The organism is Paenibacillus sp. V4I3 (genome assembly GCF_030817215.1).
Classification (GTDB): domain Bacteria; phylum Bacillota; class Bacilli; order Paenibacillales; family NBRC-103111; genus Paenibacillus_E.
The window spans coordinates 6,471,944-6,587,286 of sequence record NZ_JAUSZA010000001.1; the positions used below are offsets into that span (position 1 = coordinate 6,471,944).

General features: G+C 42.6%; 103 protein-coding genes and 1 pseudogene (2 of these 104 running past the window's edge). 23 read left to right on the forward strand and 81 right to left on the reverse strand.

Annotation, left to right across the window (positions count from 1 at the left end; translation table 11 throughout):
- A protein-coding gene (locus tag QFZ77_RS29885; RefSeq protein ID WP_307445248.1) for an AraC family transcriptional regulator crosses the window boundary here: on the forward strand, nucleotides 1-1,996 show its 3' portion. 323 nt of this gene lie to the left of the window's left edge; only the last 1,996 of its 2,319 coding nucleotides appear in the window; its start codon lies beyond the left edge, outside the window; its stop codon occupies nucleotides 1,994-1,996.
- 186 nt (nucleotides 1,997-2,182) lie between these two features.
- On the opposite strand, the gene QFZ77_RS29890 is transcribed toward QFZ77_RS29885, so the two are convergent.
- The 8 genes from QFZ77_RS29890 to QFZ77_RS29925 form a co-directional block, all read right to left on the reverse strand.
- Nucleotides 2,183-2,572 (reverse strand): YmaF family protein, encoded by a 390-nt coding sequence (locus QFZ77_RS29890; RefSeq protein ID WP_307445251.1) that lies wholly within the window; start codon nucleotides 2,570-2,572, stop codon nucleotides 2,183-2,185.
- Nucleotides 2,573-3,039: 467 nt separating this feature from the next.
- On the reverse strand, nucleotides 3,040-3,228 hold the full coding sequence (locus QFZ77_RS29895; RefSeq protein WP_307445252.1) for a hypothetical protein: 189 nt from the start codon (nucleotides 3,226-3,228) through the stop codon (nucleotides 3,040-3,042).
- A gap of 315 nt (nucleotides 3,229-3,543) precedes the next feature.
- The gene (locus tag QFZ77_RS29900; RefSeq protein WP_307445255.1) at nucleotides 3,544-4,800 is read right to left on the reverse strand and encodes an FAD-binding protein; all 1,257 of its coding nucleotides are present in this window, start codon (nucleotides 4,798-4,800) and stop codon (nucleotides 3,544-3,546) included.
- 24 nt (nucleotides 4,801-4,824) lie between these two features.
- Nucleotides 4,825-5,403: a GNAT family N-acetyltransferase gene (locus QFZ77_RS29905; protein WP_307445256.1), complete on the reverse strand. Its 579-nt coding sequence runs from the start codon at nucleotides 5,401-5,403 to the stop codon at nucleotides 4,825-4,827.
- 102 nt (nucleotides 5,404-5,505) lie between these two features.
- The gene (locus tag QFZ77_RS29910; RefSeq protein WP_307445260.1) at nucleotides 5,506-5,724 is read right to left on the reverse strand and encodes an alpha/beta fold hydrolase; all 219 of its coding nucleotides are present in this window, start codon (nucleotides 5,722-5,724) and stop codon (nucleotides 5,506-5,508) included.
- Nucleotides 5,725-5,775: 51 nt separating this feature from the next.
- Nucleotides 5,776-5,997, reverse strand: coding sequence for a helix-turn-helix domain-containing protein (locus tag QFZ77_RS29915; protein ID WP_307445264.1), 222 nt, complete (start codon nucleotides 5,995-5,997; stop codon nucleotides 5,776-5,778).
- 10 nt (nucleotides 5,998-6,007) lie between these two features.
- Nucleotides 6,008-6,487: a DUF2975 domain-containing protein gene (locus tag QFZ77_RS29920; protein ID WP_307445267.1), complete on the reverse strand. Its 480-nt coding sequence runs from the start codon at nucleotides 6,485-6,487 to the stop codon at nucleotides 6,008-6,010.
- Nucleotides 6,488-6,604: 117 nt separating this feature from the next.
- Nucleotides 6,605-7,087 carry a DUF2975 domain-containing protein gene (locus tag QFZ77_RS29925; protein ID WP_307445269.1) on the reverse strand — a complete coding sequence of 161 codons (483 nt, stop codon included), beginning with the start codon at nucleotides 7,085-7,087 and terminating at the stop codon, nucleotides 6,605-6,607.
- A 350-nt stretch (nucleotides 7,088-7,437) separates the two neighbouring features.
- Here QFZ77_RS29925 and QFZ77_RS29930 point away from each other — a divergent pair, with 350 nt between their 5' ends.
- A complete protein-coding gene (locus tag QFZ77_RS29930; RefSeq protein WP_307445272.1) occupies nucleotides 7,438-9,171 on the forward strand; it encodes an ABC transporter ATP-binding protein in 1,734 nt (577 codons plus the stop codon).
- Nucleotides 9,172-9,277: 106 nt separating this feature from the next.
- Here the strand turns inward: QFZ77_RS29930 and QFZ77_RS29935 are convergent, their stop codons facing one another.
- Both QFZ77_RS29935 and QFZ77_RS29940 read right to left on the reverse strand, forming a co-directional pair.
- A complete protein-coding gene (locus QFZ77_RS29935) occupies nucleotides 9,278-10,246 on the reverse strand; it encodes a hypothetical protein (RefSeq protein ID WP_307445274.1) in 969 nt (322 codons plus the stop codon).
- A 13-nt stretch (nucleotides 10,247-10,259) separates the two neighbouring features.
- Nucleotides 10,260-11,549 carry a hypothetical protein gene (locus QFZ77_RS29940; RefSeq protein WP_307445276.1) on the reverse strand — a complete coding sequence of 430 codons (1,290 nt, stop codon included), beginning with the start codon at nucleotides 11,547-11,549 and terminating at the stop codon, nucleotides 10,260-10,262.
- A 118-nt stretch (nucleotides 11,550-11,667) separates the two neighbouring features.
- Between QFZ77_RS29940 and QFZ77_RS29945 the strand changes: the two genes are divergently transcribed.
- Nucleotides 11,668-12,579, forward strand: coding sequence for a helix-turn-helix domain-containing protein (locus tag QFZ77_RS29945; RefSeq protein WP_307445279.1), 912 nt, complete (start codon nucleotides 11,668-11,670; stop codon nucleotides 12,577-12,579).
- On the opposite strand, the gene QFZ77_RS29950 is transcribed toward QFZ77_RS29945, so the two are convergent.
- From QFZ77_RS29950 to QFZ77_RS29960, 3 genes are all read right to left on the reverse strand, one after another.
- Entirely contained in the window at nucleotides 12,569-13,459 is an 891-nt protein-coding gene (locus tag QFZ77_RS29950; protein WP_307445282.1) for a carbohydrate ABC transporter permease, read from the reverse strand. The genes QFZ77_RS29945 and QFZ77_RS29950 overlap by 11 nt on opposite strands.
- 12 nt (nucleotides 13,460-13,471) lie before the next feature.
- Nucleotides 13,472-14,350 carry a carbohydrate ABC transporter permease gene (locus QFZ77_RS29955; protein ID WP_047687703.1) on the reverse strand — a complete coding sequence of 293 codons (879 nt, stop codon included), beginning with the start codon at nucleotides 14,348-14,350 and terminating at the stop codon, nucleotides 13,472-13,474.
- A gap of 108 nt (nucleotides 14,351-14,458) precedes the next feature.
- A complete protein-coding gene (locus QFZ77_RS29960; protein ID WP_307445291.1) occupies nucleotides 14,459-15,817 on the reverse strand; it encodes an ABC transporter substrate-binding protein in 1,359 nt (452 codons plus the stop codon).
- Nucleotides 15,818-16,253: 436 nt separating this feature from the next.
- Between QFZ77_RS29960 and QFZ77_RS29965 the strand changes: the two genes are divergently transcribed.
- Nucleotides 16,254-17,390, forward strand: a complete 1,137-nt coding sequence (locus QFZ77_RS29965) for a hypothetical protein (protein ID WP_307445294.1) — start codon at nucleotides 16,254-16,256, stop codon at nucleotides 17,388-17,390.
- Between the two features lie 238 nt (nucleotides 17,391-17,628).
- Here the strand turns inward: QFZ77_RS29965 and QFZ77_RS29970 are convergent, their stop codons facing one another.
- The 4 genes from QFZ77_RS29970 to QFZ77_RS29985 all read right to left on the reverse strand — a co-directional run bounded on the left by QFZ77_RS29970 (nucleotide 17,629) and on the right by QFZ77_RS29985 (nucleotide 19,934).
- Entirely contained in the window at nucleotides 17,629-18,240 is a 612-nt protein-coding gene (locus QFZ77_RS29970) for an FMN-binding negative transcriptional regulator (RefSeq protein WP_307445297.1), read from the reverse strand.
- A gap of 142 nt (nucleotides 18,241-18,382) precedes the next feature.
- Entirely contained in the window at nucleotides 18,383-18,901 is a 519-nt protein-coding gene (gene paiA, locus QFZ77_RS29975; RefSeq protein ID WP_307445299.1) for a spermidine/spermine N(1)-acetyltransferase, read from the reverse strand.
- A gap of 24 nt (nucleotides 18,902-18,925) precedes the next feature.
- Nucleotides 18,926-19,378 carry a MarR family winged helix-turn-helix transcriptional regulator gene (locus tag QFZ77_RS29980; protein WP_307445302.1) on the reverse strand — a complete coding sequence of 151 codons (453 nt, stop codon included), beginning with the start codon at nucleotides 19,376-19,378 and terminating at the stop codon, nucleotides 18,926-18,928.
- A 223-nt stretch (nucleotides 19,379-19,601) separates the two neighbouring features.
- The gene (locus tag QFZ77_RS29985; RefSeq protein WP_307445305.1) at nucleotides 19,602-19,934 is read right to left on the reverse strand and encodes a hypothetical protein; all 333 of its coding nucleotides are present in this window, start codon (nucleotides 19,932-19,934) and stop codon (nucleotides 19,602-19,604) included.
- Nucleotides 19,935-20,429: 495 nt separating this feature from the next.
- Between QFZ77_RS29985 and QFZ77_RS29990 the strand changes: the two genes are divergently transcribed.
- Both QFZ77_RS29990 and QFZ77_RS29995 read left to right on the forward strand, forming a co-directional pair.
- Nucleotides 20,430-20,837 carry a GyrI-like domain-containing protein gene (locus QFZ77_RS29990; RefSeq protein ID WP_307445310.1) on the forward strand — a complete coding sequence of 136 codons (408 nt, stop codon included), beginning with the start codon at nucleotides 20,430-20,432 and terminating at the stop codon, nucleotides 20,835-20,837.
- A gap of 1,110 nt (nucleotides 20,838-21,947) precedes the next feature.
- Nucleotides 21,948-22,160, forward strand: coding sequence for an alpha/beta-type small acid-soluble spore protein (locus QFZ77_RS29995; RefSeq protein ID WP_307445314.1), 213 nt, complete (start codon nucleotides 21,948-21,950; stop codon nucleotides 22,158-22,160).
- 224 nt (nucleotides 22,161-22,384) lie between these two features.
- Here the strand turns inward: QFZ77_RS29995 and QFZ77_RS30000 are convergent, their stop codons facing one another.
- Both QFZ77_RS30000 and QFZ77_RS30005 read right to left on the reverse strand, forming a co-directional pair.
- Nucleotides 22,385-23,152: a 3'-5' exonuclease gene (locus QFZ77_RS30000; RefSeq protein WP_307445316.1), complete on the reverse strand. Its 768-nt coding sequence runs from the start codon at nucleotides 23,150-23,152 to the stop codon at nucleotides 22,385-22,387.
- Nucleotides 23,153-23,672: 520 nt separating this feature from the next.
- Nucleotides 23,673-25,163 carry a DHA2 family efflux MFS transporter permease subunit gene (locus tag QFZ77_RS30005; protein ID WP_307445318.1) on the reverse strand — a complete coding sequence of 497 codons (1,491 nt, stop codon included), beginning with the start codon at nucleotides 25,161-25,163 and terminating at the stop codon, nucleotides 23,673-23,675.
- 229 nt (nucleotides 25,164-25,392) lie between these two features.
- On the opposite strand from QFZ77_RS30005, the gene QFZ77_RS30010 reads away from it, so the two are divergent.
- The 5 genes from QFZ77_RS30010 (at nucleotide 25,393) to nagA (ending at nucleotide 29,799) form a co-directional block, all read left to right on the forward strand.
- Nucleotides 25,393-25,971, forward strand: coding sequence for a TetR/AcrR family transcriptional regulator (locus tag QFZ77_RS30010; RefSeq protein WP_373462778.1), 579 nt, complete (start codon nucleotides 25,393-25,395; stop codon nucleotides 25,969-25,971).
- A gap of 303 nt (nucleotides 25,972-26,274) precedes the next feature.
- On the forward strand, nucleotides 26,275-26,772 hold the full coding sequence (locus QFZ77_RS30015) for a CBO0543 family protein (protein WP_307445325.1): 498 nt from the start codon (nucleotides 26,275-26,277) through the stop codon (nucleotides 26,770-26,772).
- A 108-nt stretch (nucleotides 26,773-26,880) separates the two neighbouring features.
- Nucleotides 26,881-27,438, forward strand: a complete 558-nt coding sequence (locus QFZ77_RS30020; protein WP_307445328.1) for a CBO0543 family protein — start codon at nucleotides 26,881-26,883, stop codon at nucleotides 27,436-27,438.
- 953 nt (nucleotides 27,439-28,391) lie between these two features.
- A complete protein-coding gene (locus QFZ77_RS30025) occupies nucleotides 28,392-28,814 on the forward strand; it encodes a DeoR/GlpR family DNA-binding transcription regulator (RefSeq protein ID WP_307449959.1) in 423 nt (140 codons plus the stop codon).
- Nucleotides 28,804-29,799 (forward strand): N-acetylglucosamine-6-phosphate deacetylase, encoded by a 996-nt coding sequence (nagA, locus tag QFZ77_RS30030; protein ID WP_307445331.1) that lies wholly within the window; start codon nucleotides 28,804-28,806, stop codon nucleotides 29,797-29,799. The genes QFZ77_RS30025 and nagA overlap by 11 nt, the downstream gene beginning before the upstream one ends.
- Before the next feature lie 129 nt (nucleotides 29,800-29,928).
- Here the strand turns inward: nagA and QFZ77_RS30035 are convergent, their stop codons facing one another.
- The 21 genes from QFZ77_RS30035 to QFZ77_RS30135 all read right to left on the reverse strand — a co-directional run bounded on the left by QFZ77_RS30035 (nucleotide 29,929) and on the right by QFZ77_RS30135 (nucleotide 59,068).
- Nucleotides 29,929-30,327, reverse strand: a complete 399-nt coding sequence (locus QFZ77_RS30035) for a VOC family protein (protein WP_307445334.1) — start codon at nucleotides 30,325-30,327, stop codon at nucleotides 29,929-29,931.
- A 78-nt stretch (nucleotides 30,328-30,405) separates the two neighbouring features.
- Complete coding sequence (gene bioC / locus QFZ77_RS30040; RefSeq protein ID WP_307445336.1) at nucleotides 30,406-31,272, reverse strand: malonyl-ACP O-methyltransferase BioC; 867 nt, start codon at nucleotides 31,270-31,272, stop codon at nucleotides 30,406-30,408.
- Nucleotides 31,262-31,993: an alpha/beta fold hydrolase gene (locus QFZ77_RS30045; RefSeq protein WP_307445339.1), complete on the reverse strand. Its 732-nt coding sequence runs from the start codon at nucleotides 31,991-31,993 to the stop codon at nucleotides 31,262-31,264. The genes bioC and QFZ77_RS30045 overlap by 11 nt, the downstream gene beginning before the upstream one ends.
- Complete coding sequence (gene bioF / locus QFZ77_RS30050; protein ID WP_307445342.1) at nucleotides 31,978-33,168, reverse strand: 8-amino-7-oxononanoate synthase; 1,191 nt, start codon at nucleotides 33,166-33,168, stop codon at nucleotides 31,978-31,980. Before bioF ends, QFZ77_RS30045 begins: the two co-directional genes overlap by 16 nt.
- Nucleotides 33,169-33,180: 12 nt before the next feature.
- Entirely contained in the window at nucleotides 33,181-34,188 is a 1,008-nt protein-coding gene (gene bioB, locus QFZ77_RS30055; RefSeq protein ID WP_307445344.1) for a biotin synthase BioB, read from the reverse strand.
- Nucleotides 34,181-34,912: a dethiobiotin synthase gene (bioD, locus tag QFZ77_RS30060; protein ID WP_307445348.1), complete on the reverse strand. Its 732-nt coding sequence runs from the start codon at nucleotides 34,910-34,912 to the stop codon at nucleotides 34,181-34,183. The genes bioB and bioD overlap by 8 nt, the downstream gene beginning before the upstream one ends.
- The gene (bioA, locus tag QFZ77_RS30065; RefSeq protein WP_307445351.1) at nucleotides 34,909-36,270 is read right to left on the reverse strand and encodes an adenosylmethionine--8-amino-7-oxononanoate transaminase; all 1,362 of its coding nucleotides are present in this window, start codon (nucleotides 36,268-36,270) and stop codon (nucleotides 34,909-34,911) included. Before bioA ends, bioD begins: the two co-directional genes overlap by 4 nt.
- A 213-nt stretch (nucleotides 36,271-36,483) precedes the next feature.
- Entirely contained in the window at nucleotides 36,484-39,471 is a 2,988-nt protein-coding gene (locus QFZ77_RS30070) for a glycoside hydrolase family 32 protein (protein ID WP_307445354.1), read from the reverse strand.
- Nucleotides 39,472-39,676: 205 nt separating this feature from the next.
- Nucleotides 39,677-41,677, reverse strand: a complete 2,001-nt coding sequence (locus tag QFZ77_RS30075; RefSeq protein ID WP_307445358.1) for a methyl-accepting chemotaxis protein — start codon at nucleotides 41,675-41,677, stop codon at nucleotides 39,677-39,679.
- A gap of 74 nt (nucleotides 41,678-41,751) precedes the next feature.
- Nucleotides 41,752-42,675, reverse strand: coding sequence for an ABC transporter permease (locus QFZ77_RS30080; protein ID WP_373462779.1), 924 nt, complete (start codon nucleotides 42,673-42,675; stop codon nucleotides 41,752-41,754).
- A gap of 50 nt (nucleotides 42,676-42,725) precedes the next feature.
- Nucleotides 42,726-44,279 (reverse strand): sugar ABC transporter ATP-binding protein, encoded by a 1,554-nt coding sequence (locus QFZ77_RS30085; RefSeq protein ID WP_307445363.1) that lies wholly within the window; start codon nucleotides 44,277-44,279, stop codon nucleotides 42,726-42,728.
- A gap of 107 nt (nucleotides 44,280-44,386) precedes the next feature.
- Entirely contained in the window at nucleotides 44,387-45,385 is a 999-nt protein-coding gene (locus QFZ77_RS30090) for a substrate-binding domain-containing protein (RefSeq protein WP_307445366.1), read from the reverse strand.
- A gap of 292 nt (nucleotides 45,386-45,677) precedes the next feature.
- A complete protein-coding gene (locus tag QFZ77_RS30095; RefSeq protein WP_307445368.1) occupies nucleotides 45,678-46,358 on the reverse strand; it encodes a response regulator in 681 nt (226 codons plus the stop codon).
- 592 nt (nucleotides 46,359-46,950) lie between these two features.
- On the reverse strand, nucleotides 46,951-48,729 hold the full coding sequence (locus tag QFZ77_RS30100) for a sensor histidine kinase (RefSeq protein WP_307445370.1): 1,779 nt from the start codon (nucleotides 48,727-48,729) through the stop codon (nucleotides 46,951-46,953).
- 12 nt (nucleotides 48,730-48,741) lie between these two features.
- Entirely contained in the window at nucleotides 48,742-50,346 is a 1,605-nt protein-coding gene (locus tag QFZ77_RS30105) for a response regulator (RefSeq protein WP_307445372.1), read from the reverse strand.
- 38 nt (nucleotides 50,347-50,384) lie between these two features.
- On the reverse strand, nucleotides 50,385-51,386 hold the full coding sequence (locus tag QFZ77_RS30110) for a substrate-binding domain-containing protein (RefSeq protein ID WP_307445375.1): 1,002 nt from the start codon (nucleotides 51,384-51,386) through the stop codon (nucleotides 50,385-50,387).
- Nucleotides 51,387-51,417: 31 nt separating this feature from the next.
- Nucleotides 51,418-52,989, reverse strand: a complete 1,572-nt coding sequence (locus tag QFZ77_RS30115) for a glycoside hydrolase family 32 protein (RefSeq protein WP_373462671.1) — start codon at nucleotides 52,987-52,989, stop codon at nucleotides 51,418-51,420.
- A gap of 115 nt (nucleotides 52,990-53,104) precedes the next feature.
- The gene (locus QFZ77_RS30120; RefSeq protein ID WP_307445377.1) at nucleotides 53,105-54,571 is read right to left on the reverse strand and encodes a glycoside hydrolase family 68 protein; all 1,467 of its coding nucleotides are present in this window, start codon (nucleotides 54,569-54,571) and stop codon (nucleotides 53,105-53,107) included.
- 213 nt (nucleotides 54,572-54,784) lie between these two features.
- On the reverse strand, nucleotides 54,785-56,065 hold the full coding sequence (locus QFZ77_RS30125) for an ABC transporter substrate-binding protein (RefSeq protein ID WP_307445380.1): 1,281 nt from the start codon (nucleotides 56,063-56,065) through the stop codon (nucleotides 54,785-54,787).
- A gap of 14 nt (nucleotides 56,066-56,079) precedes the next feature.
- Nucleotides 56,080-57,282 (reverse strand): response regulator transcription factor, encoded by a 1,203-nt coding sequence (locus tag QFZ77_RS30130; protein ID WP_307445386.1) that lies wholly within the window; start codon nucleotides 57,280-57,282, stop codon nucleotides 56,080-56,082.
- Between the two features lie 4 nt (nucleotides 57,283-57,286).
- Complete coding sequence (locus QFZ77_RS30135) at nucleotides 57,287-59,068, reverse strand: cache domain-containing sensor histidine kinase (RefSeq protein ID WP_307445390.1); 1,782 nt, start codon at nucleotides 59,066-59,068, stop codon at nucleotides 57,287-57,289.
- A 214-nt stretch (nucleotides 59,069-59,282) separates the two neighbouring features.
- On the opposite strand from QFZ77_RS30135, the gene QFZ77_RS30140 reads away from it, so the two are divergent.
- Nucleotides 59,283-59,768: a hypothetical protein gene (locus QFZ77_RS30140; protein ID WP_307445393.1), complete on the forward strand. Its 486-nt coding sequence runs from the start codon at nucleotides 59,283-59,285 to the stop codon at nucleotides 59,766-59,768.
- Between the two features lie 58 nt (nucleotides 59,769-59,826).
- Here QFZ77_RS30140 and QFZ77_RS30145 read toward each other — a convergent pair whose 3' ends face one another.
- From QFZ77_RS30145 to QFZ77_RS30155, 3 genes are all read right to left on the reverse strand, one after another.
- Nucleotides 59,827-61,413: a GMC family oxidoreductase gene (locus QFZ77_RS30145; protein ID WP_307445396.1), complete on the reverse strand. Its 1,587-nt coding sequence runs from the start codon at nucleotides 61,411-61,413 to the stop codon at nucleotides 59,827-59,829.
- Between the two features lie 157 nt (nucleotides 61,414-61,570).
- On the reverse strand, nucleotides 61,571-62,005 hold the full coding sequence (locus tag QFZ77_RS30150; protein ID WP_307445400.1) for a gluconate 2-dehydrogenase subunit 3 family protein: 435 nt from the start codon (nucleotides 62,003-62,005) through the stop codon (nucleotides 61,571-61,573).
- A 40-nt stretch (nucleotides 62,006-62,045) separates the two neighbouring features.
- Complete coding sequence (locus QFZ77_RS30155) at nucleotides 62,046-62,441, reverse strand: hypothetical protein (RefSeq protein WP_307445404.1); 396 nt, start codon at nucleotides 62,439-62,441, stop codon at nucleotides 62,046-62,048.
- Between the two features lie 129 nt (nucleotides 62,442-62,570).
- Between QFZ77_RS30155 and QFZ77_RS30160 the strand changes: the two are divergent.
- Nucleotides 62,571-62,735 (forward strand): annotated as a pseudogene (locus tag QFZ77_RS30160) (SDR family oxidoreductase); the annotation flags it as partial.
- A gap of 23 nt (nucleotides 62,736-62,758) precedes the next feature.
- Nucleotides 62,759-63,877, forward strand: a complete 1,119-nt coding sequence (locus tag QFZ77_RS30165; protein ID WP_307445408.1) for a mandelate racemase/muconate lactonizing enzyme family protein — start codon at nucleotides 62,759-62,761, stop codon at nucleotides 63,875-63,877.
- Between the two features lie 212 nt (nucleotides 63,878-64,089).
- On the opposite strand, the gene QFZ77_RS30170 is transcribed toward QFZ77_RS30165, so the two are convergent.
- The 6 genes from QFZ77_RS30170 to QFZ77_RS30195 all read right to left on the reverse strand — a co-directional run bounded on the left by QFZ77_RS30170 (nucleotide 64,090) and on the right by QFZ77_RS30195 (nucleotide 70,541).
- Nucleotides 64,090-65,778 (reverse strand): GMC oxidoreductase, encoded by a 1,689-nt coding sequence (locus QFZ77_RS30170; RefSeq protein ID WP_307445411.1) that lies wholly within the window; start codon nucleotides 65,776-65,778, stop codon nucleotides 64,090-64,092.
- Between the two features lie 157 nt (nucleotides 65,779-65,935).
- Entirely contained in the window at nucleotides 65,936-66,256 is a 321-nt protein-coding gene (locus QFZ77_RS30175; protein ID WP_307445414.1) for a MocE family 2Fe-2S type ferredoxin, read from the reverse strand.
- A 37-nt stretch (nucleotides 66,257-66,293) separates the two neighbouring features.
- The gene (locus tag QFZ77_RS30180) at nucleotides 66,294-67,406 is read right to left on the reverse strand and encodes a fatty acid desaturase family protein (RefSeq protein ID WP_307445417.1); all 1,113 of its coding nucleotides are present in this window, start codon (nucleotides 67,404-67,406) and stop codon (nucleotides 66,294-66,296) included.
- A gap of 38 nt (nucleotides 67,407-67,444) precedes the next feature.
- Nucleotides 67,445-68,347 carry a sugar phosphate isomerase/epimerase family protein gene (locus QFZ77_RS30185; RefSeq protein ID WP_307445420.1) on the reverse strand — a complete coding sequence of 301 codons (903 nt, stop codon included), beginning with the start codon at nucleotides 68,345-68,347 and terminating at the stop codon, nucleotides 67,445-67,447.
- On the reverse strand, nucleotides 68,344-69,480 hold the full coding sequence (locus QFZ77_RS30190) for a Gfo/Idh/MocA family protein (RefSeq protein WP_307445423.1): 1,137 nt from the start codon (nucleotides 69,478-69,480) through the stop codon (nucleotides 68,344-68,346). The genes QFZ77_RS30185 and QFZ77_RS30190 overlap by 4 nt, the downstream gene beginning before the upstream one ends.
- Nucleotides 69,481-69,548: 68 nt before the next feature.
- Entirely contained in the window at nucleotides 69,549-70,541 is a 993-nt protein-coding gene (locus tag QFZ77_RS30195) for an aldose 1-epimerase (protein ID WP_307445425.1), read from the reverse strand.
- A gap of 462 nt (nucleotides 70,542-71,003) precedes the next feature.
- Here QFZ77_RS30195 and QFZ77_RS30200 point away from each other — a divergent pair, with 462 nt between their 5' ends.
- The gene (locus QFZ77_RS30200; RefSeq protein WP_307445428.1) at nucleotides 71,004-71,972 is read left to right on the forward strand and encodes an L-lactate dehydrogenase; all 969 of its coding nucleotides are present in this window, start codon (nucleotides 71,004-71,006) and stop codon (nucleotides 71,970-71,972) included.
- A gap of 6 nt (nucleotides 71,973-71,978) precedes the next feature.
- Here QFZ77_RS30200 and QFZ77_RS30205 read toward each other — a convergent pair whose 3' ends face one another.
- The 6 genes from QFZ77_RS30205 to QFZ77_RS30230 form a co-directional block, all read right to left on the reverse strand.
- Nucleotides 71,979-73,199, reverse strand: a complete 1,221-nt coding sequence (locus QFZ77_RS30205; RefSeq protein WP_307445431.1) for an MFS transporter — start codon at nucleotides 73,197-73,199, stop codon at nucleotides 71,979-71,981.
- A 242-nt stretch (nucleotides 73,200-73,441) separates the two neighbouring features.
- A complete protein-coding gene (locus QFZ77_RS30210; protein WP_307445435.1) occupies nucleotides 73,442-73,939 on the reverse strand; it encodes a carboxypeptidase regulatory-like domain-containing protein in 498 nt (165 codons plus the stop codon).
- Entirely contained in the window at nucleotides 73,911-74,786 is an 876-nt protein-coding gene (locus tag QFZ77_RS30215; RefSeq protein WP_307445437.1) for a stalk domain-containing protein, read from the reverse strand. Before QFZ77_RS30215 ends, QFZ77_RS30210 begins: the two co-directional genes overlap by 29 nt.
- Before the next feature lie 39 nt (nucleotides 74,787-74,825).
- On the reverse strand, nucleotides 74,826-74,996 hold the full coding sequence (locus QFZ77_RS30220; RefSeq protein WP_307445439.1) for a hypothetical protein: 171 nt from the start codon (nucleotides 74,994-74,996) through the stop codon (nucleotides 74,826-74,828).
- Nucleotides 74,997-75,231: 235 nt separating this feature from the next.
- Complete coding sequence (locus tag QFZ77_RS30225; RefSeq protein ID WP_307445441.1) at nucleotides 75,232-75,900, reverse strand: PspA/IM30 family protein; 669 nt, start codon at nucleotides 75,898-75,900, stop codon at nucleotides 75,232-75,234.
- Nucleotides 75,887-76,207: a hypothetical protein gene (locus QFZ77_RS30230; RefSeq protein ID WP_307445443.1), complete on the reverse strand. Its 321-nt coding sequence runs from the start codon at nucleotides 76,205-76,207 to the stop codon at nucleotides 75,887-75,889. The genes QFZ77_RS30225 and QFZ77_RS30230 overlap by 14 nt, the downstream gene beginning before the upstream one ends.
- A 347-nt stretch (nucleotides 76,208-76,554) precedes the next feature.
- On the opposite strand from QFZ77_RS30230, the gene QFZ77_RS30235 reads away from it, so the two are divergent.
- The 3 genes from QFZ77_RS30235 to QFZ77_RS30245 all read left to right on the forward strand — a co-directional run bounded on the left by QFZ77_RS30235 (nucleotide 76,555) and on the right by QFZ77_RS30245 (nucleotide 80,229).
- Nucleotides 76,555-77,520: a phosphodiester glycosidase family protein gene (locus QFZ77_RS30235; protein WP_307445446.1), complete on the forward strand. Its 966-nt coding sequence runs from the start codon at nucleotides 76,555-76,557 to the stop codon at nucleotides 77,518-77,520.
- 5 nt (nucleotides 77,521-77,525) lie between these two features.
- Complete coding sequence (locus tag QFZ77_RS30240) at nucleotides 77,526-78,536, forward strand: bifunctional glycosyltransferase family 2/GtrA family protein (protein ID WP_307445449.1); 1,011 nt, start codon at nucleotides 77,526-77,528, stop codon at nucleotides 78,534-78,536.
- A gap of 328 nt (nucleotides 78,537-78,864) precedes the next feature.
- Nucleotides 78,865-80,229, forward strand: coding sequence for a TolB-like translocation protein (locus QFZ77_RS30245; RefSeq protein WP_307445451.1), 1,365 nt, complete (start codon nucleotides 78,865-78,867; stop codon nucleotides 80,227-80,229).
- 184 nt (nucleotides 80,230-80,413) lie between these two features.
- Here the strand turns inward: QFZ77_RS30245 and QFZ77_RS30250 are convergent, their stop codons facing one another.
- The 11 genes from QFZ77_RS30250 to QFZ77_RS30300 form a co-directional block, all read right to left on the reverse strand.
- Nucleotides 80,414-81,862, reverse strand: coding sequence for a LamG-like jellyroll fold domain-containing protein (locus tag QFZ77_RS30250; protein WP_307445456.1), 1,449 nt, complete (start codon nucleotides 81,860-81,862; stop codon nucleotides 80,414-80,416).
- A gap of 637 nt (nucleotides 81,863-82,499) precedes the next feature.
- On the reverse strand, nucleotides 82,500-82,763 hold the full coding sequence (locus QFZ77_RS30255) for a hypothetical protein (protein WP_307445458.1): 264 nt from the start codon (nucleotides 82,761-82,763) through the stop codon (nucleotides 82,500-82,502).
- Nucleotides 82,764-82,928: 165 nt separating this feature from the next.
- Nucleotides 82,929-83,927, reverse strand: a complete 999-nt coding sequence (locus tag QFZ77_RS30260) for an NADP-dependent oxidoreductase (protein WP_307449966.1) — start codon at nucleotides 83,925-83,927, stop codon at nucleotides 82,929-82,931.
- Nucleotides 83,928-84,057: 130 nt separating this feature from the next.
- On the reverse strand, nucleotides 84,058-84,756 hold the full coding sequence (locus QFZ77_RS30265) for an SDR family oxidoreductase (protein ID WP_307445461.1): 699 nt from the start codon (nucleotides 84,754-84,756) through the stop codon (nucleotides 84,058-84,060).
- 150 nt (nucleotides 84,757-84,906) lie between these two features.
- Complete coding sequence (locus QFZ77_RS30270; RefSeq protein WP_307445464.1) at nucleotides 84,907-85,485, reverse strand: TetR/AcrR family transcriptional regulator; 579 nt, start codon at nucleotides 85,483-85,485, stop codon at nucleotides 84,907-84,909.
- Between the two features lie 168 nt (nucleotides 85,486-85,653).
- Nucleotides 85,654-86,106: a GNAT family N-acetyltransferase gene (locus QFZ77_RS30275; RefSeq protein ID WP_307445467.1), complete on the reverse strand. Its 453-nt coding sequence runs from the start codon at nucleotides 86,104-86,106 to the stop codon at nucleotides 85,654-85,656.
- Nucleotides 86,107-86,157: 51 nt separating this feature from the next.
- Nucleotides 86,158-86,919 (reverse strand): glucose 1-dehydrogenase, encoded by a 762-nt coding sequence (locus QFZ77_RS30280; protein ID WP_307445470.1) that lies wholly within the window; start codon nucleotides 86,917-86,919, stop codon nucleotides 86,158-86,160.
- 91 nt (nucleotides 86,920-87,010) lie between these two features.
- Nucleotides 87,011-87,898 carry an alpha/beta hydrolase gene (locus tag QFZ77_RS30285; RefSeq protein ID WP_307445472.1) on the reverse strand — a complete coding sequence of 296 codons (888 nt, stop codon included), beginning with the start codon at nucleotides 87,896-87,898 and terminating at the stop codon, nucleotides 87,011-87,013.
- 23 nt (nucleotides 87,899-87,921) lie between these two features.
- A complete protein-coding gene (locus tag QFZ77_RS30290) occupies nucleotides 87,922-88,941 on the reverse strand; it encodes a zinc-dependent alcohol dehydrogenase (protein WP_307445475.1) in 1,020 nt (339 codons plus the stop codon).
- Between the two features lie 20 nt (nucleotides 88,942-88,961).
- Nucleotides 88,962-89,516, reverse strand: a complete 555-nt coding sequence (locus QFZ77_RS30295) for a TetR/AcrR family transcriptional regulator (protein ID WP_307445477.1) — start codon at nucleotides 89,514-89,516, stop codon at nucleotides 88,962-88,964.
- Between the two features lie 320 nt (nucleotides 89,517-89,836).
- Nucleotides 89,837-90,556 carry an MBL fold metallo-hydrolase gene (locus QFZ77_RS30300; RefSeq protein ID WP_307445481.1) on the reverse strand — a complete coding sequence of 240 codons (720 nt, stop codon included), beginning with the start codon at nucleotides 90,554-90,556 and terminating at the stop codon, nucleotides 89,837-89,839.
- Between the two features lie 184 nt (nucleotides 90,557-90,740).
- Here QFZ77_RS30300 and QFZ77_RS30305 point away from each other — a divergent pair, with 184 nt between their 5' ends.
- Nucleotides 90,741-91,625 (forward strand): TetR/AcrR family transcriptional regulator, encoded by an 885-nt coding sequence (locus QFZ77_RS30305; protein ID WP_307445484.1) that lies wholly within the window; start codon nucleotides 90,741-90,743, stop codon nucleotides 91,623-91,625.
- Between the two features lie 150 nt (nucleotides 91,626-91,775).
- Here the strand turns inward: QFZ77_RS30305 and QFZ77_RS30310 are convergent, their stop codons facing one another.
- The 3 genes from QFZ77_RS30310 to QFZ77_RS30320 all read right to left on the reverse strand — a co-directional run bounded on the left by QFZ77_RS30310 (nucleotide 91,776) and on the right by QFZ77_RS30320 (nucleotide 95,735).
- Nucleotides 91,776-92,861: a GerAB/ArcD/ProY family transporter gene (locus QFZ77_RS30310; protein WP_307445487.1), complete on the reverse strand. Its 1,086-nt coding sequence runs from the start codon at nucleotides 92,859-92,861 to the stop codon at nucleotides 91,776-91,778.
- A gap of 15 nt (nucleotides 92,862-92,876) precedes the next feature.
- Entirely contained in the window at nucleotides 92,877-94,067 is a 1,191-nt protein-coding gene (locus QFZ77_RS30315; RefSeq protein ID WP_307445490.1) for a Ger(x)C family spore germination protein, read from the reverse strand.
- 75 nt (nucleotides 94,068-94,142) lie between these two features.
- On the reverse strand, nucleotides 94,143-95,735 hold the full coding sequence (locus QFZ77_RS30320; RefSeq protein WP_307445492.1) for a spore germination protein: 1,593 nt from the start codon (nucleotides 95,733-95,735) through the stop codon (nucleotides 94,143-94,145).
- A 234-nt stretch (nucleotides 95,736-95,969) separates the two neighbouring features.
- On the opposite strand from QFZ77_RS30320, the gene QFZ77_RS30325 reads away from it, so the two are divergent.
- Both QFZ77_RS30325 and QFZ77_RS30330 read left to right on the forward strand, forming a co-directional pair.
- On the forward strand, nucleotides 95,970-97,559 hold the full coding sequence (locus tag QFZ77_RS30325; RefSeq protein WP_307445495.1) for a DUF5050 domain-containing protein: 1,590 nt from the start codon (nucleotides 95,970-95,972) through the stop codon (nucleotides 97,557-97,559).
- Nucleotides 97,560-97,754: 195 nt separating this feature from the next.
- Nucleotides 97,755-99,011 (forward strand): hypothetical protein, encoded by a 1,257-nt coding sequence (locus QFZ77_RS30330; RefSeq protein WP_307445499.1) that lies wholly within the window; start codon nucleotides 97,755-97,757, stop codon nucleotides 99,009-99,011.
- A 96-nt stretch (nucleotides 99,012-99,107) separates the two neighbouring features.
- Here QFZ77_RS30330 and QFZ77_RS30335 read toward each other — a convergent pair whose 3' ends face one another.
- From QFZ77_RS30335 to QFZ77_RS30370, 8 genes are all read right to left on the reverse strand, one after another.
- Nucleotides 99,108-99,242 (reverse strand): hypothetical protein, encoded by a 135-nt coding sequence (locus tag QFZ77_RS30335; RefSeq protein WP_307445502.1) that lies wholly within the window; start codon nucleotides 99,240-99,242, stop codon nucleotides 99,108-99,110.
- Nucleotides 99,239-99,715, reverse strand: coding sequence for a UPF0158 family protein (locus QFZ77_RS30340; protein ID WP_307445504.1), 477 nt, complete (start codon nucleotides 99,713-99,715; stop codon nucleotides 99,239-99,241). The genes QFZ77_RS30335 and QFZ77_RS30340 overlap by 4 nt, the downstream gene beginning before the upstream one ends.
- 198 nt (nucleotides 99,716-99,913) lie before the next feature.
- On the reverse strand, nucleotides 99,914-100,588 hold the full coding sequence (locus QFZ77_RS30345) for a hypothetical protein (protein ID WP_307445507.1): 675 nt from the start codon (nucleotides 100,586-100,588) through the stop codon (nucleotides 99,914-99,916).
- A gap of 295 nt (nucleotides 100,589-100,883) precedes the next feature.
- On the reverse strand, nucleotides 100,884-101,420 hold the full coding sequence (locus tag QFZ77_RS30350; RefSeq protein ID WP_307445509.1) for an RsfA family transcriptional regulator: 537 nt from the start codon (nucleotides 101,418-101,420) through the stop codon (nucleotides 100,884-100,886).
- 236 nt (nucleotides 101,421-101,656) lie between these two features.
- Complete coding sequence (locus QFZ77_RS30355; RefSeq protein WP_307445512.1) at nucleotides 101,657-102,325, reverse strand: DUF4309 domain-containing protein; 669 nt, start codon at nucleotides 102,323-102,325, stop codon at nucleotides 101,657-101,659.
- A 402-nt stretch (nucleotides 102,326-102,727) separates the two neighbouring features.
- The gene (locus QFZ77_RS30360) at nucleotides 102,728-103,657 is read right to left on the reverse strand and encodes a glycoside hydrolase family 43 protein (protein ID WP_307445516.1); all 930 of its coding nucleotides are present in this window, start codon (nucleotides 103,655-103,657) and stop codon (nucleotides 102,728-102,730) included.
- A gap of 85 nt (nucleotides 103,658-103,742) precedes the next feature.
- Complete coding sequence (locus QFZ77_RS30365; RefSeq protein WP_307445518.1) at nucleotides 103,743-104,699, reverse strand: glycoside hydrolase family 43 protein; 957 nt, start codon at nucleotides 104,697-104,699, stop codon at nucleotides 103,743-103,745.
- A gap of 10 nt (nucleotides 104,700-104,709) precedes the next feature.
- Nucleotides 104,710-107,094: an alpha-L-arabinofuranosidase C-terminal domain-containing protein gene (locus tag QFZ77_RS30370; RefSeq protein WP_307445521.1), complete on the reverse strand. Its 2,385-nt coding sequence runs from the start codon at nucleotides 107,092-107,094 to the stop codon at nucleotides 104,710-104,712.
- Nucleotides 107,095-107,276: 182 nt separating this feature from the next.
- Between QFZ77_RS30370 and QFZ77_RS30375 the strand changes: the two genes are divergently transcribed.
- Together QFZ77_RS30375 and QFZ77_RS30380 are read left to right on the forward strand one after the other, a co-directional pair.
- Complete coding sequence (locus QFZ77_RS30375; RefSeq protein ID WP_307445524.1) at nucleotides 107,277-108,164, forward strand: helix-turn-helix transcriptional regulator; 888 nt, start codon at nucleotides 107,277-107,279, stop codon at nucleotides 108,162-108,164.
- Between the two features lie 132 nt (nucleotides 108,165-108,296).
- Complete coding sequence (locus QFZ77_RS30380) at nucleotides 108,297-109,580, forward strand: glycoside hydrolase family 27 protein (RefSeq protein ID WP_307445527.1); 1,284 nt, start codon at nucleotides 108,297-108,299, stop codon at nucleotides 109,578-109,580.
- Between the two features lie 152 nt (nucleotides 109,581-109,732).
- Here the strand turns inward: QFZ77_RS30380 and QFZ77_RS30385 are convergent, their stop codons facing one another.
- The 4 genes from QFZ77_RS30385 to QFZ77_RS30400 form a co-directional block, all read right to left on the reverse strand.
- Nucleotides 109,733-110,569 (reverse strand): carbohydrate ABC transporter permease, encoded by an 837-nt coding sequence (locus QFZ77_RS30385; protein ID WP_307445532.1) that lies wholly within the window; start codon nucleotides 110,567-110,569, stop codon nucleotides 109,733-109,735.
- Between the two features lie 3 nt (nucleotides 110,570-110,572).
- Nucleotides 110,573-111,532 (reverse strand): carbohydrate ABC transporter permease, encoded by a 960-nt coding sequence (locus tag QFZ77_RS30390; protein ID WP_307445534.1) that lies wholly within the window; start codon nucleotides 111,530-111,532, stop codon nucleotides 110,573-110,575.
- 69 nt (nucleotides 111,533-111,601) lie between these two features.
- Nucleotides 111,602-112,990: an ABC transporter substrate-binding protein gene (locus QFZ77_RS30395; RefSeq protein WP_307445536.1), complete on the reverse strand. Its 1,389-nt coding sequence runs from the start codon at nucleotides 112,988-112,990 to the stop codon at nucleotides 111,602-111,604.
- 120 nt (nucleotides 112,991-113,110) lie between these two features.
- Nucleotides 113,111-115,343: the 3' portion of a sensor histidine kinase gene (locus tag QFZ77_RS30400; protein ID WP_307445540.1), read on the reverse strand. Its footprint extends 563 nt past the window's final position; 2,233 of the gene's 2,796 nt are visible here — the last part of the coding sequence; the start codon falls outside the window, past its right edge — the gene reads right to left on this strand; its stop codon occupies nucleotides 113,111-113,113.

Consider the following 115,343-nt stretch of genomic DNA (forward strand, 5'->3'; position numbering starts at 1 on the left):
CATGGTAACGGATATCATTTTGGTAAATTCAACCGAGAATTGGGTGATCACGAACACGGGATTGTACAATTTAAATGAATACGCTTACAAAAATTCATTACTCCTCTACTCGAATTTGCCATTCAATTCAAACTGGCTGCTTCTGCCGAACAATTCCCTAGGAGCTGCAGATACGGAAAGCTCCGGCTGCAAATACATGATTACTTTGATTAAAAAAATGCCCTTACATACTTCGGAAAAAAGGGGCCTATTATTTGCCGCTATCCCGCAGTGTCGTTTAGCAGCCCTCATGGGAGCTCCTTCGGATTCACAAAATGTGATGGTGCTTGACCAAAGCAATCGGATCATCATCCATTCGGATGAAGCTAAGGTCGGGCAATTCGTAACGGAATCGGGCATCATACCAGAAACGGATCTCGCCCTCTTGGCGGGGAAATCCGGGCAATTCCTATCCAAGTCGAATGACAAAGACTCTACGATTACTTTTATTCGATCTGAGTTTAACGGTTGGATCTATGTTTCGGTAACGGATATTGCTGTTACGAATAAGGAAGCACGAGCCATTGGCTGGTTTACTCTCTACGTGCTATTGGGAATCATTGGGCTAAGCATTTTCTTCGTCTGGTTTGGGAGCAGAAGAATGTACTTCCCTATTCACGGGATACTGAAAGGCATCGCAGATCGACTTCCCAATTCCGACAAGCCCCATAAGAACGAGTTACTATTCATTGACGAACATCTCAGAGATTTGTTTGCTTCTAATTCCAAGCTTCATGGAGAGCTTTACCAAACCGGGATGCAAGTACGCAGCTTTTTTCTTGCCAAGCTGTATCAGGGAAACGTCGGCAACAGAGAACTTGAAGAAAGTCTTGAACGCTTCGGCTATTCGAAGCAGATTTCCTCCTGGAACAATCTTGCCACGCTTACCCTGCAGATCGACCTACTGAAGGAAACGCGGTATGAACAGGCGGATTTGGATCTGCTTTTGTTTGCTATTAAAAATATTATCGAGGAGCTGATCCCGGGCGATAGCTGCTTATCCCCGGTTATCGTTGAACAAACACTAACTACGACGATAGGCTGCTCCGGCCTCACGACTGAAGCATTCTGTAACCAGCTCTATCAATGGACGGAAGAGATCCAGCGAATGATCCGCAATTATTTGGAACTCGACGTCAGCATCGGGATAAGCCTGCCCTTCACCCATATTCGCAAAGCTCCAAGAGCTTATCAGGAAGGACTTGAGGCTTTGAAGCGCAGGCTCACGTTGGGGGAAGGCGTCATTATCCCCTATGCGAGTATCAATGCAGGAAAACATACGCTTATCTATGCATACCCGAAGCTTCAGGAGAACGAGCTTATCGATTCCATCAAATTGGCAAATGAGGATCGATCTTTCGTTGTGCTTAACCAATGGCTGAAAGAAGTTTTCCAAAAAGAACGATCACCTCACGAATATCAGATTTCCTTAGTTCGTCTATTGAATAATTGTATGATCGTCATGCAGGAAGCAGGAATTCGACTTGAGCAGCTAAATCTGCAAGAAGGCTCGTTATATGAGGAGCTGCTTCAGCTCTATGTTAGCTCAGAAATCGAAGCCTGGTTCAAGGATCGAATTATTCTGCCCATGATTCAAGTTTTCCGGGACCGGCAGGAATCCCAATACCAGAACTTGTCCGAACAAATCATCGATATCATTCATAAGGAATACGAGCGAGATTTAAAGCTAGAAGAATGTGCTTCACGCATGCATTATAACGTCTTCTATTTAAGCAGTGTTTTTAAGAAAGAAACGAATATGTCTTTTAGTGAATACCTAGCTGACTATCGCTTCCAAATCTCCAAGAAATGGCTGGTAGAAACGAATTTGCCCATCAAGGATATTGCCGAGAAACTAACTTACACGAATGCCCAAAACTATATCCGCTTCTTCAGAAAGCTGGAAGGAATGACTCCTGGCCAATACCGTACCCAGTTCTCTGCGCAAAATAAATAAGTATGGTATTTTGATTATGTTGAACTGGTGGGTCTGATCGGTCTTGAGGGCATAAAAAGCATGAGGTTCTCATCCCTCATGCTTTTTATTTAATTTCTATCCAGTTACATTTCTATTGACAACCGCCCATCTCGAACATCATCATGATGCCTTGCAAAGAATTTATTAGACGCTTCTGATAACCGATTATAAAGCTTCATTACCCGTAGCTCCTTTGTAATGATGCGTATGTGGTCTCGCACCATTTACTGTCGTAAAACCTTCAAAGTAATGGATATGCCCACCACTCGGAACATCAATTGCCGGGCCTGTTACCCCTTGAATGACATGAGTGTGCCCATGATTTATTGATGTTACGGTGTAATAACGATGTACATGGGGGACACCTGTTGGAGCTGGTTCGGTAACACCCACATATTGATGAACGTGTCCATCGTCATAAGAAGTCACACCTGAAAAAGGGTGAACGTGATACACGGGGCGACCGTCCCAAGAAGTAATATAGAGACCATGGGAATGTTCGTTCCCAGAGTCACTCGGGTGAAGAACGAATCCTTTAACAGGGATTTTTTTCAATGTAGCAGCTCCTTTTAATTTGGTCTGGTATTAAATTATGTCAATAAACCTATTTGTGATATAGGCATTCGTACAATCGTTTGGCGATATAACTATATCTCAGACGAAAACGAAGAAGCCTGCAAATCACTTGAACTTTGATTTGCAGGCTTCTTTTTGATTATCTGAAATTGTCAATCTAGTGCTTAAATGATTATTCACCCATGATTTCTCTATGGTAACCTCACGGTCGGTAGCTGTTGTGTAATCGGAAAGTCTAACATTAGATTTGTTTTTTTTCATATCGTCCAAATTCAGCATATTGAGCCTCTCTCTTTCAAAACCGTTTTAAGCATACACCTCACTAAGTGCTTCCACGGAAAGCATTTTTCCCGTTCTCGACGATACGGCTGCAGCATGCACCAAGCTTTGTGACTTCAAATAATCTCTTCCGTTTGGTCTTGGCTCCCGCTTTTCCTTCAAAGCAGCTAGAATTCATCGATCGACAGCACGTTTCCTACCCCGTCAAAGGTGTACACTTCATCGGCTTTTCCTTCCTTCATAAGCTGCACTTGGTTGCTCGTTACCACAATCGCGCCTTCCGCTCCTTCGAAACGCCAATCTCCATACCATTCTGTCAGCTTTCCCTTGGCCATCATGCTGCCGTGATAATCCACGACCGTCCCGCCGTCAAAGACGCGATCTCGTTAATCGCAGTGTGAATGTGAGGAGGCGTAACATTAATGACGAAATCGGGGCTCTCGCTGTTGATCGCTTCTTCCAAAGACGAATAAAACGGGGTTTCCGGATCGATCGTTCCCGCATCTGAGCGTTCGCTTCAACAACGCAAACCGCGTGCACGCCCGCATGACGTCTCAGTTTCTTTTCGCAAGGCCCACAATCAATATACCTACGTACCGTAATTATTGAATTAATTGACCATCTCGAAAACGCACAATACGCTTCACCTGCTTCGCAATGAAGTATCCGATTCATACCATCAAATATTTATTCAAAAAGTCGTTACGAAACTTTCCGTGGGGATCATAATGAAGGAGCAGTTGTCGGAAGTCTGGCAGCTTCTCGTAGAGCGGCTTCAACTGAGCGGGCTGCATGGTAAATAGCTTCCCCCAATGCGGACGAGCGCGGAAAGGCGCAAGTTGCTTTTCGATCATCGGCAGTACTTGTTTGACTGCCTCCCAATTCGGCTTCCACGTAAAATGAATAGCAACTGAATCCTGATTGTAATTAGGGCTCATCCACAAATTGTCTTTTGCAATAGTACGAACTTCAGAAACATAAAGGTGTGGCGAGATATGCTCCCGTATTCCATTAAGCGCATTCAATGCCTGATAGGCATCTTGTCGCGGCACGAAATACTCGCTTTGCAGCTCCTCTCCAGCACTCGGAGTGAAATCCATACGAAAGTGCGGCAATCTCTCGTGCCATGGTCCCGCAATGCACATCTGCTCGCTGCAATTCTCCGCTGTATGTCCTGGCACTGGATGCCGAGGTGAAGTTGCTAATTGCGCACCGAAAAACTCAGGTGCCACCTGATCAGAGACTTGATCAGTTAGTTTCCGCTTTAGCCAGACTTGATTGAAATTCGCATTTTTCCAATCGGTAAATAGACTAACACTATAAGCACTGGAAAAAATATCGTCAAAGTGCTCATTTAGCTGCATTAGAGACAGATTATCATATACATGCTGACTCATTTGAAATGTTGGGATCACATCCAGTGTAATTTTAGTGACTATGCCCAATCCTCCAAGCCCAACGATTGAACCTGCGATGTCTTGTTTCTCGCGGGAGAATACAGCCACGTCCCCATTCGCCTGAACGACTTCCATAGAATCAACCACTGTAGCAAGATTCCCATTCCGATCACCAGAACCATGCGTTGCCGTAGCGCATGCACCAGCAACGGTTATGTGTGGCAGCGATGCCAAATTGTGAAGCGCATAACCATGGTTATGTAGGTGCTCACATAGCTCTCCATACCGGATTCCGGCTTCAACAGTTACCTTATTTTGTACTGTATCTAATGCTACCACTCGGTTAATGTTCTGAAGCGAAAGAAGGATTTCGTTACAATCGGCGATGCTATTAAACGAGTGCCGTGTGCCAAGCACCTTTATTTGCTTACTGCGAGCCACTAATTCCTGTACTTGTTCCACACTTGTGGGAATATGGAGTTCAGAGGTACTATACCTGTAGTTGCCAGCCCAGTTCCAAATATTATTCATATCTTCACACGCCTTCGAAAGTATTTATAATTTATTATTACCAAAATTCCAATCACTTTTAAGCATGCCATATACAATGTGGTCAATGTATTGGTCGTATAAATATTCAGCTTCACGGATTCGACCTTCATTCGTAAACCCTAATTTCTCTGGAATCGACCTGCTTTTTAGGTTCTTAACTCCGCATCTTATTTCAACTCTGTTTAAACCTAATTCGTCGAAGGTATAATCAACTAATCTTTTGCAAGATTTAATCATAATTCCATTACTCTGAAACTTTTCACCTAACCAGTAACCAATACTGGTTTTTTTATTAGCCCAATCAATAGAATGATATCCGATACATCCTACGATTTCGCCTTTATACCATATTGCTGTATGGAATCCATTGTTTGAAGCATGTTGATTTTGACAGAATTGTATAAAGGATTTCGTGTTCTCTACACTCAAAGTCCCATCAACCCACGGTAGCCATTCTCTAAGATAACGTCTAGAATCATCTGTTAATGCAAATAATCTTTCTGAATCGTCTTGTTCAAGTAATTTAAGCATCTTATCATCGTCAATTTTAAAGAGCATTTTATCCCTCTTTTCAATATCCATTTAATGTAATTACCCCAGCATAAAAGATTACAATAACTATTAGAGATAGAACGATTAAACATATTAAGCCAAAACTAACCATCTTGACCTATGTAGGCAAATCTAACCCAGAAATGAATAACCTCTATCCGGTGCATCGCTTTTACCGCGGCCTCTTAAGCTAATAGAAATATTTTGCCTGGTTTCAAATGACTCAAATGGAAATTCTTCGGCGCTACCAAGCATTCCTGGGACATAAACTAAAGGAGTATTCTCACTTACTTTACTACTAATCAGGTAATTAATTTTAATTCCATCATTTAGTGCAAATTGTGAGTCCATCAAACTACCACCTCAAATTCATTATACACAATGCTATTTATCCCTACTTTATTATCCTTGAGTGTTCTCGTCACTTTTGTATTCTAAAATATCTCCAGGTTGGCATTCTAATGCTTTGCAAATTGCTTCTAAAGTTGAAAGCCTAATTGCTTTTGCCTTTCCATTTTTCAATATAGAAAGGTTAGCCATTGTTATTCCAACCCTCTCCGAAAGTTCTGTTACGCTCATTTTCCTTTTAGCCAACATCACATCAATATTGATTATCATCGACATTGTTTTCACCTCACACTATTAAATCATTTTCAGATTTTATATCTACGACTTCTTTTACAAGTCTTTGGAGGACGCCAACAAAGGTTGCGATTACGCTTGAAGCAATAGTGGAATATAATCCCAGCGCTATGACTCCTGCTCTGTCACCTTCAATAAATATAGCGACGAATACGATTCCTACTACAATAAAGGCACTTATTGTGATTGCACAGCGATTGATAACCTTCAAAGCTCTAACAGATAATTCCGAGAAAGAATTGTTTTTATCAATGTAAATTAAAAGTTTAAATACTTGATACAACGCGATGAAAAATGGAATAGACAATAAATAAGCAGATAGTAAAAAGGGATATTGCAAGTAAGCAGTCACTGGATGCGCTTCTGCATCTCTACTGGCTATCTCAGGCAACAAAAATATACATAAAGCAAGTGCCACAATTCCGATAAGAATAATAACTCCCTTTAGGAAAAAAGTTGCCCATCGGTTCATAAAAAACACCTCACTAATAAATTGTAATACGTTACTTAACGTTTTCATATCAATTATCTTTATTTTTCTTTTAGGCATCATCACATCAATATTGATTACTATTGCCGGTTAATCACCTCAGACTATTAAGTCATTTTCCGATTTTATATCAATCGCTTCTTGTAAAAGTCTTTGAAGAACAGCGGCAAAGACTGCAATCACCATGGAAGCAAAAGGAACAACCAATCCGATAAAGATGACACCTGGGGCGTCGTCTTTATCCGCAAAGAGATAGAAGAGCGGCAAGACTAGCACATGCAAGGTACTGATTGTGATGGCACAGTGTTTGATTTTCTTTAAAGCTTTTACAGATAATTCGGAGAAGGCTTTATTTTTGTCAATATAGCGTAAAAGTTTGAAAGCCTGATACAAAGCAAAGTAAAAAGGTATCGCCGATGCATAAAATACGATGGAAACGAGATATTTTATATAAGCAAACTCTGGAAGCAATTTTGCTGCAATATTCCCTATCTCAGGCACCAAAAAGATGCACAAAGCAAGAATCGGAATTCCAATAAAAATAACAGCTATCTTTAAAAAGAGCGTTGACACTCGTTTCATAAAAAGCACCTCACTTATTTATTGTTAACTTGATTATAATACGCAGTTTATCGTTTCACAATACATAATTACCGATTATGATTATATTATTGTTGTTATATAGATATCCATTTAATTTTAGACAAAGATAAAAAGCTCGTTCCACTATCCTCCCTTTCGTCCATAAGATGATAAGAATTGATTATAATGATTTGTTAAATTGTGGTGCCTGGTTTGGGATGCTACCATGAAAATAAAACGATTGGAGTGATAAAGATGAAAAATTTTACAAAATCTGTGAATATGATCAACAATTTCACTATAGAAAACACTGTAATCCTTAAAAGAAGGATAAATTGGAGGAATAGTTCGTGGAAAAGTTAAAAAAGTTTCTAGCTTACTACAAACCTTATAAAAAAGTGTTGTTTGCCGATTTGTTATTTGCAGCACTAGCTTCGATGACCGTACTTGCCTATCCCTTGCTGGTAAATCAAATAACCAAAAACGCAATAAGTGACGAAGGAATCGATATTGCGTTAGTTTTTAAAATGGTTGGCATCTTTTTATTTCTGATGGTCGTGGAGTATGTCAGCAACTTCTATACCGACTATTTTGGGCATGCGATGGGGGCAAAGATCGAGTCTGACATGCGAAAGAATTTGTTTCAGCATGTTCAAAAGCTCTCGTTTTCGTATCACGATAATGCCAGAACTGGGCAACTGATGTCGCGGATAACTACAGACTTATTCGATGTATCCGAACTTGCACACCATGGACCAGAAGATACGGTGATCTCTTTGGTGAGAATCCTGGGCTCGTTCATTATATTGCTAAGTATAAATTGGGTACTCGCGTCAGCTACTTTTTTGATTTTACCTTTCATGTTTATTTTTGCATATCGCTATAGTATCAAGATGAAGCACGCTCTTAAAAAAAATAAAGAACGTATCGCAGATATAAACGCTCAAATTGAAGACAGCCTTTCTGGGATTCGAGTTGTGCAATCGTTTGCTAATGAAGACATCGAAGTGGATAAATTTAGAAGCAGTAACCATCGTTTTTTAGAAAGCAGGAAAAAAGGATATTTGGTGGAGGCATTGTTCTACAATGGTTTGACTGGGTTTATTTCATTGATTAACATTTCGGTTGTTATCGCGGGCGCCATTCTTATAAGTTATAACCAGTTGCTTCTAACCGAGTTGATTACCTTTTTGTTATACATAAACACCTTAATCGACCCTGTGAAAAGGTTAGTGAACTTTACTCAGAATCTTCAAAATGGGGTGGCTGGATTTGAACGTTTTATGGAAATTATAGCGATTGAGTCGGACATTACCGATGCCAAAGATGCTACTGAGCTAAGCAATGTAAAGGGTTCAGTGGAATTTGTAAACGTAAGCTTCCAGTATGCCAGCGACTCGAATTATGTGTTTAAGAATATAACCATTACAGCAAGACCCGGTGAATATGTAGCACTTGTAGGACCTTCTGGAGTTGGAAAAACGACCCTTTGCAGTTTAATCCCGCGTTTTTATGAAACCAGTGAAGGTACAATAAAAATTGATGGTACGGATATAAAAAACATAAGGCTAAAATCATTGCGTGACAATATTGGGATCGTACAACAAGATGTGTATTTGTTTTCGGGTACGATTAAAGAGAACATCTTGTACGGGAATCTTGGGGCTACCGATGAGGAAATGATCAACGCTGCCATAAATGCGAATGCTCATGAATTTATTAGGGGGCTTCCGGATGGCTACAACGCCTATATAGGTCAACGTGGCGTAAAGCTTTCAGGCGGTCAGAAACAACGCATAAGTATCGCACGTCTATTTTTGAAAAACCCTCCTATCCTTATATTGGATGAAGCCACTTCCGCCCTAGACAATGAGAGCGAAAGGGTGGTTCAGGAAAGTTTTGAAAAGTTAGCTAAGAACCGCACTGCTTTTGTAATTGCACATAGGCTGTCCACAATCAAAAGTGCAGAAAGGATTATTGTGTTATCGGAAGACGGGATTGCAGAGGAAGGTACACATACAAAGCTTATTGAAAACAATGGTATATATGCAAAGTTTTATAAAATGCAGTTTGATCAATTATAGTACTAGGATAAACCTAAAAGACGCTAAGCAAATATTTCTTTGTTTAGCGTCTTTTAAGTTTGACTAAAATTCTTTCCGTATACTGAACTATGCTTGGTGTTTGGTTTTATGGGTTTATTATAATCTTACTTGCATTTAATAAAAATTCTTTCATATGGTTAATTGGTATTCCACTATGAAACCTTCTAATTTCAAATAATGTCCATTCTTCAATATGTTTTATTTTCGCTAAATAAGTTCGGTTTCCTTTGTGTTGTTCATTTAAAAAAAGTTTATATGTATCAACTTTCTCTTGAGCATCGCCTTCCATTATTTGTTTAATATTTTTTTCATAGAAGATACTTGTCCTATCCGCCCATGATATTAGTTCGCTTCGGGGTGTTGTTGAACATTGGATTTCATCACTACCTTTATAATAAAAGGTATTGTCATTTATATCATATTCAGACAAAAACAGAAGATCTAATAAGCTCCAAAAGTATTCTGCCTCATGTTTAATGTCCCATCTTGAACAATATTTAGGATGTAGTGTAACATGAGTAGAAATAAACCCCGCATAAAGTAAATTTAAATCATTAATTTTATTAAAGGAATTGGGAAGTAGATTTTCACTTCCTACAAAAGTAACAACTTCATCCGTAAGTATAATTTGTTTAATATCAGTGATTTTTTCTTTTTTTAAGTTAATGAATGTATCTGTCGAAGAACTAAATTTATCTGTAAATAAAATCTCTCCTTTTAGATTTGTGTTTTTTTCTTTGAAGTCTATTAACAAATTACATACAACTTCCTCAAAAACTTGAAAACCATCTATTATTTCATCAAAACTATCCAAGGTGTAAGGAGGAGATACGACTTCTATTAAAGCATTGGAATATTCAGGATGTATCTCCCAGCCTTTGCGAAACAAATAACCCACTTTTTTTACTAGATTTTCATGGATATCCGACATAGACTTTATTTTATTTATAATCTGTTGTGATGCTAATAAGTAACTTATGAAGTCACGTTCTTTATAAACTATTGCATATTCTTTTTCGATTCCAAACTCAAACCTGTCTGGAACAATTTTCATTGTTATTCCCCCCTCAATACCTCATTGTACTATCCTCCGTTTCATCTTCGGCAGCAGCAATCTCTTCTGCCTTTCGAACTTCACTGAAAAAATGATCTAACTCATGCTTAGCAACTTCACGTATAAATCCTAGTTCTTCACCAAATAGCTCCGGAGTCCATGTACGGCCGAAGGAAGCATGGACCACCTCATCTGCCCAATCGTAATCCTGGAACTGCGTCATTAATGGATGCTTCACTTGATCTCTGCAGAATTCAAATTCCCCTACTTTCCCCGGTCGCTTCATCGCCCCTTCTTCGATTCCAATACTTAGCCACGCGTATTGCGCACTCGGGATTTTTTCTATATTGATATCATAATCAGACGTATATTGCGGGCGTGAACGCCAATTTAACCCTTCAGCCTCCAGTGCTGCTTGACCAAACAACGCATGGCGAACCTCATCCCACAAGTGCCTTGCTAAGTCCCGATAGAATGCCCACGGCATTCCTTTTTGTGACCATAACACAGCCGCAATCAGTTCCGCCGCCGTCATCTCTTCCTGACGTACTCTCATCATACCGACAAGTCTGTCCTCATTCGGCTTCTCGAATTTCATTCCCATGCTTGTACGGTAAAGGGTTGTTTCACCCATACGTGCTTCTCGTTGCGATTTTTTGGGCAATTGATAGACCTGGAATGATCTTATACGTTCTGGTATTTCAGAAGACCTTTTCATTTCGTTGCTCATTCCACCTGCTGCAAGGATGCATCGCTTTATTAACGTACATAGTTCTTCAGTGCCAGCCTCTTCCCACTCCCCTGCGTTCTTCAGGTGAGCAATTGCCGCTTCTCCCCAAAGTACTTGTTCCTCCAGATCGAGAAGGATTGAGCGTAGTATACGAATAGTCGGTTGATCTACAATTTGTTGTGTACGTTGTATATGGCTCCTATAGGCTTCAATAAGCGCTGGTTTAATCACTGTATACACGCCAGCTAACCATTCGGAATCTGTACGAGCATGAAGAATTTCGTCCATAAGCAGCGTTAAAGTTGGATCTGGTTCCTGCCCAACGTTAGCAAGAGGCGTACGCAGATGACTCACACGTGTACGAAGCTGATCCGCTGCTTCTGCATCCTCATAGATGTGCCGTCCCATCGCAGTTTTGACATCCCAGTTATGCCGTGCAGGCAGCTGAGCTGCACTTATAAACATAAGACGCTCATGAATGAACCTATATCTCTGCAGTATCTTAGCGTTTGCATCAACACCAAAAGCACCAATTGAATGTGGATTAGCAATTCCTGTAAATGTAATTCCCAACTTTATTCCCTCCTATAACGAGCGCTGAATAATTTCATTTTCCCTTAATGTGAATTCGTTTACAATAGATAAAGAAAGGATTTCAATGGATTTATTTGATCAGAAAGGGTGCCTCCAATTGAATGAAAAATTGCCTACTATACACTACTGCGGTGACTTTATTGTTCGACGTAACTGGAAGCTGGGACCACGTATTTTAGACGATAACGAGTTGGTGTTTTTCCCTCAGGGAAATGGAACCATCTACCGAAATGGAGATCAAGTTTATACATTGAATCAGCCCAGTTGGGTCCTTACAAAGGCAGGGGAAACTCACAGCTATCATTTCGGAGAGACTGCAGCTACTCGTCATCTTTTTCTGCATTTCAATGGTGGTGAATGGTTCGCGCCTACGCTTTTTAGTACGAAGAGTTGTGATGTAATACCGATTAGGGAAGGTGGGCTACCATCGGCAATAATCAGCCAGATCCTCCATATCGCTCATGAAGAGAAAGATACCAATCGGTGCAATATCTTATTGTTAGCTCTGCTAAGCGAACTTGAATACTTGGGTAATAAAAGCAAAAACACTTCAATCCCCTCTATGAAATATTTAAAAAATAAAAAAGAGGCCGTAACCGACCCCGCCTATCCGCTCGTGGTGAGCAAAGCATTAACCTATATTCGTAATAGGCTCCTTGAGCCTATCACCGTAGCCGAAATTGCAGTCCATTGCCAGTTATCTCATGAACACCTGACTAGAGTCTTCGTACGTGTCATCGGAATTCCTTTGCGTCAAATGATCATTCAACTGCGGCTAGAACGCGCTTCTCATATGCTCCGTCATAGTACACTTAGCATTAAAGAAATCGCCTCGCAGTGTGGATATGCTGAGAATCATTACTTTTCACGAGCTTTTACCGCCTATTACGGTATGACAGCGACAGCATACCGCAAAGAATACACTGATCCGCGTGTCCAACACATCGTTCCTGACGAACGATTGGAAGAAAATTATCCGATTAATGTTTATTTTCACCTTAACCCTTAATGCCTGTCATAGATATGCCCTCGATAATATTACGTTGGAGAACAAGATAAACGAGCAGTACGGGCATGACGGCAATAGCAGAACCAGACATCATTAAAGTCCAGTCAGTCACATAGAGTCCCTTAAACGTACTAAGCATCAAAGGTACGGTGAAGTTGTCGGTTGAGCTCAGGAAAATGACGGGCTTAAAAAAACTGTTCCAATTTCCCAAGAATGAAACTATCGCTAACGAAGCTAGAGCTGGACGAATGAGGGGAACCATGATACGCCAGTAAATTTTCCACATGCTCGCACCATCAACATAGGCTGCTTCTGATAAATCACGTGGGATACCCATAAAAAATTGCCTCAATAAAAATACACCAAAAGCACTGAACAATGCATCCGGAACAATGAGGGATAAATGCGTATCGAGCCAGCCGAGATTTTTTAAAATGATGTATAGAGGAACGATCGTAACCTGTTCGGGAACCATCAACATGGAAAGAAACAGGATAAAGAGAACATTACGAAAGGGAAAATCAATTTTAGCAAATGAAAAAGCGGCCATAGAGCATGTTAACAATTGACTCAGTACCACAATCACAGAAATATAAGCACTGTTTATGTATGCCTTATCAAATGGCATAGCTGTTAGAGATCGGCTAATATTCTCCCACCTCCATGGATTCGGAAATAAGGTCGGCGGCACTTGAAAGATTTGGGCTAAGTCTTTTAAGCCGCTGAATGCCATCCATAAAAACGGGCCAAACATGACTACAGAGGCTAGAATCAACAGAACATGCAGAAGGATGGTTGATACTTTACTACCTATATGGTTGCTCTTTTGTTTACTGGGTACTGTTCTTGCTGGAACTAATTTATGATTTACCGTTTTCATGCGAAATCCTCCTTAATCCGCGTAGTGGACCCATTTGCGTGAAATATAGGTCTGTGCAATGGTGAAAGTCAAAATGATAACAAAAAGCATAGTAGCCGCTGCCGCACTGCGTCCGAATTGAAAGTTTTTGAAGGCTAGCTCATACAAATGATACACAATCGTATAACTAGCTTTTGCTGGACCACCACTCGTCATAACGAAAGCCGTATCGAAGATTTTAAACGAGTCAATAATGCCAATAATGGTAACAAATAAGGTAGTTGGTGACAAAAGGGGCACAGTAATTTTCCAGAATTGCTGTGACCTCGATGCACCATCGATCATAGAAGCCTCATAGTAATCTCTGGATATTCCTTGTAAACCAGCCAGAAAAATAATCATGTTAAAACCTAATTTTTGCCAAATGCTCACAATCGCCAAGGATGGCAGGACGAGGTTCAAGTTGGTCAACCATTGTGGACCCTTAATGCCAAACAAGCTATGCAGCAGAAAATTGATGATACCGAAGTCACCATTGAGCAGCCACATCCATACAATCGCGACAGCGACAGAGCTTGTAACTACTGGCATGAAGAAAAACAACCGATACATAACACGATATCTCACTTTGTTCAAAGCAACAGCGACCAATATCGCAAGAAAAATACCCATTGGGACCGTTAATAAGGAATAATAAAGGGTATTTACTAGAGCCTTCTGGAAATCAGGATTATGAAAGGCGTAACTGAAATTATTAAATCCAATAAAAGTCGCAGGCTGAAATCCATCCCAATCTAATGTACTTAAAACAAAGGTTGTGATCAGAGGGATAAGTGAAAAGGAAAGCAGTCCGATTAATTGTGGGGCAATAAAGAAGTACCCCCAGAATGTATTAGAACGTTTTCGGTTCATGCAAATCCTCCCCTATAAATTGTTTCAAAAAAAATAAAAAAGGAGAGACGGAATACAAACATCCTTCCCTCCTTCATGTCACACATTACCGTACATGCATCCTATTTTTTATTTTTTCGCTTTTACTTCGTCGATCTTCTTATTAACACCTTCGCTTATTTTCTTTAATGTCGTCTGAGCATCCTGTTTGCCTAACAACAAGAGGTCGTAGTTATCTTTCACAATATCAGAAGCTCCAGGAACCCCTGATTCGGAAGGCCATAGGGCATAACCAATCTCACGAGCATCGAGGAAATATTGAGCATGTGCCGGCTGTGCATTCTTATCCAATACGAGATCATCTACTCCGCTAATCGAAGGAACTGCATTTCCCCCTTTAAGACGGAAGTTTTGACCATCCTTGGAAACAAAGTAAGATAGAAACTCATAAGTCTCTTTAGCATGAGCTGTCTTTTTATTCATAACCATGTACGCTGTTGGAATGCCAGCTGGTTCCATTTTTTTGCCAGTGTTAGTTGGCAGTGGGACAATGTCGTATTTTAAAGAAGTGTTTGCATTAAACTGCGGAACCCACCAACGACCAGCAATTCCAAATCCGACTTGGTTCGACATGAACATAGCATCTGGGCCTTGTCCTTTAGGAAGTGAACCTGAGAATACGAAGTTTTTGTTCTTTGTGTTTTCCGCAAGATATTGGAATGCTTCAACCGTTTTCGGATCCTGATCTCCAATGAATTTGCCATCCTGAGGCTTATCGTAAGCTTTACCTCCGTTTAACGTTACCCATGAATAAACCGGGGATGACCAATCTTCAAGTACAAGACCATATTTATTTTTAGACTTTAGCTTTTCCGTTAACTCTTGTAACTTCTTCCAATTCCACTCCCCTGCTTCGTACAATTTCTGAGGATCGTCGGTGATACCCGCTTCAGTCAATACAGTCTTGTTGTAATACATGACTAACGGATTACAGTCAACTGTGACTCCATATATTTTATCGCCTTTCTTCGAACCGCCCCATAATCCTTCAGCAAAATCCTCGGCTTTGATTGGGCCATTGCCTACTTTCATCAATGGTGTCAATTCTTCGATTGAACCGTTACTAATGAGTTTAACGACAGTTTGATCTCCAGCATAAAATGCGTCTGGCGCAGTACCACCCTGCAGTTGAGTAATGATCTTCTCTTCGTAGCCATCATTCGGTACGGCTACCAGCTCCCATTTCACATTCGGATGATCTTTGTTATACTGATCTGTCAGTTCGTAAAAGCGCTTTAACTCTCCCGGATTACCCCAAGTACTCCACTTTAATTTGATAACCTCTCCATTTCCAGCCTTAGGCGCTGGTCCCTTCGTTGCATCTGCTGTCTTGCCGCCTGCCGGTGCAGAAGAGTTGCAAGCAGTAAGAATCATCGTTAGCATCAGGACGGAGCTGGTTGTTAACCCCCATGTTTTTTTCTTTACCATTCTTCCAATCGACTCCTCTCACATAATTAGATATCTCACCACTGGAATAAATTGGACTGCTATGAGTTAAACATATTTTAGAATATGATGATAGCGTTTTCAATGAACTTTCCCGAATAGTAGATGGATTTTCTTGATCTAGTATATATTATTTTCCTTACTCTATTATCGTCGTATTTTGCTGATTAATGCGGAATTTTAGTCGTTATCATTCGACAAATTCTGTGAAAACAATGTCAAAAAAGTTAAGTTAACCTTAAGAATATGAATGTGGGCCACTACTCAATTTACAATGGAACTTTGACTCTTAAACATCATACAAAGGTGCTCTATCACATATTCTATATTCTGGTGCTAAACTCTTATTATTAAATAGATGAGCTAATGACTTCTTCGCATAGGAGCAGCCCAATCCTCATTTTAAAGTTTGACTTGTATGAAGACGTTCAAAAAATTATTAGTCATTGGGGGAATTCACCTGGCAAAACATAATGAAATAAAGTTAAGTCATAAGCTTCAACAAGCTTCCGTGAAAGTCGGGTCTGCGCGAACTGCAGCGGCTAAATGGGTCATGCAACACGCCAGCCTAGAAGCTTGTTTCCATGGGGCTTATTTCAGCGGCTCGACGGTAGGTCTGCCTGATGACGCTGAGTTGTCGGTAGCCTCCGATATCGATGTCGTGATCGTTACCACACAGGCTGAGCCCCCACTCAAACTTGGGAAGTTCATCTACGATGGCATCCTTGTGGAGGCCACGTATTTGTCTTGGAACGAACTCGCCTCGGTCGATAGGGTTCTGACGTCCTATCACCTTGCAGGCAGCTTCCGCGTGGATTCGATCATTGCTGACCCCACCGGACATCTGCGCAAACTGCAAACACAGGTATCTCGCCACTTTGCGGAGCGGATGTGGGTACGTCGCCGATGTGAGAACGCTCGGCAGAAGATCGAGAACGCGCTACGGGCCATAGATACTTCTGCACCGTTGCACGACCAAGTGACGGCGTGGTTATTCCCGACCGGCGTAACAACGCACATCCTCCTTGTGGCCGCACTTCGCAACCCTACTGTTCGGCTCCGCTACCTTGCCGCACGCGACGTGCTTACGGAATACGGCCACGCTGACCTCTACCCAGATCTGCTGAAGCTGCTAGGCTGCGCTCATCTGACCCCCAAGCGCATCGAACATCATCTCGCCAAGCTCGCACTAGTATACGACGCCGCTGCGACCGCGGCCAAAACACCTTTCTTCTTCAGCACCGACATCACCGCCACAACACGACCAATTGCAATCGACGGAAGCCTTGAACTCATCCGGGCCGGCTACCACCGTGAAGCGGTCTTCTGGATCGTCGCAACCTTTGCGCGCTGCCATAAGATATTGGTTGCAGACGCCCCACCGGACCTGCAACGTTTACTCGCTCCAGACTTTGAGGCTATCATCGCAGACCTCGGCATCACCTCCACCGATTCCTTAATCCGCCGTGCAGAGGACGTCATGCAGTTCCTACCGAAGCTCTGGGAGACCACCGAGGCAATCCTATTCGCCAACTCAGGCATCGTGTCTGAGTAGCACTTCCGTTTTCGATAGATCTGCCCTTTCTGTATGCTCGACATACTCTCAACCAGGTTCACACCTGCTCTTCTCGGTAGTTGTCGCCCGTGAGAATACTGACTAAGACCACCTGCACCCGAAAGGCTAGCCGCAACGAAATAAGCTTCACCACGCTCTACTGCCCGTTAAATGAATAAAAAAGGAGCTGCTGCAAGGCAAGCTCCTTCACTATTTCCGTTAGTTCAATAACCTAAAGTTATTTTTTTAGGTTTGCTTTCATAAGAGAGGCAATCTTTTGTTCGTCTCCATTCTGAATCCGTTCCAGTTGATTAATGACAAGTTCTTGCCTTTGTACGGAATGGTTTTGACTTAACTTTGCTTTTCCCTCTATCTTGTTGATTCTTATTTTGAATCCTTGAATCCCTTTATTCAGCCCAGCGATAAAGTCTGCGTCTACCTCTTGCAATCTATATGAACTATCAGGGGCTTCATACTTCAATACCATTTCATGCAAGGAATCCATTAACTCTTTTTCATCATCAATAAGTTTGACTTCACCGTTTACATGAACTGTTACATAATTCCATGTTGGAACTGCTTTATTTGTTTCATACCATGTAGGAGAGATATAGCAATGCGGACCATGAAAAATGGCTAAGACAATTTGATTGCTAATATCCTTCCACTGAGGATTCGGACGTGCAAAATGCCCATATAAGTATTTGTTCTCCTTATCCAAAATTAATGGTAAATGAGTAGCAAAGGGTACTCCATTTTGTTGTGAAAACAATGTTGCAAAGCTATGTTCTTTGATAATGTCGTAAGCGACTTTTATTTCATCAATGTGAAAGTGTGAAGGAATATACATGGTTTTCTCCTCCTCATTTGCTCTTATAACAAAACTATCCTTTAGCTTAATGATAGTAGGAACAACTGCCGCGTCGGCAAACTGCTTCCTGGATTGCTGAACTAACGTTCGCCGTTACATGAATATCATTTCAGAGAAAATGTTATATGAGTGATTTCGTCATTATAAAATCTATTTGTTCTTCATCACCCATATAAAAAGAGTGGGCTCCTGTTTGAACAAAGCCCAATTTTTTATAAAAGGTAATTGCGCTCTCATTTTTTTCCCAAACCCCTAGCCAGATCTTCTCTTTATTCCGTTCTATCGCTATTTCTATAGCTTTATTTATTAGATATTTACCAAGCCCCTGTTTATGAAGTTTTTTCCTTATATAAATCCTCTCGATTTCAAGCGAATCATTGCCCATTATTTCAGTTTGAGAATCAATTGTGTTTAGCTTTAAATACCCGGCAATTTCTTCATTAGAATAAATAAAATAGAATTCCGAAGAGATATTTGATAATTCTTTTTCTAATTGTTTTAAGTTAAATGCTTTTTCCAAGTATGCTTTCATATTTTCAGGTGAATTTTGATTCTTAAATGTCTCATTAAATGTCTCAACACTGATTTCTTGAAGTAATCCTAGATCTTCAAATGTACACTTTTTTATATTTATAGTCATTTTATTTGTCCTCCTTTTACTAAATCAATAATTTCTCTTGTTTCCCTTTTTTACAAACTCCCAGTCTTTTTCTACATTTTTTCTGACTCTTTGCAGCAGGTTAAAAATCGTTTCTACTTCACTTTCGGAGAATCCAGATAGTGCGACCATATTGGAATAATCGTTTTCGCTTTTTATAAAAGGGTAAACAGTCTTCCCTTTCTCTGTAGGAAATAGTTTTTTAATTTTTTGGTTATATTGATCATCATTTTTTTCAATAAATCCATTAATCTCCAGTTTCTTTATAGCACGAGCAGCTGTTGTTCGGTCTACCTTTATCATTTCAGCTAACTTTTCTTGAATAATTCCTGGATTTTCACATATTCGTACGAGGTACAAGTACTGTCCTTTTGTAAGGTCATATTTTTTAAATTCTATATTACTTATAGAATCCAATGCCCTAGCAATCATTCCAACCTCACGTAGAATTTCCTTCATAATTGCAACTCCACTAATATTGTATTTTTCAAACGTCGTAAAAAAATAGTACATCATTTTTGTTGTATTTACAACAAAAATTCCTACAGGCTTTTCCATACTAACCGTTAGCACAACGAAAAAAGCAGGGTCGCTACGACGCCTGCTCGGGTTGTTCTTATGAAGCTATCGTTTCTCGTTGGTTGAATAAATCAGATATGGTATTAGCTGATTTAAATCGACTTCATCGAAACTCAACAATCATAGCTTTTCGATATTCCCCGTCAAAAAGGACCGCAATTACTTTTGATGTATCATTATCTATTACTTCAAATAGCTCACTTCCTTTGGTAAAAACATTCGATTCGAAATCTTTTTTTGGCATTGTTTTTATTTGTTTTTTAATCGTTCCTAATTGTTCCCCAATCATAGTCAATGGTATGGTTTCTGCAGATGGAAAGTAGTTTTGTCCGTTCCACCTTACAACGGATGGGTAGTCAGTTTGAACATTAGAACACCCCACTATTAACGATCCAAAAAGAATGAGTGCCAATATTGGTATTATTATTTTTTTCATTAAGGTCCTCCCCCTATTTAGGCTTTATAACGGAAGATTTCATCAGATTGTTTCAAGTTCCTATATTTTATGCAAGTTTTTTTTCTCAACAATCCTGCCCGTTGAGCAAAGGGCTGCCACGCGGCAGCCCTTTTGATATTGAACTATCGTTCTCCGTTAGCAAACTCCTGATTTTACCATGTACAATTCCTTAGACTTTAATTTATAGATTGTTAAATGTAGGGCGTTTTTCGTTATGGATATCGCCAATCAGAGGTAGGCGGGACAGCATGTTCTGTAGGAATAAAGAGTCCCAAGGGAGATGTTCTGTGATACCTAAGCCGACTATATCATATGATTTGGCTGCATCTTGTAATACTCGAATAATGGTTTCCAAACTTGAACCTTGGGGAAACCTATTCTAATAAAACTGCCGCCTGAATCCATGTGTGAGTTCTTGGATTTACCCGCAAAATTGATGAACGATCCGTCTTAAAAGTAGATTGCAAAACCATAGTGACTCCACTTGATCAACATAATTTAAATTTCAGAGGACTCGCTATAGCACTTGAAAAAGAAGGGACTGTTATGGCTCCTCTATGTGGCTGCATGTATCCTTTGAAAAGTTATGAATCCATTGAAAAGTTCCATTACAGCAGCCTTTATACTTCTATTTCTAAAACGGATTTAACTTCCTTACCATTAGGTGTTTATGTCGATTCGATTCCAGAAGGTATGTATATGTGCATCACCTTTAAGTGGTCTAAAACCGGATATTACGATCATTTTTGCAAACTAAAAGAAGCCTACGATTTACTAGGCTATCCAACTGAAAATAATGTATACGAAGTTTCGCTTCCAAATAATTATGCTTCTTCAAACGATGAAGACTTTATTACCGAACTCCAAATACAAATAAATTAAACAACAAACCAAAAGAGGTTAGCTCGTTTTTCTTATTGTTTCGCATGTTTCGATACGATTGCGGCTGGAGTAGCCTGGCCGATAATACTCCGGTGTTCCAGATCACGTTAACGACATTAATATTAGTTTAGATGGTTTGAGACGCGCTCAAGGCGACACTTGGACAACTGATTATGTAAGAAGATTGGTTTAGTCGGCATTTGTAAATGTTTCTGCAAATATTTATTTTTCTCCAGGGTTACGTTAGAACCGAACACACCTATATAATCTTTGATGAATGAATTGAGGAAAGTGAAATAAATGAAGTCTTAATTCATTTAGGTGGCTTTACTGCTGCTTTGACCACCGTTCGCCGTTTCTGCTGGGATTTTCAAAAGCGACGATCTAATCCGTCAGATAGCTCTACGATTCGTGTACCCGATTGTTTATCCAGAGGTTGCGTAATACCACTTGGGATATATCGAAATACGAACGGAACACAAAGTAGAGAAAGTCCACCGAATATAAGTGATACTGGACCAAGTCCATCTATGCCTTTACTCGTTAAGGGTTCCTGTATGTTTACCGTATCTTCTTCAGATTCCATGACGAATTAATAATATTTGCGGCACCGGACAAACTAAAAGCCCGAGGGAAAGCATCACCCTGGGCTTTTTTCGCGCTTTTGTTAACCACTTGAATTATTTTTGACATCATCAATGCCATTATTTCTTCTTCTTCTTTTTTCTGCTGCCATGATTTGGTTTGTTATCTTTTTGGTCTTTAGCGTGATTTTCTTGTTGTTGGTCGTGTGTTGACATGATATTAGCCCCACCCTTAGAGTAATTTTGAAGCATTAATATTGTGTGCATTTAAAGGGTGCAGCTATACAATGAATTCCTCGAACGGCAGCCGCATCGCTTTTGATTGAGCTCTTGTTCTCCGTTAGTTTAATCCTCTTAATATCAGAATATATGGTCCCTTTACTCATAGGATTTACCTGCAGAGAGAAATTAACAGACAAATTATCAAAATAGCAAACAGAGCTAGAAATTTAACTTCAAATTTAAATGTATAAGATTTCTTTACAATCCACATCCTAATATTACACCTAGAGAAGGAGTTGCATAAATGGCTAATAACAACAACACATTAGTAGTTCCACAAGCAAAGGCTGCTTTAAATCAGTTGAAGGTTGAAATAGCTCAAGAGCTTGGAATTCCATTCCAACCAAATGCATATAACGGAAACCTCGCCACACGCGATGCAGGTGCCATAGGTGGCAATATTACAAAAAGATTAGTGCAAATAGCTGAACAACAACTTTCCAGCTTCCAACGCTAATCCTTTTTTTGATGTAGGAGCAAGCAAGCACGAAAAAGACTACAACCCCCTTTTCTCCTCAGGTGAATGTAGTCTTTTTTATGTTGTGAAGTAATCTATATCATATCAGTCTTATTCTTAACAATATGTCCATAAAACTTTCCATTCTTTTCGAAAATAAACATTGTACTATAGGATTAGGTTACCACGAATTCGGAGTAATATCTTTACAGTTACAGAATCGGCTAGCAAATAGCGCTGTTGCTCCGTATGAAATGATATTTGGAACCATATTTCATTTGGGCAAATTTATTAAATAACTTTTGTACCATTCCAATTTCGTTATCGGTTAAGTTCATAATGGATATATACTTTTGCGTATTCTGATCCCTTAAAAAATCGTCCCATCTTAAAATTTGGTTATTTTGAAGAGCTTCGTCCAGGGAAATTTGGATCCATTTCTTTATGCCGCCCGTACATATTTTGAAAGGGTCTGGTATGAAATAGTTCGTATCATTTACAAGCCCTGGTTTTAACATCAATAAATGCACAGTATTTAAAGCATCATCCATTGCTGAATGGCTTTGCCCTATGAAATGAAGGCCATGATCTTCTAAAGCTTGTTGCAAGCCTCCTTCAAAAAAACGAGTCATGTCCAATAAATGAGTAGTTACCCATTCATTTTTAATGCGATTCACTTTGCAATCAACTAGTAAAGTAAAGAAATCGCTGCCGCCCCATGCAATCAATTTAAAATCGTTGCCGCAAAATTTTTTGAATTTCTCTATAACTACCTCAAAAGGCTTACTTTTTAATAATGTTTCTTCTGTAATACCGCAAAACTCCAGTGCAAACCTATTTAAAGGAAATTTAGGACGAATAAAGCTTTGAAATGTGTCGACAATTTCCAATTGCTCATTTAACTTTACAGCCCCAATTTCAATAGTCTCCATAGGATATATATCGTAGTGTCTCCTACCATTGAACTCCATATCCATAACTATATAATGCACTCGCTTTTCACCTCTTACCTTTTCTAATATATGATCTATTTAAATTAAAAAAAGACCATGATTGATCCAGCATATGCCGAACAGACTTGGTCATGGAATTTATTATGAGAACCTTCAACCCCGGTTTATCCATGGAAAGAGTGATCCTCACCAGCTCATTCACCCGTGGAATATGAAGATATCATATTCTCATCGATCATTTCAAGTATTAGGTTTTTCCAGACTTACCAATGTACTAGATGATAGTTAATAAATCCCCTCTTTAGGAAAATCGAATGTGACCCATTTACACATCGCACACGTAATATTTCCATTAAGGCTTACAACTAACCATCTCAAGAATGCTGACGATTTGCAGGCACCCCTTGTCTTGTCTTGTCTTGTCTTGATTGTTAATTAAGCTATAGTTTCCGTTAATAAAACAAGGAGCTGTTGCCGTGGCAAACTGCTCCTTGTTTCGTTTAACTAACGTTCCGCGTTATTTGGCAATTGAAATATGAATAACTTTTATCTGTTATTCCTAAGTTGCATTAACGGGTTTCAGAGTTACAATGATTTTCGGTTCTTCTTCGGCCTGACCTACACGTTTAATGAAGAAGGAAAGCAGCAAACCAACAATTCCGATGCCAACAATAACAAGATAAGAATCATTAATTCCCAGAATAGACGCCTCTTTTATAAGTTCCTTGGAAGCATTCGCCGTTCCGTTTACCGTCATCAGGTCTACGAGATGAGATTTGGTTCTGGTCGTCATAACCGTGACTAGCAATGCTGTACCTACGCCGCCTGCCACTTGCTTGATAGTATTGGAAATAGCGGTACCATGCGCATTCAGTCTGGAAGGCAATTGATTGAGGCCCGCCGTGGTGATTGGCATTAAGAAAAGCGCCATACCGAAGCGTCGTCCTGTGGACATGAGGACTAAATAAGTATAACTTGTTGAATCCGTCAAATTGATGAATCCAAGTGTGGTTACAATTGTAATTGCCATACCGATAATGGACAACCATTTCGCTCCAAACTTATCGAACAGTTTTCCAGCCACTGGCATCATGAACCCCATTAGGAGTGCACCAGGGAGCATAAGTACTCCGGAATCCAACGGAGTATATCCGCGAGCATTCTGCAAATACAAGGGAAGCAGCATCATATCGGCATACATGACCATCGTAACCGCAATGTTGATTACCGTTGTCAGGGTAAACATGTTGTGTTTGAAAGCCCTAAGATCTAGAAGTGGGCTTTCGATAACCAGTTGTCGCCATGTAAACAATATTAAGGCCACTACACCTACAATAATAGACAGGACAACTTCTGTACTTGACCATCCCTTGCCACCAGCACTACTGAAGCCGTAAAGAAGGAAACCGAATCCGATTGTTGAGAGAACCGCACCCCACGTATCAATTTTGGGATAGGTACGTTCGGAGACATTTTTCAGATATACAAAAGCAACCACAATAACGATGAAAGCAAATGGAATGATGCCATAGAAAAGAGTACGCCATGAATAATGCTCCAAAATATAACCAACTATAGCAGGACCGACAGCAGGGGCGAAAATGATAGACAAACCAACCATTCCCATAGCAGCTCCGCGCTTGTCTGGCGGATAGATTGTCAGGATGACATTCATAAGAAGCGGCATTAAAATCCCAGCCCCGGCTGCTTGAATCAGGCGGCCAGCCAACAATACTTCAAAGCCAGGCGCCACGGCTGAAACAATGCTTCCAATGAGAAAAATAATCATGGATGCTTGAAACAGCTCACGCGTCGTAAATCGTTGCATGAGGAACGCTGTTATCGGAATTAAAACGCCGTTAACCAACATATAGCCAGTGGTCAGCCATTGGCCTGTCGAAGCGGCAATATTAAATTCGACCATGAGCTCCGGTAAAGCAACACTCATAATCGTCTGATTCAGAATAGCAATAAATGCCCCCAGAATCATAACAAATAAAAGTGGACCTTTCTTAATAGAACTACTATCAAATGCTGCAATTTTACTCATTTCACTTATTCCTTTCAAATTCAATTTCAAACTAATTGACATTATGTTGTATAATAAACTCGATGTAAATAGTATTATATTCATCTATCCTAATGATCACAAGCAACAACTTTTTTATAAATGTTTATTAGATGACATTTTCAATAGATTTGTCGTCTATCTATAACATAATCCACAAATCTTGCAGAATTTGTCGTATAGCGCATTGAGAGAAAGGAAGTGATTGCTCCTGTCAAAAAAATCACAACGAATAGACCCGCGTGTACTTCGTACGCGCCAATTGATTCGAGATGCATTTATTGAATTACTTCACGAGCTTGAGCTTGAGAAAATAACCGTGAATCGCATCGCGGAGCGAGCGACGATTAATCGTGTCGCCTTCTATCTTCATTATCGAGATATTCCAGATATGATCGATAGATTGGCTGAAGATATGATTAACGAAATCCATGCCATCTTGAAGGAAGCTCCGAACCGGCCCGGTTTTAACATGGAAATCATGATCAAATTGCTTGAGCATATCGCGGAAAATTCGAAATTCTATAAGGTTCTGCTCGCTTCCAGACGTATACCCGTATTTACGGAACGACTCATGAAGCTGATCGCTGATTTTATCACCTCTCGAATGAACACGCTTGAGGCATCCTTAACCTTGAACGTTCAAAAAGATATCGCGATCTGGTACGGCTCCTCCGCCATCATTGGTACCATTGTTTTCTGGCTTCGCAATGATTTACCCTATACACCGATTTTTTTGGCTACACAACTTTCAGAATTGCTCCATCTTCCCCAGCCAGAATCTCGCTAACTCCAAGCAATGACCTCTTTCATAGTATACGTACTAGCCGAATGTATTCGTGTCATCACATTTACATATGAATAAACCTTCTATGTATTGAGTAAACTACCGTAAAACCTAAATAATGTAAAATAATCCTTTAAGATGGTACTGAACTTAAATGCCACAGTTGTTTAAAAAAGATCCGGACATCTTGGTCGGTTTTCCTTCTTTTTCAGGGTTTCTGTATTACGCCATTCGTTTTAAATTGTGTGAGTTCAATTCTAACGTGTGGCGATAATTATTGAATCAGGTTCAAAGGTAGGTAGATTCATGCATCTAATTTTAACTTTAGTTACCATACTAGCAGCATGGCGTTGGTCTGACTGGAGGGATTGGAAGCAGTACCACTCCTCCATGTTGTACGTCGTTGCTGCTGGGTTTTTGTATGAATTCTTGACCTTAGATCAAACACTGTGGGTCTTTCACCCAGATTTCTTTTACAACCAAACTATCACAATTATTGTTTATGCTGTTGTCACAATGCCACTTACAATCTTGTTGTATCTATCTAACTACCCCAAAACAATTGGAAAACAAATTCTACATATATGCCTATGGATCGGTATCTATGTTTCCGTAGAAGTCATATTATTTGTATCAGGCAGGATTACTTATCAAAATGGATGGAACTTGGGTTATTCAGTTCTCTTTGATACGATGATGTTTCCAATGATTAAATTACATCACTCTCGGCCACTACTAGCGTACATAATCTCCATTCCCATTGTTTATGGTCTAATACTCTTATTCCATATTCAGCTCCAATAAATCATGTCTAACGTTGCAAGCATCCATTCGTTTGTTCAATTTCTTTGGTGGTATATACGAACTTGAAGTATTAATAATGATTCCGACAACAATAACGAAGAGGTTGCTATGGCCAAGGAAGAATATCTGAAATATATAAGAGAAATGATAAATAATACAGCCGAAGATAGCATCGAGTATGTCAAAGTGTGGAAAGAGCATGTGTTGTTTACCTGGCAGTGGTGGTTTAGCTTAGTTTTATTCATCGTTCCGATTATTGTTTGGTTTTTTATTAGGAAAAAAAATAGCACAGATCGCTTGTTATATCCAGGCATCGTCGTACTGCTCTCGGCGTCCTGGCTCGATTTTATGGGTAATAATTTTGGTTTATGGTATTATCCCTACAAACTAATTCCGAGTATCCCTCCTTACATTCCCTTTGAAACATTCATTGTTTTTGAGGTGATGCTCTTACTACAGTACAAACCAAAGTCTTCTCCTTTTCTAAAGGCGCTCGTATTGGGTCTGTTTAACTCATTCGTATCCGAGCCTTTATTAAGTTGGTTAGGAATTTATGTGGTGGTACATTGGAGTAAATTCATATCGCTACCTATTTACATATTGCTATATTTATTAGCAGATTATTTCTCGAAACGAAACAAAATGAATAATTTGGATGCTCCTTAATAAAATGACTCTTTCGTTGGGTAGCAATTAACGCAAATGTTCAATATTTATCTACACCCATTGTACAGAATATGGAACGTAATAATGGGAATTCTGTGATATTAGAGATTAAATACTCACCTTTGCCACTTTCAGAAGTGGCTCTTTGTTATTTCTTTGTTCACTCAATCTGCCCGTAATAAATGAACAAAAAAGGAGCATCCGCGAGGCAAGCTCCTCCACTATCGTTCTCCGTTAGAGCTTACTACTCTTTGTATTCAAGTTCCTTTTCCGCCTATGGGGATCTGTCGAGAACGTACCACCAGTAACCTTTTCGGAAACGAGAATAGACATTTAAAGTAACATTGTCCTTTTCGTAGATGATATGGACGCCAAGTGTTTCCTTGTGCCTCCAGCCCCGTTGAGCCAGATAAGCTGTAATTTGTTGTTCGGATGGTCCTCTTTGCTAATGAAAGCATCGTCAAGAAAATCGCAAAAAAGATCAAAGTAGACCAGATGGCTATCTTTCTCTTAAGCAAGTAGCGTCCTCCTTCTTCTTGCATGCACTCAAATCATTTTTAGTTTTTACGTTTAATGTTAAATTTATCATTTTCATTTACTTGTTGTGTTATAAAAAAACCATCTTTTGCTAATACCTTTGCTACTTCATTCGTGTTAAAACTGCAATGCCGATTTGATACAACATTAAAAAAGTCTCAGGAAAATCGATTTTTTCAGAATCCATTTGCAAAATGCGTACATTTGCTTTCTTTGATTTTTATAAATTAGCATTCGCGGCATGAATCATTCCATCTGTTCAGAGTAAAAATTCCATTTTACTCCTTCGGAGATACAACTTACCTTACTAAAGTCCCAACCGTTTAATTTTCCAATGCGATCGTAAAAACTTTTATAATCATGTAGCAGAACAAATTTCAGCTAAAAATATTACGGCCGTCACACATTCCATAGACATTGTAGGGATTCTCTCAGGACGGGAAGATCTGCAAGTTTATGTGCTAGGCGGCTATTTACATACCAAAAATCGGTTATTATATGGACCTTCCGTCATTGATAAGCTAAGAGAATTAAGAGCTGATAAGGCATTTATCGGAGCTACAGCTATACAAACTGATGGGCTTTACTTTCCTTACGAAGATGATGTTTCTGTAAAAAAAGAGATGGCCCGCAGATCGGATCAGGTAATCGTCGTGGCTGATTACACGAAGTTTACAAGCAAATCGGTCTATCGTTTAGATTTTGACTTTGTGGATATTTTGATTACCGATCAAGAGGTGCCTAACGAAATAAGAGAAGTACTCCATAATAAAAATATAGCGATTATTCAATGTGAAGAGAAAGACAAATACGAGGAGGATAACAAAGATGAGTCTTAAAATTTTGCACAACGTAAACGTGGTTCAACCAGGCGACTTTGTTCTACCTGCCACACTTTGGATAAGAAACGGAATTATTGAAAAGCTAGAAAGTGGTCTTTCTTCTCTTCCGGAGGTCGAATATGAACTTATGGATGGTGAAGGACATTTATTGATACCTGGAATGATCGATGTGCATATCCACGGTGCTAACGGGTTCGATATGATGGATGGCAGTGAGGCGAGTAATCTAGAGGGGCCTTACCTGAATCCGAAGCGTAAAGGTATGCAAAATGAACGGTTTTTACGACATCCGAATCTTACTGAAATGAAAGAAATTTTTAACGAAGCAGATGGACTGATTAAGATGGTTACAATAGCCCCCGAATTACCTGGCGGGATGGAGCTCATCTCTTTTCTGAAAGAAAATGGCGTCATAATCGCCGTTGCGCATTCGGATGCCACATACGAGGAAGCAAAGCAAGCCTTTGAAGCCGGAGCAAGTCACGTAACGCATTGTTTCAATGGCATGCGTCCGATTCATCATCGTGATCCCGGTCTGGTTGTAGCCGCTTTTGAAGAAGAACATGTAAGCCTCCAAGCGATTGTGGATGGCATTCATTTGCATCCTGCGATCGTTCGAATGATGCATCGTCTGAAGGGACCCGATGGCATGGTACTTATCACAGATGCTTTACAAGCCATGGGACTAGGTGATGGGAATTATGTGTTCGGTGGCCATCATGTTACGGTTTCCGACGGTGTGGCGCGACTAGAGGATGGGACTTTAGTCTCCAGTACCGTTACGATGAATGAGGCACTGCGTCTAACCGTTGAAACCGGAATTTCTTTAAAAGACGCGGTTCAAATGGCTTCAACCACACCTGCACGAATATTAAGCCTTGATACCTTAGGCAGAATCTCCACGGGCCTTGACGCTGATCTTGTCTTGTTAAATGAACAATTCCAAGTGCAATGGACAATGATTAAGGGTCATATCATCTAATGTTTGTAAGAATCAGAGAAATGTACATAGTATTTGGAAATAAAACATTTGTTGAACTATGCTGCCCATTGAAAAAAAAGAGAAGCCACCGCGAAGCAAGCTCCTCCATTTTATCGTTATCCGTTAGAGTTAAATCATTAAATGTTTCTGACAAATCGTTATAACGTTAAAGTCGGGGTCTCTCATATTAAAAAACGATACTTGACTTGTCTTATGTATTCCACCATAAATAATTTCAAAGCCAAGCTCCTGAACAAATTTAGCTGCTTCATCAATATCATCAGAAGGCATAAAAAACAATGGAGGAGCCGATTGTGGAATTGGAATTTTATCCATTCCGTTTGAATCAATCATTATCTCCGTTCCATTTGGTAAATGAAATAGATGCAAATGCCCATAATTATCTTTCTCTTCAATTGGTAAACCTAGAAATTTACTATACAACTCTACCGATTTCATTAAATCTCTAGACCATAAAATAACAGAGGTAATTTCATTTCTTACTGGATTCTTCACTTCTCCAACCATTTCTTTACCCCCATTTAGAAGTATTTACCAATTCAATATTATATGAACTACTTTTATTTGTAAACGCTTAATTGTTTATCAAATTACCGATGCCCGAATAATAAGAACTTCGTAAGTCGCAGCGACGCCTCCCGGGGTGCTGAACTTATCTTCATACTCTTTATACATGTTGGCGAACAGACGCCGTGACCCGAAGCCATACGAAGAGGCGGCTTCGGAGGTGCTGGCTCCCATTGCTTTGACAGATAGAAGGAAATCCCTTGCAGAAGCATACACTTCCGTTTGAACCCAACTTTCACATTGGATATTTGAAAACCCTGTTTCCTTTAACAAGCTTTTCCACTGATCTGAAGTTTGAAAAGATAATCCGTGCCGTTGGGGCTCCATGCCGCCAGCACGGTAAACGGCATCAAAAGCTGTGTGCAGCTCGCGGAACGTATCCGGCCCGAACGTCGCGAATGCTAACAAACTTCCAGTATGAAGCAGTCGGTAAAGGTGCTCCAGCGTTTGTATCGGACAAGACAACCACTGAAAACAAGCATTAGAAACAATGAGATTGAACGAGGATGAAGGAACACTTGCAGCCCACAATTCGGCATCGGCATGCACAAAGTTAACGCGAGACGGTTGCCTATTGTTGTAGTCAACAAAGTTTGCAGCATTTGACCTAACACGTTGTTCAGCGGCTTCTATCATTGCGGGCGCAATGTCAAGCGCAGTTATAGACGAACATGACCAATGGTTTACCACCATTTCGGTCAGAGTGCCGGTTCCACAACCGATCTCTAGAATATTAGGTTGGTTGCAATCACTCTCACTTGTCCAATCCTCAAGAGATGTAAGAAGCTTCTTCGCCATGATACGCTGAACATGGGCATGAATATCATATGAACCTGTTGCGCTTCGGTTAAATTGACGTCCTATCGCTGTTTTCCTACCGATCATGCCACCAACCCCTTAGTGATTCAGCCAATTGAGCTTCCCTGCCCAGAAACGGAGCATGTCCGCTTCCATCTATTGTGAGCAACTTCGCCCGGGGCAATTGCATGAGTAACTCTTCTGCCGCCGAGTAAGGACAAACCTTATCCTCAGTTCCGTGAACAAGTAGAACCGGACAATCGATTTCCGGAAGTCGGGACAGGCAATCCACACCACGGAGGACTTCAAGACCAGCAATTAGGGCAGATGTTGTCCAATTGCCAATGAGGGGAAGACTTTCCCTGTGACCCATTCCCGATTCCGTCTCCGTAAAAACCAGCTGTTGAAACTTTTTTTCTACAGCTTGTCGTTCCTTCCTGATTCCATGGATCATCTGTCTAACGTATCCATCGGCCCATCCGCGATCCATCTGTTCTTTAGGACGAGTAAATCTAGCTGTTGCCGAGAACAAAAGAAGGCCGTCTGCTAAGTCAAGGGTCGCGAGTCTCAACGCCAGTAACCCGCCAAGCGACCAACCTCCTACCAGAATCGGACCACCACCAGAAGAGATGAAATCTTTTGCCGACGTTTCTGTCAAATACAACATATCCTCTAAGGAATCAACTGTGCTGTAATTTACGGTAACATGGTTAAAGTCAGGAAGTAATTCACGTAGTTGATCGAAGACCTTATCCGACATACTCCATCCAGTCAGCCATAAGATCGTACCGCTTAGCTCATCTTGCATGAATCCAACACCCCCATTTGAAACCCGATACTGCAAATTTGCGTAATGGCATCTCTGAGTTCGTTTAAGGTATGCGAAGCTGACAAAGAGAAGCGGATTCGCGCTGTACCTGCTGGTACAGTAGGCGGACGGATAGCAACTGCAGCGATACCTTCCTTTTCTAAAGCATTGCTAAATCTTAGGGCCGTATCATTATCTCCAACGATCAATGGTACAATGGGAGAATCTCCTCTACCGACATTAAAACCAGCTTTACATAAAGAGGAACGAAAAAAATGACTTGTTGACAACAGTTGTTCCCGACGCCAGTGTTCTGTTTGAACCAACTCCAACGACTTTGAAATACCCGCTACGATTGATGGCGGCAATGCCGTTGAATACATAAGGGGTCTTGCTTTATTGATCAACCACCTGATCAGCGTGCTTGTTCCACAAACATAAGCCCCGTAGACACCGAATGATTTGCTGAAAGTTCCCATATGAATATCCACGTCATTCTGCAGCCCGAGCTCATAAACCAATCCCTCGCCACGCAACCCGTAAATCCCACCGCTATGTGCCTCATCTATCATCAGCATGGCTCCGTATTCCCGTTTGAGCGCAGCTAATTCAAGCAAGTGAGCCTGATCGCCATCCATGGAGAATACCGCATCTGTAATAATCAACTTGCGCCGTTTATCACGGTACTTATTTAATAATGCACGCAAATGTTCCAAATCGTTATGACGGTATCGAGCATGTTCAGCACGGCTCATTGCGATCCCATCGACTATACTCGCATGATTGAACTGATCACTGAAAACCACATCGCTCCGGCTCACAAGCGCGCCAATGACACCAATATTAGCCATATATCCGTTTGCAAAGACAAGTGCTGCATCACAGTTCTGCCATTCTGCCAACGCTTTTTCAAGATGTCCATATGGCGGCAGGTTGCCGGTCACGTGCCGAGAAGCGCTGGCGCCTGCTCCTTCGATGAGGAGTGTATCACGCATTGCTTCTACAATAGCAGGATGCTGAGCGAGTCCCAGATAGTCATTCGAGGACAAGTTGAGCAGCACTTTTTCCTCTCGCAACGTATAACCACGCCTTCCAGGGACAGGAGCACTCGCACGTAAGTGGCGTTCCAAAGATGCGCGCTCTAAAGCTTCAAGTTCTTTTTCCAATCCATTCATGTTCAGCCTTCCTTACAACGCGTTTATCTCAATTTCAAAGCCCAAATCTTCAATGATTTGATGATCTGCAGAAACGTCTTGGCCTTCAGTCGTTAAATAATCACCCACGAAGAGTGAATTCGCTGCATATAGAGACAGAGGCTGCAGGGAACGAAGGTTAACCTCACGCCCGCCTGCCACACGAATTTCTTTAGACGGACAGATGAACCGGAATAAGGCCAATACCTTCAATGCTTGTATTGCCGGCGTACGGCCTGATTGCTCAAGTGGGGTGCCCGGAATCGCATTGAGGAAATTGATTGGAATCGAATCCGCATCAAGATCGCGCAGCGCATAAGCCATTTCGACAATTTCGCGATTCGTCTCACCCATTCCGATAATGACACCCGAGCACGGAGACATGCCATGAGTCTTTACCTTTTCTACCGTTTCAACACGCTGATCGTAGGTATGGGTCGTAGTGATGGATGGGTAGTTCGTTTTGCTTGTGTTCAAATTATGGTTGTATCGGTGGACCCCTGCTTCTGCAAGACGCTCTGCTTGATCGTCCTTCAGAATTCCTAGGCATGCGCAAATTTTGAGCGGCATCGTTTCACGAATTTCTTTAACTGCGTCCACCACTTGATCCAGTTCCTTATCCGTCGGTCCCTTGCCAGCAGCAACGATGCAATAAGTTCCTGCCTTGCGAGCCATTGCTTCTCGTGCGCCTGCGAGCAACGTATCTTTGTCGAGCAAAGTATATTTTTTCACCGCAGCTGTCGATACGATGGATTGTGAACAATAGCCGCAGTCCTCAGGGCACAGGCCGCTTTTGGCGTTGATGATCATATTCAACTTCACTTTTTTTCCATAAAAATGTTTTCTTACCTGAAAAGCAGCTTGCATCAGCAAAAGTATTTCGTCATTATCGGATTCCAGCACGGCAAGCCCTTCTTCTATCGTTAAACATTCTCCATTAAGCGTTTTTTGGGCAAATGATTGCCACTGCAAATCGTTTTTGATTTTATTAATCTCATTCATCCCCTTTTATATGATAGGAAAGTGCCTGTCTGATAGGCGTTAACTGAATGGTTGCTCGGACGGTATGTACCAGTAATTCTGTATTCACCTCCCCATACAAGCGGGGAAACCGGCCAAGGACCTTCACTCCGCCGTAACGTTCAATGAGATCTGCGTTCGTACTAACACTTGGATCGTCATGGGATTCCAGTGCTCCGTCGTTCATAATTACGCCTACGATCGGGATATCGCGCTGCCGCAGTAGCGATACTGTGAGAAGCGTGTGATTAATCGTACCCAGACCGGAATGGGATACGACCAGGGCTGGTGTGTGAAGTTCAGAGATCAAGTCAATCACCAGAGAATCCTCTGTCAGTGGTACAGCAACACCACCTGCGCCTTCAATCAATAATGCCTCATAACGATTGATTAGTGGTTCGCCTGCGGCGATGAGTTCTTTTATCGTGAGGGTTACGCCTGCATGCTTGGCGGCTAGGAAAGGGGTAAGCGATGCTTCAAATGTAAAAGGCGCCACGGCCTCTGGGCATTCATCAATACCCGATCTTTTAAGCAAACATTCCGCATCCGTAACTCCGCTGCCAAGAAGTGCACCAGACTGGACGGGCTTCCAGACTCCGGCATTCAACCCTTCAGCACGAAACGCAGCGGTAAGAGCTGCGGTCACCATCGTCTTTCCGACGCAAGTGTCCGTGCCGGTCACAAATAATCCGCGCACTTTGCTCATATCGGTGATCCACCCTCGGTAACATCAACGATCGATGCTACTAAAATATCCGTCATGGCATTCAGCTCATTTTGCTTGCTGACAAGAGGTGGGATGAATACGATAACATTGCCAAGTGGCCTTGTAAGCATTCCAAGTTCTCTAGCACGCTCGGCTACGCGTACGCCGATACGATCTACCCATTTGTACGGCTCGCGTGACAGCTTATCACGTACGAGTTCGACCCCAATCATTAGGCCCTTTTGCCGAATCTCACCGACATGTGGCCGTTCACTAAGTGGTGCGAGCTTCTGCTCCACGAATGAAGCTTTTGCAATAACTCCTTCTACCATGTTCCGCTCATCCAATAGCTTCAGGCTAGCCAAAGCCACAGCACATCCAAGAGGATTGCCCGTGTAGGAATGACCATGGAAAAAAGTTTTCTGCTCTTGGTAATCAGCATAGAACGCTCCATACACCTCGTCTGTCGCAAGTGTTGCTGCGACGGGCAAGTAACCACCCGTTAGACCTTTACCGACAACCATCAAATCAGGTGACACACCTTCTAGATCGCAGGCAAACATAGCGCCCGTCCGCCCGAATCCTGTCGCTACCTCGTCCGCGATAAGTAGCACACGATGTTTGCGGCACAGTGCGGCCATCTCGTGTAAACAACCTGAAGGCATGACAATTATTCCCCCTGCTCCTTGCACTATCGGCTCCACAATGAGCGCTGCGATCTCATCGCTACGACTCTCGAGCAAAATACGAAGAGCGGTTAATGTTGCAGCCATTGCAGCCTCCACCCCGCCTTCATGGCGATAAGCATAAGGATATGGAATGACATGTGAAGGAAATAACATCGGTCGGAACACATCATGATACAACGGAATAGCACCTACGCTAACCGCGCCAATTGTATCTCCGTGATAAGCTTGATTCATCGTAATAAATGTCTTTTTACCCTTTTGACCACTATTACGCCAATATTGAAATGCCATTTTGATTGCGATTTCAACACCAGTTGCTCCTGAATCAGAGTAAAACACCTTGTTTAAGCCTTTCGGTGCTATCTCTACTAGTTTCTGAGCAAGCTCGATGGCAGGTATATTTGCCATTCCGAGCAGCGTAGAGTGGGCGACTCGTCCTAATTGATCTGTGATCGCCTGATTCAGCTCCGGCACGTTGTGTCCATGTACGTTAAGCCAAACAGACGAGAAACCATCATAGTAGGCACGTCCCTGAACGTCATACAGCTTGACCCCTTCACCACGTTCAATAATTAAAGGGTCTGATGAATTATAGTCTTTCATTTGAGTAAAAGGATGCCAAAGGTGATCTTTATTTATGGCGGCAAGACGTTCAAAATGCGTTGACAAAGATAATCACCATCCATGAACTTTTTATTGTCAACCAAACTTTTGTATTTAGGTTTACAATTAACTTTAGCTATTCTAGCAGAAGACAGACACTGCTGTAAAGACAATTTCCTTCTCCATTGATCAGCGCTCTTTCACCTGTTGAAAAATCAAGTAGGCCCATGCACAGTTGCATAGGCCTCTCACAGAAGGGTACGTGCGACAACTATATGACTACTGTTTTAAAACGGGCGCACTTACATGATCAAGATTGATATGCCCCCATCCGCCTGTCGAATTATCTACCAACTTGACGTAGCAACTTTTTCCGATATACTTCCATGCATCCCACAAATACCTATTATAGGCATCCCAGTTAATTCCTGTTGTCTTTAGCAATTCAGTACCGGTAGAAGCATCGACAAGGGCTGCATACAAGTTGTTACTATCATTTCCTCCGCCTAGCATGAAGCTGATTTGACCGTTACCGCCTAATGTAAAGGTTTCCGATTGGAGCACCCCGACTGGGGAATCGCCCCCTACGCCATTATTAAAGCCCCAAAGATGGTAGGTACCCTGGTGGTTAAAAGGTCCTCCCCAGTAGGCCGCAGCCGATGTAACATCCGCATTATTAAATGCTGTACCGCTCACAATGGTCCATCCAGTCAAGTTTCCAGTTTCAAAGTCATGATTAGTCAAATCCCTTGTGGCTTGATTATAGGTGATGTTTTGGAACAATGCCGTTCCGTTCCATACATTTAATCCCAATCTCCCACTGCCAAATGATGGATCCGTCACATTATGAACAAGGGTTCCATTGAAGTAAACTTTAATGCTGGTACCGTCGGCAACTACACGTAGATTGTAATTCGTATTCAACGATAAGGGGGTTGAATATTGCCCCAGGACCGTTGCACTATTATTTACAAATTTAAACAATTTTACAACCTGATTCTGAACGTCGACATTCGCCAAATACGCATTTGCACCGGTAGCATCAGAACGGAAAACCAAAGCGCCTGCGCCTTCCGAAGTTACTTGAATATTAGCCGAATAGTCAACATATCCTGCGGTCTGTGAGCTTAACGTAAATGCATCACCCTCGAATAAGCCTTGTTTACCGGATGCAGTGTTGCTCCAAGTTCCATTTTTCGGTACCATCGTCGGTAGATTAGATATCAGTCCAGTAACATTAGAAGTATTTACATTCCTGAATTCAGTGCTAGAATTCCAAACATTCAATCCAAAGTAACCGCTCTCATAAGTTGTATCATTAAGATCAAGAGCCAGCGTACTGCCCAAGATGACCTTAATATTAGCTCCCGATGTGATTACTTTCAGATGATAATCGGTACTGGTGTTTAGTTGAGTTGCATATTGACCAATTACAGTTGCACTACCATCGCCATTTAATTTAAAAAGTTTCACGACATCGTTAAGTGTATCGATATTAGCTACATAACCTTGCGTTGCATTATGGTTAGCTCTAAAAACTAGAGCGCCTGCACCCTGGCTGCTGTTCAATAGCTTAATATCAGCTTCGTAGGTGAAATTACCACCCATTTGAGAACTTAGCGTGAAGGCATCTCCACTGCTTCGCCCCCGTTTCCCCCCAACAGTGTCCGCCCATTTGCCGTTTACATGGATCCAGCCTGACAGATTCGATACAAATGGCGTAGTTCCCATACTCTTATTGATCGGATAGATTTTCAGATAATTTAATGTTACATTCCCACCGATAGCATACAATTCCATTCCTTGACTGGAACGATCGGGGAAGATTAGACTTGATATGGCCACCTTCCCATCATTGCCTAGTGCCTCAATCGATTGCCGATCAACAAAAAATTGCATTTTTACTTTTCCATTAGCATCCGGACTTAGGGGCGCTTCATGTTTGTAGGCGAAAGTCGAATTAAACCCCGTTACCCCAGAGAAAGAACGATCCACAAACAACTTTGAATTCGTTTTATTATAACTGACCGAAGTAAATTGATTCCCGCTTTTACGTACTTTGAATCCGAATTCAGTTGCCGTAGCCGTATTTACCTGGAATTCTGCGACCACTTCAAAGGAATCTCCGGACTTCGATGAGAGGATGTTGCTGCCTGGTGAAATCGTTGTTGCTCCCCAAGAACTAACTGTACCGCGAAGCGATTGTAATTGATTGACCGGAACTTGCTGCAGCCGTATACCTTCAGGATATGTCTTAAGCTTTAATTCACGCGGGACGCTCATCGAGCTTCTCCACGTAGATGCCGGAATCGCAGTTGCATAATTCCAATTGTTCATCCAACCGAGCCAAATTCTTCTTCCGTCTGTTGATGGTATATCACTCCAGCTTACAGCCGCATAATAATCAGGGCCGAAATCATTCCAAAGAATAGTCCCTGCTGGATTGCTGTTGATAAAGGTGGTTCCATTAAATTCACCGATAAAATATTGCATACCTGAACCACCTGCTGCTCCACCGTTACCTATACTCACCTCCATAACCCATTTCACATTAGCCAGATTCCCGTCAACCGCTAAAGGAAACAAATCGGGGCACTCCCATACTCCGCCATGCGAGCCTTGATTAACTCCGAAATCGCTGGCAAAAGACCAGTTTTTCAGATTCGGTGACGTATATATTTTGACCCTATCATCTGCTGTCAGCGTCATTACCCACTTGTTAGAAGCTGCATGCCAGAACACCTTAGGATCCCGAAAATTAGCAATCCCCGGATTCGGAATGACTGGATTTCCTGCATACTTGGTCCAAGTTCGACCTTTGTCCGTACTATATGCGATGCTTTGCTGCTGCGAGGCACCATTATGAGTAAAAATTGCAACCATAGCTTCTGCGCCAAACCCTGCTGTATTATTCCAGTCAACGACCGCGCTGCCAGAAAAAATATCTCCCTGCGAATCCGGATACAAAGCAATAGGAAGCGTTGTCCAATTAACTAAATCCGTGCTGATTGCATGTCCCCAATGCATCGGTCCCCATACCTCGCCATCCGGATAGTATTGGTAAAAGAGATGGTATTCACCTGCGTAATAGACCATTCCGTTTGGATCATTCATCCAATTGGCTGGAGGTGTATAATGATATTGAGGGCGGTAGGTTTCATCGTAGTAATTATAGTTGGTATCTGCTGCATAAATGGGTATTGAAAAAACAAGCGCGGAGATCATAAAGAAGCAAGCACCTATTAGCATCTTGAAATAAGTTTTCATCGAGTTCTCCTCCCATAGTTTAAAAATAATTCATAAATTGTATGCGCTTACATTTACTAACAAAAGGAGATCTGAATAGCTATTCCCAGGATAATTTGAGATTTCCCCAAATCGCCTATCAGCTTAAAGCAGACCACCTCATGTTTACTTTCATCACGCAAAGTCAATTAGTCTATTGATCTCTCAATCACATTCGATCTACGATTTACTTGAGTTTAAATGAAGCCACAGATTGTTGTAAGACCTTAGCCATATGGGCTAATTCGTTGGAATAGGAAGCAACTTCTTGGATTGCCGCTGTCTGTTCCTCTGTCGTTGCTGAGATGTGATTGGTTGAACTTGCTGAACTTCCGTATAGATTAGAGACTATCTCCATGTTTTCAACCATTTTATGCGTATTCATTTGAATCATTTTTATTTCATTCGTCATTTCGTCGGATTGGCCAGAAACCCCTTCGACTAATTGAAGGATATTCGTGAAGGAATCACCTGCCTTTTTCGTAAGCAGCTTCCCTTCTTGAACAGCAGAATCTCCATCTTCCATGGCTTTTACTGCTTTCGAGATATCCTCCTGAATCTCAGTTACTAGTGTATCGATCTCCTGATTCGATTTTGTTGAATTTTCAGCAAGAAGACAAATTTCACGAGAAATCACCGAAAATGTTTTTCCATTTGATCCTGCTTCGGCGGCAATAATACCTGCATTTAAAGCAAGCATTTTCGTTTGCTTAGCAATAGTGGATAGTAAGGTCATAATATGATTGATTTTTCTGGACTTCTCTTCTAACTGGCGGACTATTCCAACCGAATCGAGTGAGTTTCGAGAAATCAAATTGATCTGATTTATTGCTTCCGCAATATCCGCTTTTCCTTCAATGGCCGTTTGCAGCGCGTCCTTTGCTGATTGACTTGCAAGTTCTATTCGTTGCGTAATTTTTTTGATATTCACAAACATGTCTGTTGTTTCTTCAACAGCTTCATCGGTTAATGAAAGTTGTGTATGCGTACCACCCGCTACTTCTTGAATCGATTGTGCAATTTCTTCTGTTGCTTTCGCGGATTGTTCCGCATTATTGGTTAAAAGAACTGAAGTTTCAGATACGCTTTTCGCACTTTCAGATACTTGTAATAAAATGGACTTCAAGTTACTCGCCATTGTATTTAGATTTGTGCCCATTTGGCCAAATTCATCGATCGTTTTTATAGGTATAGTTTGGGTTAAATCCCCGCTTGACATCGATTGAGAAAGAATATTTACTTTCTTAATGTTGTTGGTAATGTATAAACTGTAGAAATAAATCACCATGACAATAAAACATAACAATACAATAATAATGATAAGCGAGATGATAAAATAATCGTTTAGCTTCTGGTAAAGCTCCTTCTGCGATATGACGATTGCCAGTTTCCAAGATGTATCTGGAACCGTCTGATAATAAACCTTATTGGAACCTCTATCGTCACTAAAAATGGCATTTCCATTGTTATTCGACAGTATTTCTTGGCCAATTTGCGCCAAGCTAAGATTAGAGTCATTCATGATTTGATGATTCGTGGAGTTCTCGTTATCTTTATTAGCAATAAAGTTCCCATTTCGATCCAACAAAAATGCCCATCCATTTTTACCAACATGAATGTCTGAAATCTTCTGCTGCAAGCTGGTTAAATTGATGTTGGCTGTAACTACCCCTTGAAATTTATTATTGTTATAAAAGGGAACTGCCGTCGTTAAAATCATAGCATTGGAGGTTTTATCAAAAAATGGATCCGTCCATACCATAATTTCCTTTGTATTTTTTCCAAGCAGATACCAATCTTTTTCAGGATAATTATATTCTTTCGTATCATAATCATTGGAAAATAAAATACGACCGTTATCCCGGTAGGCATAGGAACTGTAATATTGCAAATAATTTTTATACTGATAGGGCTCATACCAAATCCCAACTCCAAAGGTATCCGGGTTTGTGGACAACAAACCTTGAATAATTTGAAAATATTTGCCTTTATCAATCTTGTCACCTACAGGTTCAATTGTTCGTGCTAAGCTTTCAGGTATTTTACTGTGCGCTGTTAATATGGTTTGCATATTGTTGATCGTTGCGTTTAATTGATATGCCATTTTATCTTGGATTTCCGCATTGATCATTTGTTTTGAATAGCTATAACTTAACGCAGACAACACAAACATAGATAAAATTAACAAAGGTAGAATCGTGACTAGTGTGCGGGTACGTATGCTTTTGAAGCGAAATTTCACCATATTGACAGCCTCTCCTCTTACTTATCGCTGCGGAGACGATCCAAAAGCACCGCAAGTACGATAACAACACCTGTGATAACGGTTTGCCAAAAGAAGCTAACATTTAAAAGTGTCAATCCATTCCTAATTACACCCAAGATTAACACACCAATAATGGTCATCTGAATTCGGCCAATTCCCCCAGCTAGACTCGTACCGCCGAGAACAACGGCAGCAATGGCATCAAGCTCGGCCATGCTTCCAGCATTCGGCTGACCGGAAATTAAACGCCCTGCAAGAACTACGCCAGCTAATCCCGCACATAAACCACTAATGGCATACACATTAATTAATGTCTTTTCAACCTTAATACCTGTTAATCTCGCTGCCTCTTCATTTCCCCCAATTGCATAAATATGTCTGCCAAACATCGTGTATTTAAGTACGATAAACATCACGATATATACACTCAGCATAATGTATATGGGGGTTGGAACCGATAGGATCTTCCCTGATCCAATAAACTTAAAGGGTTCCGAGGCCAGTATGGTAGGTAATCCCCCGCTAATTACAAAAGCAGCGCCTCTTATATAAGTCATACTGCCTAATGTAACAATAAAGGATGGAAGTTTGGTTCTTGCAGTCAGAAAGCCATTGATCCAGCCTGCTGCATATCCCACCGCAATCCCAGCGAACATGGCAATAAAAGGGTTAATTCCTTGTTTTGAAAGCAATACGGAAATAACGCCCGAAAGTGCGATCGTAGATCCCACAGATAAATCAATCCCGCCAGTCAGAATAACTAATGTCATACCCGCTGCAAGAATTCCGTTGACGGACGATTGTTTTAATATATTGAGAATGTTCCCCGTATCTGTGAAATTAGGTGCAAAAATAGCGAGTATGATACAAATAGCAACTAACACAATTAACATGCCTAGTTGATTCCATATTTTTCTCATGGATAATCCAACATTATGTTTTTTATTAACGATTACTTCCATTCCAGCGCTCATTTGATCTCCCCCGTTGCATAATACATGATCTTTTCTTGTGTCGCGTCTTCGCGCCCAAGGTTTGCCCGTAATTTACCCTCATGCATAACAAGTATGCGATCACTCAGCGCCAAAATTTCTGGCAGCTCAGAAGAAATGACTAACACAGCAAGACCGTTTTTGGCTAATTTACAAATAACTTTATGAATTTCGGTTTTGGCGCCTATGTCGACACCTCTTGTCGGTTCATCTAACAAAAGCACTTTAGGCTGGATGGATAACCAACGCGCAAGCAGCGCTTTTTGCTGATTTCCTCCGCTTAAGCTGACCACCTTTTGCTCTTTGTTTGCCGTTTTAATACCTAATTCTCTTATATACCTGTCAGCTTCATTGCTTATTTGCGACCAATTTAAGAGGGCTGCTTTTCGATATTTATACATTTCAGCCATCATAATGTTTTCTTTGACAGACATATTTAGGAATAATCCTTGCTCCTTACGACTTTCTGGAACATGAGCAATACCATAGCGTATAGCATCCTCAGGAGAAGAGATTTTCACCGATTGACCGTTTATTAGAATTTCACCTGCTGATATTTCCGATAAACCAAAGATCGCTCTGACTAATTCTGTTCTTCCTGCCCCTACCAATCCTGAAATCCCAACAATTTCTCCTGAATGCACCTCGAGCGAAATATTCTTTACGTTTTTGTTATCAGATAAACCTTTAACCTCTAAAACCGGCGTTTTACCTTTAATCCAGCTCGTATGTGAAGGCGGTTTTTGAAATAAATCGTTTAATTCACGACCAACCATGGTCTTAACAAGATGCTCCGGATTGGTTTCGGCGATAGGAATCGATGTAATCCACTCTCCATCACGCAAAATGGTACAGCGATCGGAAATTTTAAAAATTTCATCCATACGATGTGAAATGTAAACAATCGCAACACCTTTTTGCTTTAATTCGTTAATAATAATAAACAGCTTATCAATTTCTTTGTGGGTTAATGAAGCTGTTGGTTCATCCATCACTAGAACTTCCGCTTCTATCGATAAAGCTCTCGCGATTTCCACCATTTGTTGTTGGGCGACACTTAAGGTTGAGACATATGATCTAGGATCTAAATCAGATCCGATTGATTTTAATAGGAAATGGGCTCGTTCGTGAACTTTCTTCCAGTCCACCATACCTAACTTATTCTTCGGGAATTTGGTTCCCATCAATACGTTCTCACCGATGGTTATATTCGGAGAAAGATTAAGCTCTTGATGAATGACACTAATGCCTTTCTCACGCGCTTCCATCGCATTATGCCATGTGATCGATTTGCCTCGATACATAATCTCGCCTTTATCTGGACGGTATATCCCTGCCATAACCTTCATAAGCGTCGACTTACCAGCACCGTTCTCTCCCATTAAAGCATGTACTTCACCTTTATGCAGATCGATATTTATGTTTTTTAATACGGTGACCCCTGAGAAAGACTTGGAGATCGCTCGCATGCTTAACGCTATTGAGGATTCAGAGGAAATGTTCTTTTCAACTTCCGCTTGCACAGCTTCCATGTTCTCACTCACTCCACCAAATTATTTGTTTATATCTATGACTGAAGACTGAAGAACTACGATGCGGTTCCCGTTAACAGGTCCCACATCGTAATAAGGATTCAATATTACCAGCCTTTATAGTCTTTTACGTTTTCTGTCGTAACGAAGTCAGTTGGAAGTTTAATTAATGGTTCCACTTTTTCACCAGCAAGAACTTTAAATGCCGTTTCAACCGCGATTGTAATCATATTAAAAGGATTTTGTGCTGAGCTTCCAACATAGCTTTTGTTTTCTTTAAGTGTCGTCACTGCATCCGGAGATCCATCCACACCAACAATAAACATTTCCTTGTCACGACCGGCTTGCTCTGCAGCAATTTTGGCGCCGATACCTGTTGGATCATTAATAGCAAATACGGCGTCGATTTGCCCTTTACCGTTTGCTTGTAAGATGGTTTCCATCTTAGCAAGCGATGTTTCACGATTACCGTTACCATTTTGATTAGCAACGATTTTGATCCCCGGAGCTCCTTTGATCGCTTCCTTAAATCCAGCAATACGATCTGTTACAGCCGATACTGGCGGACCATCCAATACGGCAATATTTCCTTTTCCATTCAACCGTTTAACCAAATATTCACCTGCTATTTTTCCTGCTTGAACGTTATCCGAAGTTACACTCGCATTTACGCCACCTTCAGAAATTGTATCGACAGAAATGATGGGGATACCTGCTGCTTTAGCTTGACCCACTGCTGCTGCAATACCTTTGGTATCTACGGAACTTAGAATAATCATACTTACTTTTTTAGTAATAAAATCTTCGATTTGAGCGGTTTGTGTAGCCAAATTATCTTCTGCACTAACGGCGATAACTTCACCACCGTGTTTCTTAGCAGCTTCAGCTGCCCCTTTGGACATCGCTACGAAGAAAGGATTGCTTAAGTTTTGTACGGTCAAACCAATAACTACTTTTTTCTTTGGTGCCGGATCTGCTGCTTTAGCTGCGCTGGCTGTTTCTGCTGGCGCCCCAGTTGCTGCTGCGGGTTTTGTTTCCACTGCTTTACCACAAGCAGTAAGTGCAAATACAACAAAGAGTAACAACATAATCTTCATGTTTTTCATTTTTAATTTCCTCCGAATTTTTATAATTTTTTAACAATAAGTTTGGCGCTAAATCCCCCAAGTGAAGATAGGCATAAAGACTTTATTCACTTACCTTAACGAACCCTCACCTCCCTTAAAAGAGTGGATGCTTGTTTTTCCGTGTCTTCATCATACCTTCGATCAAAACTAAAAATAATAGAAAATCTTCTTGCAACTGTTGAAATTTTTCTAATAGGCTGTTTCAGTTGGGTTGAATGACTTTCCCCGGAAGCTGATCCGACTGCTGAAATTTTTTCGGGGAATTGCGTTATTAAAGCCTATTGCTGCGGTACCGCCTTATTGGACCACCAGTTTTGACATCAGGCATCACTTTGCCTTTTTCAACTAGAGACTTAAGATATTTTAGTGCAGTATTTCTGTGGATTCCAACTGCTTGAGCTATCGTAATCGGGGAATAGGCCTCTGTCTTATTTTCGATAAATTTGAAAATAGCAAGTTCCGTTGGACACAAAGGCGGTTCAATTATATTTGATTCAATCCCCCACTTCGCTAACGCATGCATCATCTGTTGTTGGCAGCGGCGAGGCTGCTCCAGTATGCTATGCAGTGAAAAGCGAAGCACCTTCCAATCGTCAATTACAAGGTCATTCTGGCGGAACCGGTCATCTGAAAATTTATACGAATCCGCGTTATAACCATGTGTTCCCTTATCGTCTACTTCGATGCAAATTTTGATGACGGGCGATGGTTTGGCCAAATCCAGGTATCTGAAGCCGTCTTTAAAATCGATCACTTCGTACTCAGCAAGCCAATCGTCAAAACTCCCGACAGCGGGCCAAAACACATGGATAATGAATTTCTTTAGTGAAAAACTCAGGCCCTTTTGCAGCCGCTTACGCCGTTCACCTGTGCACGACTTGATTTGAAATGCCATCCACTTTTCGTATGCAGCACGAAGCTGCAGATTCATTTCACCGTTTATTTTTTCCATCTTCTTCTCCACCTTGAGGAAATAAAATAGCCGCTTGCTCCGGAAATGAATTTCCGGAGCAAGCGGCGTGTACTTCACGACCTGATAATGGATAATTTACTTCAAGTTAAGCAAAATTACAATAGGATTTTTGAAAGAAGCACTACCTTGAGCACTAGCGTGCTGCGGCTGACGGATCTGCCGACCTTGCGCACAATTTTTGTGCGCTAGCGCCCGGTGGCGACGGATCTGCCGACCTTGCGCACAATTTTTGTGCGCTAGCGTCCGGTGGCGACGGATCTGCCGACCTTGCGCACAATTTTTGTGCGCTAGCGCCCGGTGGCGACGGATCTGCCGACCTTGCGCACAATTTTTGTGCGCTAGCGTCCGGTGGCGACAGATCTGCCGACCTTGCGCACAATTTTTGTGCGCTAGCGTGCTGCGGCTGACGGATCGCCGACCTTGCGCACAATTTTTGTGCGCTAGCGCCCGGTGGCGATGGACCTGCCGACCTTGCGTACAATTTTTGTGCGCTAGCGTCCGGTGACGACGGATCTGCCGACCTCGCGCACAATTTTTGTGCGCTAACGTCCGGTGGCGACGGATTTTACTTCTATTCTATGACTGGCAGCCAAATATTAACGGTAGTTCCTTTCCCCAATTCACTCTCGAAATGCAGCCCATAGGGATCGCCAAAATGGAGTTTGATTCTTTGATCCACATTTTGCACGCCGATACCACTCCCTCGCACAGACGTACGATCTTTTTGGTACATGTTATGGATCTCCTCCGGAGACATTCCAATGCCATTATCGATGACCTGAAGAAGAATACGGTCCCCCTTACACATCCCCGTTATTTGAATATGACCTATCCCCGCATTATTTCTTATTCCATGATAAATGGCATTTTCTACTAAAGGCTGTAAAATAATCTTGATCACCTTATAGGAAAGGATACTCTTATCCACATTGATTTCAAAATCCAATTTAGATTTGTACCGCATTTTCTGGATCGTCAAATAGTTTTTGATATGCTCGATTTCGTTGAAAATGGAAAGGAATTCTTGTCCTTTACTAATGCTTAAACGGAATAACTTAGCTAAGGAAGCCGTCATAAGGATTACTTCCTTCGACTTTCCAGTCTCTGCCATCCATATGATTGAATCCAACGTATTATAAAGGAAATGAGGATTTATCTGAGCTTGCAGCACTTGTAACTCGCTCTTTCTTTTTAACTCCTGTTCCTTCACATTTTGCAGCATCAGTTCTTTGATCTCTGTCGTCATTCGATTAAATCGATTACTTAAATGTCCGATTTCATTGGAGCTTTGAATATCAACCTGAATGTCGAAATTCCCCTTCTCTACCTCTTTCATCGAACTTTCAAGATGTTTAATGGGCCTTGAAATACGCAAGGATAGAACAAAAGATAGCAACACAGCGATGATAAGAAACCCTATACCTCCAAAAAAAGTATACGTTTGCAACTCATCTTTATTGGAGACTAATTCTTCCACATAAGTAACCCCGACAATTTTCCATCCGGTACTTTGCGATGTTTTAATCGTGTACATCCGGCTATTTTTACCTTCTGAAGTCACAAAGCTGCTGCCAGGAGTACGCATAACTTCAGAGATCAATTCAATTTTCTGATTGTTATTAATTATTTGCTGCTCCGGGTGATAAACAATGTTTCCCTGTGCATCCACTATGAAAACATATCCCCTATTTCCAAGCTTAATCTTGTTGCAAATATCGTTGATGACACTATAATTTAAGTCTACAAGCAGTACGCCGAGCTTTTCATCTCCGACATCACTGCTTAGTTCACGACTTAAGGATATCACTGAATTATAGTCGTTAAGAATCATATTTTGTACATGTGAAGAAGAGATAACGACTCTCCCCTTCGCTTCAATTGCCTTCTTATACCAGCTTTGTTCCGTTGGATCCACTTGTGGATTTAGTTTAATCTTTTCATTGTAAGGGATAATCTCCCCATTTGTACCAAATATAAGAATCGACGAAATATCTTTTCTTGTATTCAACACGGTATTCAGTTGGAAGGATATTTTCTGTTTCAAGTCTTCCTTACCGATCGCACCAAGATATACCTGCTTCAAGAGGTACTCTTTGATATCATAATTGGAAAGAACCATTCGTGAAATATTGTCCATATAATTGATGTAGCTATCTATATTTGAGCTTACTTGTCCCATGAGCTGATAGGTATAATCGCGTGAATTTTTTTTCACAGCATCTGTGGAAAGATGATAAGACATCCATGCAATCACCGTAATCGTGACCACAATTAAGCATGAAAAAGCGACAGCAATGGTTGACTGGATACTTTTGAAACGAAAAAAGTGTATGATTCGATTTCTTACCATGTTTACGCCCCTTTACACCATTCTGCGATACACAGTCGGGGTCATACCCGTCGCTTTTTTGAAAATTAAATTGAAATAATGGGGGTCCACATAGCCTATACGATTTGCGATTTCGTAAGTCTTCAAATCCGTACATTTAAGCAATTCTTTCGCCTTTTCCACACGAATCCGAGTTAGATAACTTATGAAAGTTTCTCCGGTATGGTTTTTGAAAATAAGGCTAAAGTAACTTGTGCTTAGAACCAGATACTTACACACCATATCCATGGAAATTTTCGCATCTGCATAATTTCCCTTTATATATTCTTCCGCCTTCAAAGCTTGCATCTTGCAAAAGTTGTTTCTTGTTTCGAGGATGGAACCTGTGGTATGCAAACAATAATTTTTCAGCCAATCTTCCACTTCATCAAGTGTTTTTAACCCGTAAATTTCGGTCAATGGGTTTAAAGATGAGCTATGAAGGGTTTCACGAATCTCAAGCTCATCCAAAACATCCAAAATCGAGACGATGATTTGCTGTATGTGAATATAACAGCGATCCATTGGCAGATAGGATTCCTTCAGATTTTCAATGATTTTCTCAATGATCAATTCTATCTCTTGCTGAGTTCCTGACTTTAAGGTAGTAGCGAGCTTCCTTTCCCAATGTTTATCGTAAGGAATGCTCTCACCCAGTCCCCCTTCAATGTCGCCGAAATGTATGATCCGATTTTTCCCAAGAAAAAAGCGATAATCAAGAGCAGATGAAGCCCTTTTATGAGAATGATGAATTTTATTTAGAGAAGAGCAAATATCTCCTACACCAATGGACACTGTAAATTTCAAATACTCTCTTACCGATCGATTGATCTCTTCGAAAATTTGTACTGCCTCTTCACGGAGCTTTTCCATATTCTCGCCAGAGAGGATTACAATAGTTTTTTCATTATTGTTTTGGAACACGAGTCCGTTCTTTTTTCTTGTAATAATTTCTCCGCTAATATTACACACTGCAAAATATAGCAGTTCACTCTCGCTTTCGGGATAAAATCTTTGCAGTTCTCCATGATCATCTACATCAATCACTGCGACTACATAATGGCTTCCCGGTAAATCAATATCCAAATAGGCAAGCTTATCCTCAAGCTTGCTTTCTCGTAGATCTCCTGTAACCAATTGATTCAAGAACCGCTCTCTTACGAGAGGCAAACTCTCTCTAAGCTGCTGCTTAAGCTTGCTTAAATCCTCTAGCTTACGATTCTCATCATCAAGATCTGACTTTACCTTGGAGAGGATTTGACATAATTCATCGGCCGTATTCGGTTTCAAAATATAATCATGTACCTTCAACTTCACTGCTTGCTGTGCATATTCAAAGTCATCGTAACCCGTAAGTATAATGATTTTGGTCTGAGGATAATGTTCATAGAGATAGCGTGACACTTCTAAACCGTCCATCAAAGGCATGTTAATATCCGTTAAAACCACATCGGGTTGAAGCTGTTCGAGGGATTGGAGCACATCACGACCATTTTCAAAATCGCCAACGACCTCAAATCCCAGCTCATCCCAGTTTAGACTATCTCGTATTCCCTCTCTTACGTTGTCTTCGTCATCCGCAATGATAATCTTATACATTTCTCTCACCACTATGCTTTCGAAATTTTATGAGAATATTACCAGCCTTTGTATGTTTCTACATTATCTTGGGTAATCAGGTCCACAGGAATTTTAATTAACGATTCTATTTTTTCACCTTTAAGAACTTTAAAACCCTCATCCATTGCCAATTTAATCATTTCAAACGGGTACTGTGCTGAGGTCGCAACAAAACTTTTCTTTTCTTTCAGCGCTTTAACGGCATCTGGTGCTCCATCTACACCTACAATAAACATTTCTTTATCGCGACCTGCCTGTTCCGCAGCCATTTTAGCACCAACGCCAGAAGGGTCATTCGTTGCAAATACAGCGTCAATTTCCCCTTTATTATATGTTTGCAAAATGGTTTCCACCATGGAAGCCGATATTTCACGGTTGCCATACCCATTTTTTTTAGCAACTACTCTAATTCCTGGAGTAGCTCTAATTGCTTCTTCAAACCCAGCGATACGATCCGTTACAGCAGATACAGGAGGGCCATCAATGACAACAACATTTCCTTTTCCATTTAAGCGCTTAACAATATATTCCCCAGCTAATTTTCCAGCAAGAAAGTTATCTGAGGTTACAACCGTGTTCACGCCTCCATCTGCACCTACGTCAACTGCAATGACGGGGATTCCCGCCGCTCTAGCTTGACTAACAGCACCCGCTATACCTTTGGAATCTACAGCATTTAGAAGAATCACATTTACTTTTCTTGCAATAAAATCCTGGATTTGAGCTGTTTGCTTAGCCAAATCACCCTCTGCACTTACTGTGATTACATCAGCACCATGCAGCATAGCACCTGCAGTAGCGCCTTTGGACATCGCAACAAAGAATGGATTACTTAAATTTTGCAAAGTAAATCCTACCACGACATCTTTCTCTTTATTTGCCGGTTCTGCTTTTTCTGTTACTGCAACCGTTGCTTCAGATGTTTTTGAAGACTCCGGTATTTTACTTGAAAAGCATGCTGTAAGCGCAACCAAAGAAAATGCAACAAATACATATGATAATACTTTTATGCTTTTCATAATAAACTAGCCCCTAATAATTTTTTATTTACTATTCGACATATAAATCTGATTTCCTTTGAGCACTATCTTTGTTGAAGCGCTTGATTACAACATTTTTAAAGATCGCGGTGCCGCCTTCCGAAAAAAGGGTAATTCCTTGATCGTTTAATTCTGGGAAAATTTCATTGGAAAAAACGATGGTTCCATCATCCATAAAGACTTCAATGCTTGTTTTATCGACGAGAATCTTTAAGTGAACGTGCTTCTTACTCACATCAAAGGGTGCCCTGCTTTCACCATATTTTCCACTCTTGTCAGGCTGACCTGTAAAAGCTCTGTTGACATAAGAGTACCCGCCTTCTGCAAAAACACCTACATCTACATGGCGGTTTTTGTCTGTTGATTCTCGAAGTCTTAATCCTACACTCTTGATCTCTGACCATGATATATCTGTCTCAAGCTGGTACGCATCTCCTGTTACATGAAGAGTTTCAGAGCCATTAACCTCTATTTGTTTCAACGAATCCGTTGTATTTGTCAATTGATTCAATGCTTCAATGGGTTGTGAAACCAAACGATACGTATCGCCATCATGTTTTAAGTTAATTTGACGAACAATCGAATCCATTCCGTTAAAGCCCTCTTGCAGTGTTGGACTATTATGTGGATAATCCCAATTATTCATCCATGCCAAAGCATAACGATGGTTGGGTTTATCTCTGTCTTTCCCTTCTTCAAACGTGACAGCACCATACCAATCAAAGCCGTAATCTAACCACTGAGGGTCACTTTGATCAGGGAAAAATTCCTTTCCATTAAAATGTCCAGTCCAATAGGCGTAAGTGTTTGGTTTACCTGTCGATTTACCATTTGCACTGGCACCAAGAACCCATTTCATTGTCCCGTCATTCGCTCTCATCAGATAAAGATCAGGGCACTCTACAATTCCGATATTTTCAGTTAAAAAGCCGCTAGTATAGTGCCAATCTTTTAAATTCTGCGACTCATAAAAACCAATCTTCGTCCCTTCCGCCATTGCCATCACCCACTTACTAGTCTGATGATCCCAGATGATTTTCGGGTCTCTAAAATCTTTTGTGCCCGGATTCGGGATAATGGGATCGTCACGATAAGAAGTAAACGTTTTTCCTTTGTCCGTACTGTACCACAGATATTGTTCCTGCTTCCCGCCTTTTGCAGATGGCTGTGTCACGATCGCGACAAGCGCCTCTTTTCCAAAGCCAGCCGTATTTTTCTCGTCCACAACGACTGATCCGCTCCATGTATCTCCATTTCTGGTTGTATATTTAGGAATGGCCACCCCTTCATCTTTCCAATGCACCAAATCCGTTGATGTCGCATGCCGCCATTCGGTTCCATTTCCGTTCGGATAATCATGATTATAGAGATAATAGTAATGATACTTTCCATCTAAATAAATCGGCCGCTGAGGGTCGTTTTTCCATTTGTCAGGCGTAGTGAAATGATAGCTAGCTCGATACGTTGGCAAAACTGAATCGATGGTTTCGTTCTTCAATCCTATCGTCACCAAAATAATGAAACAAATCATAACTACACCTATTCGTTTTGCTGCTTTCTTATGCTTTGTTGTATAGTTCAAGTTGGCACCTCCTCGCCCAGCTGCTGTTTATTCCTTTTGCAAAAAAAGAAAACGCCGATTTACATCGGCATTTTCTATTGCATTATTGAGGATGTTTTCATTATTTTTTGTTAATCTACTTCGTGTCAGTCGTTAATTGCCCTTGTGCAAGGATACTATCACCCACAACCGAAGTTTTTGAACCATTAATGTTCAACAAGAAACTCGGCGCAAAGGTAGATTTGTGGTCTGCATATAAACCTCTGTTTGTCATGTAACTTGTGATAACCACATTTTTACCGTCAGCTTGCGGTACTGCAAAGTGAGAATAAGTCCAGGTAAGATCTTTAGGATCAAGATTCATGTTTAATACAAGTCCGCTGTCATTTAACGGTTTGTATGTTCCTGTTAAGGAATCGGACACATAGCCTAACATGTAGACATCATTCCCGCCGATTCCATCAATCGTCATTTTGGATCCCCTGGAATCTGTGAATAAATACCATTTATCATTCATTTTAAATACGTTGGCACGTTCGATTTCATCTGTTACTGTGTTCGATGCAATTAACGGTTTCATGACTTTTTTCAACGTATAATCGTCGTTCAATTCAATAATACCTAATGCGCCATTCGCTAACTCAGCAGCACGTTTTTTAGGACCTTGAAGCAATTTATTTTTTTCATCCTGGAAGAATGGCGTGTTTCCGCCGTAGAAAGCTTTGTTGAAGAGCGATGCCTCTCCTTGATAACCAACTTCCGTTCCTGTGTTAGCTTCGAAAACAAGGTATTTATGACCGTTGTCTTCCACATAGTGAGGGTCTCTTAATGTATGATTATCCGAATAGTTCTCCGCTTCGATTCCTTGCATAACATTTTGATAGATTTTGCCGTCTCCGCCATCAAATATCGATTTGAGATCCTGGGCGCCATCAATTTTAAGCGTACTTTTATCTGGTTGAGATACATTGACTTGAGCTGTTGTTAAGGTTTGTTTACCATAAAACCCGTGATTGGGGTCCCAACCCTGACGATCTGTATAGAATAAGCGAACTTTTCCATCCGATGTTAAGGTTGCGGATCCTGACCATTCTTCTGCTTGATATTTGAGAAAAGGATCGTTAGGAACGAATTTATCGCTATCCTTAAATACTCTTCCAGCATTTTTCCAGCTATCAATAGAAGTATCGCCTACTTTTTGATAGAACATGTAGACAAATGTGTCCCATCCTCTTTTAGGATCTCCTGCTAAAGCAAAAACGATATTGTAGCCATTATAATTTGCTACTGTTCCATCAGCGTTTTGCAGTGGCCAGCTATCCCAAACATCGATATCGATCAAGTTGCCCTGCTCATCATAACCTTTTGCCGAAGGAATGTTTTTTATTGTTGATGCATCGAATTGAGGTGCTTGAAATTGTACACTCTTTTGTTGTTCAGGTATTTTCAGCATATCAGAGCGTGTAATGTGGGAAAAACCATAATTTTCTTTGTAATCCGCATTGTCTTTTTCTTTAGCAAATGCTTGAGTACCACCTCCTACCAACATTGCTGTTGTCAAGCTTACTGTTGTTGCCCGTTTAACAAATTTTTTGATGTTCATAATCTTACAACTCCTGTTCTATTGTATGTTTTTTTCTCTCCACAATTTATAGTTTAAGGCAAAGGGAAAGTTATGAACATGTCGTACATTGATAGATTTGCAGGCTTATATTGATTCAGACGGACGGGGACACTCGATCCAAAGCACAAAATAACCCTTACCGCTTTGATACTAAGTATCAGAGGCGAAAGGGTTATGAATCTAAAAAGCCAATTATTTCTGCTCAGCCTTTTTCCAGGATTTTTGGAATTCCTGAAGCAATTGATCGCGGTTAAGCTGTTTGCCTACATAAGCTTGCATAGCATAGCCGAACTCTTCTCTTGCCCTCGTAGGAAATTTAAACCAGTTCCAGGGCAATGTTTTCTTATCCTTTGAGTAACGAATAATATCGTCCACGAGCGGTCCTGAACGGTCCGTCTCTATATTTTTAAACGCAGAAATAAAATGGAATTGTTCCTTCATAAACGTTTTGCCTTGTTCCGATGAAACCATCCAGTTTAAGAATTTCTTTGCTTCTTTCTTTTTCTCCGGCGAAGATTCTTTGTTTACAACCCAGTTATTGGATACGCCCACCGGCAAGGCATCGTTTCTGGCATCATCATTAATCGGAATGGGTAAGAAACCGATACTCATATTCGGCGTTATTTGATCAATCTTAGATTGAGCCCAATTCCCTTGTTTCAGGATCGCAGCTTTGCCGGTTGCAAACAAAGCGACTTCGGCATTATAGTCGGTCGTCAGAAAATCTTTATTGCCGTATTGAACGGTCAAATCCAGCATTCGAGTCAGATCTTCGAACTTTTTGTTCCCTTCGATGGATTGCGTTCCGTCGTTCAAAGCTTGAATAAAAGCGTCTGGGTCATCCTGCTGGGCAAAAGCAATATTCAACATGAGAATGAAAAACCAACTATCTGAATATCCGACCGCAAAAGGGGTAATACCTGCGGAATGCAGCTTTTCCGCCGCTGCCTTTAATTCGGAGAGCGTTTTTGGCAGTGTGTAAATACCAGCCTTTGCGAATAAATCCTTATTATAGATAAAGCCGTAGCCTTCTAAATTTACAGGCATCCCGTAAATTTTCCCGTCCATCTTCATCGGCTCAAGGGCCTCATCAACCACATTTTTCACCCACGGCTGATCGGATAAATCCTCCAGATACCTTCTCCATGCCTTCGCTTCTTCGTAACCGCCATTAGGGAAGATATCGGGACCTTTATTTGCTGCAAATCTTGCTTTCAATTCGGCAAGGTAGTTTGCCCCTCCGCCAAAGGTTAAAATATTCATCTTTACATTCGGATTTTCTTTCTCGTATTCCTTTACCATCTGCTCAAACTCCGTGGAAATTTCCACTTTGGGATTCAGTACCTCCAAAGTGATTTTCTGATCAGCACTCATTGTATCTATTTCTTTCACCGAACGATTGTCCGCCCAGCAAGAAGAAAGCGCTAGGGTTAGCAACCCAGCTAAAATGTATTGAAAAACCTTGATTATCATGATACCCCCTCGTTTCATTTACAACTTTTATGAAGCAATCCCAATTCCGTTATTTCCCGGTTTCCCTCCTTATTCCGATATTCAAGAGGCGTCATGCCAACAATTCGTTTAAACAATTTCGAAAAGTAAGTTTCATCCTGATACCCGAGCTTTAATGCAATCGAGTACATTTTCTCGTCCGTTTGGCTTAACCACTGTTTAGCTTGTTTTATTCTTAATTGAATAACGTAGTTGGAGAGGGTCATCCCGTTTTCTTGCTTGAATCGTCGCGAGATATGTTCGCGGCTCAGGAAGAATCGGTTTGAAAGTTTGTCCAAACTTAACTCTTGCATATAATGTTCATTTACAAAAGCAACAATGTCATGCATGCGCCTGGCATCATCCAAATCCGTCAAACGGTGTATGGCTCTGAAATTTTGCTCAGCCATTGCCCTTTGCGCAGATTGAAAAGATTGCGGGATCTCTTCCATCGATGTCAGTGGGAGGCCGCTAACCAGACGAACGGGAATATCAATATGCTGGGTAATCCATTCCTCTACCGGGAAGAATTGGCCGTGAACAGAAAGTATCACACAGACATTAGGGTCGTTCTGAAGAGCATAGGCATTCCCCCATTCCCGAGTAACCAGCTCATCCGTCAAATGCTGGAGGTAGGGATCCGAATGATGAGTTTGGTAAAAATATATCAATGTAAGATCGTATGCGTCCGCATGCGGAAGAGACAAGGCAATTTCGTCGGAATCAAAAAGTTCCCCGTTACATGCCGAGGTAACCCCCTTGTTTAAGCGAAGCTTCTTAGCCTCTTCATAGACGCCCGACTCTACATTGCTGCGTTCTTCCTCTTCTTTTTTCCAAGATTCTACCGCTCCCGCAAGTGTTTCATTTAGCATTTCATTTTCGATGGGCTTCAACAAATAATCGAAGCTGCCGTGCTTAATCGCTTTACGCATGAAGGAATAGTCGTCAAACCCTGTAATCAAAATCACTTTTCCCGGATAAGAATTGGCATCCAACCACTCGATCAACTCTATCCCGTTCTTTTTTGGCATTTTCACGTCTGTCATGATGATTTCCGGACTTTCCAGATCAATCAACGCTTTTGCCTCTTCACCATTTCTGGCTTCCAAAATGTCGGTAATCCCATGTTTCTGCCACTGTCCCATAAAACGAATAATTTTCCTTACATTGGACTCATCATCCACGATAAGAGCTTTCATTACGTCAATCCTCCTTGAGGTAGAGTGGAATCACCAGCTGAACGGAAAACCCTTGTCCCTGCATCGAATCAAGTAGGATTCCTGCTGTTGGATCATAATTAAGAACCAAGCGGTCATGAATGTTTTTCAAGCCGATATGCTGGGGCGAGTAGTTTCCTTCGTATACCGGCGCGTAGATTTTATTTTTTAATGCCGTCAGCTCATCATCCGTCATACTGCGGCCGTTATTTTCAACAACTAGATCCAAATATTCACTTCGTATTTCACCGTAAATACGCAAGTGGGCATGTTCGAACCCCTCTTCATAACAGTGTTTAAAGAAGTTTTCAACGAGCGGCTGCAAAATCATACTCGGAACTGAAATACCAAGAATGTCCTTGGGTATGTCGATAGAATAGCTAAAATCGGTTTGAAACCGCTCCTCTTGAAGGTTCAAATACGCTCTTACATAATCCACTTCACTCCGAACTGTGGCCTGTTGATCCACACGAATGGAGTACCGCATCATTTTGGATAAGGAGACTACCAATTGATATACTCGCGGAGATTCGTTAAATAGGGCAACCGCACCAATGGATTGGAGAGAGTTGTATAAAAAGTGAGGATTAATCTGGGACTTTAGCGCCCTGTGCTGGTTCTTCCTATTCTCAATCTCCAGCTTGTACTCACGGTCGATGTGACGATTGATCCGGTTCATCATTTCCTTGATATGCCTTTCCAGATTGCCGATTTCATCTTCCCTCTTGTCGTCAAACGGAGCATTCATGTTCCCTCCTTCAATGCTCAGCACTTTTCGGCTAAGCAGCTTGATCGGACGAGTAATCTTGTATGATATGATGGCTATCATGATTAAGCCCAGAACTCCCACGATTACACCAACGATGATGTTCGTGTAGGCGGTTTTCCTCACGTCATTAAATAAAAATTTGCTTGAGGTTATCTTAACAAAGTGCCATTGATTTAAAGGTTCCGACAACGTTTTGGAAAAGATAATATCGCCATTCGAAAACTGTGCGCCTGCAGCCGACTGATTGATTTTCTTTTGTAATTCTGCTGGAACGGCCTTGCCAATCATGGCTGCATCACTTGCATAGACGACATGACCGTCCGAATCGGAAAGCAATACGGACTCTTTATTTTTTTGAAGAAAATGATTAGATATGCGAGCAAATTTGTCCAAATCGATGTCTATCGTGATAATACCGAGAAATTCTTTCGAAAGGGCGTCCAAGATTTTGTGATGAATTGTCAACACCATCGCTTTATCCGATGGGGGCATAATTGCTGTATTGTTATAATTTTCAATCTGATGTGGAGGTTCGATTAGAAAGTTAGAATCAGAGTTTATTAGCTTCTGAATAGAGGCTTGTTTCAACAAATCCGGCTGCCGCTTACGGGAACTTATCATCGCATTATAAACCGTAAACGAGTTTTTTCCTTCCTCGATGTATAACCGAACCTGCCTAATTTCATTTCTCATCAGATAAAAGGTTGTCATGCCTTTATAGATTTCAAGCTGATTGAAATAAAGGGACCTTTCGAAGCCTTTTTCGAAAATCATGAACAGGTCAGGATTTCGGTATAAAATATACGGAAGATTAACGATGTCATCAAAATATTGCTCCAGGTCTTCGGACGCCTGCCCAATTTGCTCGCGGCTGTTCTCAAGCTCATGCCGTTCCACATTCTTTTTCGTTTGCTGATAAATCAACAGCATGGACAGAAAATACGGAAGGATAATAAAAACGAGCAGCATGATTAACAAACGGCTTTGAATGCTTTTCACAAAAAATACTCCTTTTATTTAAAATCACCTAGCTATTATTCTAACCTCTTAGCATTGTGATTTCTTTCACCAATATTTGTAAAGGGATCCTCCAGCTTTATAAGATTCGGTCTTTGATGAAAAAATCAGTCCGTAACCGAACCTTTATTCCCTTTATTTTCAACTTGTATAAACTCCGCCCCCATCGTAAGTTGGACAAGGGGGAGGATTCATTGTGCACAAACTGTTACTTGCTTACAAATGGCGAAAATTACGGATACGCGTTTGGAATAACCGACTTCAGGAACAATTTGTTCTGCTCTCGACCCGATTCGCACCTTCAGTCGTATGTTCACTTCACGTGTCGTGGGGACCTTTTTACGGGGGTTCGGTGATCGCGGATCAGGCAATTAAAAAGATAAAAATCTTCGTGCAAATTCCATACGACGGTTTCCTAACGGAAGACGAACAGAGCATAATGAAGCGTTATCGTCTCCGCCGGAAAGAGCTCCCTTATTTTATCTTGTTCCATGAGTTTTCCCATCTCATGGATGCTTTGTCCCATCTAAAACGTGAAAGCACTAAAGAATACAGGCACTACTTGATCTCTCGCCAACATATGGTGAAAGCTGTTGCGGATTACCGAAAAGTGTCTTTCGAAGAGCAGGCGGATCAATTCGCTTATAAATGCATACTCGAACATTTCAGAAATGCCGGTTAAGTTGTCCCATATGAACGTTGGTCGGACTAACTCATCTTTAGAAATGCAAACAAGCCGGTTATCCCCGGCTTGCTTGCATTTCTTTTTTCTTTGCTTTTTCTTTGATGTAATCAGCCGTGCGCAACGCAAGCGACATGACGGTGTTGGTCGGATTACCGGCACCGGAAGTGACAAAGATACTCGCATCGCAAACGAACAAATTGGGGATGTCGTGACTTTGTCCATAAGAATTGACGACCGAATCTGCCGGGTTGTCCCCCATTCTGCATCCTCCCATCATATGTGCCGTATCCGGAACGATGAACTCCACCTTTCCACTCTCGGCCTCCAATATCGAGCTCATCGTACTTACCGCGTGTTTGATCAGCTTTTGATCGTTCTCCCCGTAACTGAACGTAACCTTTGCCCGCGGCAAACCATATTCATCTTTCTCGTCCGTTAAAGTAACTCGATTATTCGGATTCGGCAATACCTCGCCGACCAGTGTGACTCTTCCGTAATAATTGTAATCCAGGAGCGCATGCCTAAGTCGGTCGCCCCATACTGGGCCACCCTGTGATTTGGAGACCCCATTTGCGAATTCAACCGGTCTTGCGCCATGGGCATGAAGTGTATAGCCGCGAACAAAATCGCGGTTCGGGTCTGTCCGGTAATAATCCAATGTCGTCGCAAGTACCGGTGTCCCTTTATACAGACGGACCTCGTAATCGAATTTCGCGTACACATCATTACTGCTATGCACCATGATGGATTTTCCGACCATGCCGCTGCTGTTCGCAAGTCCATCTGGAAACTGCGCGTTTGCCGAATTGAGCAGCAGCCTCGGAGTCTCTACCACAAATGCGCTCAGGATGACCATTTTGGCCTTTTGCTCATACGTTTTACCGTCATGAACGAATGTCACGCCTTTGGCCAATCCGTCTTTGCCCATCAACACTTGCGTCACCATGCAATCCGGCAATACCTCGGTTCCTGCCTTGATGGCTTTCGGAATGTGCACGATCAGTGTGCTGAATTTGGCATCCGGCATGCAGCCCTGATTGCAAAATCCACGGTTGATGCAAGGGGGACGTCCTTCGAACGGGGCGGACAAAATGGCCAGAGGAGCAACGGAAGAACGGATCCCCAGCTTTTCGCAACCGTTCATGAACATATATGCGTTCGGACTCAGCGGTTCCCGCTCCGGATATGGATAAGGACCATTGAAATGTCCCCAGGGAAAATGTTTGGGTCCGGAGACCGCAATTTCTTTTTCCGTTCGGGTGTAATAGGGTTCAAGATCTTCATAGCTTATCGGCCAATCTTCGCCTATCCCATCCATCGTCCTTGCTTTAAAGTCTAAATCCTGAAATCGCAAAAAAACGGCTGTAAAGTGGGTCGTTCCTCCGCCGATGCCGCGGCCGGAATTGTTATGCCCCATCGTGAGCGGATCGTTGCCGGCTACGATTCGCGTATCTTGCCACGCAAGATTTCTCATGGAGAGTTCATCGCTGGCAAAATCCTTCTGCGGATCACGGAAAGGACCGGCGTCCAGCACGACGACAGATAATCCGGCTTCGCTTAATTCTTTTGCCAATACCCCTCCCGCAGCACCGGCGCCAACGATGACAGCATCTACTTCTTCATTCACATATTTACGCTTCATTTTCCGCCTTCGCCTCCCATGGATCCAATTGTCCGAGCTGTGTACGCACGTATCCCCGCGGATAAGCCGGACCCGCATAACCGATTTCAGACCAAACCCGCGGATGGGAGCAGTATGCTTCAACCGTGAGCCGCATCAGTTTTTCAAATAGTGCCTGCTAAAGCATTCCATTCCAGACCTCCGTCGGTTCCACTCTTGCAGCGCTGATGTCTTGGATTATCTGCTTTTGTTGTTCGGTGTTCAATTCCGTAAAAGAAACGGAGTACTTATGTTGTGATGTTTGTTCTATCGCCTTCAGTCCTTGCCGAATCAATTCTGGCGCGGCTGGCACGCCGGCTCTTCTTTGCCCTTCGCCAGGTGACGAATACAAGATTTGATCGAAATGACCAATGACAAACTCAAGCGAGTCCGGTGAATCGTCGTTCACCAACAAACTGCAAAGGTAGCGTAATATTTCAACTTCCTGTTCGTTTAGAAACTGATAACCCGCAATTGGATGCGTCCGCGAAGTTACGATTTGCTGCGTATGATCATCCCACTCATCCTTTTCGTCCAGGACGTTAAAGGAAGGGTACCGCGTTTTTACGTTCATATCTGCTTCCGTCCTTCATCCGTTTTGTATGCGTTCATGATCACGATCTCCAAAAGACCGCGATAAGTCCAAGCACGCTGATGGCGGTAAACATCATCGGGAGCGTAACTGGCGGTCCGATGAGGAAGTTGCGAAGCGCCCAACCGCCAACACGGACACCGACTCCCCGGACATGAAAATAAAACCCGATTAGTCCGGAGACCACCCCAAACCACATCAGGATCTGAAACAAAGCACTTAACCAAGAAACGTTATAGATCGTAAGAGCGAGTCCAATCACAAAAAAAATCGGCGAAGAAATGACCGGAAGCCACATCGCCTTATGGTGAAAATTTTGCCGGTAATGAAACATCGTCACCTGAATCCCCACCAGCATGAAAGCCAAGCTGACAAACAGAATTAATATTCGTGCAATGGGCCAAGCATGCCAAAACATGGATCTCCCTCATTTCTTATGTAAGGTTTTCGATGACCATAGCATATCCAGCATCCAGAAAATTCATCCAAGAGTGGTCATAATATACAGGGTTGGCAACCATACTAAGATAAAGGCAAGGAGGTCGACAAAATGAATGGGATAACGGAAGAGATGCAAGTCCAGCAACTCCCGAAAGGAACCGGCCAACCTTACGAAATTGTGCCATCTTATGTATTTTTGGCATCGGATGACTCGTCTTATATTTCCGGGCAATTCATTCACGCCACCGGCGGTGTTATTGTGAACGGCTAAATAAATCTGGGAGGTATCACTCCGTGCAGATTCGCAAAATTGAAACATTTCCACTCTTCTACCGTATTCCCAAGCCATATGGCGATGCCAACGGTATCAAATCGTACCGAACGTGCTATCTGATTCGTATAACGACCAATACAGGCGTCGAAGGCTGGGGGGAGTGCGACGATTGGCTGCCAACCTTGCACAAAGGTTTTCATGAGCGAATCATTCCCTATTTGATCGGCGAGTCGATCTTCAACAGAATAAAAATGGTGCAGGTCATAAAAAAATGGCACTCCCGCGCTGCTGCTGCCGTTAGTATGGCATTAACCGAAATTATGGCGAAAATATGCGGGGTATCCGTGTGTAACCTGTGGGGCGGCAAGTTTCGTGATAAAGTGCCTGTATATGCCTCCTTTCAGTCCTATTCGGAAGATATGGACTGGCAAAAGCATTCTCTGACGGCTGTTGAAAAGGCAGTAAATCAAGGATATAAAGAGGTCAAGCTAAAAATAGGCGGAAAATCAATTGTTGAAGATCAACAGCATATCAACTTGGTGCAGTCATTGTTACAAGGAGAAATGAAGCTGGCTTTGGACGCCAATCAAAGCTATGACATAAGTGCTACCCTTCAATGGCGGCCTTTTTTGGAAGCCTGGCCCAATCTGCTTTGGCTTGAAGAACCGCTGGAGATAAAGCAAGTTTCTAATTACGCACTACTAAGAAACCGTTTGGTTGTACCATTGGCCGGCGGTGAGAATATCAAAACAACGAAAGATTTTATTCCCTTGCTTACACAGCGTGTCCTCGATTTCATCACTCCCGATCCTCTCCATATGTCCGGGATCGATGTTTACAGAGAAACATTAAGTCTAGCTAGAAGTTTTGGCATTCGCATAACTCCGCATACTTATGACGGCGCCTTATCGCGTCAATATGCCCTTTTCGCTCAAGCTAGCCTGGAACCGTGGAGTAAAATGAAATCGGACTCCATCGAGCCCGTGGAATGGGATGTAATGGACAACCCTTTTACTGGATTGCTTCCAATTCAACCTTCGAACGGAGAAATAACAATTCCAGACGGTTGTGGAATTGGGCTCGAAATTGATCTTGAAATGCTTTCATTTTATCGATGGGATGGAAGTAGTTATACGTAGGTAAAAGTCCTATTGGTTCCGGCTCCTGTCTGAGATATAACCTCCTTTAATGTTGTTGCTTTTCTTCCACAGTTCCGGGCTGCGTGCTAAGTCCCCACCTTTGGGGTCGGACTTCAGCTGTTAACAGAGCGCGGTGCCAAGCCCACGTAAAGAGACACTTTCGTTGGAAAGTGTCTAGGTCTATTGCCAATCAAATCGGCCAGGAGGCTTTTTCATTTCGTTTTCGGCTGCATACCCGCCTGCCGAATAATATGATCAGCCGTACGAATGGCGAGCGCAATCGTAGTCAAAGTTTGATTTTCGGCTCCGATGTAAGGTAAAGCACTGTTGTCGGCCACATAGAGGCCGGAGACTCCGTGGATTTGCCCGTATTGGTTAGCGACGGAAGTATTGGGATCGTCACCAATTCGGCATGTGCCTGAGTCATGATGCAAATCGCCGAGCGGGGTCAAGCAAATGGGCGGTTTGCCATTCTTGGAAATCAGACGTACGCCCGTATCCTTGGCAATGCGCTTTATCCCTTCTGTCATTTGGCCAACGACGTTCCTATCGGTCTCACTCAAGGAGAAATGAACCTTTATTTCAGGGACACCGTACTCGTCTATTTTGTCAGGATTCAGGGTAATCCGATTTTCGTATCTCGGTTCAACTTTACCATAACCATAGAAGTTGACCGTTGTTTCACCTGTAAACGGTCTTTCAATGGTAACTGGATACCAGTAGAAAGCTTCCGGCCCAGTCATTAGCACGGAGTAAGGAGTATCCGGTTTTTGCGGTATCATAATATTCAAGGGACCCCATGGGAAAGGGAAATCAGTTGTAGATATCGTTCCTGTTGCTTGCACAAAGGTTTGATTCGTCAAGAAGTGTCCCAGCGCTCGGTGTTTAAATCCCGAATATAGCAGCAATCGTGGCGTCTCAAAAGTACTCGCGCTCAAAACAACTGTTTTGGCTTTTAGGGTATAAGCGGTTTTATCCGGGGAAACGACCTTGACTCCCGTGACTTTTCCGTTGTCATGGAGAATCTGCGTGGCACGTGCGTTGATCGCCAAATCGAAAGGCCTATGATGCAGCGCTCTGGCAAGCAAAGAAATGGAACTCGTAAACATGTCGGTATGAAGCTGTCCGAAAGATTGGGGTACGATATCAGCCGCAAGCGGAAGAGGTGCCGCTTTGGAATAACCGCGCAGCCACAACCGTTCCAGTAAAATATCCGTGAACGAAGCCCCTTCCGCAAATGCTCCGGTGACATTCATAACTTGTTCTGCAATGCCGTAATAGCTTTCCATCTCCTGAACAGGTATAGGCCATTTCGCCAGATCCCACGGATGCATCCGGGGAGTAAATGCATACCAGAATAAAGTTCTGCCACCCAGCGCAAAAAGCTGCCTGGCTCCCGGATATTCTGGCATAGCACCCGGCAGCGGCTTGGATAAGTGACTAAAATAAGCTACGAGTCGCTCTTGGTTCAACGTCGTCAGATTTCGGGCATGCGTCGGGATCACCTGGTCTCCACGCTCAATGATGCCAATTCGCTTCTTTTGCTTTTTCCATTGTTCGCATAATCTCCATAGGACAGATCCTCCGCCGGCTCCGGTGCCGATGATCAGAACATCATATTCCTGCTGAGCCATCTGGGAGAGCGGCGTGAGGGGGATCCAGTTATTCAGAGGTTCCGTCGGTACAACCGGGCAAGTCGGAATGGAGCCAGCCGTAGCGGCTCTCGATTGGATTTCACTGTTCGATTCAATTGCAGAAGGAAGATAAACCGATTTGCCGGTGATGTCCAGATCCGGATGTTCAATATGTGGATTAAGCGAAACGAGTTCTTCAACGGGTAAACGGTTTTTAATCGCGATTGCTCTAAGTGTTTCATGCTTGTTTGATACCCATATTTTCAACGGCTTTCACTCTCCATCCTAGATATGATTGCTCATAACGTTTCAAAGTTATAACCACCATACATATACTATAATGTTGAGGCTGAGCCATTATGTATTCTAATAACAATAAGAACAAATCTTTCGGATCATTTATATTTCATTCAGACATAGTCCTTTAATCGATTTGGATAAGCACTTTACCTTCTTCTATTTTGATAGGGTATGTTTTTAAAGCGATGCATACCGGTCGGCGTTTAGCTGCACCGGTAGGGATGTCAAAACGACCGTTATGCTTCGGGCACTCAATAACATCATCCATAACCAAGCCGGTAGCCAAATGAACTCGTTCATGCGTACAGTATCCATCGGAGGCGTAGTAAATACTGTTTGCCGTACGGTAAATGGCAAATGTCCGATCCTCATAATCAAAGCGTATGACATCCTCCACATCGATATCCTCCGCAGCGCATGCTTCGATCCACTGTTCGATACTCATTGTTCTTCTCTCCATTAGCTCGTATTTTAGTTATCGTTTAACTTACCGCTGTTTCATTAGAAACTGCTGCATTTACGTCAGATTCCTGCCTGATACCGAACAAATAAGGACGCGCGGTGTCCGGTAATGGTCGATCGATCACATAGGCTGGGTTTTCCTTTTGTCTGATCAGCGCTGTAATCACTTCTTTCAAAGCAGCCAAAAGACTCGGGCTTGCAGCTGGACAGTCGTGCTTCATCTCTTGATGAAGCTTAGGCAACGCGTGATAGGGAACCATTGGAAACATGTGATGCTCGGTATGATAGTTCATGTTCCAGTACAGAAACCGGAATATCGGATTCATATAGACGGTACGGGTGTTCAGTCGATGGTCGAGAACATCCTCATGCAGTCCCAGATGCTGTGTGATACCAAAGAGAAGGACGACAACGCCTCCATAGAACGACGGCAAAAAGATGTACATAGCTGGCAGTATGCTTTGGGTATATATACTAGCTGCAATGACGCCAAGTATGATGAACACGTATATACGTGCTTCCCAAAACGTTTTCCCATGCTCCGAAGCAGGAATATATTCTCTTTCCTGTTTGTCCAGCAGGCCGAAAAAATGTAAGATAAATCGTTTGATCTCAACAGGACCGCCATACAAATGAAAGATTTGCATGAGGATGATTTTCCAGACTGGAGGTCGCTCTGTAATGATCTCCGGATCACGGCCGACGATGATGGTGTCCGTATGGTGACGGGCATGACTCCATCGCCAAGGCGTTGCCGAACGTAAAACCATGAAGGAAGCGATCTGGTAAATGACCTCGTTCATCCATGGTGTCTTAAAGGCTGTTCCATGTCCGCACTCATGCCACCTGGAATCGCCCGGTGTCGCATAAAGGATGCCATATGCCAGGAAGGCGGGAAACGCCCACCATGTGCCCCATGTTTGATAAGCGATAAAACCCAGTACAGCAAGAGAACCGAACCAGATGAATGTGTCCCTGATTGCAGGACCGTTCTTTCTTTTCATTAACTCTTTCATGCGCTGACGGGGGATTGGACTCGTATACCACTCGGCTGTCGCGAGTCCTCTCTCTTGCGCGCGCTGATTCTCGGGTCCGGTAATGCTGTAGTCTCTTTTTTGCGGATTCGTAGCCATGAATGAGTCCTCCTTTGCCTGTCATATGATTCGACTAATTAACAGCCATTCTTTTTTAATTTGTCATCAAGGAATTTCTTCGCGCGCGGGATGTCCTGCTCATCCAGATGCTCGATAATAATGGGGATATTCGGATGAAGCTTGGAAAGCCTTTGCAGATACAGGTCATAATTCAGAATGCCCAGACCGGGAGCTGGAAGCTCTACCGCCCCAGCGCCTCGGAACGTATGCGATTCAACAGCGTCTATCGTGGCGTGCTTCTCAGAGGTGTCATCAGCGGGTTTGCAATCTTTAGCATGCGCAATTTTGATTTTGTCGCCGAGCATATTGAAAATGCGGTTAAGCTCATCATCTACATGATGAATATTGCTATCTGTAAAGTAGTTAGTTGGGTCCATCAGCAGTCCGAGACCCGGATGATTCACGTCGGAAAACAAGCGGGCCAACTGGTTGACCGATCCGATGACATTGTTCACGTAGTTCTCTACCAGAAAAACTGAACCGTGATCATAAGCGAATTTTGCCAGCTCCTCCAACTGTCTGCACACTTCCTCATACGCTTCCTCGGTGCCATTCTTCTCATCCCACACCCAATCGCTTTCCGTATGGTAGGTACCCGTCTCGCTGATCACGTAGGGGGTGCCTAGATCACGGGCAAACTTTAATAGCGTTTTCAATCCGAATAGATTATGTTCCCGTTTCTTCGGATCCGGATGAATAATGTTGGTGTAGCCTGAGATGCAGACGATTGGCAAGTTAGCGTCTCTGAATGCGTCGCGGATCGTATGACATTTTTCTCGTGTAAGCGACTCAAATGAAAGATCCATATCCTTGAAAGACAGGTCCAGCTGAACGGAGGAGAAACCGTCCCTTTGAATTCTCGAAATCGACTCCGCTAACGTATAAGGATAATACCCATTGAAAATACCTACAGAAATCATGATTTAATGCCTCCTTTATAAGTGTAAGATTGATATTGGCTTTCTATCTCTGTAATTGCAACCGTACGCTGTTCGGCAATGGACTTATAACATGCATCTACAAGAGCCATCGTTTTCAGGTTGTCCCGGCCGCCGATTTCTGGCTCGCTGTCCGTCTCGACCGCGCGCAACAGCTGCGCCATCGTTCCTTGAAACGCGTCCGGGAACCAGACCCCGTCCCATTGGGGTCGATACCATTGATTAGGCGACTGCTTCGTTGTGAATTCAAGTGTACTTGGGGTTCGTTCGGGATACGACGGCCAGCCGATGTACCCTTGGGCGATGCCATCTAGTCCCTCAACTCTCCATTTGATATATTGATCTTTCTCAGCACCCTCACCCGGCCAAGCCCACACATCATCTAAACTGGTGGCTAACAGCTCACTGCCATACTGGAACGTGTATTGGGAAATTCCGTCAATATGTTTAAATGGCGTCCGAGGATCTCTGCGCGTAACGGCGGTGATCTTTTCCGGATCTCCGAATAGATAACGGAAAATATCGATATGATGGATACCCATATTGAGGATTTCAATGTGCTCATACTTATGCAGGAACTCCTGCCAATGAGGAATTGCCCGCATTTCGATCGTTGCGAGGACGGGTTCGCCGAGATATCCCCTGTCTAGTATTGTTTTCAGCGCTCGCATTGACTGGTCGTAACGCATGTTGGAATTGACGGCGATTTGGATGCCGGCCCTTTCACAGAGTTCAACAATTTCATGAGCTTCGTGAGCATTCATAGCCAGCGGCTTTTGGCACAGAATTCCTTTTATGTGTTTCTGCTTAACCGCTTGTTGAACAACTTCCAGCTGCCGATCCGGGGGGATCGCGATATCCAGAATCTCAATCAGCGGATCCTCTATCAGCTCTTCCCATGTTCTGTATACCTGCGGGATTTGTCGCAATTCTGCTACAGCCTTGGCGTTTTCAAACGTTCTTGAGCTAATCGCGTATGGGTTAAATCCAGCATCCCGATAAGCCACTAGATGGCAGTCCCGCATAATGAAACCGGAACCGATGCAGCCAATCCGATAATCTTTGCGCTTTGGCATTTCCGGATCGATATGTAAGTTTAAATCAATTGTCCCCACAAGATATTCCTCCTTCTTAGACCTTTATTTCAATTGAAGCGCTTTCTACTATTCGTTCTGACACCCCCTTATTTAGTGGATTCTATCCATAAGCAGGTCGTAAAACCAATTTCTTCTCCTGCCCGGATGCCCTTAACGCCTGTCAGTTCATGCTCATAGGATAGATTAAACGCATCCGTGACGTATGTGTACGGCTCTAGCGAAAAAGCCGATGCCCAATTTGGACGGAATAACACGACAAAAGGAAATTGACGATCGATCTGGTATGCAATCGCGTACCCGCGATCTTTCATTTCAATGCGGCAAATTCGATCCTCAACCCCGTGATCGAAAGTCAACAGTGAACAACCTGACTGCGGATAGTTTGAGATCTGGACGCCATCGCTCAAGGTTCGGCTGAAATGTGTAATTTCTGGCCTGCCCGTCACGAATGCTTCATTCGTCACAGGCCATTCCTCTGTCACCGGAACCTTCAAAACAAGCTCCTCTCCGTTATCAAAAGGGACTGAAAAATAAGGATGCAGTCCGAAAGCAAAGGGTGCTTCGTCCTCCCCTTCATTCAGAATCGTTCCGTTCAAGTATAAACGCCCCTCATAGAGGCGGTATGTGAGTGTGAAAGAAAGTGGATGAGGGAAATAAGCTAGGATATCCGGATTCAACCCATAACGGAAACGGCTGATCACAAAAGCGCCGTTCTCGTTCGTTGCCCCGTATTCAAGAACTTCCCATGCTCTGGAGCAAATTTCGCCATGCAAATGATTAGAGGGCGGCTCGTTCAAAGGTAAGCTATACGTCCGTCCGCGAAATGAAAACCGACCATTCTTCACCCGATTGGGTGGAAACAAGATCGGAGTGCCGTATTTGAAATCGGCGAATGGCTCACTTTTTAACGAATGCAAACTCACTGGCGGCAAAATGACCGAATGTCCACCGCTTCCGAAATGAAAGAGATTGTTTCCTACCTCCGGTATAATTTCCGCGGTTGCATCGCTTCGTGCATCGTTTAGTACAATGACCTTGAATCCTTCTTTCATTAATGGTACCGCGGAATATCGACTCATGATGCACCACCCTTTCCAATACTCATCATAGAGATCATTTTTGTCTGGCATATGCGATGAGCAGCGCAATATTCGAAGGCAGCTTTTACGCTGAACTGATGTCCAAAATACGATGTGCGTTATAGCTTAACAGCAGCATCCCTCCGAATGCGGCTATTGTTCCGTAAGATATATTTGACAATTGCTGTTACGACGAACATAGAAGTTATTACAATAGTAACATGGCACTTTCTGGAATTATATAGGTGTATCCTACTGTAACTGCTGCCTTTGCTGCACATACAGACTTTGTACAGGTTATGCAGCAGCCAGTGCAGTTACTGCTGGAATTGGGATGTCCATGTTAGAAAACATTACTTATCGACTGATATTTGTGGTTTTGCGTCATGTTTAGTCACATGGTACAACCAAACAACATATATCATATACCAAGCGTTATTTGTTTGAAGGAGGAAGGTAACTATGGCTTGGAAACCGAGGAAAGTCGCTATTGTCGGGATGGGATTAGTTGGTTCAAACTGTGCTTACGCCATAATCAATCAATCCGTTTGCGAAGAATTAATGCTTATTAATCGCACACCAGAATACGCATTGGCTCAAGCATTAGACCTGTCTCACTGCATGGACTTCACTCACTCGCGAACCCAAGTATTTGCGGGCAATTACGATCAATGTGGGGATGTGGACGTTGTGATTCTGACACCCGGGGCAAGCATGAACAAAGTTCAAAACCGTCTTGATCTAATGGAATCTTCCATTCATATCATGAAGGATATCGTTCAACCGATCATGCAAAGCGGGTTTAACGGAATCTTCCTTGTTGCCACAAATCCTGTAGACATCATTACATATACCGTATGGAAATTATCCAGTCTTCCACGAAATCGTGTGATCGGAACAGGCACCTCCATCGATTGTTCACGGCTGAAAATGATCTTATCCGAAATCTTTCCAGTCGAACCGAAGAGCGTACAAGGGTATGTACTCGGTGAACATGGTGACTCCCAGTTCGTGGCTTGGTCACACGTAACCATTGGCGGTAAACCGCTGCATCAGATCATAAGCCAGCATCCGCACCGATTCGGTCTCGTCGATCTTGACCAATTGGAGCAACGGACCAAACTGGCTGGATGGGAAATATTCAACCTTAAAGGATCCACTTCTTTTGGTATCGGCAATGCATTGGCTTTCATCACTCGATCTGTGTTAAATGACGATCACAAGATTATCGCCGTGTCCGCGATCTTAGATGGAGAATACGGTGAGAGAAGCGTATGTGTTGGCGTTCCGGCCATCATATCTCGAGATGGCGTAAAGGAAGTAGTTGAGCTACATCTCGATAATATGGAACAAGAGAAATTTCGTTACTCCTGCAGCGTAATTCGTAAGCACCTTCTTCAAGCGTCTATTATCGACAGTCACTATCAATAAAAGAGATCATCCAATGGTTTTGGCTTCCCTACGCATTAACATGATCATCAAAACGATGCTTACGACGGACGATATGATGATCAAGATGAAAGGCAGCCTGGGATCGATGGTATACGTCCATCCGCCGATTATGCCAGATGGAGAGATGCATAGTAAGACAAGAACTTGCAGAATCGAAAACATTTTGGCACGTTGTTCGTCATCAATGGAATTTGCGACAACCGCCTCCAGATAGGGGCTGGAAATAATACTGCCAGCAGCAGCAAGCATTGTACTGACTATCACCAGGGTAATTTGCCCCGGGGCAACAGCAATTAAAATAATTTTTGACACGATCGCAAGTGAAAATCCCCATATCATGTAACCTTGTGCCTTATTCTCCTTTAAGCGCGGGACAACGAGGAACATTAATGCTAGCATTGCTAAGGAGGATACCGCCGGGAATATTGAAATGAGTGCGTCGCTAATATCCAAAGCTTCAACAAGATAAATCGAGAGATATGTATTTTGCAAAGTCACTTGAAAATTAAAGGAAATGTACACACCAAAGACAATCATTAACGCCCGGTTTGACAGGATGGTCTTAACCGTATCGATATAAGATTGTAAGGTGTCCTTCAGGTTATAAGATGCGCTCTCTTTTCTTTTTCGGATTCCAATCTCCGTCTCATGAGTGGCGAAGTTTCGGGCGAAGAACATCACCGTTAAGCTAACGCAGAAAATGGCGTACATAATGCGCATTGCAGGGATAAGCGTGAAGTGGTTAACTAGCAGTCCACCCAGCGGAGCGAACAATCCCCCGATCACCCCGATGAGTTGCAGAATTCTAAATACATTAGACCGATCATTTTGAGCGGTATCTTCGACCAACAAACAGTACCATGCTGTATTAGGCACCCTAAGGAAACTGTTAAATACGGCGGCACTAAGAAAATACCAGAAATTTTGCGATACAGCCCAGATGAGTGCGGCGGCACTCCAACTTATAAGATCGTAATAGAGAAGAGCCCGGCGCCTACCCATCCGGTCCGTAAGGTATCCACTGATGAAAGAAGTAAAGATCTGCATAATCAGTCCCACCGAAGTAATAAAACCGATTTGTCTCTCACTGACTCCCAATTGGAACATATATACTGTCGCATACGTCGTAAGCATACTGTACGGTAAAATAAACATCGGTTCATAAATTAAGCAGCCTCTAGCATTCCCTTGAATTTTCTTAAACACATGAATCCTCCTAAACATTCCAATGGTAGATTTTAATATTCCTACATTAATTATAAGCATTAACTCAAGAACATCATATATCTTCTATTAAGAAAAAGGAGCACTGCCTCAAAGCAAGCTCCTCCACTACATTCTCTGTTAGCCTAATATTAAAGAAATTAAAGAGGACCTTTTACCGGCTCATCAACCGATAAAGGTCCTTTTTCTACAAAATTAGTAAATCAACGGGAATGCATGAAATTCTAAAGAAGCTTAACAACGAGTTCACTGAGATAATTGCTTGTAGATACTCCTTTGGGAGGTGTAAATTCGAATTCTACAGACTCGGCATATTTGCCGCCGTAATAACTAACCTGCATGGGCATTGGGGTGTGTCCTTCAGGTACCCATCTAGCTGTTGCCTTGTACCGACCAATCGGAACATTATCAATACCTGCGCCGCCTTGAATCGGACCTCCGCGTTTCGTTATTGATTTACCTGCACTGCCGTCAAGCAGCGGACCGACAGGCGTCAGCGTCAATTCCAGATCGCTCATATCAAACTCCGGCAGAGAATCATCAAATGATGAAAAGAACGGATAGATATAGATTTGCCCGTCAAATTTGCTCCAAGTAAAGTCACGAGCGGCTCCAGTACTACCCGTGAGCGGAAGATCACCGTCAGCGCTCAAATGGAAAGTGAAATTTTTTCCGTTAAACGATTTGGTCAAGTCAGCACCCATCCGCCAGGATGTGGCCATTTGGGGCAATTCTCGCCTGTTGGAATATTCCAGTCTCAATCCATTTTACCTCAAAGCCAAGAGTTTCGAATAATTTACGGAAAGGGACCAGCGTAGAACCATCCTTCAGTATTGGCCTTGCATCATCAAACTGAAGCTCTTGTCCTTTGAAAAACACATGGATCATCGGACTATCCACTGGAGCAGGAGCTGGCGCCGGGCTTGGCGTCGGAGTCGGCGATGAAGAAGGTGTTGGTACAGGTGTTGGTGAGGTTGAAGTTCCCCCCGTTGTCATCGGATTTTTATATTTTATCGGTTTGGAAACAACCGTACCTTGCGGCGTCCCAATTTCCAACACATAATACTGAGTCTCCTTGATCGTGCCGTTATCGCTCGCGTACAATTCGAAGGTAAGCTCACCTTCGAATTCACCAACTGGTTCTTTTACATCCTTACGAAAACCCGGGTTGATGATGCTACTTTCATGGTAGATACCACTTGCTGTTGTAGCGGTTTTGTTCTGCACAATGCCGAGCAACCACCCAGTTGTCACGTTGTTTGTTCGCCATACCCCTTGATAATTATCCTTACCATATGCATCCGTTGAACGCAGTACGACGGAATTGATAACCGTCTTCTGAGCAAGGCTTAGAAGCAGCTTGAAGTGACCATTCTTGCTCCCCTCAGGCGTAAAATCCGCCGAACCGACAACGTCAGACGCCGTATCAAGTAGGCTGAATTCCTTAATCTGAACGCCTGTAGGCGGTGTCTCACCAAAAGCGCTAGCGATTCCGCCAAACGCCAAGCAGCCTGCCAACAGAAGAGTTACTACAGAAGTTTGTTTTCGTTTGTTGAATCTTAATATCATTCTTTCAGTTCTCCTTTTCTGAACATATTTCCGTCCCGGTTAAGGTCCCTCCGGTTTTGCCTCCGGCTTAGCTGCAAACATCGCTCCTGATTTCGCGGCTGAAGCCATCTCTGGCTTCGCTTCCGGCTTTGCGCTTACTGTTGTTGGAACAATTGCTGCAAGCAACGCAGCCCCCAACATCCATTTCAGTGCTTTGTTCATTTTGTTCATTGTTATAACCTCCATAAAATGAATTTACTTACTACATTCATCTTACAGCGAGTGCACTCCCGTTTCATGAGACATGGCAGGGAAATGCATAGGGAAGATTATAGAATCAAACGGGAAGTAATCTGGGAATCGCTGACATAGGTGATAAAATGGAAAACACCTCCCGAATCGCTTAGAACGATTTGAGAGGTGTTTGATGTTAAGGCGATCTCCTGGAATCGGTTTTATATCGTCGTTATATTGCTTTTCTTGCTTCCTTTAGTCTCTCAAGCTCCTGCCTTACATCTTCTTTGAAGGCTAGATCCGGAACGCTAATCGTTGAGGCGCTAACCATTTGGTTCACCCTAAGCGTTGCAGCGGCTTTAGCTTCTAACTGCCAGATATGTTCCTCCATTCTAATGAAGTTTTTCCGAATGTTCTCGGCATCAAGCGAGTAAATCGTACTATTCACGTTTTGAATGGCATGAGCTGTATTTGTTCTGGACAAGTAGAATAGCTTTTTGTTTCCCAGCTCGTCATATAGCTCCATCAACTTTTTCAACTGGTCTTCTAAAGCCAAAGTCTGCTGCTTCATAGCCTCATATTGCTCTCGGTACACCTTAAGCTTTCTCTCACTTGTTAGCTTCTCCTCCACTGCCATCTGCGCAATTTCTTCCTCATTCCGGTCGATGGCGATATTCGCTTGGCGGATGCGCTTCTGAACAATATGATCCAGCTCGGTGATCATGACTTCATACTTCCGTTCGGCGATCAGCTGATTCGATAATGCAAGCTTCGCTTCGGCGATCTTTTCTTCCAGTTCCCTAATATATTGCTTAACCATAATAAGCGGGTTTTCCATCTTATCAAGTACCTCATTGATGTTAGCCATAGCGATATCGTTCACACGTTTAAAAATGCCCATTTTCCTTATCCTCCTTAAGTAGGTTTCGTTCCCATTGGTCCAAGGCGAATGCCCGCTGCGCAGATGGCGCATTATACATGACGGAATGCTCGTCCGTAATGAAAGTTGGCAGAACCAAGTGGTTTATATCGGTTCTTCTTTTTTTGATTTTCTTCCAAAATACCCATGCAATGATAATAAGTAAGAGTCCGATTGCAATAACAAGGATAGGTCCACCATGGAATTCGTGGTGATAATGACCATTTGCAAATCCCTCTGAGAACTGGTTACCGGCGTTAAACCGGCCTCCCGGATTTTCATGCCTCATGCCCTCCTCCGCCTTTCCTCTCGTATTTTTCTTACATGTTGAAGTATAGACCCGGTTTCTTAAAAGACAGTTAAAACCAACTGAAAGACGGTTGAACATTGACTGAAAGTCTGCTGAAAAAAAGCCCTTATTTTCTGTTTCCTAGCCTTGAAACAACCTAGCTCCCATGCCGGGCCAACTCATGCAATAAGCTGGCGAACTCGCCAGCTTATTTTTGTCTTCAGTGAACGCACATTACCTTGAGATTCTTTCAGCAAACATTCATTTAATACTCAAGTTAAGTTCAGTTTTGGCTTTTATACTGTCCATGTAAGATAACTTGCTCGAAGAAAGGTGGCACAACAATTTTGAATAACCAAAGGTCCCCGCGGCGTAAACGACTTATCATTGTGACGTTATGTACCGCACTCGTGTGCGGCGTACTATACCAGCTAGCAGATCGTTACCTCATCGAACATGTGGAGGTGGTCGTTACTGCCGTAGAGCCAACTGCTGCAGAATCTGAATCAGTGGAAGCTACTTCGAAATCGAATCAAGCAGCAACAACCGCATCTGGAGTTAAATCTGATGATTGGAATTATAGCAGCGAAGATCTTAACATCTCGATCGAACAAGTGGTAACCGGTTCTAGCAGCAACCAGATTACGTACTACGTAGCCGACGTCGAGACTACGGACGCTTCCTTGCTGCAGTCCGCTTTTGCTAAAAACGTGTTCGGGCGCAACATCACCGAAACCACTTCCGAGATCGCTTCCAACCATCAAGCCGTCTTTGCGATCAACGGTGATTACTATGGCTTTCGAAACGATGGCATTATCATCCGAAACGGTGTTCTGTATCGGAACGATCCTGCACGGGAAGCCGTCGCTTTCTACAAGGACGGTACGATGGCCTCCTACGACGAAAAAAAGGTCACAGCTCAGACATTGCTGGACGCGGGCGTTCTCCAAACGCTTTCGTTCGGTCCGGCATTAATCAAAAATGGTCAACTCATCCAGGGTTTTACTAATGTCAAGATTGATACAAACGTAGGCAATCGATCTATCTCGAATGCAAACCCCCGCACGGGGATCGGTATGATCGCACCGAATCATTACGTGTTTGTTGTCGTGGATGGTAGACAGAACGACAGCCGCGGGATAACGCTGGACGAATTCGCAAAGCTATTTGCCGAGCTTGGCGCCAAGGAAGCGTACAACCTGGACGGCGGCGGTTCATCAACGATGTATTTTATGGGCCGAGTCGTAAATAATCCGCAGGGCAAACAAGAGGAACGCGGCGTAAGCGATATCCTTTATCTAGGGGAGGGTTAACCAACATGACTGTATTGATTCCTTCGTATGAACCCGATCATCGGTTGGTAGAGTTGATTGCACGTCTTCGGGCAATGACGGATGCGCCTATCGTCGTCGTGGACGACGGCAGCGGCGAGAACTTCCGCGAGATATTCGAAGCTGTTAAAACCGCGGGATGTACCGTGCTGACCCATATCTCAAATATGGGCAAAGGTCGAGCCTTAAAGACAGGTTTTCAATATATAATGAAACACGGATTGAGCGAGTGCGTCGTATGTGCTGACAGCGACGGACAACATGCGGTGAAGGACATCGTAACTGTCGCCCAAGCGATTGAAGCTCACGAGGCGACGATGGTTCTTGGCAGCCGAAGATTTACGGGGAAAGTGCCGCTCCGAAGCCGTATCGGGAATCGTCTTACCAGCAAAATTTACGACGCGACAACCGGTATCGACATTAGGGACACACAGACCGGGCTTCGTGGGTACCCGAGCCACATGCTCAGTTGGTTATGTCAAGTGCCGGGCGAACGGTTCGAATATGAGATGAACCTTCTCCTTGAAGCCCCCGCGCGGGGGTATAACATTGCGGAGTTGCCAATTGATACAATTTATTTAAACGACAATCGGTCTTCCCATTTTCGTCCGATTGCAGACTCGCTCAAAGTCTACCTGCCCATCTTGAAATTTTGCGCATCTTCTGTGATTTCTGGACTTATGGACTTTGCGCTCCTCTTAATCCTTCAAATGATATTCTCTAATTTATTAGTTTCCGTTATTGGCGCTAGAGTCGGGAGCTCTGCAGCGAATTACGCTATGAATCGACTTTTTATCTTTTCTCGTCCAGGGAAGGGAACTGTCTTAAAGTCTGTAGCACGATATTATTCACTCGCAGCCGTGATTCTCGCACTCAACTATGGATTCATATACCTTCTTCATATCATATTCGAGGTTCCTTTAGTTCCGGCGAAGCTGGCGACCGAATTCCTTTTGTTTCTACTCAGTTATTGGTGTCAACGGAAGTTTGTTTATTAAACCCTAATATTTTTGTTTCAATAACAATTAGGTTTGCTACCGTTGAAAGACGACTCTTGCCCAATAGCCCACGCGGAAACACCGATCTACTATATTCCCATAATCATCAAAATGCCCGATATAAGGTATAGAACCGAAGTATTTCCAAACAATTTAAAAATACTCGGGGTCATGGCGGTTGACCTAAACATTTTTCAGACTCGTGAGTAATGCCTGTTGATGGGTTAGGAATATGACTTTCATCTGCAATTGTATGCCCATATAAACATTTGTAAATCCTGCAACTCCGCTGCCTATCGTAACGTCTGTTTAGAAAGGGGTGCATAGAATGAAAATGAAATGGACAGCTGTGATGCTAATCTGTCTACTTTTGCTATCAGGATGCCGGTTTGGAACCGTTAGACATACGATCATCGATTGGGTGGATTTTCTTAAAGTGGATGGAATCACCTATACGGGTACTTGGCATTCTGTACTAACTGATCCTGGAAAAATCAGCAAAGAGATCGGGAAGGTACGCTTTAAAGTGAGCGAAAATGTACATGACAGCAAATATAAGACCAAAGACGGAGATGCCGCCTTTTTAGAAAAGGGAACTTCGATCTACGAAGTAGTTGGATACCCGGTTACGGAATTAGTCGCTGTTGCCGATCGGTTTGGGGTAAATGGATACCGTATATTTGTGGAACAAAATAAACAGTTAGATTTAGATCAACCGGCATTTGAAAAAGTTAAAAAGGTCCGAATCGCGCAAGAAGGCCAACAAGGTGAAGAAGTGAAAGTGATAAACGAACTTAGCGGTGGAAGTGCCTCTTTCTTTATGTCCGTATTAAGCCGAGGCATTCAATCCGATTCCTTTACGCCAAGCCGAGTGAACGGAGATCCTAAGAGATTCCGGTTTGTGCTGGATTCAGGAGAATCGATAGGCTACAAGGACTATATCTATTACGATGGAGAGCGTTACTATACTCAGGATGGTAATCCAAGGTTGTTACCAAGTGAGATTGGGTATTACTTTATAGGAGAACGGGATGTTGCTTTTCGAACAAATGGTATGGCATTCACTGTTCCAGGTGAATCGGTAACCGTTGCAAGCGGTGAAACAATTAAGCGCGACGGCTCTATGGATAATATTACGCTCATATCCGCCGATGGCAGTAAGGAAAGGACATTGTTCTCCGCAGTTGAGATTAATAACCTCTGGGATCGGATTCGTAAAGAGAAACCAGGAAGCGGCGAAGCCAAAACGCAATTATTTGCTTCTAGCCGTCCCACGCCTGTAAGCGGTGGACGCTTTATCGCTTTTGAATCAAATAAAAACACAGTCCTGAATGATAAGACTTATTTTGATGTGCTGCTAATCGATTTGGATGGCAAGGAAGAGAAGGTCTTGATTCCAGGATCTACGTATGGTTATTCCATCATCTTGGATGCGTTCGGTGATCGGCTTATTGCTGAGACTGAGAAACGTTCCTTGTTGGATGTGAATGTGCAAACGGGAGCGATTCGGGAATATCCCATTAATGCCCATCTAGTTGCAATGTCCAGTGATGGGCGGTACGTTCTGTATCAGAAAATGGAGAGTGATGCCTTAGTTGGCAAAGAACTATGGGCTTTTGATCTGGAGAAAGAGCAGAAAATCCCGTTAGGCCAGATTCCGGAAGATTTTATTTATAATAAAGGGATTAAATAGCACGTAGACGGGACGCCGTTCCTTGTCTAGATATGTGACGATCTTTTGCGAGGCACAGAGAATTTCCTTTTTATGTAATAAATAACAATGGATCTCATGGAGCAAATCTGCCGTTACTTCAATGAATAAAGCAGGTCGCCCGCAGCGCCTGCTTTATTGGTACGTCTTTATTCTCCACAAATCACTATTTTATCGTTGCAGGACTGCCATGAATCGTTCCGTTTCGGCTGTTGCCGGACTGGTCCAGGGCCCCTACATTAAAAGTCCAATAGCCTGCAAGATCCGTATGGTTTTCGGATACAGTATGGTTGTACATATCCTCTTGGATTTCAACTTCTGTTCTTACCGTCGTCCAGAATCTGACCTCTCCGATCTGACCGTTGAAATAGCGAGGTGATTCCAAAAAATCGGCGCCAATCGTAATCGGGGACGAATTTCTCCCGTAAGTGACGCCCGAACTCATGGAATCGAGTACTCCATTAATGTACAACTTCATGGTTTGAGTCGTACCGTCGTATAAAGCCGCTAAATGATACCATTTATTCAATTCAAGTTTAGTATTTGAATCAAGCTCTCTTCCATCACCGATTTGGAAGTTGATTCTATTAAAATCAGGATAAATCGGCGGTCCGTCACTCAAACGAAGTGTGAAGGAATCTTGACCCGGCGACTGATATTTGGATACAATTCCTGTCTTCCATTCAAAATCCTCCGGTTTAACCCATGCTTCAATCGTAAACGATGATGAATTATAAACAATGTCATTCGCGATTTCTACATAATCGCCGGCACCATTGAAATCCAAAGCTTGATACGGTTCGGCGACCAATGGAACAGGTGGGGTCATAACAGAGACTCTGTTCGATTCCCCTGCCTTAGGTCCTCCTGTTACTATCAATTTAAATTCATAAGATGTGCTTGGTGTAAGTCCGGTTACTGTATAGGTTGCTTCGCTGACGCTGAGAGTCCCTGCATCCATAAACGTTGTTTCCGCAGCAGTCTTCTTTAGCAACTTCACACTTGTCGCCCCAAATGGCTTGCTAAAAGTAAAGGTCGCGTACGTGGCTGACGTAGCAGTTGGTACAACGGTGAAATCATCGATTGGGTATGCAATCGTGTTTGGTTCAATTCGAGAAAGTAAATATTCAATCTCCCCTTTGAGGTCAAACACGCCATCCCCATTCATATCCCACTCGTGGTCAGCCATGTCTAAAGCGATCGGTACGATGTCTTCGATATTGAAGGCTTCGTTATCATCGACAACGATAGGAGGCAAAGAAAAAGTATTCGTTTCATTGTTCGATACGATCTTTGCCGTAAGCATGTGCACTCCTTTACGAAGTGGAGGCAATTCAAGAATTACATTCGAATATGCATTCCCGTCTTTATAAGCAAGCTTCGTTATGCCTTCAAAAATCTCGATCGTTGAGCCCATTGGAGCTCGCATAATAACTTCAGGTGTAGTGTCCATAATAACCGTTCGTATAGGTGAGATTAGTATAGACGGCGTAGGTATGCTGGCGCTGGCAATAGCATGATTCTCATTGCCCAATAACGCGTAGCCGCTGGAAACTAACACGACTGTTACGATCATCAGTCTAGCAAGTGCCCATTTCATAAATGTCCGTTTCATCTTGATCCAGTTCCTCCCCGATCCAATATAGCTTTTATTTATTGCAAAAATCTATGTTTATCCTAAAATATCGACATTAGTATTTTACCAAACAGAGCGGGATACGGATAGGAAAATTCCTCATAATCAGAGCCGTGTGCCTGCCTAACTCACTTGAAATCGCCCAAAATACTCATTCCCTTATATAAAATTTATCAACAATAAATAATTAATCATCCCCAATTCTGTAGTATTATCTATTCGTCGAGATTCTATCGAGAAAATCTAATGAAACTCTTCACATGTTCGCATATAGGACGGTACATCCATACATTGCTAAATTCTTCTCACTAAATATTACCATAAAAACAAAATCATACGTATAGTAACAATCTAATTCTCGCTCTTGTACGGCACTTCGAACAGGATATTATTGTTCTTGTCATAAGCGTTAATTCTCAATTCATTCATTTCAACTAATCCGAAATATACTCTCTTCCAATTAGTCTGAATAATATTTGCCTCGATAACCTGATTGTTCATATCGATTATTTCAATTTTGTTTATTTCGGGATCATTAATAAAACCATATATTAAATGCCTTCTATCATTGTCATTAAAGTTAATTCCTGATTGATCTATTAACAATTTAGTCTCATTATACATTGCATTTGATGAACTCAGTTTTCCATCCTTTAGCATCATCACCCTCAAAAATTGCCAATCCAATACCAATATTTCCATTATCAAAAGGGGCTTTATATAAAATGAACGGTCTTTTCATTACGGAACCTTGATAAATTATTTTCTGTCCTTCTTTTTTATGTGTTTTATAAAACTCTTCTTCAATTGTCTTTCTTTTACATCCAGAAATACCAAGAGAAATAAATAATAGGATTAATATAATTCTATAAACTCTCATGTTCCCTCCATGATTTCATGGTTATTTCAGATAATGTCATTTGGTGGAATTTGTATAATAGCCGGTTTAGACAATTTTATTCAACTAATCTGTCCGTTACTTGAATGAACAAAAAAGGAGCTGCCGCGAGGCAAGCTCCTTCGCTCTCGTACCCGTTATAGCCCCTTAGAAGGTTACAATAACTTTGCCTTGGGAGTGGCCAGTAGAAACTTTTAGTAATGCCTTATTAATGTCATCAAAATTATAAATTGAATCTATTGAAGGCGTAATATTTTCATTTTCAACAAGATTAGTTATTTCTTGTAATTGTCTGCCATTGGCGCGCACAAATAAAAAGCGATATTCATTGTTATGTCTAGAAGCTAAAAAATCTAAACGAGCACCCACTAAACCAAACAATAGTTTTTTCCACATTGGAAAATTATTATCAACAGCAAAGCGATAATTTGGTAAGGCCTTCAATGATACTAATTTCCCTTGAGGTTTTAAAATATCAAGTTCCGTTTTTATCTCTTTTGTACCCAAGGTGTCGATAACATAATCTATATTAGATAGAATGTCAGCATAGTTTTCTTCCTTATAATTAATAAACTTATCAGCCCCAATCGACAGTGTACGTGATCGACCTCTTTCACTGCCACTTGTAATAACATATAACCCCATTGATTTGGCAATGGGGATTGCCATAGCACCGAAGCCGCCGGTTCCGCCAGGAATAAATAGCTTTGCATTAGGCTGAGCATTGAGTACGTCATACAATGCTTGATAAGCAGTTAAAGCAGTGAGGGGGACCGCAGCCGCTTCAATAAAGGATAGATTTTTTGGCATTATGGATATAGCATCTTCGTTGACGGCCACATATTCAGCAAAAGCTCCAATTTTATTAACCGGCAACCTAGTATAAACGTGGTCACCAACCTGAAAATCAACTACATCTTCTCCAACTGCCTCAATAACACCAGATAGTTCATTTCCTAAAGTTAATGGGAAATCATAATCAGCAATCATTCGAATACTGCCATTTAAAATAAGAATATCTAATGGATTTACACCTGCAGCTTTTACTTTAACGAGCACTTCATGGCTGTTGATTTCTGGTATTTTCACATTATTCATTTCCAATTGAACTACTTTTGAATATTTCTGCATTTGAGCAGCTCTCATTTTTTGATTCTCTTCCTTATTCGCCATATAAGTTATACTTACCTCTCTTGAGATTTTGATTCTTTCATCGTAGGATAATCCGTATAACCCACAATTCCGTTACCACCAAAAGAATGTCGCACGGTCTGTATTAAGAGAGATGTGGGTAAATCGCAGATACACCACCGGCAAAATCACTTTGGATCTTTCGGCTCACGTCATCAGCAACTATTTCAAATCTGTCGGATTCTAATCCATCAATAGCAATTTTTGCGATATCCGCGGGGTTGGATTTGGGAGCTTCTACGCTCGATGTCATGTCTGTCTCCATAAAGCCCACATGTAATCCAGCTACTCTCACATTTTGAGGATACAAATTTAAACGTAAGTCGTTCGTCAATGCCCACTCTGCCGCCTTTGCAGCCGTATAAGCGCCAACAGTTCCCGAACTAACCCAAGATAATGCGGAAAGAATATTCAGAATCGATCCTCCCCCGTTATTTGTTAGAATCGGTGCAAAAGTACGAACCATGGAAAGTGTGCCAAAGAAATGCGTATTAAACTCCAAATGTATGTTATCGAGATCACCGTCAATCAAAGAAGCGCCTGTAGACGATCCTGCATTGTTGATCAAAAGCGTAACATCCTTAGCGACCATAGCGGCTGCAGCTACCTCTTGAGGGTTGGTAATATCCAGCTTTACAGGAATTACACCGGTAATGTCAATGGACTCCGGATTTCTTGCGCCAGCATAAACCTTAGCCCCTCTGGATAGAAGTTCAAGGGCTAGATGGCGGCCAAAACCTCGGTTCGCGCCGGTGACAAATGCGACTTGTTCAGAAATTTTCATTTTTATGTGCTCCTTTTATTATTTGATTTTGGAAGCTATACGAGAACGATCATTCTAAAAAATGTATAAGCAATGATATCCTCTTAGGAGTAAGCTTCACTACAGCTCAGACTTACTCATATAGGAACGATAATTCTAAGGATAAAATAATTATTTATCTAAAAGTTTTATGGATAAATTGGCTATACGGTGTAGTTTTTCTTTGGGAATGGAGGTTCTTGTCATTACCCTTAACCCAACACATACAGTATGCAGATGTTCCGCCAGTTCACCGGCATCGTAATCTGAGGGGAATTCTCCATCCTGCTGCCCCCACAGAATAATATCCTTGAGTAGCTGCTCTGATAGAGTGAACGATTCAGTGGACTTTGAATCCACATCTGCATCGCGTATTGCCAATTCCACCGCCGAATTCACCATTAAACAGCCTGAAGGCGAGTCCTCTTCTCCATTTATCATGAAACTAAAAATAAACTGAAGAGCCTCCGCTGCAGTCTTGGAGCGTTTAACTTCTCCCGTAAGCTCAGCACTGACTTTATCGCGAAATCGATCCATAGCTTTCAAAAACAGCGTATGTTTGTCGCCAAATGTGTCATACAAACTTCTGCGATGGATTCCCATATGCTCGACCAGATCGTTCAAGGATGTCTTCTCATAACCTTGTGCCCAAAAGAGCTTCATCGCCTTGTCTAATACTACGTTCTCTTCGAACTCTTTGCTTCTTGCCATTCTATTTCCCTCCTCCCATCGTCAATATAACATATTGGGAACGATCGGTAAATAATATTTTTATGAGTTTGCTCTATTTATTTTTACTTGAATGAACAAGAAAAAGGAGCTGCCGCGATGAAAGCTCCTTCAGTATCGTTCTCCGTCCCTCAGTTGAAAAACATCCACTTATAAATCTTGTGATAGACGTATCATATCCACAACTTGTATCCCATTTTCAAATATTTTTTCACTGTAATGTCTTATAAAGAAGTCCCTATCAACTCCAGTTATTCTGAACCCACATTTCTGATAGAGAGCAAGTTGTCCTACACCTGAATTTCCAGTGCCAATTTCAATCGTTTTAAAACCGAGCAACTTTGCATTTTGAATTGCATGGTTCACCAACTGTTTTCCTATCCCTTTGCCTTGGTTGTTTACATCAACTGCTACATTTACTAACTCAACTGTCTCAGGCCTTGTTCGTAGTAGAACATAGACACCTATTATGCTATCATCCACTTCAGCAACAAAGCATTGACCTCTTTTGATATATTCTTCAACTAGTTTCTGGGAAGGGTCCGCTAATAAAAGTAATTCCAATGGAGGTTGTTCGTCTTCGTTTAACTTTCGTATTTCCATTTTTTCTATCTCCTTGATCATGTAATCGCCCATGGAATCCGCTTGATCAGATTAATACGCTGTCCAACCGCCGTCGGCGGCTATTACGGTCCCGTTTACAAAACGGGAATCCTCGGACGCAAGGAAGAGGGCAACGGTTGCGATTTCAACCGGATCGACCGGTTCCTTCCGTTGTGTTCCTGCTCCCTCCCGGAAGACCTGCATACCGGCCATATCGATATTGGCCATTGAATGAGCAATGTTGGTTCGAACGCCCCCGGGCGCAATGGCGTTACACCGGATACCGGACTTGGCATACATATAACCGACATTCTTGGTCAAGCCTACAAGGCCATGCTTGGAAGACGTATAAGCGACACCCCCCTTGCCTCCAGTGATGCCTGCCGTCGAAACGATATTGACGATCACACCCTCGCCTTTCTCAAGCATGAACGGAAGCGCTTTGCGGATGGCGCGCATAGGGCCGGTCAAGTTGACCGCGAGTACCCGTTCCCAGAGGTCATCCTCCATAGTCCCGATCAGCCGGAAGTCGTCCATGATGCCTGCGTTGTTCACGAGGATGTCCACGCTTCCGAATGCCTCCACAGCCTTGTCCACCATCGCTTGAATATCTTCTTCTTTCGTTACGTTGGCTACGACGCCGACTGCGGTTCCGCCAGCCTGGCTGATTCCGCTAACAACTGTTGAGATTGCGTTCTGATTAAGATCCGCAACTACAACCTTGGCGCCTTCCTTCGCATACAGCTCCGCGATCGCCTTGCCCATGCCGGATGCAGCCCCAGTAACGATTGCCACTTTATTATACAGTTTCATCCATGTCTCCACCTTTCATTCCTTGTAAAGGATAATGCTGCTCTTATCATTTATTCGCATTTCGAATGCTTTCCTCTGTTGTGTAGGTTAATCAAGACGTTGCAAAAGCTTCTCTCAGCTTGTCACTCATGAGGTGCCATGCCTCTTCTGCGACAGCTAAATCGCCAAAATGAGTGAATCCGTGAGGTACTCCCTTATACTGCTTGTACGTTACCTTCACACCGGCTTGTTTCAATCCTTCTGCATATTTCCCCCCTTCTGCAGCAAGCGAATCCCTCTCGGCAGTGATCACTAACGCTTCTGGCAGGCCATGAAGTGATTCTGCAAAAATAGGGGAAGCTAACGGATTACGGGCATCTTCCAAAGTCTCAAGATATAAAGAATTAAACGTTCTTGATATCTCCGCCGGAATAGCTTCCTCGAATTTCGGTTTTAGAGCCGGGTCAGTATCCAAATCCAACGGTGCATAATCGATAATCTGATAGACAATTGGAAGCTCATTACCACGCTGCCGATTCAACAAACAAACAGCTGCAGCCATATTGCCGCCTGCACTGTGACCACCAACAGCTATTTTCTCAGGGTTAATTGACAATTGTTCCGGATGCTCATGAACCCATTTCACAACTTCATAACATTCATGAACAGCAATTGGGAATTTATGCTCTGGCGCAAGCCTGTAATCGACATTGACTACAGCACAACCGGTACGATCGGCAATCACTCCACACCAAACATCATCCATTTCCGCATTTCCAAAGATAAAGCCGCCTCCATGCATATTGACGTATACAGGCAGCGAAGAAGATAAAGCATTGTCCGGTTTATATATCAGCACACGAGTACCGCCATAAGAGGAAGGGATTATTCTTTCTTCCCTTTGAACCGATGGTAGGGAACTCGGTCTAAGCGCAGAGCCCATACCGACGACTCTCTCTCTCAATTTTTGGGCAATTTCCAATTGTTGCTGTTTATCCATTGTTGTTCACTCCATTTCTTATTTTAAGATAAGTCAACAACAACCTTGATAGCCCCTTTTGCTTCGATTGCTACGTTGAATGCTTCTTGGATATCGTCTAATTTATAGACCTGTGTGACGATATTCCCGATATTTGTTTTTTTATTTGTTAGGTGATCGATTACCTTTGTAATATCTTCATGCGTATAACCACTTGCTCCTTGAATAAACAGTTCTTTTGACATAATTTGGGCCAAGCTAACGGGTACATCATTTTTATAAACCGCAATGATTGAAATTTTCGCTTGAGATTTAACAATTTTCATGACATTTTCGAATAGAACGGGTGCACCGGCTGCATCAATAAAAACATCAACATCTGGCACGATATGACCATAAACGTTTACTAAGCCGAAATGTTTTGTTAAACCTTCTGCTAAATCCGTTTTCATTGAGTTCACTGTAACAGCACCTAGTTCTGTCGCTTTTTCTAAACGCCAATCATCAATGTCAACGACACAAACATTCGTAATGCCTTCTGCAATCAAGCTTGCTGCAGCTGAAAGACCAATCGTACCAGCACCTAATACAACGACTTTATCTGCCCGCTGAGGGTTTACCCGGAAAGCGCCATGTCGCCCGACACTTACAGGCTCCATTAATACAGCTGTTTCTAAGGGAATATGTTGATCCATTTCATATAAGTTATAATTTAACGCCGCATCCTCTATTAGGACATATTGAGAAAAACCTGAGCATTCCAGTGATTTGCGACGCCCAACTCGTTTCGCCGTAATAGGGTTAATGCCCACACGCATACCGACTTTAATATCAGCTGGTACGTCTGCTCCTACCTGGGCGACTTCACCGACCATTTCATGTCCAAACTCTGCACCAAAACTAATACCCATATTACCTGCGCCAACTCTCGCGATATTAATATCCGTGCCACAAATACCGCCTCGCAAGTTACGAACTAATACATCTTTACTGCCTACTGTAGGAATTGCTCTTTCCTCTACACGAATATCATTTTTTCCATAATAAATGGCAGCTTTCATCATATCGGTCCACTCCTTTAAGATTATAGTTTTAAAATTTTAAGTAATAACTGATTCATCTCATCAATAGTTTCTTCAAAATTGTGATAGTACCATTCCATGATTACACCTAAGATTGCATTCGCATGATAAGACATTTCAAATTCACTTACCCGCCCAAACGTTGCCATTGAATCCAATGATTTTTTCACAAGTTTTTTTATTTGCATAAAAAACATCTCATAATAAGCAAAATTTGAACCTGCACTGAACATGAAACGATAAAAATCTTGATTATCGTAAACATGTTGGAATAGATGAATCATTTGGGGTTCTAAACGATGATGATCTGCCTCTAGACGATACTTAGAAGTTGCTAATAATGATGCCTCTAAATCAACTAATAATTGCTCAATTTTTTCTTCGAACAATTTAGAAATACTCTCGTAATGTAAATAAAAAGTTTTTCTCGTAATGCCAGATGCATGACACAACTCCGTAACATTAATTTTTTCTAACGGTTTTTCCTTTAATAAAATAATCAATGCATTTTTTAAATTGTTTTTTGTTTTGATGACGCGTAAATCTTGCTCGTTCATCACTCGCCCTCCAAAAACTTTTTTAATTTTATTACACACCTGTAGAATAACTCTAATCTATTTTTTCTGCAACGTCAAATTCCTTTTGAATTGGTGTCGGCATTCGGCTTTATAAACTCCTTAAAAACAAAAGCGCCTCACCCCAGGAAAGTGAAAGCGCTCGTCTTCATTGTCATCCCATACTTCTTGTTGGGAGACAATGAAGTTTTGAAGTGCAAGAAACCAGCAAACATAAGGATTTGCTGGTTTTTTCATGACATATAAAAGACAAATAAAGTTCTCAAGGCATGATTAAAGTCGCGAAGCGCTCGGGAAACAGATTACAACCTTACGATCAATTCCGCGATCAGCTTGTTAATATCGCCTCGTATTAGTCCGCCGTGGTAGCAGACGACGCTTTCGATGTCGAACGGTTTGAATTTCTCCAACGAGCGGATAGCTTTCCCCATGTCAATGGTTGAGTAGGGAGACGAACATTGCAACTCACCATTGTGGATCACCAAGGCGTCCCCGGCGATCAGCGTCTTGCTCGCTTGGTGGTAAAGGCTGACGTGGCCCGGCGTATGACCCGGCGTATGGATGACCGTCAAACCGTCGCCGATCGGAAGCGTCTCGCCGTCCGACATTAGCCGCGTCACATTCGTCTTGGACGGACGGAGGAAGACATTTTCGAACGAAATGCGCACCTCGTCCAGTAAGGTTGCCAGCTCGGCCTGTAATCTGTCCGGAGGGAATTTCAGTAGCGGCGCTTTCCCGTCGATCGTGTCCCTGTCGTCTTCATGGGCGTATACTTCAAACGGTGCTGCGCCCGCTTTCTCCAGAAACTCCGGCAAACTGCCGATGTGGTCGATGTCCTGATGCGTCAAAACGATTGCGCTCAGAGGCCTCCCAGTGATTCCGGCTTGCTCGGCATAGGCGAGGATCTCGCCTGACAAGCCCGGCGTGCCCGTATCGATCAACGTCCAAGAATCCTTGTCTAGGGCGATGACAGGGTGAATCATCATCGAACGTCCGCCAAGCTTCATCTCCAATTCCAACATCTCTAATCCTTCCGCAATGCGCATACTGTCGCCGTGCCGGCACAAGGGCCGAACATCGGCACACCTCCTTATAATAAACATAAAACTCATGAGTTCAATATAGAACTATAGAGTTATAATGTCAATGGAGGAACGTTGACCTCATTCGCATCTCATGTCAAAATAGGGTGGGGTGATCTTCAGTATGGAGTATTCAAAGAAGGATAAAATCCTCGACACGGCCATGGATTTGTTCCGGAAGAAGGGCTTCAGCGCCGCTTCCATGCAGGACATCGCCGAAGCGTGCGGAGTGGCGAAAGCAAGCATTTACAAATTTTATCCGTCCAAAGAGGACTTGTTTACGGCGGCGTTCGTAGCCTGCCATCAAACGCTGCTGGAGCAAGCGTCCGAGCTCGACCGTTCCGGAATGCCGCCTGGCTTGTCCCCGAAGGAGAAGCTGAGCCGCAAGATTGAGTTCTATCTATACTACATCCTTGAGAATCATTCGTTTATGATCGACTTCCATGAGCTTCCCATTATGGAGAACGAACCGTTCATGGAGGCGCAGAAGAAGATGAAGATCGCCGTGCTGACCTGGCGAAAGGAGATGCTGATCGAGACATTCGGCGAGCGGCTCGAGCCGTATGCGTGGGACGCCGTCTTGATCTTCCGGGGCATCCTTCACGAATATATGAACGGCGTCTTACGAAAGGTGATTTCTTTGCCGATCGCTGAGCTTGCGGACTTTATCGTAGATCGAATGGACGCCATCGTTCAGGATTTGATCCGAACGGCGCCCAAGTCGATTGTCGGCGAAAGGATCGTCAGTTCCAATCCCTTGGACCGAAGCGATGAGGCGGCGCGGAAAGGGACAGTTCGCGACTTCCTTGCGGCGATGGAGGAACGGATTCAAACACTCCCCTTGTCGGAAGCCTCTCGCATGGAATTAAGGGACGTCGTCGGTCTGCTTCGCAAGGAAGTGCTTTCGGAGAAGCCGAACCTCACTCTGCTGCGAGTGCTGAAGGCTCATCTAGAGGCCGTTCCGGAGCTGCGCTCGTATCTACGCCAACTCAAGCTGCTGCTGACCTAGATTGCCGTGTTTGACCGCAACACATCAATGCCTTGACAAGGCTGCTGGTTTATCTTCCTGAAGCTTTGTCTTGGTTTTTTTGAGCTATAGTTCTCCGTTAACATAGTGAATAGTCATGCCTACATTTCTTGGATGAATAGAATTAGTTTGTCATTTGATTCCCTTTCCTTTAATCAACATAACGAGAAAAAGAATAGCCGGTATGATCCCAATAAAAGTCTTGTTGACCATGAATTGTTCCGCGACGATTTCCCCAATTTCTAAATGCGACTGCCAGCTTGATGGGAGAAGGGAAGTTATATAAATAATTCCTCCAACAGGAAGAGCAAAACTTCGATACTTTGTATGAAACAACTGAGATAATCCAATTACAGCGGCCAAAAACCATAATGTCGCTTTGATAAATATCCCCGCATAAAAAAGTAAGATAACAAGAGCGTCAAAACGCTCGAATACTTCGGCGATCTGAATCAACTGTACGGATTGTAATAAAGGTACTGTGCTAATGTTAACTAATTGCGGACCCAGAACGATCAGATTCATTATGTTCGAGAGAAGGATAACGAAGCCAGATACAAAATAAGCTCGAATCGATGTTTTTGCTAACTCTTTCTTCTCGTTTAAATAATGCCAGAACATGAGGAAAATCACCATTTGTCCAAATGGAAACCAGACGGAGCTAGATATACTTTCTTTTAATATAGGTTGGATGCCATTTTCCAAAATCGGAAGAAGATGATCAAAATGAACAACACCCGATCCAAAGTGCATGATAATCAAAATAAGATAAAAAATTAGCACTCCCGCCACGATAAATTCGGACAACCGAAAGAAGACTTCTATTCCCTTGTAAATAACATAGATCGACATAGTTAACATAATCAGCATAATGAGGGAAATGGGACCTCGAGGAAGAATGGTCAAGAGGGTAAGATCCCCGAGGTCGCGTACATTTCGCATGGCTTCGTAAGCAAACATCAGAACATAGAGCAATAAGACAAACTTCCCCAAAAATGAACCGAAATAGTGAATCAATAGCTGACTCAAATTTTTTTCTGGTTCCCTTCGTTGGATCATCAATAAAAGAACAAGCAGCATGAATCCTAGCAGCATGCTAGTAATGACCACCAACCAGGCGTCTTGACCAACTTTGATTCCTAATTCAAATAAAGGCGTGCTTCCAATTTGAAATAAGATAATCATCGCACCCAATTGATATTTGCTGATCCGCTCCATACGAAGCCCCTTTTCTCATTCTTTTATACCGGATATCTTGGAAAAGGAATCATCAATCATTCCGGTTCGTTGGATCGTTACATGAACTTTAACGTTCATTCTTATTTCTGCGAATTCATTCTCCCAGCTCTTACTTAGCTTTTTCCAGTCCTGCGGATAAGATTTGTGGAATGCATCTCCGAAGCCCAGAGCGTCTGTTTTCATTTTTTTTAGAGCTTGAAAAGAATTTTCCACATCATTTTTTATTTGCTCCTGGATATATTTTTCTAATTTCTTCAAGGTTTTAGACTGTTTCAGATCCAGATTACATGCCGTTTCAGTCAAGTTTCCTTTGGCTTCAATTTCTACGGACATGACTAAATCACCGTTCGAAATGTTGGGTTTTAATTTTGTGTGGGATTTTTCAACTAAAAAGGAAGATAGGTGTTCTCTTCGGCTCTCCCCTTCACAAGAAAATACGATGGTCGTTGTTTGTAAATGATTTGTTATCCATGGAATGCCGCGGCTTTCTGTTCGGCTTAGCCAACCTGTTAATTTATCCTGCTTAAATACCCCGACTCTATCCAATTTTAATACGGCAGATGTACGGGTTTCTTTGAGTTCATCTTGAGAGTTTTGTCCCTCTGGCTCACCCGTGATTTTGATTTCCGGCAATGTAGAGCTAGCGTAAGGATTGGTTATTGTGGAAATTAAATCATGTAACTTGGACTGAACTAAGTTGGTTTGTTTGTCTCCCTGTCTACTGATCAAATTGGAAATCGCGTTTGCGGGAATGTCTTCTACTGGCGTAAGGATCTCCAATATTTTCTTTGCGTCCCCATCCGAAATGAGAACATTTGTAGTTTCCCTTGATTCGTAGCTTCTCAAGTAAGCGTCCAATATTTGATTGACACCATATTTAGCAACTCGTTGACTGATAACAATAACACGCGTATGAGAAAAGAAGAGGTGGCGCGGGGCTTCTAAATCACTCTTTTGAATCGCCTCCTGTATGGTCTTTCCTTTCGTTGAAAAGACGGTTACCGGAGACTGGGAGCCGCCACCACCGGATTTACTCTGGGTTGACTTCGGTATAATGATTTGAAAGGTCATTACCCATTGATTGCTTTCGTCCAAATCAAAGGCGATTGCGCTGATGATCCCCAATTTGTTTAGTTCGATATGGTTTGAACAACCACTATTAACTACTAACATGATGAAGATCAACAGCAGGATGACCCCTCGCTTCATTTCCTAATCCCCTTCTGATGTCCGTTTCCCTGATGTAAGAATGCAAGACGATTACTTTTCCTTCTCCTTATCGGAAGGTTCAGGACGTAAGTTTACGTTTTGGCGCACATAATTGTTCTTAGCAAAAAGACGCGGTCTGGTTAACATCATCCACCAAGGTACCCTTACAACCGTATCTTTTAAGTTACTAGGTATAAATGGTGCTATTGGTGCCATGTAAGGAACACCGAAAGAGCGCAGCGACAACATGTGGATCAAGAGAAAAAAGAGTCCTGACATAATTCCGAACAATCCTAAGGCTGCCGCAAGAACCATCAGTATGAATCGAATCAATCGGGCAGCAATTGAGATATTAAAGGCCGGAACAACGAAGCTGGAGATCGCCGTAAAGGCTACCACGATCACCATTGCTGCCGATACAAGACCAGCTTCAACTGCTGCCTGTCCCAAAACAAGCGCACCAACGATAGAAATTGCGGAACCAATGGCCCTTGGCATTCGAACCCCTGCTTCCCTTAACACCTCAAACGTGATTTCCATCATTAATGCTTCAAAGAATGCAGGAAAAGGAATCCCTTCCCTTTGTGCTGCAAGACTGACCAGTAAGGTCGTGGGGATCATTTCTTGATGAAAAGTCGTAATTGCAATATATAAGGAAGGGAGAATCATAGAAATGGTAAACGCAAAGAAGCGCAAAAGACGCAAAAACGAAGAGATATCGAATCTCTGGTAATAATCCTCGCTGGCAATGAAGAACTTGAGAAAGGTGATAGGCAGCACAAGAGCAAATGGTGTTCCATCCACCAAGACAGCGACCTGCCCATCCAAGATGGAGGCAGCAACTGTGTCAGGACGTTCCGTGTTTATGATAGTGGGAAACGGGGTAAAGGTTTGGTCTTGAATAAATTCTTCCAAATAACCACTTTCCAGTATGCCGTCTATATCAATGCGATCTAGCCTCTGAAGCACTTCGTTCACGACTACATCATTGGCGGTCCCGTTAAGATACATAACACTAACGTCAGTTTGCGTTACCTGTCCGATCTTCCGATCAATTTTCCATAGATTCGGACTTTTAATTCTACGCCGGAGCAACGCAACATTCGTGCTCATATCCTCGGTAAATCCATCTTTGGGTCCGCGAATAACAGATTGAGACGAGGGCTCCTCTACGCCTCTTTGCATCCATTTGGCCGAACTTGCGGTAATGCCTTGATCCCAGCCCTCTGCGAGAATAATGGTATCTCCATTGTATAAAGCCGACATGAAGTCATCAATTTTACTCACTGTATTTGTGGAACTAACAGTAAGAATCTTATCTTTAATAACCATCAACGAATCGGATAAAGTTCTTTGTTGAGTTGTGTTTACTTCTGCATCGGACATGATCGGATTCATAATGTGATCGTTAATGACTAAGGTATCGGTCAAACCGTTAATATAAACAATAGCCATAGGTAAACTATTGGCCCCTTGAAACGTACGAATGGAAATATCTGAGCTATTCCCAGTTAACGAAGAAATTTTCTTTATATTTTGCTCAAGGCTACTTGAAAGCTTATCGGTTTGTTTGATATTTGCTTGAGAGTCTTGTTGCGAGTCCTCATTATATTTCCGGGCAAAACGCTGTAGAAATTTGTTCATCGATAGCATCCACCTAGTACTATAATGTAATAACATTCATTTTCGCCTTGCCTTTCAAGAGTTATACATGTTTCAAATAGTATCGACAAGTTCGGAAATTTGAAGATATTGGTTCTGGAAGACCATAACTGTGTAAGATCTTTCAGTTACTTGCAACTTTTATAGTCAATCCGCGTCTATTATATGGGTGATTATGGACATTTTCCAATTTTGTTCCAATAAGGGGGAGACGTGGTGAGAAACAAGCGAAGGGCAGGTCTGATTGGTCTTGCGATTTGTGCAAGTTTGATGATGGCCCCTGCCCGAAGTCATGCTGCAGAGTCTAGCGTAAGTGTGACCTTGCCGGATTTTAAGGTGAAGCTAAACGGGAATACGGTCGAAAATCAATACCGGCAATATCCCCTACTCGTTTATAAGGATATCACGTATTTTCCAATGACCTGGTACGATTCCAGGCTTCTGGGATTGGAGACCACATGGACGGCGGACCGCGGTCTTGCCATTAAGAATGTGAACGTGACATCATCGTACCATCCATACCAAAAGAACGATAAAAACTCGGAAAGCTACAAGGCGACGAAAGCGGCATTCGGGATTACAATAAATGGCCAAACTGTGGATACCTCCAAGCAGGAATATCCGCTGCTAAGCTTCAACAACGTGACCTACTTCCCTATGACTTGGGAATTCGCTCATGATCTTTTTGGATGGAACTACGCCTGGGACGATTCGGAAGGCCTTACCATCAACTCTGTTAATCCGCAGTTGAAAACTTTAGATCTGCCGGTAGATGCGGGCGACAATGACGTCGCCATGTTCAACAGCTATTATTACTTCACGGAAACTAAAGGCAGTACGAACGAAATATATCGAGTACCTATAAATGATATGTCAAACAAAGAGCTGGTATATTCTTATGCGGTAGAGACCGGATATGGATTTCAAAAATATATGCATTTTGAAGTAAGAAATAATGAACTCTGGTTTTCTTACCATCTTGGCGGTGCAACTATGGGTTACGATGTCTACTGCAAAATAAACAGCGATGGCAAGGCTTCAATCGAACATAAAGGTTATATTGATTTTGCGGATACATCTCTGGGGACCTTAATTGTCGATTATTCCGTGCCGCCGAGCGGCCATAATTTGTCGTTAGCACCCCCTGGGAAAATCAACCGAAATGATGCCGTCCGTATTGGGGATCCGAATCTAATCTATGGCTGGCATATCACCGGTGGGGGCACAAGCTATGAAAGAAGTTCTTCCGCGATCGTCATTGAAGACGATATCTTTCTGTTGGCCTCCTCAATGTTAAATGCCGAAAGCCCTCGAAATAACATTTACAAAGTTAATCTGACAACCAACCAGACGAACAAGATCATCCAAACGGAAGTGGACAATTTTAAAATTTTGGATAACAAGCTTTATTACGTAAAAGACGAAGATAAGTGCTTATACTCATCCAATATGGATGGAACGAATGAGCAAAAATGGTCCAGAAACAAAGTCGCCAATTGGTATGACAAAATAGACGGCACAGTGTATTACACTTCTGCGGATGAGCAAGGCGCTAAACATCTATACAAGGCCGTTCCATCTGGCGAGGAAACTCTTATTTTGCAGGATGCGTTGGAAAGCGTACAGTTAGTGAACGATAAGCTCATTTGCAAACTTGTCGAGGGAGGAGAATACGGGGTCAAGATCCTAGATAAATCAGGTACTCTTGGTACAGCGGTTGTAGATCAAGTGTCGAATATTTTTGCTTACAATGATACCATTTTGATGGTCTTGCGAGCAGATAAATCGATTACATTGTTGAAATAGAGCCTTGCCCACTTAGAACTTTATTTTAGCGATGACCCGAAACCATAATTTCATCCCTACGTCTAATTGGTAATAAAAGGAGTGAAGATCCGGTTTCGTGTTTTTGTGACAACGTCCCTCATAGGGTGCATGCTGCTTAGCGGCTGCGAATCCAGCTAGGCCGACGATGCGGGGAAGCTGTCACCGCAGCCTTCGGTGGAGGCGACGACGACTCAGCAGCCCAGTCCATCCGGCACGATAGCTGCAACTGCGGCATCATCGTCGACGCCAGTGCCGGCTGTCCAATCCAGCGCGCCAACTACTTTCAGCGCAGCCGCACCGTCACCGGCGTTATCGGCTAACCCATCTCAGCCCGCTGCTGCCAAGCCCGCGCCGTCAAAGCCGCCAGTTTCTCGGCCGAAACCGTCATCGGAGCCGTCGCCTGTCAAAGCTGACGTATCCCGAATAATGGGCATGGAAGGATTTGAAGGCTGGGGTATGGGAAGCGGAAGGCTGCTTTACACCAATAATGCGGGCAAGACGTGGGAGGTTACGACTCCAGACGGTATCGGTGCGAAGGATCGCCTGATCGCCGCCGATTTTCAAAACACTTTCCTTGGCTTCGCCTATTATCTCACTGATGCCAAGCAGCCGAAGCTTCTTGCCACCCACCGGATGCAGGACGGAGCCGGTTTGCCTGCCGGCTGGGAAACCGCAGCACTGCCGACTGTAGAAGCATGGGAAACAGCGCGTGACGTTACGACGCACAGCAGCTTCGGTCTCAGTTACAGTGATGCAAGCTATGTGCCGCTTACCTCATCCCCCGCATTGGGACAAATGAACAAATCACTCTACCGGACGGACGATCGCGGGAAGTCGTGGACCCGCGTCGGGGATATCGCCAGCGGTATAAGCGGATACCCGACAGGCATCACATTTCGCGTTCCGAATGAAGGCTGGATCACAGCGACCTATCACGGGCAGGAATCTTTTCCGTTATTCCGGAACAAGGACGGCGGCAAAACGTGGACGGTTCAGCATGTCGACATCCCTGACGAATTCAAAAACGGATACGCTGACACGCTAACTCCCGTTTTTGATCAGGAAAGCAATAATCACGGGCTGTTTATTGCCCAATTTGTGCAGGATGGCACAAAAACGTACATACCGTACGAAAGCCGTGACAGCGGGGATACGTGGCTTCCGATCAAACACCGGTTAACGGATGTGCAGGCGTCGCCGGTTTATCATTTTGACAATCTGATTACAGGCCGAGCGATATCCACCGACGGGAAGACCATCTATATAATGGATACGTACAACAAAGAGGATTGGCATAAACTCATACCTGTCATCGCGTTGAAAGGCGCTTCGCAATTTTTTCTGCGCATGGACGGGTACGGTTGTGTGCTCCTGAACGGACATACGAAGATTACCCGGGACGGCGGAAAAACATGGACCGATCCGGCGTAATACAGGTAGCGAACATAAAGAAGGCCCCTCAGCGGGGGCCTTCTTTATGTTCGCTATTCAAGATGCAAGAGAGAGGCATATACATCCTGCGAGCTGTCATCCACCGGCTTGAACGAGACGGATTTCAACCGCACCTTCGCTTGGTTTAAGCTGAGCAATTCCTAACTCCACATGGCTGCCTTTCCCTGCAGGCATCATTACAATTACAAGATAGCACCAATATTGCTTCATTCTTCTATTACAAGATCCTTCGCTTCACACCATTCGATAACTAATTCCTTTAATTTTTTTTCTTTGAATTCATACCATTGTTTTTCGACGTCATGTTCTATGATCCCGTCCTTAAATCTTCTGAATGCCCCTCTTCCTTGAATAGCTCCAAACAATTCTTCTCTAACCTCATCTTCGCTTAATGTTCCGATAAATTCTTCTATTATTTCATACTCATGGTACTCGTTTCTTAGTGTGAAATCCAAGTAAGCATCGTTTTCATCTTCAATAATTTTTATGGCTTTTTCAATGTTCTCTCTTTGCCAATCCGGATACTTTTCAAGTGGCTCTTCATCTTCTGCGGCTCTTAACTCTTCTCTTGTTAATGTAATAACTTCTCCCGTATGAGTGTTTATATATGTAAAGGTCTCGTCCATTTGAATATCAATTTCATTAATTAGATCATCTAGTTTCACCGGTGCTTTTTTCTTCATTTTATCCCTGCTCCTTCATTGAATCCCTTTTTACAATATAGTTTATTCAAAATACCAAAAAAAATCAAAGAGGAGCAGCTTTAGAAGATGCAACTCACGAAAAAAAGCTGCCGTGACAGCTCCTTCCCCAGTAATTACCTCATAATGTGATATTTACTCAGTTCCCGTCTCCGATAAGTTTAATGAACTCGCGTGGATTCAGTCATTTGATTTAATCCATACACGAAGGGGGCCAATCGTTGTCCATCCAGATAAGAGGGCTGATGTTAGATCATCGCCGTTTTCATATCCCACCATTGGTATCCCAGGGAAATAGGTCGAAACAATTGGAACAACATCTGACCAAATAATTTTATTACTGTTTGAAAATACATTGGTTATCCCCACTGCATTAGCACTCAAGTTAGCTATAAATCCTGATATTTCACCATTTATCTCTTGCATAAAGATTTTCACATCTTTTTGATCTAATAGTTTTGGTTTTATCACTTTTTGCAATTCGCTTGCAAAGGTCCACTTTGCTAAATCTTTTTCTGACGAAACAACGCCCCATCCCGTTTGAACGTAATTTACGTCGGTAACCGGTGCATGATAAATCCATTTTGCCTCAAATAGTACTTTGAACCCAAATGGCACCATATTTAGATTAGCAAAACTATCTTTTATACTGAATATTTCTCTATTACCTATAAAATCTTTTACTTCTTCACTCGTTGCATGCCTGCTGAAAGTAATGATATCGGGATATAGTTCGGGTGCTTTAGAAAGCAGTCCCCATACACGTTCACTTGAAGTTTGAGTAAGCCCATGCAACTCACAAATAACCCCACACCAAACAATATTATTTAAAACCGCAGTGTCTACGTTAATCAATTTAATTCCCCCCTGACTACAAACTTTCTTGCAGTTAGCTTTATTGGATTATTATACCAAGTATCCATTCGGAATACTGGTAAAGTTCAAGTAAATACCAAACTTTCCTGCCCAGGTACAGTCATTACTATTTATGCATCCTGCCTGTTACTTGAATGAACAAAAAAAGGAGCTGCTACGAGGCAAGCTCCGTCAGTATCGTTCTTCGTCGTTTAATTAAAGCTTCATTTTTAGACTCTCATGAGTCGCTTTAAATCCTAAACCTTCATAGAAACGCAACGCTTCTTCTGAAGACTTATACATTCAAATTTAAGGAAGTTAAGCTTCTCGCTCTATTCATGATTTTGAGAAAGGTTTGAAGATCCTCTGTTGCAACATCTTCATTAGATTTGATTGTATCAAAGTTATTCTTTTGATTTTTCAATGCATTAATTTCAAGCCTAAGCTTCGAATTCTCGATTTTTAACTGTTCAAACTTGTGTGCTTGATCCTTCGCAATTTCTATGATTTGCCTAAATGCTTCATCATATTTTGGCAATGTAATTTCATCCTCAAGTGATAGAACACCAGAGACAGTCACATTATCTTTTCTTTTTTGATCTTTTTGTTTTTTCCTGTACAATTTAGCATCGTTTATCTCTGTTTCGTATTTTTTTCGTAGTTCTTTATTCCATCGAAACCCACAAGCAGCCGCGGTGCGATTCAGTCTACTCGCTGATTCTTCAAATGCCTCAAGTTGAGTACTACCATTTTTAATGTGACTTATAACTGTTTTAGCTAAAGTTAAATCATGAATTTCTGCCCAAGCATCTTCTCGTCTCTTATCTTTCATTCTAGTCCACCTTCTTTACTATGTTATTAGAGATTGTTACCTGTAATACTAAATTTATTCAAAGATAATGCATAAAAGACCCACATAGGGTATATGTGGGTCTCTTTCTAAATCATATTAAATATTACTACACGGAAAGGATTCGTAGTTTTTAGGGTAAAATTTTTTTAGTATTTCTTTTTTCTCATCCGAGCCGGCCGCTCTCGTAAATAGCTTTAAACATTTAAGTTATCGTTTTATTTCATTTTTAATGACATATATTTTATTAAACCATTCTTGGTATCTGCATTGAAAAATACTTGGTAATCTCCAGCCTCATAATACAGATACCATCCGCTTTCAATATCGTTTAATCCTTCATCTTTCGGCTCTCCGATTGCTTTTTTTAATTCATCAACTGTACATTTGACTGTATCTCCACCTATTCTGATTGCACTGACACTTTCGTCTGGATTACCAAAGAAATAATAATAATCAAACCATGAATAATATTGCGTTTGCCAACTTCCTGTTTTTTGGGGCTCTCCCCATTTTTGAATAACATCTTTTTTATTTGACCCAATACCAAATTCGATACCTTTAATTTTCCCTTCCGATGCAGATGTAAGAAAATCTTTGTCTAACACCAACTTTTTACTCAAATTGGTGTCTTCTATAGAAATGATTTTTGTATCATCCTCGTATTTCACGATTTTCCCCATACTTTCAGCTACGAAACGAACAGGTACATATGCGTGACCATTATGATTTAACACTACATATTCGTTCGTGTCCAATTGTTTACTTAAACCATTAAATTCAAATGTAGCAGGAAACAAGTAAGCTTGTATTGTGTCAGACGCGTAGGCAGCAGTCGAAGCGGTCAAAATAATACCACACGTTAAACCAAGGATGAATTTTTTCAAATCCGTTTACCTCCTAATATGAATGTTGTTACTTATAAGACGTGTTGCAAACACAATAAGTTTCTAGGCGTAGATTGGTTGGTTTGCAAAGAACAACTTACGCTACTCAGCCCGTTACTTGAATGAACAAAAGAGGAGCTGCCGCGAGGTAAGCTCCTTCACTATCGTTTTTTCGTCAGCGGAATGACCCACACGATTCATCTGGAGTCCCCTGAAAGCAGTATCATCACTACTTGTTCATTTCTCGCATCAACAACTAAAGTTATACATGGAATATTTCATGTATTCCTTCAATTTCAAGCTCTTTGCCGAATGCGAACCTTTTCACTTTGAAAATATAGTTCGCAACATGCAACGAAATTCGTAACAAAATTAGTAATACTGAAAGTATGTCGTTTTATGTTAATACCCGTTTTTTATCCTGTTGTACTCTTCCATTGTTATTGAAAGCACAGTCCCGTGTTTGAAGCGGTAAGGGAAGCTGAAGCTTTCATCCGATCGGATAAAGAGTCCACTATTAATCTCATCTGCTATAAAAGGAACATAGCCCTGCCCTTCTCCCTCGACACCGAAAAAGTCCAGCATCAGGCACCATTTACCATTTGTCAGCTTATACGCTGTAGGCGCTTCATAGGCGGAGTGGCCGAGCTTTGCCATTTCCCCATTGAAAGCCTCGATTGTTGTGTATTCACCGGTAAGGGTTTCTCCCTTTTGCAGGATAATCCCAGTAGGGTTTGCTTCGCTTTTCAAGAATCGGTAGTACATGCCGTTTTCCTCGTAGATGGCAGAATCAATGACCCCGCTATCTTCCTTCCGGTACAGCAGCTGTGGTTTAGTAAAGCTTTCAAAATCCTTTGTTCGAGAGTAATAGATTGCTTTATGCTCAAAATTAGTGGAAGCATGAGCCGATGACCAGTGAATGACGTAGTCTTTATTGATATGATCGTAAATCACATCCGGCGCCCAAAGACAGCCGAAATCCTCATCGCCTAATTCGATCATTCTTTGTTCCGACCAGTTCAGAAGGTCATCCGATTCCCACAAGGAAAGACTTTTGCTTCCCTCTCTGACGATGTTCTCCCAGCTTCCCTTGTACTTCGTATTCAAACAGTTGGCAAGGCTCAAGTCGGTGGCAAGGATATAAAATTTGCCGTACTTCGTTCGAACGATTGTATGGTCTCGAACTCCCTTATCACCTTTTTCACTCCAGATAACGGGTTGTCCACCGTTTACCTGTTCCCAGTTAAACCCATCCGTACTAAGTGCATAATAGACCTGCTCGCCATCAGGGGTTTTCTTTTCTTTAAAATGTACGAATAAATAAGCTTCCATTAGATTCAATTACTCCTCTCAATATCGATAACAGCCGTCACTCCGAATGACGGCTGTTTCATTAAGCTGCTATGCTTACAGCATTTCACTCGGGTTCGCCGAATTCTGGGACCCCCTCCTCGTTCCAATCCAATACTTTGACACGTGCATGACGATTGGGGTCGTACAGCGGATCGCCGACGATTTCCTTATAGTCTCGGGAATGGTAGACCAGGATATCGGCCGAACCATCTTCCGAGAGGGTGAAGCAGTTGTGGCCTGGGCCGTATTGTCCGGATTCTTCGCTCGTTCGGAAGACGGGTTCCGGAGATTTCGTCCATGATTGCGGGTCTAACAAGTCACTGGTATCCGATGCTGTCAACAGCCCTATGCAGTAATTGCTGTCCGTGGCGCTTGCCGAGTAGCTGATAAATATTTTGCCGTTCTTCTTCAGTACCGCAGGCCCTTCATTCACCCGGTGGCCAATGATTTCCCACGCATATTCCGGTTTCGAAAGCAGGACCTGCTCGCCGCGAATCGTCCACGGCTCGGACATCTCGGCAATATACAGATTGGAATCTGCTTGCTTGTATTGCGCCCAAACCAAATATCTTACGCCCCGATGCTCAAAGGATGTAGCATCCAAAGAGAAGGATTCCCAATTGGTTCGAAGCTGACCTTTTTCAACCCATGTCGGTTCCAACGGGTTGGCCGCATCATTTTCCAGGACGTACATACAGATCTCCCACGCCGTCTCGTACTCATCCGATCCGCCGGCGGCAAAATACATATACCATTTGCCATCGATATAATGGAGTTCAGGCGCCCAAATATGCCCGCTCATTCTGCCCTTCTCGTGTTTTCGCCAAATGACGACCGGTTCGGCGGTACCGAGCTCCTGAATCGTTCTTGCCCTTCTAAGCTCGATGCAGTCGTACGCGGGAACGGAAGCGGTAAAATAATAGTAGCCGTCCGTATGTTTATAAATCCAGGGGTCAGCCCGCTGTTCAACGAGCGGGTTAGGGAATTGGCGTTTGCTTTGAATTTGTTCTTTTGACAGCATAATATACTCCTTATCTCACTCTGAATACAGTGATAGAATGTTTGGGGAAATCGTAATGAAAACTGCAACCTACCGTACTGAATTCCTTCTGCTTCGGCGACACCCGCTCAGGCGATGCAAACGTGTTTTCGTCATCCGGCGCATGGTCGGACATCTCGTTTACTTCTACGGTCAAAGACGTTTTATGCAAATCTGCCAAAGCAATCTGTGCGCTAACGCTATTCTCCTGCACATTGACTACCTTAACGATGACATCCCCTGTGGAACGTTCGTAGCTTGCCGAATAATACAGAGGCTCGATCACCGGAAGCTTGTCTTCCGTGTCATGGAACAGTACGTTGTTAATCCAGGCACGGATCTGTCTTCCCGATACTTCTAATGTTAACTCATATTCCATGTCAGGTTCCACGTTAAATATGCTTTGGGTCAGGCAAGAGGTTCTTCCATTCATGCTGGAACACAGCGCGGAATCCTGATTCTGCCACCCGCCAAAATCCCAGATCAATTGATTGTTATCGTCACGTTTGCCAAAATAAAGGTTGAACCCTTTGGGTCCGCTGATTTTTTGGGCTTTCAGACTCAGCGTATAGTTCTCCCAATCCGTTTCTCCCAAGTCCAGTGTTCGTAGTGACGTTCCGCCCAGCCGGTCTTCATCCGTATCCGACAACTCGGCAGACAAGCCGTTCAGCTCTTTCATTTCTCCGGAATCGTTGTTAACCAGTTTCATGTCCCAAAAGCGGAAGGAACAACGGTCTGTCTCGAGTGCAAACGCTCCGTTAATCGGCTTCATTGTGTTTTCCTGTTTTTCATCTAACCCGTATGCTTCAATTTTTAAGAGTTGATCTCCTTGATGGTGCATAAACAGCTTCTGCACATAATAGTTTGCCGTTCCGTATACTTCATGATTGTTGAACCAAATCATGTCTGGTTTCCAATTGATGTAATCCACATTGCAAAGCATCGGCGCATAGCAGGCCAGTCCTACCGCATGAGCATTTTTTTCCAAGCCCGTCATAAACGCAGCTTCTACAAGGGCATTATAATACGTGTTTCCCCATGAAGCGTATTCGCCCAAAAACACTTTTGGCTCATCGGCTTTGAATGTATCGTAACGGTTATAATTTGCCAGAAACCATTCCGGTGACTGATAATAGTGCTCGTCCACAAGATCCGATTTATTTTCTTTTGCGGATTTCCACCCGCGGTCATATTCACTCCCGGCCGCAAACGGACCGGCGGAGTTGATGATTTTGATATCCGGATATTTCTCTTTGATTGCTCGATGGAAATAGGGATAGCGTTCAAAAAACGGCTCTCCGACTTCTTCGTTTCCGATGCCGACATACTCCAGACCAAACGGTTCCGGGTGACCCAACTGCGCCCGTATTGCCCCCCATTCGGTTGAAGGGTCGCCATTGGCAAATTCGATCAAATCAAGAGCGTCATCAATCCAGGGCTGCAGCTCGTCAATCGGAACGATTCGTTTATGGTGCGGGTCATATCCGCCCGGCAGAATCGGTATCGGCTTGGCGCCAATATCCTCACAGAACAGAAAGTATTCATAATATCCCAATCCGAGTGTCTGATTATAGCTCCAATTATTCCGTCTGGCCGGTCTTTGCGCTATATCGCCTAACGTGTTTTTCCAGCGGTACATCGAATCTCGGTCATCGGGATTCAAAGAACCGTCGTGTATCAGGCAGCCTCCCGGAAACCGCATAAACTTAGGTCTAAGATCCGCGAGCAAGGCGGCAATGTCTTCCCGCATGCCGTTCGGCCGATTGCGAAAGGTCTTTTCCGGAAAAAGGGACACCATATCCAGATAAAGCTTTCCTTTTCCTTTCGTCACAATCACAAGACGGCTGCTGGTATCGGTGGCGTTCGCCGTAATTGTCGCAGCATATTGGGTCCATTCGGACGATTGCACCACGATCGTTGCCTCACCATGAACGGTGCCGTCTGTCCCTTCAATCGTTACGACAACCGGCTCATCGAAGCTTGCATCTCGCCGTGCATAAACCGAAAATAGATAGGTTTCTCCCTGTTTGGCGGGAATGCCGCTGTTAAAGCCCAAGTTCATCATCCCGACACCGCCGCCCTCGGATACAATATCGATGGCAACGTAATGCAGGTTGCGCGGGTTTAAAGGATGACTGTCTTCTACGTTGATTTCCGCCTTTCCGCCACCTCTCTCGATTTTTTCCCAAGCTGTCAAGGCATGGTATTCCGCACGATCGATCGGATCGAATTCAAAAGAACGGTTTTGAACAAGCTCCGCATAAAGCCCTCCATCCGCCGCATGATTCAGATCCTCGAAAAAAATGCCGAACAAATCGCCTAATTCCGCACCCCTCTCTTGTGTATATATAGTTAAGGTTGGTTGAGCTCTCGTCATGAATTCGTCTCCTTTACTCCTTTTCATTCGATTTTAAGTGCTTGTTCATCCGAAAACAATCCATTATAATGGCTTAAAACTGACCTATCGTGCTTTTTAAGGAAATACACAATGATTACAATGATTAGTTGCAGATATCATATTTGACATACATCATTCAAGAAGGAGCATGTGACATTCCGATGAAACACCATCTCCCTTATCAAACACTGGGTTACCGTTTCTGGGATACGCTGAACGATTCCGATTTCTATCATCTCTTCGCCCTTGGCTATGACAAAGTGACTTCTCACACCTACGATTGGGATGGCTTGAAGCGGATTGACGGTCCCCTTTATTTATTCCAATATACGGTTTCCGGCTACGGGAACGTTATCATAGACGGACACACCTATCGAGTAGATCCCGGGTACGCGTTTCTGCTCGATATTCCAAGTCACCATCGCTATTTCCTGCCTAAATCAAGCGATGCTTGGGAATTTTATTTCATCTTATTCCGACCGTCGAATCTGGAGAACCACTGGCAAGAGCTGATACGAAGGCTCTCCCGCGTCGCTTATATCCCGCCAGACAGCTCCGTGATCCATAGCCTGCAGGATGCGTTTTCTGCCGGGGTTAACAGTCGGATTACGGACGGTTATTTAGCTTCTTCTTTGGTCTACCGGTTTGTAATGGAACTATTTCGTTTCAGCACGGGCCGCACCAAGGAAAAGGAACATTGGCCGTCAGCTGTCCGCCAAGCCGCCCAAGAGTTGGAAACCCGCTACCGCTATATCCAAAGCCTCGATGAAATCGCCGCTAATGCCGGACTGTCGAAATATCATTTTGTCAGGGTGTTCCGAAAGTTTACCGGTTTTACGCCTATCGAATACTTAACGAAAATACGGGTGGAACGTTCCATTGACCTGCTTCGCAGCACCAGCTTAAGTATAGATGCGGTAGCTAAGGAAGTCGGTTATGCCGGCGGCAGTTATTTCATCAAAGTGTTCCGGCAGTGGGTCGGCTTTTCTCCTGGTGAATTCCGTTCGGGTCGTGAGCTTGTCGGGCTTCAGCGTATGAAGTTCGATTGAACATAAGTTCGAGGATTCTGAAGAGCAATATTTTACAACTGGAAGCAAAACATTGTTATAGATAAAGGTTATTTCATTCTCTATCATACAAGTAGATGTACTATATACAAGAATGAGAGGGGAAACAAAAATATGAGTTCGAAGCATCATCTATTTGCAGAAACACCTCCTATGGGTTGGAACAGTTGGGATTGTTACGGGGCAAGCGTGACAGAGGAAGAAGTGCTCGGTAACGCTCGGTATATGGCAGAGCATATGAAGCCTTACGGCTGGGAATACGTCGTTGTAGATATCCAGTGGTATGAGCCTGGGGCCAACTCCTCGCAGTACAGGCCATTTGTCCCTTTGGAAATGGACGAATACTCTCGCTTGATTCCTGCAACGAACCGTTTTCCTTCCGCTGCAGAAGGCAAAGGCTTCAAGCCTTTAGCTGACCAGGTTCACGCCCTTGGTCTGAAATTCGGCATTCATATCATGAGAGGTATCCCCCGCCAAGCTGTGCATGCCAACACGCCTATTCTTGGAACGGACCGCCGTGCCCGGGAAATTGCTGACAACAACATCTGCCCTTGGAATACGGATATGTATGGAGTAAATGCGAAGAGTGACGGCGCGCAGGCTTACTACGATTCCCTCTTCAGGCTCTATGCGGAGTGGGAGGTCGATTTCGTCAAGGTGGACGATATCGCAGCTTCCCGTTTATACCACATCCACCAACAAGAGATCGAAATGATACGCACAGCTATAGATCGCTCTGGCCGTGACATGGTGCTTAGCTTATCTCCGGGACCGGCGCCGCTTGAGTTTAACGAGACATTCGCCCAGAATGCCAATATGTGGCGGATGACGGACGATTATTGGGATATTTGGCCTCTTCTCCGTGATATGTTCGAAAGGTGCGAGAAATGGTATCCTCACGTTGGTGCCGGTCATTGGCCCGACTGCGATATGCTCCCCTTGGGTCATATCGGAATTCGTTCCGTAGACGGGGGAAGCAGTGACAGATGGACGCGGTTTACTAAGGAAGAACAGGTTACCATGATGACCCTGTGGACTATCTTCAGATCCCCCCTCATATTCGGCGGTGAACTTCGCGACAATGACGAGTGGACTCTCTCCCTCTTGACCAATGAAGAGGTTCTAGCGGTTCATCGGGCCAGTCACGACAACAAACCTCTGTATCGGGAGGGTGATCACGTCGTATGGACGGCATCCGGTCCCTCGGGCGAGGTGTATATCGCACTTTTTAACACAGGAGATGAGCCTGCGGTAATTCAGGCTTCATGGGAGCAACTCGGTCTGCAGGAGCCCAAACAGGCACGCGACTTGTGGAAGCGCGAGGATCTAGGAACCGTAAGCGAGCTGGCTTATACGCTGCCGCCACACAGCTCCATGTTGGTAAAATTGTGTGGATGAGGCACCAATTTCATACCTTACGGCAGTTTCAACTGAACATATTCGATTTTTGAAGGACCTGAGGCTCTGCCTCAGGTCCTTTGTATACATTGTGTCAAAGCGAATCTAAGGACTAACTAAAGATAATTTTGGAGATGTAAGCTTTCCAATTTCTACCCTTTAACACCGGAAGTGACCACACCATCAATTAAGAACCGTTGACCGATAAAAAACAATAGAATGACCGGCAGCATAAACAAAAGCGATGCAGCTGCCGCAACTTGTTGTATAACAATGGCTGCATTTCCCGGCATTGTATAGCCTACAGTACCTAACGCAGCGGCTAACGGGTAATTGGATTCGTTCAGAAACATGAATGGACCGATAAAATCTCCCCATGAGGCTTGAAAGCTCATAATCGAAACCGTCGCCATCACAGGCAGCGAAAGCGGGAGGAAAATATTCCAATACGTACGGAAGATTGAGCAGCCATCTATCCTTGCCGCTTCTTCCAATTCCTTAGGAATCGCTGAAAAGAATTGTCTGTATAGAAATATAAATAGTGCCGAGCCGCCAAGCCCCCAGATCAACCAAGGATAAAACGTATTGAGCAAACCATATTGATGAAATAAAAGAAAGGTTGGAATTTGCGTCACAATGCCAGGCACCATCATCGTTGATAAGACAATCATAAACAAAAACTTTTTGCCGGGCGCTTGAATCCGCGAAAAAGCATACCCGACTAGCCCGCTTGATAAAGTCGTCGTAGCGACAGAAATAGTGCAAATAATGAACGTGTTTTTCAAATATTTCCAAAAATCAATCATGGTTGTCGCAAGCTTAAAATTTTCGATATGGAATCCTTGCGGCAAAAAACCCGGTATAGAGAACCATGGGCTTAATGAATTGGATGCCGTTAGAAAAAGCGGAATGATAAAAACGATAGAAAATACAAGCAATAAAGCATAAACCAAATACAGACCGAATCGACTTGCCCCTGCGTTCGCCATCTTCTATCCCTCCTGATCCGTTTCGTAATAGACCCAATATTTGCTTGTCGCGAAGACAACAATCGTAAGCAGCAGAATGACGATAAACATGATCCAGAGCAAAGCCATCCCGTAAGCATACCGTTGGAAGGCAAAAACTTGTTGGAAGGCATGTACAGCATACAAGTAATTGGGCCGGATAGGAGCATCTAAAAACTTTAACCCTGTTAAGAGTATGGGTTGAATGTACATTTGAAACGCATTGATGATTCCCGTAACAACATTAAAGAAAATAACCGGAGTCATTAAAGGCATGGTAATGCTTATAAACCGTTTAAAAGCAGAGGCGCCATCAATGGATGAGGCTTCGTACAAGTCTCTCGAGATGCCCTTCAATCCGGCAAGATTGATTAGAATAGAGCCACCCGCTCCCCATAGCATCATAATGACCAAAGAAAGGGTGGCGTGATCATAACCCAGCCAGCTTACGGAGGGAAGGTGGAGGAAACTTAATATATTGTTGATGATGCCATCCTTGTCAGCGTACATAAAACGGAACATTAAACCTATGGAAACGACGGGAACAATAGACGGGAGGTAAAAAATCGTCCGATAAATCCCCATTCCTCTAATTTTTTGATTTAATAACAAAGCCAGCAGCAAGCCAATGAGTGTTGAGATAGGCACATATAGGATGGTAACAAAAAATGTTCGCCCAAGAGCATACATGGCATCCGTATCTGTGAAAACATTTTTATAATTTTGCAGCCCTACTATTTTTAAATGGTTAATGTTAAATCCGACAAAGTTGGTAAAGCTTAAATAGAGACCATAGAGTAAAGGATATAAACCAAAAATCAAAAAAACAATGAACCATGGTGAAATCATTAAGTAAAATGCCGCCGTACGGCGTGTCCTTTCACTTATTCCCTTACGAGCTTTGCTCTTTCCAACCGTTGTCGCTCTCAGAGCAGGTGTATGCATGGCAGGTTCTCTCCTCTTTATTTAAGAGGGAGAGCGCAACTAAACTCCCCCTCGGGTATGCATTCTTATTTACTTGCTTGATGATGCACTTTTAGCTTCCTCAATAATTTTGTTCGCATCTTTATTTAAGGCAATCATCGCATCATCCAGTGTTGCTTTACCAAAATAGACTGGCGTTAATTGCTTCTTCAAAAGGGTGTCACCATTTAACAAGTAAGGGTTCATTTCGATAAATTTACCGCTGTATTTCAATTCATCTTGAAGAACTGCGTAGGTTTTTTTATCAAACGCGGTTTCTTGTGGAATCATCGGAAGCATATGTTTATAGGCAGGAACTCCCCAACCGCTTTTCGCGCGATCTTCCGCCGGTTTACCGCCAAAAAACCATTCATATACTTTCCATGCTTCTTTTGGATGTTTCGTTGCCTTATTTATAATGGCGCCTGTTGCTGCGCCAGTAGGAGATACGCGTGTTCCGCCGTCAGCAATTGGAGCAGGAAGCATTACATAGTCGTCTAAATGCGTTTTTGCTTTTTCGTCACCCCGCAGCACCCCTGAAAACCAATAACCGGATTGATACATGGCCAATTTATCAGCCAGAAAGACTTCGCCTCCCCACGCTGCTTTATCTTGGTTGACTAGGTTCGGTCCATAGTTGCCTTTAACCCCGTCTACCCATAGCTGTAAGGCTTGTTTGACTTCCGGTTTTGTAAAGTCAATTTTACCGTAATCATCTGTGGAGAGCCTTACACCTTTACTCAATAAATATTCCATCAAATAGGGTAAATCCGCTTCTCCTTTTCCACCTTCTGATAGACCGTATTGCGTGACCGTATCGCCATTTTTAATCGTTAATTTTTTTGCAAGATCGAAAAGCTGGCTGTATGTCATGGGAACGGTTTCACTCGGGATTGGCACGCCGGCTGCGGCAAATAATTTCTTATTAATCCATATCGTGAAATCCGAAGAAAAATCTTTAGGAATGCCATAGATAGGACCTTGGCCTTGTACCTTGCCGTCAAAGCGATAAACATCAACCGCAGAAACAAAATCATCTTTCTTTATCACTGTACTTGTATCAATGAGTTTGGTTAAATCCATAGCAATGCCGCGAATGACATAAGACGGGAGATCGTTTACGCCAGTCAACCGAATAATGTCCGGTGCTTCGCCAGTTGCTAGTTGAGCAGCTAGTTTCGTAGTATCTCCATCTTCTCTTTGAATTTTAATGGTCGGATTTGCCGTTTCAAATTCTTTGATTTGGTCCTTGGTAATTTCACCGTCATTCATGTTGAAACGTACTGTTACAGGAGCGCCGTTATCCGCCGAAGCTGTAGACGAAGTGCTAGTGCCCCCAGCAGTCGTGTTTTCAGTTGTTGTTTTTGCGCTGCCGCAAGCTGATAAAAACAATGCGGTAGAGAGGATGAGGACGAAAGGCTTAACGAAATTCTTTTTCAATGTAGACCCTCCTAGAAGTTTTTTATATTGAGAGCGTTTTCTTTCTCTCTGATTAAAGTATATTTCTTGCAGGAAGAGACCTCAATCCGGTAAAATTACGACTTCTATGGTATTTTGCGGTTATTCCTGATAGAGAGGAAAAGAAATGGTTACCGTCGTTCCTTTCATTGGACTGCTGCCCACCTTCATGGCCACTTGTTCTTTATAGACCAATTGGAGGCGATGGTACACATTGCTCAATCCGATGCCGCCTTGATTTTCGTATCCGTCGATTTGGTTATCCATGCTCCTCTGAATCTCTGCATTCACCCGTATGACAGTATCCATATCCATGCCAATACCATTATCACTAACTTCAATGAACATCAGCTCATCCTTTTCAAGTACTTTTATTCGTATGATCCCGCCTTCTTCGATGCCGGACAAACCATGCTTCAAGCAATTTTCGACAATCGGCTGAAGGATGAATTTGACCACAGCAAGGTGGTTCAAGTGCTCAGGGACCTCTAATTCATATTTGAATTGATCGCCAAATCGGATTTGTTGAATGGACATATAGTTCTGCACATGGCTCAGCTCCATCTCAAGCGGAACCTTCCCTCCCCCGTTGCTTACACTGTAGCGGAACATTTCGGCCAATGAACTGACAATCAGACTTATTTCACTGTTTCCGTTTTTCATACTGCGCATATTAATTGCTTCAAGCGTATTATATAGAAAATGAGGATTGATCTGCGCTTGCAGCATTTTTAACTCTGCTTGGGTCTTTAAGGACAGTAATTCATTTTCCCTTAGTTTATTGTTTGCATGTTCCTCCATCATTTTCATATTCTCGTGAATCACGCCATTTAATCTTAGAACCATATCATTATGGCTTCGAATAATCTCGCCAATCTCGTTATTCCCGCTATAGCTCATCACTCGACTAAAATCCCCCTCGCCAACGATCCTCATCGTTCGTTTCAGCATTTCGACAGGCTTAAGCAAGAAGGAAGCGATAATAAACGAAATAATAATGGACAATATAAGAATGAGAACGATAATTAGCAATAATCTATAATAATATTGACTGTTTTTAAGAACAATATCTTCATAGGAATATTCAATGCTCAGCTGCCATTGCGTGTCTGGTATGCGGCCTGACCATAACAAAGAATTCAATTGTTCAGTAGAATATGGCTGGAAGGCATATATTTGCTTACCTTGCGAGTCTTTAATACCAACCGTTGACTCCATCGGGCTAACCTCTGTGAGAAATGAATCCCTTGGAACCAGCAACAAATAACTTTGGGTTATGCTGCCCTTATGCCAATAATTAATTCGTTTGATAATCGCCGGTGTGGTGTGATTGAACACATCCGTATATCCGGAAATCCAATAAGGAGCGTCTGTATCCGCCAGATCATCCTTTTCGATATTAAACATTTCGGGATTGTTTGAAAAAATAGATGAATAAAAACTGTGCCCGTTGCTATCAAATAAGACAAAATAGTTGACCTCATTCAACCCGGGGAACATGGATAAATTGATTGTTGATTTTATATTCCTGAAGGCAACCTGTCGCAAAGCATCCAGATCCTGTTGAGTGGTAAGGTATCCTTGCAATTGTCTGCTTACTGATAACTGGTTAATCAACTGATTCATAAAGTCCATACGGTTTTGGATGGATACGTTCATAAACTCTCCTACCTCATGAACCGTTTCTTTCATTTGGTTTTGGACGGCTTGGTTCAAAACTCGCGAATATAAAAACCCGTCCGAAAGGGTTGGAATAATGACGGCAATCGAAAAGATCAAGATTAGCTTGGTACGAAGCGATAGTGCATTTATTCCTTTTTTTATCCACTCGTCTGAGATGTACTTTAAAATCAACTCATCGGACCGCGCCTGATCTTGCATCTTTTTTGTTAGCACCAAGTAAGGATAAAATATTTTTTTTGTATAAAAATAACTAATCAAAAAGGTAACCAGCGCAGTAAGACAAGATAATGCAATAAAAGCAGAAAAAATGGACTTTTTAGAAAAGAGCACAAAATCTGAGGTTTGCTTAAAAATGACACGATACGGGTATGGATTTAATTCCTTTTCTAGCTTTACACATTTTTGACAATTGGTTTGAGTGTTATTATCTACCAACTCTTGCTGATCAGCGGATGACCAGACCAGCTCATCTTTATGGTTTAGAATCGAAAATTGATAGACGTCGGAATAAACATCAGGCAAGCCAGACCGGAATAAATCCTTATTTAGCTCCATAATCACAAGCACGCCGTTCACATTTCCGTTCGAAATGACAAGTTTATTAGTCAAGTCATTAATAAAGCTATACAGTTCTGCTTTGCTTTCAACATTG

Coding starts and splice junctions, on each gene's coding strand:
- QFZ77_RS30310 (WP_307445487.1), bottom strand. CDS start 92,861: ATGGAGCGGATCAGCAAATATCAATTGGGTGCGATGATTATCTTATTT.
- bioC (WP_307445336.1), bottom strand. CDS start 31,272: ATGATCGGTAGGAAAACAGCGATAGGACGTCAATTTAACCGAAGCGCA.
- QFZ77_RS30365 (WP_307445518.1), bottom strand. CDS start 104,699: ATGCTGTCAAAAGAACAAATTCAAAGCAAACGCCAATTCCCTAACCCG.
- QFZ77_RS30080 (WP_373462779.1), bottom strand. CDS start 42,675: ATGAGAAAAATATGGAATCAACTAGGCATGTTAATTGTGTTAGTTGCT.
- paiA (WP_307445299.1), bottom strand. CDS start 18,901: ATGACTATAAATATAAAAAAGTGTACATTTGAAGATCTAGGATTACTT.
- bioB (WP_307445344.1), bottom strand. CDS start 34,188: ATGAATGAGATTAATAAAATCAAAAACGATTTGCAGTGGCAATCATTT.
- QFZ77_RS30320 (WP_307445492.1), bottom strand. CDS start 95,735: ATGAACAAATTTCTACAGCGTTTTGCCCGGAAATATAATGAGGACTCG.
- QFZ77_RS30250 (WP_307445456.1), bottom strand. CDS start 81,862: ATGAAACGGACATTTATGAAATGGGCACTTGCTAGACTGATGATCGTA.
- QFZ77_RS30195 (WP_307445425.1), bottom strand. CDS start 70,541: ATGAGTCGATATTCCGCGGTACCATTAATGAAAGAAGGATTCAAGGTC.
- QFZ77_RS30270 (WP_307445464.1), bottom strand. CDS start 85,485: ATGGCAAGAAGCAAAGAGTTCGAAGAGAACGTAGTATTAGACAAGGCG.
- QFZ77_RS30070 (WP_307445354.1), bottom strand. CDS start 39,471: ATGAAAACTTATTTCAAGATGCTAATAGGTGCTTGCTTCTTTATGATC.
- QFZ77_RS30375 (WP_307445524.1), top strand. CDS start 107,277: ATGAAACACCATCTCCCTTATCAAACACTGGGTTACCGTTTCTGGGAT.
- QFZ77_RS30095 (WP_307445368.1), bottom strand. CDS start 46,358: ATGGAAAAAATAAACGGTGAAATGAATCTGCAGCTTCGTGCTGCATAC.
- QFZ77_RS30150 (WP_307445400.1), bottom strand. CDS start 62,005: ATGAACGTAAAAACGCGGTACCCTTCCTTTAACGTCCTGGACGAAAAG.
- QFZ77_RS29950 (WP_307445282.1), bottom strand. CDS start 13,459: ATGAAAACGGTAAATCATAAATTAGTTCCAGCAAGAACAGTACCCAGT.
- QFZ77_RS30015 (WP_307445325.1), top strand. CDS start 26,275: ATGCATCTAATTTTAACTTTAGTTACCATACTAGCAGCATGGCGTTGG.
- QFZ77_RS29935 (WP_307445274.1), bottom strand. CDS start 10,246: ATGAAAATTGTTCCAGACAGGTTTGAGTTTGGAATCGAAAAAGAATAT.
- bioD (WP_307445348.1), bottom strand. CDS start 34,912: ATGAGCAAAGTGCGCGGATTATTTGTGACCGGCACGGACACTTGCGTC.
- QFZ77_RS30175 (WP_307445414.1), bottom strand. CDS start 66,256: ATGAGTATCGAACAGTGGATCGAAGCATGCGCTGCGGAGGATATCGAT.
- QFZ77_RS30260 (WP_307449966.1), bottom strand. CDS start 83,927: ATGAGAGCTGCTCAAATGCAGAAATATTCAAAAGTAGTTCAATTGGAA.
- QFZ77_RS29900 (WP_307445255.1), bottom strand. CDS start 4,800: ATGAATAATATTTGGAACTGGGCTGGCAACTACAGGTATAGTACCTCT.
- QFZ77_RS30265 (WP_307445461.1), bottom strand. CDS start 84,756: ATGAAAATTTCTGAACAAGTCGCATTTGTCACCGGCGCGAACCGAGGT.
- QFZ77_RS30380 (WP_307445527.1), top strand. CDS start 108,297: ATGAGTTCGAAGCATCATCTATTTGCAGAAACACCTCCTATGGGTTGG.
- QFZ77_RS30020 (WP_307445328.1), top strand. CDS start 26,881: ATGGCCAAGGAAGAATATCTGAAATATATAAGAGAAATGATAAATAAT.
- QFZ77_RS30240 (WP_307445449.1), top strand. CDS start 77,526: ATGACTGTATTGATTCCTTCGTATGAACCCGATCATCGGTTGGTAGAG.
- QFZ77_RS30295 (WP_307445477.1), bottom strand. CDS start 89,516: ATGAACGAGCAAGATTTACGCGTCATCAAAACAAAAAACAATTTAAAA.
- QFZ77_RS30360 (WP_307445516.1), bottom strand. CDS start 103,657: ATGGAAGCTTATTTATTCGTACATTTTAAAGAAAAGAAAACCCCTGAT.
- QFZ77_RS30230 (WP_307445443.1), bottom strand. CDS start 76,207: ATGAGGCATGAAAATCCGGGAGGCCGGTTTAACGCCGGTAACCAGTTC.
- QFZ77_RS30045 (WP_307445339.1), bottom strand. CDS start 31,993: ATGCAAGATGAGCTAAGCGGTACGATCTTATGGCTGACTGGATGGAGT.
- QFZ77_RS30220 (WP_307445439.1), bottom strand. CDS start 74,996: ATGAACAAAATGAACAAAGCACTGAAATGGATGTTGGGGGCTGCGTTG.
- QFZ77_RS29925 (WP_307445269.1), bottom strand. CDS start 7,087: ATGAAACGAGTGTCAACGCTCTTTTTAAAGATAGCTGTTATTTTTATT.
- QFZ77_RS30110 (WP_307445375.1), bottom strand. CDS start 51,386: ATGAAAAGCATAAAAGTATTATCATATGTATTTGTTGCATTTTCTTTG.
- QFZ77_RS30185 (WP_307445420.1), bottom strand. CDS start 68,347: ATGATTTCTGTAGGTATTTTCAATGGGTATTATCCTTATACGTTAGCG.
- QFZ77_RS29995 (WP_307445314.1), top strand. CDS start 21,948: ATGGCTAATAACAACAACACATTAGTAGTTCCACAAGCAAAGGCTGCT.
- QFZ77_RS30340 (WP_307445504.1), bottom strand. CDS start 99,715: ATGAAGAAAAAAGCACCGGTGAAACTAGATGATCTAATTAATGAAATT.
- QFZ77_RS30085 (WP_307445363.1), bottom strand. CDS start 44,279: ATGGAAGCTGTGCAAGCGGAAGTTGAAAAGAACATTTCCTCTGAATCC.
- QFZ77_RS30215 (WP_307445437.1), bottom strand. CDS start 74,786: ATGATATTAAGATTCAACAAACGAAAACAAACTTCTGTAGTAACTCTT.
- QFZ77_RS30155 (WP_307445404.1), bottom strand. CDS start 62,441: ATGTTTTGGCATGCTTGGCCCATTGCACGAATATTAATTCTGTTTGTC.
- QFZ77_RS29910 (WP_307445260.1), bottom strand. CDS start 5,724: ATGGACTCACAATTTGCACTAAATGATGGAATTAAAATTAATTACCTG.
- QFZ77_RS30035 (WP_307445334.1), bottom strand. CDS start 30,327: ATGGTTGGAGAAGTGAAGAATCCAGTAAGAAATGAAATTACCTCTGTT.
- QFZ77_RS30255 (WP_307445458.1), bottom strand. CDS start 82,763: ATGAGAGTTTATAGAATTATATTAATCCTATTATTTATTTCTCTTGGT.
- QFZ77_RS30350 (WP_307445509.1), bottom strand. CDS start 101,420: ATGAAAGATAAGAGACGAGAAGATGCTTGGGCAGAAATTCATGATTTA.
- QFZ77_RS29970 (WP_307445297.1), bottom strand. CDS start 18,240: ATGTATATTCCTTCACACTTTCACATTGATGAAATAAAAGTCGCTTAC.
- QFZ77_RS30245 (WP_307445451.1), top strand. CDS start 78,865: ATGAAAATGAAATGGACAGCTGTGATGCTAATCTGTCTACTTTTGCTA.
- nagA (WP_307445331.1), top strand. CDS start 28,804: ATGAGTCTTAAAATTTTGCACAACGTAAACGTGGTTCAACCAGGCGAC.
- QFZ77_RS30130 (WP_307445386.1), bottom strand. CDS start 57,282: ATGAAAGCTCTTATCGTGGATGATGAGTCCAATGTAAGGAAAATTATT.
- QFZ77_RS30370 (WP_307445521.1), bottom strand. CDS start 107,094: ATGACGAGAGCTCAACCAACCTTAACTATATATACACAAGAGAGGGGT.
- QFZ77_RS30275 (WP_307445467.1), bottom strand. CDS start 86,106: ATGGAAATACGAAAGTTAAACGAAGACGAACAACCTCCATTGGAATTA.
- QFZ77_RS29965 (WP_307445294.1), top strand. CDS start 16,254: ATGAAGACGTTCAAAAAATTATTAGTCATTGGGGGAATTCACCTGGCA.
- QFZ77_RS29920 (WP_307445267.1), bottom strand. CDS start 6,487: ATGAACCGATGGGCAACTTTTTTCCTAAAGGGAGTTATTATTCTTATC.
- QFZ77_RS30285 (WP_307445472.1), bottom strand. CDS start 87,898: ATGGATAAACAGCAACAATTGGAAATTGCCCAAAAATTGAGAGAGAGA.
- QFZ77_RS30100 (WP_307445370.1), bottom strand. CDS start 48,729: ATGGTAAGAAATCGAATCATACACTTTTTTCGTTTCAAAAGTATCCAG.
- QFZ77_RS30180 (WP_307445417.1), bottom strand. CDS start 67,406: ATGGCTACGAATCCGCAAAAAAGAGACTACAGCATTACCGGACCCGAG.
- QFZ77_RS29985 (WP_307445305.1), bottom strand. CDS start 19,934: ATGAAAAAAATAATAATACCAATATTGGCACTCATTCTTTTTGGATCG.
- QFZ77_RS29955 (WP_047687703.1), bottom strand. CDS start 14,350: ATGAACCGAAAACGTTCTAATACATTCTGGGGGTACTTCTTTATTGCC.
- QFZ77_RS30300 (WP_307445481.1), bottom strand. CDS start 90,556: ATGTTGGAATTGGAGATGAAGCTTGGCGGACGTTCGATGATGATTCAC.
- QFZ77_RS29905 (WP_307445256.1), bottom strand. CDS start 5,403: ATGGATATTGAAAAGAGGGATAAAATGCTCTTTAAAATTGACGATGAT.
- QFZ77_RS30280 (WP_307445470.1), bottom strand. CDS start 86,919: ATGAAACTGTATAATAAAGTGGCAATCGTTACTGGGGCTGCATCCGGC.
- QFZ77_RS30105 (WP_307445372.1), bottom strand. CDS start 50,346: ATGTATAAGATTATCATTGCGGATGACGAAGACAACGTAAGAGAGGGA.
- QFZ77_RS29980 (WP_307445302.1), bottom strand. CDS start 19,378: ATGAAGGAAATTCTACGTGAGGTTGGAATGATTGCTAGGGCATTGGAT.
- QFZ77_RS30290 (WP_307445475.1), bottom strand. CDS start 88,941: ATGATGAAAGCTGCCATTTATTATGGAAAAAATGATATTCGTGTAGAG.
- QFZ77_RS30335 (WP_307445502.1), bottom strand. CDS start 99,242: ATGAAGCAATATTGGTGCTATCTTGTAATTGTAATGATGCCTGCAGGG.
- QFZ77_RS30390 (WP_307445534.1), bottom strand. CDS start 111,532: ATGCATACACCTGCTCTGAGAGCGACAACGGTTGGAAAGAGCAAAGCT.
- QFZ77_RS30200 (WP_307445428.1), top strand. CDS start 71,004: ATGGCTTGGAAACCGAGGAAAGTCGCTATTGTCGGGATGGGATTAGTT.
- QFZ77_RS30210 (WP_307445435.1), bottom strand. CDS start 73,939: ATGGCCACATCCTGGCGGATGGGTGCTGACTTGACCAAATCGTTTAAC.
- bioF (WP_307445342.1), bottom strand. CDS start 33,168: ATGAATGGATTGGAAAAAGAACTTGAAGCTTTAGAGCGCGCATCTTTG.
- QFZ77_RS30125 (WP_307445380.1), bottom strand. CDS start 56,065: ATGATAATCAAGGTTTTTCAATACATTTTAGCTGGGTTGCTAACCCTA.
- QFZ77_RS29960 (WP_307445291.1), bottom strand. CDS start 15,817: ATGGTAAAGAAAAAAACATGGGGGTTAACAACCAGCTCCGTCCTGATG.
- QFZ77_RS30305 (WP_307445484.1), top strand. CDS start 90,741: ATGGAGTATTCAAAGAAGGATAAAATCCTCGACACGGCCATGGATTTG.
- QFZ77_RS29915 (WP_307445264.1), bottom strand. CDS start 5,997: ATGTCGATGATAATCAATATTGATGTGATGTTGGCTAAAAGGAAAATG.
- QFZ77_RS30005 (WP_307445318.1), bottom strand. CDS start 25,163: ATGAGTAAAATTGCAGCATTTGATAGTAGTTCTATTAAGAAAGGTCCA.
- QFZ77_RS30145 (WP_307445396.1), bottom strand. CDS start 61,413: ATGAAGCGTAAATATGTGAATGAAGAAGTAGATGCTGTCATCGTTGGC.
- QFZ77_RS30385 (WP_307445532.1), bottom strand. CDS start 110,569: ATGGCGAACGCAGGGGCAAGTCGATTCGGTCTGTATTTGGTTTATGCT.
- QFZ77_RS30090 (WP_307445366.1), bottom strand. CDS start 45,385: ATGAAAAACATGAAGATTATGTTGTTACTCTTTGTTGTATTTGCACTT.
- QFZ77_RS30120 (WP_307445377.1), bottom strand. CDS start 54,571: ATGAACATCAAAAAATTTGTTAAACGGGCAACAACAGTAAGCTTGACA.
- QFZ77_RS30225 (WP_307445441.1), bottom strand. CDS start 75,900: ATGGGCATTTTTAAACGTGTGAACGATATCGCTATGGCTAACATCAAT.